The sequence below is a fragment of the Victivallis sp. Marseille-Q1083 genome (genome assembly GCF_903645315.1).
Classification (GTDB): Bacteria; Verrucomicrobiota; Lentisphaeria; order Victivallales; family Victivallaceae; genus UMGS1518.
Map to the genome: position 1 here is coordinate 2,151,013 of NZ_CAHJXL010000001.1, position 115,343 is coordinate 2,266,355.

The window sequence follows — 115,343 nt, forward strand, 5'->3', positions numbered from 1 at the left end:
CGCAGCTGGCTGAAGCCGGCGAGCTGCCGGTGGCGAATCTTGTGGATTACCCGGTCTGGCAGCGGCGCTATGCCGGCGATTACCGTTTCGGCAGCTTTGAGGAATACCGCCGGCTCTCCGAGGATAAAATCGGCGGTTTTGCGATCCAGTGGCGCGTTGAATGGTACAAACTTGAACCGGAACGGCTGCAGGCGGAATTTGCCGCAATCCGGCGGGCCGGCGAACTGGAAATGATGGATTTCATGCTGCTGATCCATCTTTATGCGTTAAGCGACTTTTCCCGGCGGGCGACGGCGGAGTACTTCAACTGTACCGATCCGGTCCAGATGGACCGATTGATTTCCCAAATACATGCCGCCGCCGCCAGCGGCGTCAAACATGTCATGATTCTGTTCGACGACTGGACGCCGCTGGTGGACGGCCGTTATGTCAGCCCGAATCCGGAAGAACGCGCTTATTTCGACAATTCCGTCGGCAAGGCGCACGCCTATCTGATGAACCGCCTGGCGGAAGCGCTGCTGCCGGAATTTCCGGAATTGGAATTGTCGCTGTGCCCGCCGATCTACTCGCTGGCCTATGCCGAATCCTTCTCCCACACCGAAGAATACTTCCGTGACTTCCATACCAGCGCCCGACCGGAGATCGGCATGGTCTGGACCGGGCCGGAATGTATCGGTCCGCGGGTGGACAAAGAGTCATACGACCGTTTCAGCCGCTATGTCCCGGGCCGGTCTTTGTTCCAGTGGAACAACAGCGACTGCCTCATGCCGCAGTTGCCGGTGTGGCAGGATCAATTTTATCCGGGATTCCACCATGACAGCGGCGGCAGAATTTTTTTGAATATCCATACGCTGAGCTGGTTGTGGAACCAGCCATATGTCCGGACCGCCAACGATTATTTGTGGAATCCGGCCGGTTACGATGCCGACCGTTCCTTCGACGCGGCCAACCGGCGGCTGTTCGGCGCCCAAAACGTCACCGCAATCCGCCGGTTCCGGCAGTTGTTGATCCCTCTGGATGCCGCCAATGCCGCCAATGACGGCTCACGGTTGCAGGCGCTTCTGCCGGCGGCGCTGAAACAGCGCGAACTGCTGGAAAGGCAAGGTGTGGATACCTCCGAATTCAACGGTTACTTCAGGACGCTGGAACTCTTCGCCGCCCGCCGCAATCCGGAGGTGACGCTTCCAATCTGCGCCGATCAGATCGACATCGCCGCTTTGACGCCGGAAATCCTGAACAGGTGCACGGCATTCGAGCTGGTCAACAATATGGCGTCGGAAACGGAATTGCTGAAAACCGAAGTCCGCGGCGGCATTTTCGGCAATCGGCTGCTGCTGGTTTTCGATATGGAACGGCCGGCGCTGGATCAGGTGGCAATGCCGCCGGAGGATGAGCGCGACGGCGAAATCTATCACAATCCGGAGCTGGTGGAAATTTTTCTTCAACCGCGCAGTCCGGGCAGTTACGTCCACTTCTCGTTCGATGTGTTCGGCCACCGCGGCATTGAAATCAACCGGGGCGACAACCGGGACTGGCAGCCGGATTTCCAGATCCGGATCGAACGGCAGGCCGACTCCTGGCGCGGCATTGTCGCGATGCCGCTGGCGGAACTGGAAATGGTCAATCCGATCACTCCGGCCGAAAACATCAATTGGCGTTTCAACCTGTTGCGGACTCCCGCCCAGAGTCCGGTCGCCGCCTTCTCGCCGTTGAACGGTTTCAGCGCCCATACGCCGCAACTGTTCGGCGTGATGAAATTCAAGGACTGCCGCTAGAAGAAAGAATTTTCACTGATCCCGCCGGCCTCGTCAGATGCCGAGCAGCCGGCGGTCGATTTTCACCACCGCTTTTTTCACTTTGGCCGGTTCCCGGCAGGCGATACACGGCATATGCGGCTCTTCCGGCAGCAATAAGATGAAGTTGCCCGGATAGAGCGGCAGGGCATAAGCGCCTTCCGGCTTGAACTCCAACAGCGCACAATCGCTGCTCTCCGAATACGGCTGCCGACCCGCCAGGCCGGCGCCGGCCCGGCAGAAAATGCGTTCCGAACCGTCAAGCACCAGTTGGATATCCAGGTAGCGCCGGTGCAGCTCCAGGCAATTGGCCGGAGCTTCCAGCGGTTTGGTCTGATACTCCTGGACGTTGACGAACAGCTCCTCGCCCTGCAGCGGGTACCGCCCCGGAGCCAGTTCGGCCGTCAGATCGGAAATGAACGCAAACAGTTGCTGCCAGAATTCGTATTTTTCGAAACGATACAAATGGAAATTTTCGCAAAAATCGTAAATCATCCTTTTCTGCTCCCGGTTAAAAGAAAAATGTTATTTTCATCCCGGCCCGTTCCCGGGCGATCGCCGCATTGACGGCCTGGCGGATTCTGCCGGCCAGCAACTCCTTCCGCAAGGATTCCCGTACCGCTTCCAGCGGCAGGTAGGCGGCCGGCCGGCGCCGGTCGAGCCGAACCCAGACGATCGCCTCGGGCAGCTCCAACACGGCATAACTGCCGTCCCGCTCCAGGCGCGCCACCGCGTCGAGGACCGCCGGCTCGCGGCGCAGTACCGCCAATTGCGCTTCGCCGGGCTGCGGATAATCCGTTGCGATGCTTTCAAAACTTTCCAATTGACGCAAACGGGCATCGATCGCACTGCGGTTTTTTTCCTGCAGTTGCGCCGCCGCCTCTCCGGAGCGCGGCAGCACCAGCAACGAAAACTCCGCCGCCACCGGCTGCAGAAAACGCTGCTGGTTTTCCCGGTAGAAATTTTCCACCTCTTCCGGCGCCATTGTCAGTTTCTCCTGGAATTCCCGCCGGATCCACAGCAGCGCCGCCACCTGAAACTGCTTGCGCGGGTCGGTCGCCATCCGTTCGATCAGCCGGTCCCGCGCCTCCGGCGCCATCAAACGCGGATTCCCTTCCAGCTTCAAGGTCTCCCAGACGTTCATCAACTCCCGCCGCACCAGCTCCGGCGACGGTTCCAACTCGGTGCCGTGCAGAATCCGGCGTACCGCTTCCTCGTCCAGCAATTCATAGACGATCTTGCGGATCAATTCGGTAAACTGGTCGTCGTTGAGCTTCACGACCACCTCCGGCGCCACTTCGCTCAACCGTTCGGCCACCATCGCCCGCGTGATGTCCCTGCCGTCGATCGACGCCAGCGGTTCGGAAAATTTCGCCAGCGCCGCCGGCCATTCGATGCCGGACAACATCCCGGCCGCGCCGGCCCACAGCAACAGCAGTATGACCAACTTCGCCATCAACGGCTCAACAATTGTTTTCTTTCCGCCGGCGCCAACTGGGAAGCCCGGTTTTCCGGCAACGTTTCACTGTAACGGTACAACGCTTCCAGCGTATCGGCCAATGTGTCCCCGGCCCGGCGGCAGTCCGCCAGATCGGCTCCGAGGCTGAACAGCGCCTCCCGGCGCTCCTGCCGGTTCATCCGGACCTGGCGCGCCGCCGACTTCTTCAAAATTGCCTCCAGCGGTTTGGCCGGCGGATAACCGGCCCGCAATTCGTCCAGCACGGCGATCGCGTTGCCCAATTCCCGGCTGGAACGGGCGCGCTCCAGCTCCAGAACATTGTTCTGCAAGCGTTGCAGCCGCCGCAGCTCCTCCATTGCCGTGAGCAGTTGCGGATTGAACGGCTGCTTGCGCAAAGCCCGTTCGATGACCGCCAGGCTTTCGGCGATTTTGCCTTGATCGAGCGCCTGCTGTGCCTGGATCATCTGGGAATTGGCATAGGTCTGCCAGTCCATTTCCGCCAGAAACGCCTTGTCCGGGTCCTCCAACTGAAGTTTGTTGATCTGTTCCTGGGCTTCGACATAACGCTTCTGTTGAAGGTTCTCGAACAAACGGATGATCATCGCACTGCGCGCCCGCGGCAGTTCCGGCGCGCTTTCCTGCCGGCAGCCGCACAATCCCGACAGCAGCATTGCCGCCAAAAACAGTCCAGATCGTTGCAATTTCAATTTCTTCATAGCAGCCTTTATTCATTCCAATCTCGTGGAATAAGATAATCCTTCTTTCGCCAAAAAAAAGCCGTTCGAGGATTTTTTGCCGAATAATCGCCGCCGCCGCAATAAAATCGAGCTGAGAAACGTTTTTTGTTTCAATCAACATCGAATTCGTCAATATAATTTAAGAAGGATTGCACAGCGACATGAAAAAATTCTGGAAACTTCTGTCGGGAGTAGTGGTGCTCGCCGTACTGGCCGCCGGCGGAATTTGGGCTTATAAAATCTGTTTCACGCCGAAGAGCCGCACGGTGTTCCGCACCGACCGCGTTGAACGGCAGACTTTGACCAGTACGATCAGCGCCACCGGGACGGTCGAACCGGAAGAGCTGGTCAACGTCGGTTCCCAGATCAGCGGCATGATTACCGAATTCGGGCTCGATACCGACGGCAAATCGGTCGATTACGGTTCGACCGTCACGGCCGGGATGGTGTTGGCCCGCATCGACGATTCGCTCTATGAGGCGGAAGCCCGGCAGTATGAAGCGCAGAAGCTGGAAGCCAGGGCCAATATCGTCAGTGCCGAAGCCAATATCAAACAGGCGCAGGCCAAGCTCGACCTGGCCGAGCTGAACTGGGAGCGCGCCCAGCAACTGCAGCCTTCCGGCGTGCTGGCCAAGAGCGATTACGACGACGCGCGCTCGACCTATTTCGCCGCAGTTGCCGCCCTGGCGGTCAGCAAAGCCTCGCTCGAACAGGCCAACGCCTCGCTGGCCGGTGCGGAAGCGGCGTTGAACCGCGCCAACCGCAATCTGGGTTATTGCGTGATTTCCTCGCCGGTCGACGGCGTCATCATCGACCGCCGGGTCAGCATCGGTCAGACGGTGGCGGCCAGCATGAATACGCCGAGCCTGTTTCTGATCGCCAAGGATTTGAAGAAAATGCAGGTCTGGGTCTCGGTCAACGAAGCCGATATCGGCCAGATCGAGCCGGGCATCCCGGTAACGTTTACCGTCGACACCTTTCCGGATGTGGAATTCCAGGGCGTCGTCCAGAAAATCCGGCTGAATGCGACGATGTCGCAGAACGTCGTCACTTATGTCGTCGAAGTCGGCACCGACAATTCCGACGGCAAACTGCTGCCGTATCTGACTGCCAATGTCAAATTCATCCTCAAACAGCGTGAAAATGTTTTGAGCATTCCCAACGCGGCATTGCGTTTCTCCCCGGAGGATGAAATGGTTCCGCCGCAATACCGGAATTTCCAGCCCGGCGAAGGCGAGCGGGTGGTCTGGGTGCTTGAACAGGAACAGATCCGGCCGGTAACGATCAGAGTCGGCTTGAACGACGGCATCGCCACCGAGGTCATCGCCGGGGAACTGCAGGAAGCCATGCAGGTGGTCACCGGGACGGAAGTGGTCAGTGCGGCGACCGACAATGCCGGCGGCAACTCCACCAGTCCGTTCCTGCCGAAGCCGCCATCGAGAAGGCGTTGAAAATGAGTCTGATTGAACTGAAAAATATCACAAAAACCTATTTCCTCGGGGAAATAGACGTGCCGGTGCTGAAAGGAATCACGCTGGAAATCGAACGCGGCGAATACGTCGCGCTGATGGGCGCGTCCGGTTCCGGCAAAAGCACGCTGATGAACATCCTCGGCTGTCTGGACCGCCCGACCAGCGGCGACTATTATCTGGACGGCCAGGAGGTCGGCCGGCTCTCCGGCGACCGCCGGGCGATGGTCCGCAACCGGCAGATCGGTTTCGTCTTTCAGAGCTTCAATCTGCTGCCGCGAACGACGGCGCTGGACAATGTCGTCATGCCGTTGTCCTATACGGCCGGTTCGCTTTCCGGCCGGGAAGCCAAGGCGCGCGGCATCGAAATGCTGACCCGGGTCGGGCTGGCGGAACGGATGTACCACTATCCGTCCCAGCTTTCCGGCGGCCAGCAGCAGCGGGTCGCCATCGCCCGGGCGCTGATCAACCATCCGCCGGTACTGTTCGCCGACGAACCGACCGGCAATTTGGATTCGCACACCAGCGAAGAGGTGATGGCGATGTTCGATGAACTCAACAAAGACGGCATCACCATCATTCTGGTGACCCATGCCACCGAAGTCGCCGATTTCGCCCGCCGCGTCATCCACATCCACGACGGGCTGCTGGCCAGCGGCGCTTTCGGCAAATAGGAGGAGACGGCATAATGACCGTATACAGCACGATATTCATTGCCCTGCGGGCCTTGAAACGCAATCCGACCCGGGCGCTGCTGACGACGCTCGGCATCGTCATCGGCATCGCCGCGGTAATCACGATGATGGAAATCGGCAACGGCTCGTCGACGGCGATCCGCCAATCCATCGAAAAGATGGGCGCCAATACCATTACCTTGCTGCCGGGGGTGCCCCGTCCGCCGGGCGGCGTCCGTTCGGCGGTCGGCAGCGCGATGTCGCTGACGCCGGACGATTGCCAGGCGATCATCCGCGAATGCCCGAGTGTTGCGCTGGCCGCCCCGGTGGTCAACGCCTCCGGCAGCCAGTTGGTTTTCGGCGCGGAAAATTGGACCCCGTCGCAAATTGTCGGCACGACGCCGGATTACCTGACGGTGCGCAACTGGCAGATCGGCGAAGGCCGGACCTTCACCGACCGCGAAGTCTCCTCGAGCGCCCGGGTCTGCCTGGTCGGCGAAACCATCGTCCGCGAAGTTTTCAAAGGCGAATCGCCGGTTGACAGTGAAGTCCGCATCAAAAATGTCACCTTCAAAATCATCGGCGTACTGGCCTCCAAGGGCGCCAATATGATGGGTTCCGACGAAGACGATGTCGTATTGGCGCCGTGGACGACGGTTCGCACCCGGCTCACCGGGCTGAAGACCGGGACCGCCACCAACACGACCAGTACGGCTTCCACTTCTCCGAGCGCGCTGTATCCGGCGACCGGCGTCGCCTTCTATCCGGAACAGGCCGACACCCTCGAGGACGATACCCTGCTGATCCCGAAATTCGTTCAGATCGACTTGATCATGATGACGGCCACCACGCCGGAAAAAGTCAACCAGGCGATCGACGAACTGACCAAACTGCTGCGGGAGCGGCACCGGCTGAAAGCGGACGACGAGGATGATTTCCATATCCGCAATTCCACGGAATTTATGAACACCCTGAGCGGCACCTCGACGTTGATGACCAATCTGCTGCTCGGCGTCGCCTTGATTTCGCTGGTGGTCGGCGGTGTCGGCATCATGAACATCATGCTGGTATCGGTCACCGAGCGCACCCGCGAAATCGGTTTGCGAATGGCGGTCGGCGCCCGTTCGAGGGACATTCTGCAGCAGTTTCTGGTTGAATCGATCATCCTTTGTCTGGCCGGCGGCATCATCGGCATCCTGCTGGGCCACGGTGCGGCATTGCTGATCAACGACCAGCTCGGCTGGCCGATCGAATCCAGCCCGGTGGTGGTGGTGGCGGCTTTTCTGGTATCGGCCGGGGTCGGGATTATTTTCGGATTTTATCCGGCCTGGAAAGCTTCACGGCTCGATCCGATCGACGCGCTGCGCTACGAATAAAAACCCGGAAAACGCTTCCGGAATGTTTTTCAGTGAACAGGATATCCTTCAAGCGAAAAGGCATGAGTCCGGTAGCCGGACTCATGCCTGATCCAACGAATCCGGTCGGAACTTTCGGGGTCACCGCAATCCGGATTCCGGCGTATTGCCGTTGGTTGGAAGGTTGGATTTGACTGATTGAATCAATTGTACAGGTCGGCGAGGTTTCTGAACGCATGCGTTCTGGGCTCGTCGAACTTGTATTCACGCTGGTTGCGCTGCACATGGCCGTCGGCATACAGCATGCCCTGTTTCCCGAGATGGCGGTCGGTGGCGATGTCCCAGATCCGGTTGGTATTGGCGTCGTTCCAGTTGATCCAGTAGTTGTAGACGCTGTCCTCCAGAACGATGACGATTTCGGACGAACCGAGGTTGTCCGGCTGGCTGGTCATCTTCATCGGCCGGGCGACGCCTTTGTTGGAGGCCATCGTCAGGACCGAGATCGCGTAGGAGCAGAACTGCGGCGCCCCGTATCCGTTACCCTTGTTGACATCTTCGGACCAGTCGGTGATCCAGTAGGTTTTTGAAGAGTTCAGGTTGGATTCATCCCAGCCCCAGGTGTTCGAGGTCGACGCGGACGGGCAGGAGAAAAGCTCTTCGGAAAAACCGTAGTCCCGGCAGAGATACGCCGGCCAGAGATCCGGAAAATCGCCGGCATCCTGATAAGGAACGATGCAATCGTCATAATCGTTGGCATACAGCATGATCCCGGTGCCGATCTGCTTGAGATTGGAGAGGCATTTGATGGCCTGTGCCGCTGCTTTAGCCCGGCCGAGCGCCGGCAGCAGCATGCTGGCAAGGATGGCAATAATTGCGATCACGACCAGCAGTTCGATGAGTGTGAATTGTTTACGCTTCATTTTTTTCTCCCATGATAAATTTCCACTTCGATGTCGAGAAAAACTCAATTTTTTACGAGCTTGAATTGAGTAAAATTCTCAAACATCCAATTGTTTTTTAATGTTCTATACACGATATCGAGGAATTTGCGAGCCAAGGCGATATTGGCTTTCGCACCTCCCCGCCGACTTTTTACCGATTCATGAAAGGCATTGAGATACGGGCTGTAGCGTTTGGCGATCAAAGCGCATTGCACCAAAGCGGTTCTGGCGATCTTGCTGCCGCTCTTCGTGATTCTTCCGTGGCAAACCGTGTCATTTGAATTGCTCACTCTGGGGACGATTCCGATATAAGCGGCCAACTGCTTTGCCGATCGGAAATCAGCGATATTGCCGATGGTTGCCAACAGGATCGCCGCACCTTTCGAGCCGATTCCCTTGATGGATTTCAGGTTGTCGAAGCCGTCCATCTTGCTGCCGTGATCCTCAATCGCCTTATCCAGTTTTTCAATGCTTTTGTTCAGACTGCGAATCTGTTCGACAACCACCAGCATTTCCGTGTCGGTGATCGGGTCGAAGTGATAACTCAATGCTTTCAAAAGCCCTTTCTCCGTGGACAGTTCTTCCCGTTTCAGCACGATGAAGTTAGCTGCTAACAGATTGTTGACTTTGTTTTTCAATACGGTACGCAACTGAACCAGTTTTTCCCTGGTCTGCGTCAGACTTGAAATTTTCGCCTGCAAATCGTCTTTCACTCTTACCTCCGGAAGCATATCCTTTTCCAGGAACTCCGCCAACACTTTTGCGTCATGTTTGTCCGTCTTTTTGGTGGACATGCTGATGACTTTGAACTGTGATGGATTCACCACCACCAGTCGCCCGACATGAGCTTTCAGCGAGCTGCAAAACATGAACGTATTTCCGGTCGCCTCCACCGCCATCGCCGTGTTCGGACCGAGCATTGCGGCAAAGCCCTTCAGTTCGGTAATCTCACACTTGCCGATTTTCCGTTCTTCCCCATTTACCCGGATGCAATAAGTAAAATTGTTCCGGTGCAAATCCACTCCAACAAAACTTGTCATCATTCTCTGCCTCCATTCGTTTTTCACGAATCGAAGCGGAACTGCTGTCACGGCCTCACCATCCTCCCATACAGAGTAGTCGATTAATCAGTCGCTCTCTACGGTGGCGCTCTGGTTTACAGATCTGACTAATCTCCTTTCCGGGGTCGTCATCGTTTCTGATGCGCCTCATTGAAACATTCAGTCTGCAACCTGTCCGCTTCCAAACGTGTAAGTTAATCGCCATAAATTACACGCAGAAAGCTGATTCCGCGAACGTCAGTTATTTATCATACCATCTCCTTTGTTGTTACGGATTGAAAACGTTTTTTTTGTGTGATTTAAATCAGGCTTCGGCCGTCATGGCTGATATGATTGATTTTTTACTCCTTTCGGTTGATCCGTTCATTCCGCGGCGCTGAGCGCGAAGAGATAGAACGGGTAGCGTTCCGGGACCGCCCGCACGTCGAGTGAAACAATCAGCTTTTCCGGATGGGGATTCCGCCAGGAGGCGTACCACAGGTTCACCGTCCCGCCGTCGTCGTCCCGCCAGTCGACGCAGTGGCGGAACGGCAGAGCCCGGGTGTGATCTTCATGCGGCAAAGCGATTTCCTGCCGGTAACGCACCGGCATGACCGCTTCCGAACCGTCCGAGTAATGGATGACATATTCGGCGATGACGGCGCCCGGTGCGATTTCCCTGCCGAGATCGCGGCAGGAGTGGAGGAAGAACAACTGACTGGCGCGGCAGTTCAGTTGGATGCCGTCGACCCGGTCCGGAAATTTTGGATTGCAGCGCGACTGCAGCGCGACGGCCAGCGGCCTGCCGTCCCGTGCAGGTAACCGGAACTTGACGTCACAGTGCGAGAAGTCGCGTTCCGGCAGCCGGTCGAAGCCAAGCAGCGGGTCGAGCAGGAACGGTTGATTCCCAGCGCTCAAATCCAGGTTGGCGACTTCACTTAGATCGAAAGTGATACCGGAAGCGGCGGCATTGCCGGCGTCGGGATTGAGGATTTCATCGAGCACCCGGCCGGGCGAGAACCGGTTGGCTTCCGCCGAACAGTTCCACGCCCAGGTCCCCTGCAGAACATAGGCGGCGACCTGTTGGAAATTGTCCTCCAGCAGGCGGTCGAAGCCGTGATAGCCTGCCCAGGTGGTCATCATCATGCCGAGCGCGCCGGCGTCACGGCACATCGAGGTCAGCATGGCGATGTTATCCGGTTCGAACCAGGTGCACCCGATGACATCGAAGCCTTCCTGCCGCAGCTTGCGCAGGTTGTTCTCATTGATGTTGGTGCCGTAATTCCAGAAGGCGAAGATGATATCCCTGGGCAGTTCGTCCCGGCGATCGCCCAGCCCGAAGTAACCGTTGTCGCCGGCGCTGTCTCTGGAGTTGGTGCTGGCGGCGAACATATCCTGCCACATCATCATCCGCAGGTTGTTCTTCCGGCAATAATCGTAGTAGAACATCACGTCGTCGAGGATCACCTGGGCGCCGCCTTTGGCGATATTTTCCGGCCGGGTCGGATAGCTGTACTCCTGGCCGACTTCGTCGTGGCCGATGTGCAGGTATTTCGGCCGGTTGAAAACTTCGAGCACCTCGTCCAGCGCGGCGGTCATCAGCGGATAAACGCCGGGATGCGAGGGGTTGTAAGCGTAGGGATCGGCCGGATTTTCGGCCATCTCCAGGTTCCGGCCGTTCTTGAACAGCCATTCGCAGTGCCCGAGCGTCTGGAACAGCGGGATGACTTCCAGGTAGTTGTCCTCGGCCAGGGCGATCAACTTCCGCAATTCGTCCTTACTGATCGCCCAGGGCTGGCGAACCGCTTCCGTGGCGTCCCAGGCAGCAAATTCGCATTCGATGTACAACTGGTTGTATTTCATCGGCGCCAGGACCTTGCGGATCAATTCGCCGTGCACTTCCGGCGAATGTTCGTCGACCATGATCAGCACGCCGCGCCAGTCCAGATCCGGGTAATCGACGATTTCGCCGCCGGCGAACCCGGCGCCGTCATAGCGCTGCCGCAGGGTCTGCAGGGCGTAGAACGCTCCACGGTCGCTGCGCGAAACGATCAGGACGCCGTCCGGCTCAACCCGCAGCGCGTAGCCTTCCGCCTGCTCCGGCGCGGTCAGGCCATCCACCGGAGTATCGGTGATTTGAATGGTGATGCCGCCGGACGAAGCGTTGGAAGCCACTTGAAGGTGCAACTGCATTTCATCATTCAAAATACGTTGCGCCGCCCGGGACAATTTGTCGTATGCCGCCGGTTCCAGGCCGGTTGCGGCCAGATACAGGGCGTCGCCGGCGGCCGGACGGTAAGGTTTGCCGGTGTTCTGCTGCTGGTGCGGCTGCGGCAGCAGCGGCAGTTCCGATCGATAAGGCAGCAGCACTGCCGGTTCGGCGGTGGCGGGGGCCTGATTGGCCAGACGCGGCAGCGGCTCGGCCAGACAGACCTCGTCCGCCAGTTGGAACGTGACGGTTAACTGCTGCTGAATCGGTTTAGAATATTGAACCGGCAATTCATTGCCGATCCACAAACCCGGCGTCGAAGTTGCGGTGCCGACATCGAAACCGAAACCGCGGCGGTCGACCAGGTTGAACGACATGCCCCGGTCGACCGTGACGGTCAGGGTGCCGAGCGGGCTGGTCAATTTCAATTCGACCAGCTCGGTCGCCAGCGTGTCCGCCCAGTTTTTCCAGTTCGGATCGATTCTGCCGGCGACCGCCGTGCCGTCGGCTTTCCGGCCGGCATAGGCGGCGTCGCGGCTCAACAGTTCCGGTACCATCATCATCGAATATTCGGTCGTCGCCGGAATGTCCTGCAGCAATTCGCCATCCAGCCGGACGATCACCCGGTCGTCATGCACTTCGGCCGAATATTCGTTCAGGCGGAAGCGGTCATCCGGTTGGGACTGGGTCATCGTCAACCGGTAAGCGCCGTCCGGCAGTTCGGTGCGTTCCACGGCGGTCGGCGACCAGACGGTGAAGAAATATTTCTCGCCCCACGGCGGTTCGACGACGATAAAACGCGAAAACAGCGACAGGTCCGTCACATGGCGGAGCGCCACCCCGTTGTTGTCGAGTTTGGCGGAATACTCTCCGCCGGCGACGCTGCAGCAGCCGGCGAACAACAAAGTCGCTGCTTTTATCCATCGGTTTTTCAAATCGGCATCCTTTCTTTGTCGGTGCTTCTGATTGCTGACCGGCCGTTGCCGGCTGGTTTCCCTGCCGTTCTCACCGTTTCAAAAGCGGTTTAGTTACGGCGAGTAAAACTGTTTTTGTAAAACGTTTAACCTGTGATTGATTATATTTTAGCAAATTTTCGGGAAAAAGTCAATACCCCGGCGATAAAATTAATCTTTTTTTCATGACATCTTAATCGCAATCTAATTATAATTTATTAATCTTTAATAAGATATCTTATATTGTAAAAAGCCGGTTTTTTCTGACGGTCCCGAAAATTTACTCTGAAAATCATCATAAACTGCCTTGACAAATGATTTGGGAATGCTACGATAATAAAAAAAGCTAAATCGTTTTACATCACACCTGAGGAGGAGCTTCATGTTGAAAATCTGTTTATGGGTATGGCTGGCCGCGATCGGCTCCCTGGCACTGGGAATGGACACCGGCGTCATTGGACGCATTTATCCGGAACCGCAGAAAATTCTGGCCGAATATGCCGCGATGCCGGTTGGACCGGAAAATGTGGAAATCATTTTCCATCCGGAAATCCCGTCTCCGGCGGCCGAAGCCGGCCGCAAACTTTACCGGCGTTCCCTGCAGGAGATGGCCGCGGAAAATCCCGGCCATCCGTCCGGTCGATTGGAAGTTCATGTCGGTCTGTGTTCCGATCCGGCCATCGCGGAAAAATTCGGCGACCGGGTGCCGGAGCTGCCGGAGCAGGGGTATGCGATCCGGGTCATCGAACATTCCCCGGCCGGAGCGGTGGTGGCGATCGGCGGCAGCGATGCGCGCGGGATCTTTTATGGGTTGGCCAGCCTGCGGCAGCTTCTCGAAGCCAGGGACGGGCAAGTCTGGCAAAATCTGGTTGAGGTCGATGATTTTCCGGTCTGGCCCTCCCGTTTCGTTTCCGATTATTTCAGCAATGCCAGCCTCGATGGCTTCCAATTCCTGGCCGCCAATAAAATCGGCGGGTACGGCGGGCTGGGCGACAGCAACTGGCGCAAGCCGGAATGGTGGGAACAGGTGGAGCCGATCATGCGCGATATGAAAGCGATGAGCGACGCCGATCTGCTGACCTTCCTGATGCAGTTCCATATTTACGCGACGCCGGCCGGCGGTCCGAAATTCAATATTGCCGACCGGAAGCAGATCGATGAGTTCATTGAATGCTGCCGGAAGATGGCGCAGCACGGAGTGAGTATTTTTATGATCGGGACCGACGATTCGACGCCGCGCGGGGTCGACGGTTACGAGTTCTATCATGCGGATGAAGCGGAGAAATTCGACAATTCCGTCGGCCGGGCGCATGGCTATTTGATGAAATGTCTCTACGAAGCGCTCCACGACGAATTCCCCGATGTTCAGTTCGGCATGATCGGGGCGCCGTATTCGTTTGACCACGGCATCGGCCGGCCGGAGGTGGATCGTTACCTGATCGACTGGGCGGCCGAAGCGCCGGAAGAGGTCATGCTGGTATGGACCGGCTCCAGTGTGTTTTCGCCCCGCATTACCAGAGCCGATGCGGAGCGGCTCAGAAAACTGGTTCCCGGGCATGACGTTTTCGTCTTCGACAACAGCAACGGCCTGTTCGCGCCGATGCCGCGCTGGAATACCGAATTTTATCCCGGTATGGAAAAGGACAACCGCGGCATTGTTTTCCTGCTCGGGCTGGTTTTCGGCAGCCGACCGTGGGAGACCGTCTACTATCTCGGGGCCTGCGATTATCTGTGGAATCCGGCCGCTTACGATGCGGTCCGCTCCTATGACACTGCGATCGCGATGATGTATGGACCGCAGGCGGTGGAACCGGTCAATGAGATGCGTGAGGCGCTGGTCGCGGCAAAAGACAAGAGAGCCACCAACAACCGAGCTGGTTTCGCGGCCTGTTACGATCGATTCAGCAAGGCCTTCGAAGCGTTGTCGAAGGTGCGCGACCGTCATGGCAACCCTTTGCCGGTCGCGCAGTTGGCGACCTGGCGGGAAATACTGGAAGAGTATCAGAACGCCGAATTGCCGGAATTGGCGATTCGGCCGGCGGCTGCCCGGATTGAACTCGACGGCCGAATCGGCGAGGAGGAATGGCGCGGCGCTGCTGAAATACAGTTGCTTGACCGCAGTGGACGGCCGGACCCGGCTCCGGTGACGATGAAGATGGCTTATGCCGACGGAGGGGTGTATCTGGCCTTCGAAGTGCCGGCGGCGAAACCGTTGCCGGAACAGGCGCCGCTGCCGCACGACAGCCCGGTTTATTTGAATCCGGACGCGATCGAGTTCTTGCTGCAGTTCGCGCCGGAAGTCGAGCCGGCCGCCGATTCCGAAGCCGTCGGCGCCTTTGCGCACTGCGCTTTCGATCTTGCCGGCAACCGGTTCGATGAATATGCGAATTATGGCGGCCACAGTTGGGATGGCGACTGGACAGTGAAAACCGCCGAAACGCCGGCCGGCTGGAGCGCCGAAGTGTTTCTCAAACCGTCGGACCTGAAATATGCGAAATGTGTGCCGCCGCGGGAGGGGACCGTCTGGCGCGGTAATTTCCACCGGGTGGAAAACCGCACCGGTAAAGTGCAGTCATGGATGCCGGCCGGCTGGTCGTTCCATCAGGCGGAATATTTCGGCATCATTGATTTTATCGGCGGCGAGTAGCGGCCTCGGCCGATCGGGACGAGATATTCCGCTATCGTTCCAAAAGGTCCTGGCACCGCAATCCGATTGCTCCGGCGAAGGCAGCCGGAGCAATTTTTTTTGTCTGATTGGCGTGTATCCAGGTCAAAGAGTAAAAAAAAACACCGGAATTCAAACGAATTCCGGTGTTATAAGCGGCGGCGTTTATTCGGCAGCCGGAGCCGGCGTTTCCGCCGGTGCTTCCACCGCTTCCGGAACCGGAGCGGCTTCCGCCTGGACCGGAGCGGCCGCGGCGGCTTTGCCTTCCACCAGCTGCAGGATCGCCATTTCGGCGGCGTCGCCCTGGCGTTTGCCGAGTTTCAGGATCCGGGTGTAACCGCCCTGGCGCTCCTGGTACTGCGGGGCGATTTCATCGAACAGTTTCTTGACTGCAGCTTTGCTGTGCAGTCTGGCGACGGCCAGACGGCGGTGGTGCACGTCATTTTTCTTGCCGATGGTGATCATTTTTTCCGCGAACCGGCGGGCTTCCTTCGCCTTGACCAGCGTCGTGGAAATCTGTCCGTGCTCGATCAGGCTGTTGATCATATTGGCCAACATCGCCCGCCGGTGCGCACTGGAACGACCGATTTTGAAAGTATGTACGCGATGACGCATTATTTAGCCTCCCCATCCTCTTCCCGGACTCTGGCGGCTTCCGCTTCCAACGCCACGATGACGGTGTCGCTCAGCGCCATGCCCAGACCGAGGCCGAGTTTTTCGATTTTTTCTTTGATTTCATCCAGGGACTTCTTGCCGAAGTTCCGGTATTTGAGCATTCTGCTCTCGGTTTTGGTGCAAAGTTCGCCGATCAGCCGGATATCGGCATTGTTCAGGCAGTTCATCGCCCGTACCGACAGGTCAAGCACTTCGACGTCCTGCGCCAATTGCTTGAAGAGATGACGTTCTTCTTCCGTCATCATATCCTTGGCGTCTTTCTTTTCCGGCTGGCCGCCGAGGAAAACCTGCAGGTGTTCCTTGAGAATCTGCGCCGCCGCTTCCAGCGCATCATGCGGCTTGATACGGCCGTCGGTCCAGATCTGAAGCTCCAGGCTGTCCATTTCGGTTTCTTCGCCGACGCGCGCCGCGCCGACCTGGTAGTTCACCCGGGTCACCGGGCTGAACAGACAATCGACCGGAATGGTGCCGACCGTCCGCGACGAAGCGATTTTTTCGGCCGGCAGGTAACCCTTGCCTTTGATGATATCGATTTCCGCCCGGAATGGCACGTCTTTGTCCAGCGTGCAGATAACCTGCTCCGGATTGAGCACTTCGACGGTACCGTCGGTGACGATATCCGCCGCGGTGACTGCGCCGGCCTTGTCCTTGCGAATTTCCAGCGTCTTGCTCTGATCGCTGTGCAAATTCAAATGGACGTTCTTGAGATTGAGCACAATTTCCGTCACATCTTCGACGACGTGAGGCAACGCGGCAAATTCATGCGCCGCTCCTTCGATCCGCACCGCGCAGATGGCCGCGCCTTCCAGCGAAGACAGCAGCACCCGGCGCAATGAGTTGCCGAGCGTATGTCCGAATCCGCTCTGAAACGGGGCCGCAATGAACCTGGCATAAGTATCAGTCGCGGTAGCTTCGTCCGTCACGATGGACTGGGGCATCGGGAAACCAAATGCAGCACTCATCTTTTCCTCCAGCATTGATTATGGTTAACAACAAATCCGTACACAATCAATCTTGACCGCATCAGACACGACGACGTTTCGGCGGACGGCAGCCGTTGTGCGGTACCGGAGTAATGTCTTTGATCGCATTGATTTCCAACCCGGCGGCGGCAATGCCGCGCACTGCCGATTCCCGGCCGGCGCCCGGCCCCTTGATGCGGACTTCGACTTCCTTCATGCCCAGCAACTGGGCTTTCTTCGCCGCATCGCCGGCGATCACCTGCGCCGCATAGGCGGTGCTCTTGCGGGAACCTTTGAAACCGTTCTTGCCGCCGGTCGACCAGCACAGCACATTGCCATGCAAATCGGTGAACGTCACTTTGGTGTTGTTGAACGTCGCCAGAACGAAAGCAATGCCGCTGGGCACATACCGGCCGCTCTTGCTTCTCTGCTTGACTTCACGTACTTCAGTCGCCGGAGCCGCCGTTTCGGCCGCCGCTTCCACGACAGTTTCCTTATTTAATTCTTCAGCCATAAGAGTATTTACCTTAACTAGTTTAAATTCCGAAATGAACTCGTCGATCTCGCGCTGGCGATCAGCAAGCCTGCAAAAGCTTACTTGGCCGCCAGACGACGCTGAGTTTTATCGCGGATAGCGCCGACGGTAATCTTCTTGCCCTTACGCGTTCTGGCGTTGGTTTTGGTACGCTGACCGCGGCACGGCAGTTTGCGGCGGTGGCGGATGCCGCGATAGCAGTTGATCTGCTGCAGCCGGCGGATGTCGCTGGCCAGCAGCCGGCGCAAATCGCCTTCGACCAGCAGGTCGTTCTGCAGAATAACCGTAATGGCGGCGATGTGTTCGTCCGTCATTTCCTTCGCTCTGAGTTCCCGTGGAATCCCGACTTTTTCGATGATTTCCAGCGCCTTGGCCGGGCCGATGCCGTAGAGATAACGCAGTGCATATTCAACACGCTTGTTGCCCGGAATTTCTACTCCAATGATTCGTGGCATAGATGATACCCTTAAATTCCTGTGTGTTAGCCTTGTCTCTGCTTGTGTCGCGGATTCCGGGCGCAAATGACCCGGACGACGCCTTTGCGTTTGATAATCTGGCAATGCTCGCATCTGCGTTTCACCGATGCTCTGACTTTCATAATGGAATCTCCCAGATTCGTAAAATAATGATACTCGATTAAGAAAACCTTTTTACTGCAGCCATCCGGCTTCCAACTGCCTGGTTTTCAGGCAACAAAATAACCTGATGGCTGAGCATCGTATTGTCGCGCACCTTCACGAGCGGTGGAAAACGATATGAAGGGAGGCACGTAAGGCATTAATTTAGAGTGAATTTGCCTTTTTTCAAATTTGTTTTTCATTTATTTTCCATTTTTTTGTATCCCGTCCCTGGCTTGGCGACCGGAGCCGTCTGCCGCTGAAGCGGCTCCGGGTGTTATGAAAATCGAATTTGCGATCGCCGTTGATCCGGCCCGGTGTTCCATGCCGCCTGAAAATTACCGTAAATTCGCGGTAGCTACGAGATTTGCGGTGGATTTTTCGCCGATTTTTTGCTATACTCTTTTAATAAGAGTCATTGCGGCCGTTAACTTGGCCGACCATTCCGAACAAAAGGGGCAGCGAAATGAAGATGACCCGGCGGAGCTGGAATCGGCTGATTTTCGGCGTCGGGCTGACGAAGCTTCGGCTTCAGAGCTGGCGGAGCTGACGGCGGAGTTGGATTTGTTTGGAAAATATCCGGTGGAATGGTTGAAGCAGTTCGGGCCGCCATCGGCCGGAATACTGGACTGGAAAATCAGGAACAGCTTGAATAGTTCAATTCAGAAAGAGGTGGAAGAATGAGGTGGTCGAGAACGAAATGGAACTGGTTGATCTTCGGCGGCAGTCCGGTGCTGTTGGCTGTGGTGGCCGTGCTTGGCTTTCTGGGTTACGGCAAGTTATTGAACCGGCGGGCCCACATGGCCTGGAAGGCGGCGGGAATGATCAGTTCGCCGGAAGAGCTGGCGGAGTTTTGCCCGCCGCCCGCTGGACCGGAAACCGGAGAGTTGGATTGGTTGGCGAGCCAGTTGGCAGGGGCGGGGATCCGGGATGCTTGGGAACCGGGGGATCGTTTCAGCATTCCACCACCGGAGGACATCGCCGAACTTCAGCAGGTACTGGAGAATGCTGCTGTTTTGCAGCCGGTCTGGGACAGGCTGAGCAGCACGGAGCGGTTTTCGGAATTTGCGATTTGGCCGAGAGTGACCGAAGGAGTAACGCATTGATCGACATCAGCATTTGGCAACGATTGCTGGCAACCGAAGCGATTTATCACAACCGGCCGGCGATATTGGCAAAAGCGCTGGATTCCTTGCGGAAGCTTTCCACGTTTGCCGATTGGGGAATCGAATTCGAAGGGTGGCAAATCAGTGGCTATTGTTTGCTGGTGGAAATGGCGAATAATTGCGGTATTGCCGATGAAGCTATATTGACCGAGGCGCTCTCCTCCTGCCGGCAATGGGAAAGTAAGCTGGCGGCGATACAGGAGATTGATTTTCAGGTAAATGCTTATCTGGATCGTCGTTCCTGTGAAGAAGAGCCGCTCCAATATCCGTGGCGATTGCACGGTCCGTCGGTGAGGTTGTTTTTCGAGCAATATTTATGGCGGAATTATGATTTGGCCGCCCTGCAGAATTACCTGGCGCAAGTCAAGTCTTTGATCTCGCTGGAATATTATCAGGGCAATACGAAACTGAGAGCTCTGGAAGACGAATATTGCTCGGAATATCATTATGTTACCAGAGAAACAGCTTGGGCTTATCGTTGGAGATGGTTTGAGAATTATTCCAGCCACCTTGCCCGTTTGCGAACCGCCCGGGCTGGAATTGCCGTCGAACTTTATCGCCGCCGTCATGGCGCCTGGCCGGAATCGCTGGAGCAACTGGTCCCGGAATTCCTGGACGCGGTACCGGTCGATCCATTTACCGGAAAAGCGTTGGAATATTGCCGAATGCAGTTGAGGAGTATCAACGGTCAAATGTATCCGGCTGAAGCCTCCGTCGAGATCGTACGCCGAAGGCCGATAGGAATCATGGAGATTATGGGAGCGGGCAGGATGCCGCTCGATGAAATCGGAGAGGAAGACGCGCTTGAGGATGACGAAGCTGCTTACGATTTCAGGCCGGAAATATATGACTATTGGGTTTATTTACCGGAAGAGGAAGAATTACGGGATATCAATTTCTGGATCACCGTGGTTTCCAGTACCGGGAAGGATGGAGTTTTGGCGGCCATTCCTGACGAATTGCAGACGGCGGATTGGAAACGCACAGGCGGGGATATTAATTTCTATCTGTTGGAAGAAAAAATAACTTCCAGTGCTCCGGCCTGGAGATAGTTCGGTATGACGGTAACGAACCGGGATAAGGAGAGCGCGGAAATGAAACTTTCGGCAATGCCGGCGACTGTGATAATGGCCTTGCTGTTGTGTTCCAGCAGCTCTTACGAGCGGTGTTTGCGGCAGTCGGCCAGTACCGGCTGGCTGGAACACCAGTACAGGTTGGGGCGGCAATGGCGATGCGGAAGCCGATCCGGCCGAAGCGGCCAAATGGTTGCGTTGGGCCGCAGAGCAGAGCCATCCGGGGACGTTATTCTGCCTGGGAAATTATATATTATTGCGGCAAGGAGTGCCGCTGGCGTTCGGCGGCCATCGCAGGAGGAGTTCCGGCCGGGCAGCGGGCGCTCAATTTACTGACCAGTCCCGGCAGAAAGGCGAAGAGGAGGAGTATTATTTCTTTCCTTATCCGGTGGAAGCGCACGGTGGTCGGTCAACTGGAACGGAACCTGTGACATCATGATCTGGTAAAAATCAATGGCATGATCAGAAAACGCAGATTGCCGTGATGTTGTCGGAGCCGCCGCGGATCAGCGCCTGGCGCATGAATTGATTCAGGGCCGCCCGCGCCGTGTTTGCCGTCCGCAGGATATCGCCGATCTCGGTGTTGTCCAGATGGTTGGTCAAGCCGTCCGAACAGAGCAGAAAACGATCCCCCGCCCGGTACGGCAGCGCATTGAGGTCCGGTTCGCAGCGGCAGGCCGGGCCCAGCGCCTTGCAGATGATGTTGGCGGCCGGCAGCGATGCCGGATCGATTTCGCCGTGGGTCCGGCGCAGCACCGCCGCCCGCAGCGAATGGTCTTCGGTCAACTGTTCCAGCCTGCCTTCGCGCAACCGGTACAAACGGCTGTCGCCGGCGTGGGCGTAGACGATGAAATCGGCGGTGAAAACAGCGGCGACGATGGTCGAACCCATCGGCTGGCGGCGTTTGAGCCGGCAGTTTTTTTCATAGATGTCCAGATTGGCCCGTTCGATGGCCTGGCGGAGAAAATTCTTCAATTGCTCCGGATCGGACATCTTGCCGGCGTCGCCGAGCTGCCATTCTTCGGCGATGCGGCGGCAGCAGAGACTGCTGGCCAGATCGCCGCCGCCGTGGCCGCCGACTCCGTCGGCCACCACCGCCAGCACGTTGCTTTCCTGCGGATAATGAATGCAGCAGAAACTGTCTTCGTTGACTTTGCGGACCAGTCCGACATGGGACTCGCCGACGATCTCGAACGATTTCGGATTTGCTGCGTTGAAATTACTGGTCATGGCTGTTCCTGAAAATAATTGCCGAGGCTTGCGCCTCATTTAAAAAGAAGTTAGCACAACTTTGGAAATAGACAAGAAAATTTCCCAAGGAAGATTTTGAATTTGACTGTTCTTCTGCTATTAGTAAGGAAAACCGGGCGTTTTGAGCGTTTGCGACGGTCAAAATCCGGCCTCGGGTCCGCCTCGCCGGCGTTTGCCGGCCGCACCCGGAGTTGTGTCGCGACGGATGGATTTCAGGCCAATGAACCCATGACACTTTGCAACCTCGAAGTAAGGAGAATCATGAAAGTAGCAGCCAAAATCAGGAATTTCGTCGTCGCCGGTCACGGCGGCAGCGGTAAAACATCGCTTTCCGAGTTGATGCTTTACAAGGCCGGCGCCATCGCCCGGCCCGGCAGCGTGGAGAGCAAAACGACCGTTTCCGACTTTATGCCGGACGAGCAGGAAAAACTTTCCAGCATTTATTCCGCTGCGATGAACTGCGTCTGGAAAGAACATCATTTCTTCTTCATGGACACTCCCGGGTATGGCGAGTTCGTCGGGGAGCCGTTGAGCGCGATGGCCGCCGCCGACAACGCGTTGATCGTGCTGGACGGCGTCGACGGACCGCTGATGGGGACTGCCCGCGGCTGGAAATTTTCCCGTCTGCGCGGCATTCCGCGCTTTGGATTGATCAATCGCCTTGACCGCGAACGCGCTGATTTCCGCCGCGTTCTGGAGCAAATGCGCAAAAATCACGGCCGGACCGTCGTCATTCCGCTCACTTGTCCGGTCGGCTCGGAAAGTGGATTTTCCCGCGTGGTAAACGTGTTGTTCGATAAAGATATCCCGCCTGAAATCGCCGATGACGTCGCTGAATATCGTGAACTGCTGATGGATGCGATCGCCGAAACCGATGAGAATCTGATGGAGCGCTATCTCGGCGGCGAGACGATTGCCGACGATGAGATCATGGCCGGCTTGAAGATGGCGGTGCTCTCCTGCCGGATCATCCCGGTTTTCGCCGGCAGTGTCGCCAAGGACATCGGCATCACCGAATTGATGGACAATATCATCGCCATTTTCGCCGATCCGCTGGCCAAAAAGACCATCACGCTGGCCGACGGCGAAACGATGCCGGTCTCCGAGGATGGCCCCGGCGTCGCCCAGATTTTTAAAGCGATCAACGATCCGTTCATCGGTCAGTTGACGTTGTTCAAGGTGCAGTCCGGCAGCTTCCGGGCCGACAGCGAAGTGTTCAACGTTTCGACCGGTCAGAAGGAGCGGTTCGGCAACCTGCTGCTGCTCAACGGCAAATCCCAGACTGTCGTTCCGGAAATCGGTCCCGGCGTGATCGCCGCCGTGGCCAAGCTCAAAGCGCCGCATGTCAGCGATACGCTGGCGACCGATGCCGCCGTCAAACCGCTGCCGGTCATCGAATTTCCGCACGCGACGATGTCCTATGCGATCACTGCCGCCAAGAGCGGCGAAGATGAGAAAATTGCCGCCGCGCTTTACAAGATCGCCGAATGCGATCCGACGGTCCGGGTGTATCGCGACGAAGAGACTCATGAGCTGCTGCTTTCCGGCATGGGCGATCTGCATTTGCACAACGTCGCCCGGAAACTCAAGGATATGTACAAGGTCGAGGCGGTGCTGAATACGCCGAAGATCCCGTACCGCGAGACGATCACCGCCAGCGGCGAGGGGCATTACCGGCACAAGAAACAGACCGGCGGTTCCGGCCAGTTTGCCGAAGTGTATCTGCGGATAGCCTACAATGAAGCCGGATTCGAGTTCGCCAATGAAGTGGTCGGCGGCAACATCCCGAAAAATTTCATCCCGGCGGTGGAAAAAGGCGTCAGCGAAACCCTGGCCAAGGGGCCGCTGGTCGGTTGTGTCGTCGAGCGCGTCAAAGTGACGGTTTACGACGGCAAGTACCATCCGGTCGATTCCAATGAAATGGCGTTCAAAATCGCCGCCCGCATGGCGTTCAAGGATGCGATGAGCAAAGCCAAGCCGGTGCTGCTGGAGCCGATTATGAGCGTGGCGGTTCACATTCCGGATGCCTATATGGGCGATATCACCGGCGATTTGAACCATAAGCGCGGCCGGATTCTCGGCATTACCGTCGAGGAGGGCATGCAGGTGGTCAATGCGGAGGTGCCGATGGCCGAAATGGCGCGCTACGCCACCGAATTGCGCAGTATGACCCAGGGACGCGGGTCCTTTGAAATGGATTTCGCCCGTTATGAACAGGTGCCGCCCAATGTCGCCGGCGAAATCATCGCCAAGCATCAGGCGGAAGCGGAAGAGGAGAACTGAGCCTTCAACCGCGTATGGCGCAAGAGTGATAGCGGCGCTCCCGGAAAACCATTTTCCGGGAGTGCCGGTTTGTTTTTCGGGGAGAGCGTCGGAAAATTCGCTTTGATTTTTAATTGGATCGGCATTGGAGATGAACAGATCGCTTTCGGCGTCTGTCAGTAAAAAAGGTCGGTGGATTTCCGGAAGGCCGTCAGGATGGTCGTGTGTCCGGAAAAGGCTGTCGGCCGGACCGTATCGGGTTTTCAATGGCAAAGGAGTTGATGATTATGAAAAAAATTCTGCATCTGGTCGCGTCGCCGCGCCGGGAACGTTCCCATTCCAGACAGTTGGCGGATTATTTTTTGCGGCAATTGCTTCAGGCCGATGCCGATTGGCAGGCGGAAACGGTGGAATTGCTCGAATTGCCGCCGGTGGCGCTTGATGAGACCTTCACGACGGCGCGGTTCAAGGTCAGCGCCGGAAAACCGCTGAATGAAGCGGAGCGGCGGTTGTGGGAACGGGTTACGGCGGAGTTCGGGCGTTTTGCCGCCGCCGACGCTTACGTCATCAGCACGCCGATGTGGAATTTTCAGATTCCCAATCACTTGAAACACTATCTGGATTTGATCACCCATCCAAACCTGTGTTTTACCTACGACCCGGAAAAAGGATATGCCGGGTTGCTCGGCAATAAGCCGCTGGCGGTGATTTATGCTTCCGGCAACGTCTACAATACGCCGGAAACCATTCCGCTGGACGGCGTTGCCGGCTATTTGAAAACCTGGGCGCAATTTGTCGGATTGAAAGTCTGGTTTTTTACCGTTGACGGCAACAATCTGCCGATCAACCACGCCGCCGTGCTGGACCGTTGCCACCAGGCGATCGATCTGTTCCTCTCCCAGCATAAATTCCAATGAAATAAAACCGGCGCCGGCAAACAGCCGGCGCCGGTTTCAAACACATAATTCGGCGGAGTGAGGTTTACTGGCGGGGGACCCGGCTGACTTTTTGTTGCAGCGGTTCGATGAGAAACCAGGCTTCGACGTTGACGGTGCCGTCTTCCCGGGTGCCGCTGAGTTCGACCAGCACCCGTTCGCTGTCCAGCCAGCGCCGGCTGCTCAGGGCTTTGAAATTCGTTTTAATTTGATCGACGTTGTTTTTTTCGAACAATTTCAAGGTCGGCTCCATCGCGTCGAAATCGATTCTGGCATAGCTGCCATCCGCCTGCCGGCCATAAAAGACCACCGTGCCCAGTTGTCCCGGCTGCTTTTCGTCAACCAACAGGACGGTGCCGTTGGGATTGAGCAGCGGCACGGCCGTGCCGGGATAACCGGTGACTTCCGCGGCGTTGCCGTGGCCGGTCAGGAAAATACGGCCGCGGTCGGCTTGAAAGACGGCGGTCGGAGCCGGTTCAGCCGGGGGCGCCACACAGCCGAATAAGGTCAGTCCGGCGCTCAGAATCGCCGACAGAATGATTGATCGTTGCTTCATAACTTCGTCTCCTGAGGATGATATTCTCTGTAAACTAGCAAAGTTTGGCGGAAAAATCAAATTTTTTTAAAAAATCAGGTAGCTTTTTTCCGGAAAAAAGTGTCATTTATAACACATGTATTTTGGGTGATCAATCCGGGAGATGCAGCATGAAAATAAGTTGTCCGAACTGTCAACAGCATTTTGAAATTGAGCCGGACCAGAAAAATCGGGATTTCGTTTGTTCGAGTTGCGGTTGGCATTTCAACGGCAACGAGGGGACGGTGTTGCCGTCGCGGCGAGCCGGCGCCGTCGGGCGCGCCGGCTGGCTGTTCGTTTTCCCGGTCATCGTCATTCTGGCAGTCTGCACGGTGATTTTATTTTTCCAGATGTTGTCGCTCCGGAGAGAGATCGGAGGTTTGCAGGCCCAACTGGCGGCGCCGTCGGACGTCGCCGAACCGAAACAACCGGAATCGCCGCCCTGGTCGGAGCCGCTGGTGAACGTGCAGGAGCAGTTGACGCGGCAGCAGCAGGCGCTGGCGGAGTTGCAGCAGAATTTTGCCGCTCAGCAGCAGACTGTGCGCAATCTCGACGCTTTCGCCGTCGAATTGGGCAAACTGAATCTGTTCCAGCGCTTGAATCTGGTGCAGCAGCAGTACGTCTGGACGCTTGAAAACATCCAGGCGCTTTACAATTACTACCAGAATGTCGACAACTACGCCGTGGCGCAGAACAATTTGAACGCCCAGTTCCAGGATTCGATCACCGATATCTACAATGTGCTCAACCGCTGCAACATGGCGCTGGGCACCGATACCGAGTTTCCCGGCCAATATACGGTGCTCGGCCGCTTGAACGAACTGGAACGGGATATCGATCGGAACCGGACCCGGCGGTATTATTTCGGTTACGGGACGGTCGTCATTCCGCCGTGGCGTCCCTTGCCGCCGCGGCCGCCGAAACCGCCGCAGCCGCGCAATGCTCCGCCGGCAGCCTTACCGGAGATGAACGGAAAATAAACCGTATTTTGTGATAGACAAGAGGGTAAAAAAAGGATGATTTCATGAAACTGTCGAAACGATTGACGGGATTGTTCGGGGCGGCCTGCTGCATGTGCGCCGCGTGGTCGTCCGGTGCTGCGGACGTGGCGGCGTCGAACGACGCCGGACGGGTGGAACGGTTCGCCGCCGGCGAATTGCGGCGTTATCTGGATGAGGCGGCCGAGAGCGGCTGGCTGGCGCATTGGCGTTTCCGGTTGGCGACTGCCGAAGAAGTGGAACGGCAGCCCGACCGTTATCCGGTCAGATTGACCGGACTGCTGGGCGAATTGAAACCGGAAGGCTATCTCTGGCTGGCCGATGACGGGAATTTTTATATCGTCGGGCAGAATCCGCGCGGCGTGCTGAATGGCGTTTATGCGTTTCTCGACCAGAAGCTCGGGCTGAAATGGCCGGAGCCCGGCGTCGAAGCGCGGCCGGAACGGCCGGCGGCCCCGGATTTGGCCGGCATCGCCGAAACTTCCAATCCGGCGTTTCCATATCGCGGCATCGCCATCCACGGCCGCTGCGAAGCGGAATTTTTTGCCGAGCTGGTCGACTGGCTGGCCAAAAACCGTCTGACCGGCATCCAGTTGTTCAACAATCATTACAACAATCTGCGGGCCGGGGCGCTGGACATGCTGCTGGATCGCGATATGTTCCTGAATATCGGCGGCCATTCGCGTGAATACTTCTATCCGGGCGAACGCTATTTTGACGAGGCGCCGGAAACATTCATGCTCAAGGACGGCAAACGCGATCCGGAGCAGCTCTGCTATTCCAATTTCGATTCGATACCGGCTTATGCCCAGGCGATCGTCGATTACGCCGCCGCCAATCCGGAAGTGAAGATGATCGGCGTCTGGCCGTCGGACGGTTGGGGATATTGCGCCTGCGAAGCCTGCCAGGTGCGCAGCAAGACCGATACGCTGCTGGATTATTACAACCACCTGGCGGCCAGTGTCGCCGAGCAGCGGCCAGATTTGAGGTTGGAGTTTCTCTCCTATATTTCCTATACGACACCGCCGGAGACGGTTGAAACCTATCCGACGCTGGTGCCGACCTACTGCGAATACACCACCCGGTCGCAGTTCCATCCGATCACCGAGGATTATATGGAAAATGCCCGCCACCGGCAGGAGCTGGAGGGTTGGCTTGCCAGCGCCGAGGCGGTGACGATCTTTTCCTATTACGGCGACGACTGCATCAAGCGCTACCTTTACAATCCGGTCATCGACGTCATCGCCGCCGATTTCCGGCATTATGAAGAGATCGGTTTGGCCGGTCATTTTCTGCTGCTGACCAATCCGCAATCCTGGTGGAGCAACGCGCCGCATCTCTACGCCTATTCCCGGGCCATCTGGGATCCGCAGCATGCCGAGGTCGAAGCGATGACCCGGGATTATTATCAGGCCTGTTACGGGACGGCGGCCGGGGCGATGCGCAAGCATGCTGAAGCCTGCCGGGCGCTGTTCGACCACCGTTTCAGTCCGGAGGTCACCGGGGAAGATGTGATTCTCTATCTGAATTTTCCCGGCTGCGAAAATAGCGATGAATCGGCGGTGATGGCGCAATTGGCGGGTAAGAAGGGCGCCATCCACGCCGCGCGGGCGGAAGCCGCCGCCCCTCAGCCGGAGGCGCGCGTCCGGCAGCGGATCGAAAAATTGCAGGCCGACGCCGATTATGTCGAATTGGTGTTCAAGATGGTCTATAAGCTGGAAAAATACCGGAAAACCGGTGATCCGGCCGATGCCGAAGCGGTCTTGCGCTTCGCCCACGCCCAACATGCCAATGATGTCGTGTTCAGCGATGACCGGATCGGTTACGTTACCGCCAATTCCCAGGCGAATTACTGCATGGCCGAGGCGCTGCAATTGCCGCCTTACGGCATCACGGCACAGTGGGCGATGAGCTATCCGATTCCGGCCGAAGCCGGAATGCCGTTCGGGTTCAACGGACCGGCAAAAATTACCGCTTTGCCGGAGGTGCTGCAGGAGGCGATCATGATTTATGCCTATTCCGGCAATCACAATTCGGCGTTGAAAATCACGCTCGACGGTCTGACGCCGGAACGGTATACGGTCTGGGCGGCGGTGCCGGCCGGGGCGGAAAAGGCGCTGCAGGCGGCCGGTTTCGAAGCGACCGCGTTCCGGCTGCCGATCAGCCGCGATGGAGTCGCCGCCGAATTGCCGCTGTGGAAAAAGGCGGCGGCACCGTCGCATGTCGAGGTGGACCCCGGCATGCCGGATGCCTGCTGGGGAGTGTTTCTGACCAGGCCCTGAGCGGAACCGGAGTGCTCGGACTGTCGACGAATAGCGAAGCGGGAAGAAAAAATTTTTTTCTTCCCGCATTTTTTCTTCATTTGTCGAAAATTTATCCAGACGATCGAATTCCGGCTTGATTTCCAGCCGCCGGCGTCCTATTCTTAAGATAAGAGGGACAGCGATTTGATTTTCGGAGTATTTTGAAGTATTGGCGTTTCAATCGGTGGCGCGGCGGCTTCGGCCGTCGGTGAATTCAGTGGAAATGGGATTGGCGGGATCGTTTGCTGAGGCGGTAGGGCCGCTTGATTTTCAAGAGAAATAACCGATAATGATCTGGAGAAAAAGTATGAAGAGGAGTGGTCGGCAGATTGTCTGCGTTGCGGCGGCGGTCGGGATGGCGCTGAGCCTCCCGGGGTGCGGAGAGCAGAAGAAGGCGGCGCTGCCGCAGGAGCGGATTCAGTCCGTCCGGGTGACCCGGCCGGTCGAGCGGGATTTCACCTGGAGCATCCGGGTGCAGGGCAATGTGCAGCCGATGCAGAAAGCGGAGATATCCAGCCGGATCAATGGCAACCTGGACAAGAAAAATGTCGGGGACGGCCAGATCGTCAAACGGGGCGAGGAACTCTTTCAGGTCGATGAGAGCAACCTGTTCAACAATGTCGAAATCCAGAAGCAGAAGGTGGAAGTAGCCAAGGCGGAGCTGGAAACCGCCAAGGTGGATCTGGAACTGACCAGGACGATCCTGGAAAAGGCGCGCAAAGATTATGACCGGGCATTGCAGCTCAGCCAGAGCCGGGCGATTTCCGACGACGCGTTCGAGCGGGCGGTGCTCAATTTCCAGGAGGCCGAGGCCAACATCAAAAAAGCCGAGGCGGTGGAGGGGCATATGGCGGCCAAGCTCAAGCAGGAAGAGGGCAACTTGAAAATTGCCGAGAAGCAGTACGACGATTCGACGGTGAAAGCGCCGTTCGACGGCGTCGTCGTCTCCACCAGCAAGGATCAGGGCGAGTACGTCAAGGAAGGCGATATCATTCTGCTGCTGGAAAATCAGGACGCCTATGAAATCTCGCTGCTGATCAGTTCGCTGTATTATGATACCGTCGTGGCCGGCAAAACGCCGGCGGTGATCTACAGCATCGACGGGGAAAAGCTCGCCACCGTGCCGGTCAGTTACCGTTCGCCGAGCATCGATAAATTGAGCCGGACTTTCGAGATCAAGATCACTTTGCCGAAGAGCGACAAAATCGTCAGCGGCATGCTGTGCGACATCGATCTGGTTCTGCGGCGGAGCCATGGTTACGGCGTCCCCAGCGAGGCGGTGCTGCTGCGGCAGAATGATCGCCGGATCGTCTATGTCGATAAAAACGGCATCGCCGAAGCGGTCACCGTCCGGGTCGGCATCGTCGACGGCGGCTACACCGAGTTGCTGGACGGAACGGAGCTCAAGGACAGCGAGATTATTTACGAGGGGCAGGCTTTCCTGAACAACGGCGACAGGGTTTCGGTGATCGGCCGGACTGCGCAGGGGGAGTGAAAGTATGTTTCTGAGCAAGGCTTCCGTGGCCCGGCCGATTGCGATGACCTGTGTGATCCTGGTCATGCTGCTGTTCGGGCTGAGTTCCTACAGCAAACTGGGATTGGATTTTTATCCGGATGTCGATGTGCCGTATGTCACTGTGACGGTCGTCTATCCGGGCGCCAGCCCGGAAGAGATTGAAATTGAAATCGCCAAACGGCTGGAGGATTCGGTCGGCACGATCAACGGTTTGAAGGATATGAATTCCACCAGCATGGAGAATATCTGCATTCTGACTTTGGAATTCCAGCTCGGCGTCGACGTCGACATTGCCGCGATGGATGTGCGCGAAAAAATCGACCTGGTGAAGAATGATTTGCCGGCCGCCGCCGAGGATCCGAAAATTCAGAAGTTCGATCCGGCCGCTACTCCGGTGATCACCCTGATGCTGGTCGGCGAGCTGCCGATCGATGAAATGTACGATTATGCCGACGAAAAGCTGGCCGACCGGCTGTCGACGATTCTCGGCGTCGCCGAAGTGCAGGTTTCCGGCGGCGATACGCTGGAGATCCAGATCGAGATCAGCAAGGAAAAGCTGGCGGCACTCGGTTTGACCATTCCGGAAGTTATCCAGAAGATCGAGGCGGCCAACCTCAAAGTGCCGGCCGGCCGGATCAAAAGCGGCATTCAGGAGGTGAACGTCACCTACGATTCGGAATTCAAGAGCTTCGACGACCTTGCCGCGCTGGAAATCGGCAACGACAGGGGACGGCGCATCTATCTGCGCGACGTCGCGGTGATCACCAAACAGTCGAAGGAGAAACGGACGCTGGCTTTTTACGACGGCGAACCGGGCGTCATTTTGAAGATCGTCAAGAAAGGCGACGCCAACGCGATCAAGGTGATCAACGCGATCCGCGACACGGTCGATGAACTGCAAGCTGCCGGACAGATTCCGGGCGGCATGCGGCTGGTCTGGGTGCGCGACTCCGGCGCTTTCATCCAATCCTCGGTCGATGATGCGGTCGGCAGCATTGTCATCGGCATTCTGTTGACTGCGGTCATTTTGTTCGCTTTTCTGCATGAACCGCGTTCGACGTTCATCATCGTCATTTCGATGCCGGTTTCGATCGTCGTCACCTTCTGGATCATGGCGATGATGGAGTATACGTTGAATACCTTCACATTGTTGGCGCTCGGTACCAGCGTCGGCGTGCTGGTCACCAATTCGATCGTCGTCATCGAAAATATCTTCAAGAAACTCGCTTCGGGGGAAAATCCGAAAGACGCCGCCGAGCACGGCACTTCGGAGGTGGCGGTGCCGGTTTTCGCCAGTGCGATGACCAATGTCGTCGTGTTCGTGCCGATGGCGATGATGACTTCGCTGGTCGGCCAGTTCCTGGTGCCGTTTGCGGTGGTGATGACCATCGCCACCCTGGTGTCGCTGTTCATCAGTTTTACCTTGACGCCGATTCTGGCTTCGATCTGGCTGCGGCGTGATATGCCGCAACCGCGGTGGCTGCTGCGCTGGTTCAACGGGACGATGGATAAACTTTACCGCGCCCTGGAGCGCGGCTTCGACTGGACGATCGATATCGCTTCGCGCCATGTAATCTGGGTGTTGGCCGGCGTCGTTGTGCTGTTTTTCCTGACCTTCCGTTTTATTCCGGTCAGCGTTACCTTCACGCCGAAGGACGACCAGGGCGAATTCGTCATCAAGCTGGAATATCCGACCGACTTCAATCTGGATACGACGCTGGCGCGGACCCGGGACGTGGAGAAGCTGATTCGCGCCCTGCCGAATGTCGAACATACCGCCACGGTGATCGGCAAAGTGCAGGGCTCCGTCGGCCAGGCGACCGAAGGGGTTTTCCTGGCCGAAATTACCGTGGTGGCCAGGCCGAAAACCGAACGGAACGAAAAGCTCGACGACATGTTGGCGATGTTCCGCGAACAGTTGGCCGATTTGTCCAACTGCATCGTCACGGTCAACATTCCGTCCGGCGTCGGCGGTTCCTCGGCCGAGTATGAATTGAAGATTGCCGGGGAAAATCTGGATCAGTTGAATGAATACGGTCTGCAGATCGCCCAGGCGCTGCGCGATTCCGGCATGGCCCGCGACGTCGACACTACCGTCCGCAGCGGCAAGCCGGAACAGAAAGTCATCCCGCGCCGGCCGATCCTGCAGAATATGGGGCTGCAGTCGAAGACGATCGGGACGATTCTGCGCGGTTCGCTCGAAGGCATCGAGGCCGGCACCTACAAGATCGGCGCCCGTTCCTACGACATCCGGGTCAAACTGGAAGACCGCAAGGGACTCGACCAGCTCAAGGAGTTGAGCATCGGCTCCAAAGACGGCCGGCCGTTGAACATTGAAGTGGTGGCCGGTTTGAAAGACGACACCATGCCGACCCAGATCAACCGTTCCAACCGGGAGCGGATCGTCAAGGTGCTGGCCAATACGGCGCCGGGCGTCGGTTTGGGCGACCTGGCAACCCAGGTCGAAACTTTTACCGGCCTGCCGGCCGGCTACAAAACCATCGAAGGGGCAATGGTTGAAAAGATGAATGAAGCGATGGCCGACTTCGCCAATACGATCCTGCTGGCGGTCATCCTGACCTATCTGCTGATTGCCGCCGTGCTGGAATCCTGGCTGCAGCCGTTCCTGATCATGTTCACGGTGCCGTTGGCGTTGATCGGCATCTGGTGGTCGCTTTATCTGTCCGGCATTCCGCTGTCGATTTTCGGACTGCTCGGCGCGGTCATGCTGATCGGCATCGTCGTCAACAACGCCATCCTGATCATGGACGACGTCAAAATGAATCAGGCGAACGGGATGCGAGGGGCTGAGGCGATGCGGCAGGCGGTCAAGAACAAGTTCCGGCCGATCGTCATGACCAGCATCGCCGCCATTCTCGGCATGGTGCCGATGGCTTTCGGCACCGGTCTGGGCTCGGAGAGCCGGGCCAGTTGCGGCATGCCGGTGATCGGCGGTTTGTTGAGTTCGACCTTTCTGTCGCTCTACGTGATTCCGGTGTTGTACATCCTTTTCTGCCGCCGGGAAGATGGGACGACTTTTTGGACGCGGCTGTTCCACCCGCGCCGGCATGGCCGGGGAAAAACGCCGGAAAATGCGGCGGCGGAATAACCGGAGGAGTTGGTTTGCTTCTTATTTTGAGTAAAATTGAAAAAAAGTGAGAAAATGGTAGAACCTGGCCGGATCGATAACTGTCTATTATTTCAACGTTATTTTTTAACCTTTTAAACAGGAGGAGATGAGATGAAAAAGATGTTGACTGGTTTGATGGCGGCGGTTGCGGTTGCCGGAATGGGTGTTTGTGCGGCGGAAGCGCCGGCCAAGGACGCGGTTAAGACCGAAGCGGCGGCCAAAGAGGAAGCCAAGGCGGTCTGGCTGAACAATTACAGTGAGGCGGTCAAACAGGCCAAGGAGAGCGGTAAGCCGATTCTGGTGGATTTCACCGGTTCCGACTGGTGCGGCTGGTGCATCAAACTGGACAAAGAAGTGTTCAGCAAACCGGCCTTTGCCGAGTATGCCGCGGCGCATCTGATTCTGCTTAAAGTGGATTTCCCGCAAAAAACCGTTCTGCCGAAAGAAGTGGCCGAGCAGAATGATATCATGGCAAAAGCTTATGATGTCGAAGGTTTTCCGACCATTGTGCTGATCAAGGCCGATGGCGAAGAACTGGCCCGGACCGGTTATCAGGCCGGTGGCGCGGAGAAATATGTCAAGCATTTGGAGAAATTGCTGAAGAAAGCGGAAAAAGAGGCGGCCAAGCCGGCGGCGAAGAAATAACGGAAGCGGTAGTTTTTCCCGGCCGGTTTACCGGCCGGGAAAAAATGACAAGAGGTTCGGAAAATAGAGTGCGGGAAGGAAAGGCGTTTCCGCTGAAAGGTCTTTCCGCCTCGTTTTATCGTCATTTCCGGCCCTTCTGGAAGCGGATGGAAAGATTGCGAGGGAAGAATATGATGGGAAGAGTGAGAATTTTCGCGCTGTTGCTGACCGTGTTGTTGAGCGGTTTCGGCCTCTGCGGAGAAGAACCGTTTGTCTGGAATGCGGAACGCCGGGAGGGCGCGGTGGCGGTCGTTGCGACGATCGCGCCATCCTGTTATCTATATGCCGATCGGACTGAAGTGACGGCGGCGGCGGACGGCGCCCGGTTGACTTTGCAACAATCGCCGTCCCCGGAAGAACATTTCGATACCACGCTGCAGGAGACGGCGGCCATTTATCCGGCCGGGGAGGCGGTCTGGCTGTTTGACGCGCCGCCGGAAGGAGCGGCACTGTCGATCGAAGTGCGCTACCAGGGGTGCCGGGATGCGGCCGACGGCCAGCCGGCGGTTTGTTTTCCGCCGCGCCGCCAAACTTTGACGCCGACGGATCAGCCGGCGGCGGAGAACCAGCCGGAAAAACTGCCGGCGGTTGCGGCGCTGCCGGCTCCGCTGGCTGCCGAATTGGAACAGTTTACGATTGCCCGCCAGAAGTCCGGTTTGCTGAACGAATCCGAATTTCTCGATTTTCTGGCCGGTCCGGCCGACGGGCTGCCGGTCGACCAGAGTTTCTGGGCGTTGCTGGCGTTGATCGTGCTCGGCGGCTTGGGGCTGAACCTGACGCCCTGCGTGTTGCCGATGATTCCGGTCAATCTGGCGATCATCGGCGCCGGCGCCGACGGCCGGCGTTGGACCGGTTTCCGCCGGGGAGCGGCTTACGGTTTGGGGATGGCGCTGGCCTATGGCGGTCTTGGACTGGTGGTGGTGTTGACCAAGGCGCGTTTCGGCGCTTTGAACTCCTCGCCGGCCTTCAACTTCGTCATCGCCGGCATTTTTGTCGTGTTGGCTCTGGCGATGTTCGACCGGTTTTCGATCGATTTTTCGCGCTGGAGCGGCGGACTGGACCCGAAGAAGCTGCGGATGGGGGCGCTGTTGACCGCTTTCGCGATGGGGGTGGTCGCCGCGCTGCTGGCCGGCGCCTGTGTGGCGCCGGTGGTGATCTCGGTTTTGCTGCTGGCCTCGAATATTTACGATGCCGGCAACTGGTTCGGGTTGCTGCTGCCGTTTGTGCTGGGGCTGGCGATGGCGCTGCCGTGGCCGTTGGCCGGCGCCGGCTTTGCCGTGCTGCCGAAGCCCGGCGCCTGGATGAACAAGGTCAAAGTGGTGTTCGGCGTCATCATTCTGGCGGCGGCCGGCTGGTATGGCTATGTCGGTTATACGTTGTTGCCGCTGGCGAGTTCGGCGGACAGCGAGCCGCAGCAGGAAGTGGCGAGGTTGACCGAAACGCTGCAGCGGGCGTCGGCCGACGGCAAACCGGTATTGATCGACTTCTGGGCGAGCTGGTGCAAGAATTGCCTGGCGATGGACAGGACGACTTTTCAGGCGCCGGCGGTGAAAACGGAGCTGGAAAAGTTTCATGTCGTGAAGTTTCAGGCCGAGGATATGGAGGCGCCGCAGGTCAAGTCGGTCCTGGACTATTTCAACGTCCCGGGATTGCCGAGTTTTGTCATTTTGGACAAAGCGGAATAACCTTCTTTAACCGACTTCAACCGAAAACGGCGGTCCGAGATATCGGGTCGCCGTTTTTGATTGATCGCCTTGAAAAGCGCGTCGCATCATTGGGATTTGTGCGACGGGCCGGGCGGAAACCAGCCTTTGCGGACCCGGTGGCGTTGTTCGAACAGTTCGAGGATGCTCCACAGACAGGTAAAGCCGAGGACTCCGAGCAAGGCGGCGCCCGCCGTATTGGCGCACCACAGCGAGGCGGCCAGAAACAGCAGGCCGGCCAGCAGAAAGATCCACCAGATCCGGACACCGAAGTAATATTCCGCCTTGATGACGATCGGGTGAAAAATGCCGATGATCAGGAAACTGCCCAGGCCGACAAGAATGCCCCAGTAATTCATCTCCTCCTCTTCGATTGCTGAAATCCGGTTCGGATTTACTCCACCCGGTTCCGGTAGTTGACGATGCCGTCGACGATGCCCTGCAGCAATTTTTCCTGATAGACCCTGCTGTTGAGGTTTTTTTCGTCGCTGACGTTGGAAATGAAACCCATTTCAATCAGCACAGCCGGGCAGGAGGCATCCCGCAAGACGACGAAACGCGCCCGCTTGACGCCGCGATTCTCCGCTCCGGTCCGGCTGATCAGCCCTTTTTGTATGTAGAACGCCAGAGCCTGGTTGTTGCGGGTATATTTGTCGCCGGCGACCCACTCCTTTTCGATATTCTTGTTATAGGATCCGGGCGCGCCGAGCGGCGTCAGGCTGAAGGTCTCGATGCCGCGCACCGATAGATCGGTCGACGAGTTGTTGTGCAGTGAGATGAACAGATCCGCTTTCCACTTTTTGGCCAGCGCCGGCCGTGCCGTCAAAGCCAAATCGACATCGGTGCTGCGGGTCAGCAGCACTTTGTAACCCAATTTTTCCAATTTGGCTTTCAGCTTTTTGGCGATGACCAGCGCGTTGTTTTTTTCCTGGCTGAATTTACCGACCGCGCCGGCCGCTTTGCCGCCGTGACCGGGATCGATGACGATCGTCCGCACCTTGTGTCCGGTCAGCGCCGCTTTGCGCATGATCGGATCGAGCGTATTGATGAAATCGTTGTAACTGAGATAGCGGTTGCCGCGGGTCAGCAGCGGCACGAAATTCAACGTCACCGGCACGCCGTTGATGACCGCGCCGCGCTTGTTGTCATAAAGCAGGATTTTGCTGTATTTGCTGCTCAGCTCGACGCCGTTGCTCAGTTTCTTGTAGGTGAGGTTGTAATAACTTGCCACATCGCGCAGCAGCACGTATTTGCGGCCGCTGATCGACGTGGAACGAATGGTGGTCGTTTCCGCCGCCGCGACGGCTGCGCCGCGCCAGTTCCAATGGCAACCCAGCAGAAGAAAAGCGATCAACCCCCACCGAACGACGCTCGCATGTCCAATCATAAGCCGCTTCGATTCCTGTTCCGTGATCTAAATTGTTATCCGCCGCAGCTCGACCCGGTCATACCACGCTTCCTCAGGCGGATACATCGCCTGCAGTTTCGGTCCGATCTGCACGGCTTCCGCCAGCGAACCCAGCACGAAGCCCTTGGCCGAAGCCAGCGCCTTTTTCCACGGCATGTCCAGCGCCAGGCCGGCCGCCAGCGCCGCGCTGAACGTACAGCCGGTGCCGTGGTCGCAATACTTCTCCACCGCGATCCGCGGCGATGACAGCTCATATAATTTGCCGTCGTGCGCGACAATATCAACCGCATTGTCCCGGTCGCCGGCCGCATGGCCGCCTTTGAGCACGCAACTGCATTGCCAGCGTTCGGCGCACTCCTGGGCGCCGCGCCGCATTTCATCCCGCTGCCGCAGCGGCCGGCCGAGCAGCAATTCCGCTTCGGGCAGGTTCGGCGTCAGCCAATCCGCCAGCGGCAGCAACACGGTCCGCAACACTTCCAGCGCCTCGTCCGGCAATAATCTGGCGCCGCTGGTCGCCACCATGACCGGGTCGACCACCAGTTTGCACGGCCGGTTCGTCAAGCCTTCCGCCGCCGCTTGAATCGTCGCGGCGCCGCCGAGCATGCCGGTTTTTATGCAGCCGATTTGAACGGCCTCGAAGACGGCCGCCAACTGAGCCGCCACCGCTTCCGGCGGCAGCGGATCGATTCGGCGGACAGCGAGCGGGTTCTGGCTGGTGATGGCGGTGATCGCGCTGCAGCCGAAGACCCCGAACGCGTTGAAGGTTCGCAGGTCCGCCTGGATTCCGGCGCCGCCGCCGGAGTCGCTGCCGGCAATCGTCAATGCGACGGGATAACACTCGTGGTCAAAATTTTTCATCGTCGGTTTGTCTTTTCCCTTCAGCGGGTTTATATTCATTGAGTAAGTTACATCCCGATCTTGGGAAAAACAACCTTTTTCCAGGAAAAATTGCGAGATAGCCGTGCGATCGGACGCGATGATTTCCAACGGCGGGAGACAAACAATCCGAAACGGAAATATGATGAAGTTTCACATCCGAAAAGTATACCGGCTCCGGGGGATTTTGCTGTTGCTGTTGCTGGCCGTGCCGGCCGGTCCGGCCGGCGCGGAAACATTCCAGACATCGGCCGGCCTGGAAATCCGTTTTGATAAATTGCCGGACAACTATCTGGATATTCAGAACCACTTGAAGGAACTCGACCGCCAGTTGGTGCGGGCTTTTCGCGGCGGCCGCAGCAGCCGTTCCATTCCCTGCCGCCTGATCATCCGGGAAAATCAGGCGGCGCTCTGGGAACTCAACGTGGCGGACGGCGCGGTCGAACTTGCCCTGGGGGCGGATTTTCTTCGCTGGCGGGATGATCCCGGCGCCATCCGGGCGATTGCCGGCGCCATCCAGTTGGCCCGGCTCGGCATCAATCCGGAAAATCAGCTCGAAAAATTTCCCGGCTGGATTGCCGACGGCCTGCTCCATAAATTGCGGATCGCCCGGGATGAAATCAAAGTGTTGAACGTCAGCTATTATCCCGGTTTGCGCTTTTTGCTGCTCTCCGGGGCGATGCCGGATTTCGCCCGGGAATTGGAATTGAGCGATGCCGCCCGGGCGGTCGGCGGCGCATTTTATGAATTGCACCAGGAGATTGCCGCTTTCATGCTGGAGCAATTCTATCTCAACGGCAGTACGGCTGACAATCTGCTCGGCGATCTGACGATTCTGGCAGTCCAGGGATATGGGCCGGAGCAGGCGTTCAATGCGACGCTCGGCCGGGTGCTGTTGAAGAAGATTCCGGCCAATGTCGAGACGGCGGAATTGAATGATGCCGACAAGATTCAATATTATCTTGCCGCCCAGGCGGACCAGCGGGTTTTCAACCAGTACAATCCGCTGCCGATGGAAGAGTTTCAGCGCCGTTTCAACGCCATCCGCCGGTTTCGCTACCAGCCGGAAAATGGTTCGGAAGCGTTGACTGCCGATTTGGTGGCGTTGCCGAAGCTGTTCGATGCCGAGCCGGGCTGCCGCTTGCTGCCCGGGGTGATTGCCGGGGAGTTGTCCGCGCTGGGCAACCGTTCGGGCATCGCGCTGCAACTGTTGCTGAGCCGGATGGCCGCGGCGGTTACCAGCATCAACCGGGCCCCGGCGGTCAGCGTCGAACAGGAGTTGACCCGCTTGATCGGTCTGGTCGAGTCCGAAGTGAAGCGGCAGCGGCAACTGGAAACATATCTGGACGGCATGGAAGCCGAAATTGTCACCCCGAACCGGTATTTCGCCCGCGAACTGGAAATCGTGCGTCAGCCGGAGGACATTTTAAGCCGCAATATGCTTCAGTATATCGATGAAACTGAGAAATCTTTCCTTGAGGAGTAAAACGTGTCGATGAGTGGATCAAAACGCCTGTTTCGCGTCCGGGTCAATCCGGACGAATGCAAAGGCTGCGAACGTTGTGTCAACGCCTGCCCCCGTTCGGTATTGAAAATGGGAACTCAACTGAATAAAATGAGTTTTCCCTATGCCATTGCCGCCGCCAACGGCTGCATCGGTTGCGGCGGCTGTTTTTACACCTGCCCGGAGCCGGGGGCGATCGCTATTTTCGAATTAATCAACGATGAGAAGAATTGAGCTATGGAATTTACCAATAAGCTGCTTTTGAAAGGCAATGAAGCCGTCGTTTACGGCGCCCTGCTGGCCGGCTGCGACTGTTATTTCGGTTATCCGATTACGCCGGCCAGTGAAATTGCCCACAGTGCGGCCAGGCTGTTTCCGAAGCTTGGCCGGGTTTTTCTGCAGGCGGAGTGCGAGATTGCCTCAATCAACATGGTGATGGGAGCCGCGGCCGCCGGCCGGCGGGCGATGACCGCTTCGAGCGGACTCGGCATCAGTTTGAAGCAGGAAGGCGTTTCCTACCTGGCTGGCTGCGAACTGCCGGCGATGATCGTCGACATCACCCGCGGCGGTCCCGGTCTCGGCAACATCGGGCCGGAGCAGGCCGATTACAACCAGGTGGTCAAGGGCGGCGGCCACGGCAATTATAAATGTATCGTCATCGCGCCGGCTTCGGCGCAGGAGATGTGCGACCTGGCCTTTCTGGCCTTCGATCTGGCGGAAAAGTACCGGACGCCGGTCTATATGCTGGCCGACGGCGTGGTCGGGCAGATGATGGAATCGGTCGCGCTGCCGGAACCGCTGCCGAAGCGCGAATTACCGGAGTGGTCGCTGAATGCCGGCTTGGACCGGAACAATTTGATCACTTCCATCTATCTGGAACACGATGACCTGGAGGCGGTCAATATCCGTCTCCAGGAAAAGTATGCCGCCATCGCCGCGGCGGAGCAGCGTTCCGAGGCGTATCGACTGGCTGACGCCGAAGTCGTGCTGATCGGTTACGGCATCATGGGACGGCTGGCGCGCAACGCGGTCGATGAATTGCGCAAGCAGGGAATTGCCGCCGGTTTGCTGCGGCCGATCACCCTGTTTCCGTTCCCGGTTGCCGCCTGCCGGCAGGCGGCGGAGCATGCCGCTGAATTTTTCAGCGTCGAAATGAGCAACGGCCAGATGATCGACGACGTCAAACTGGCGATCGATTGCCGCCGCCCGGTGACGCTGATCAACCGGATGGGCGGCAATATTCCCAACGTCGGAGAAATCGTCGAGCGTGTGTTGCGGCGGCTGCAAACCGCGGCGGCCAAGGAGTTATGAATATGAGCATCACGGAAAAAATCATACACGGCCGGCCGGAAGGATTTTTCGATACTTTCGAACGCCGTCCCGGACCGATCAAGAAGAACATGCACTACTGTCCGGGTTGCGGCCACGGCATTCTGCACAAATTGATCGCCGAAGCGATCGCCGATTTCGATATCAAGGACAAGGCCGTGCTGATCGCGCCGGTCGGTTGTGCGGTATTTACCTACTATTACTTCGATTGCTTCGGTATTTCGGTGCCGCACGGCCGTTCTCCGGCGGTGGCGACCGGGTTGTCGCGTTCCAATCCGGAAAATCTCGTCATCGGTTACCAGGGCGACGGCGACCTCGGCGCCATCGGCTTCAACCACCTGCTGCAGGCGGCCAACCGCGGCGAGAACCTGGCGGTCTTTTTCGTCAACAACGCCATTTACGGCATGACCGGCGGCCAGATGGCGCCGACTTCGCTGCCGGGCCAGAAAACCCAGACCAGTCCGAACGGCCGTTCGGTCAACAGCGAGGGATATCCGCTGATGGTCTGCGAGATGGTGGCGGCCTTGGACGCGCCGGTCTATGTCGAACGCTGCGCGCTGTCGACGACCAAGCATATTCTGGCGGCGCGCCGGGCGGTGCGCAAGGCATTGACCAATTCGATCAACCACAAAGGCTTTTCGATCGTCGAATTTCTCTCCGGCTGTCCGGTCAATCTGAAATTGAACGCCCGCGAGATGAACGAATTCATCGACAACCAGATGGTCCGCTATTTTCCGCTGGGCTGTTTCAAGGACATCGCCGAGGAGCGCGACCCGGTGCATCGGCCGGAAGGCATCTACGAGCCGGCGGCGGTCAAGGAGCTGCTCTATCCGGTCCAGGTGGTCAAAAGCGTCGACGACAATTTCCGCAATCCGTCGGCCATTTTCAAAAAAGAGCGCAAAATCAAGCTGGCCGGCTTCGGCGGCCAGGGCGTGCTGTCGCTCGGCTTCATGATTGCGACGATGGGCAAATTGCGCAACTTCAATGTTTCCTGGCTGCCCTCTTATGGTCCGGAGATGCGCGGCGGTACCGCCAATTGTTCGGTGATTTTAAGTCGCGATACCGTCGGATCGCCGATTGTCGAAGAGAACAGCAACCTGCTGATTGCGCTGAACCAGCCGTCGCTGGAGAGATTTCTGCCGGAATTGAAGGCGCACGGCGTGTTGCTTTACGACAGCTCGACGATGACACTGCCGGCCAATATCGGCGACGACAAAATCGTTTACTGCGTGGCGGCCTCCGATCTGGCCCGTCAGCTCGGCGATCTGAAATACGCCAATTCGGTGATGCTCGGCGCGTTGGCGACGATGATGGAGGATTATTTCCTCGAAGGCGACGACAAGGATGACTTCAACCGGGTGTTTGAGGAAGCGATCATGGATTGCTTCAGCAGCAAACAGGCGGTGATCCAGGCGAACATCAACGCATTTTACGCCGGCAAACGGGCGGTTCAGGCGTTGAAGCCGGGGTCCGTGCCGCAGCAGGATTGACGGCGAATCATGTTAGCCAAAAGAATCATTCCCTGTTTGGATGTCACTGGCGGCCGGGTCGTCAAAGGCGTCAATTTCGTCGATCTGATCGATGCCGGAGATCCGGTCGAGGCGGCCAAAGCGTACGACCGCCAGAAGGCCGATGAACTGGTTTTTCTGGACATCACCGCCAGCAGCGACAATCGCGGCACGATGGTCGATGTGGTCCGGCGGACCGCCGAACAGGTTTTCATCCCGTTGACGGTTGGCGGCGGCATCCGTACCGTCGACGATATGCGTTTGATGCTCAACAACGGCGCCGATAAAATTTCGGTCAACACCGCTGCCGTCCGCAATCCGGACCTGATCCGGGCCGGCGCCGAGCGCTTCGGCCGGCAGTGCGTCGTACTGGCGATCGATGCCAAACGCGTTCCGGGCGAAGAACGCTGGCGGGTGTATACCCACGGCGGCCGGCGGCCGACTGAACTTGATGCCGTCGAGTGGGCGGTGCGGGCCGTCGAATTGGGGGCCGGTGAAATTCTGCTGACCAGCATGGATGCCGACGGCACCCTGGACGGCTACGACATCGAACTGACCCGGGCGATTGCCGGAGCGGTGCCGGTGCCGGTCATCGCTTCCGGCGGCGCCGGGACGCTGGAACATATCCTGGCGGTGCTGCAGAACGGCGCCGCCGATGCCGTTCTCGCCGCCAGTATTTTTCATTTCGGCACCTTCAGCGTTCCTCAGGTCAAGGAATTTCTGGCCGGACACGGCATTCCGGTCAGGCTTTGAATATCTCCACGAGCTTTCAAACCATGTCATAGAAAGAGAGAATTCATGCACAAGGAAAAAATGCGTTATCTGCGCGACAAAGCCCGCGTGTTCCTCGAAGTGCTGCGCCGGGATTACTGGCAGGAGAGCGTGCCGCTGGCGGCGGAATGTGTCGTTACCGAAGAACCCATTACCTTGGCGGAAGCCCGGCAGCGTTCTTTCCGTCCCGTTGCCAAAGGGGAGGTGTGGGGCGGCAACTGGCAATGCGCCTGGATGCATATTTCCGGACAGATTCCGGCGGCATGGGCCGGGAAACGGGTCGTCGCCCGGTTGAATCTCGGCGGCGAAGGGCTGTTGTTCGACAGCGACGGCAACGCATTGCAGGGGTTGACCGACCGCTCGCTGTTCTGCCGCGAATACATTCGCGACCAATATCTGGTGACCGAGGCGGCCGGCGGCGGCGAAACGGTGGAATTCTATGTCGACGCCGCCGCCAATGACAATTTCGGCCTGCTGCTCGATGACCGGCCGCGGCGGATCGAGGACGCGGTGATCGGCACGGTCGGACGGATCGCTTCGCTGGATTTGTATTCGGTTGACAAAACGGTACTGGATTTGAGTTACGATCTGGATATTCTGGTCAATCTGCTGCAGAATACGCCGGACGGTTACCGGGCGCGCCAGTTGGCGGCGATCGCCAGCCGGGCCAACGATCTCTACGCCGGAATGCCGGCGAATGCCGGCAAAGTGCGCGATTATCTGCAGGAGGCTTTTTTCAGTACGCCGGCTTGCGCCAGCAGCATGACCGCGATGGCCGTCGGCCATGCGCATATCGATACCGCCTGGCTTTGGCCGCTGCGGGAGACGCGGCGCAAATGCGGCCGGACGTTCGCGACGCAACTGGCCCTGATCGACCGTTATCCGGATTACCGGTTCGGCGCTTCCCAGCCGCAGCATTATCAGTTCGTCAAGGAGGACTATCCGGATTTGTACGAGCGGCTCAAGGCTCGCGTGGCCGACGGCAGATGGGAATTGCAGGGCGGCATGTGGGTGGAAGCCGACGCCAATCTGATTGGCGGGGAATCGATGATCCGGCAGTTCCTGCACGGCAAAAACTTTTTCCGCGATGAATTCGGCGTCGAAGTGAAAAGTCTCTGGCTGCCGGACGTTTTCGGTTATTCCGGCGCGTTGCCGCAAATCATCAAAGGGTGCGGCTGCGATTATTTCGTCACGCAAAAACTTTCCTGGAACAATTACAACGTTTTTCCGCATACGACGTTCCGCTGGCGGGGCATCGACGGCAGCGAGGTGCTGGCCCATTGTCCGCCGGAAAATACCTATAACGGGACGATGACGCCGCGGGATCTCGGCTTCGGACAGAACAACTTCGCCGAGAGCGATGTCGCCGACGCTTTTTTGTCGCTTTACGGCTGCGGTGACGGCGGCGGCGGGCCGCTCGAAGAACACATCGAGCGGGCCGGGCGCCTCGCTTCGATCGAAGGCTGTCCGAAAGTGAAGATGGCGCCGGCCCGGCAGTTGCTCGACCGTCTCGATGCGGTCCGGGATCGGCTGGAAGTCTGGACCGGCGAACTGTTCCTGGAAAAACACCAGGGGACGTTCACCACGCAAGCCGGGGTGAAAAGGTCCAACCGCCGTCTGGAACATCTGCTGAAACAACTGGAGTTCGTTTACAGTTGCCTGCCGGTGGAGAATTACCCGGCTGCCGCGCTGGACGCCGCCTGGAAAAAGTTGCTGCTTCACCAGTTCCACGACATCATCCCCGGTTCGTCGATTACCCGGGTGTATGCCGAAGCTCGTGCCGCCTATGCCGAACTGTTCGAGCAATGCGGGAAATTGCTGGCCGACGCCTGGGAATCGGCGCTGACTGCCGAGGCCGACACGATTACCCTGTTCAACACGCTGGGCTGTGAATACCGTGGCTACTACCGCCTGCCGGCGGATTGGGCCGGCGTGGAATTCGACGGCGCCACGCTGCCTTGCCAGCGGGAGGAGGACGGCGTGGTGGCCGAGGTGGTCATTCCGCCGTATTCCAGCGTGGAGTTGAGGCGCAGCGATCTGGCCGCTTCGACGGTGGAGGGCGGCCCGGCGGTGCTGGAAAATGATCTGGTGCGCTATGAGTTCGACGAGCGGGGCCGGCTGATTCGCGGTTATGACAAAGAATTGCAGTTCGAATTTCTGTCGCCGGAAGCGCCCGGCAATGTTTTCCGGCTTTATTACGACAACCCGATCAATTTCGATGCCTGGGACGTCGACCTGGATTATGTCAACTGTCCGGTGGCGGAAGCGCTGCCGAGTGCGGCATTGCGCAAGACGGTCGGTCCGGTCCGCCAGATTCTGGCATTGGAGCAGCGCATCGGCCGTTCGACGCTCAGCCAGCAGATCATTCTCGGCGGCGGCAAAGCGCTGCGTTTTGAAACCAGGGTGCACTGGGATGAGGCCAATAAAATGCTGCGGGTGGCGTTCCCGGTCAATCTGTCGGCCGCTCAGGCCCAGTTCGACATCCAGTACGGTTTCCTGTCGCGTTCCACCCAGGTCAACACCAGTTGGGATCTGGCGCAGTTCGAAGTGAGTGCCCACCGTTATGTGAAGCTGTCCGACCCGCAATACGGCGTCGCCCTGCTGAACGATTGCAAATACGGCTTCCGGCTGCGGGAAAATGTGCTGGATATGAACATCCTGCGTTCGCCGAAGTATCCCGATCCGACCGCCGATCTGGGCGACCATGAATTCACCTATGTACTGTTGCCGTACCGGGCCGGGACGACGCACCAGCTGGTGATCAATCAGGCGGCCATGCTCAATGAAGCGCCGGTTGCCGCCGTCGGTTTCAGCGGCGAGTGGCAATTGCCCTGCCGGCTGATCGCCGACCATATCATGCTTGAAGTCGTTAAAAAAGCGGAAAAAAGCGAGGATTTGGTCATCCGGCTGGTGGAAACCGCCGGCTGTCATTCACGCGGCCTGCTGCAGTTGCGGGAAGAATTTTCGGCGATTTTCCGGACCGATTTGATCGAATGGACCACCGAGGAAGAATTGCCGGCCGGTGCTGAATTGGAACTGGTGATGCGGCCGTTTGAAATCCGGACCTATCGGTTGGAGCGGTAAAATTTTCACGCGCGCCGTCATGGCGGTGCGGATCGGTTTGTCAAGCGGAGTCGCCCGGCGCTGATCGGGTGACGGTTTTTACAGGCGTCGGAATTTCCGGCGCTTTTTTCTTTTCTGGAAATATAGGAAAAATTACTGTTCTTTTTTATGAATTTTTTTATTGAACTACTTGCTTTTTGGGATTTTTTATGATATAAAGGTTCTATCACTGGAAAATGTATCTCTGGTCTCTTTGCAAAAGGGAGTGCCATGATTTCCATCGTATTATTGTTTGTTCCTTTTCTGGCGGGAATGCGGAATGCGCCTCCTCTCGCGTTCTTCAGTCCGTAATTCAACCATAGTTGCCGGTTGTTCGATTTTTTTTGAGCTTTCAGCAATGGATTATTTTCAATTTTGCCAGGGAGAGAATCATGAAACGACGCGTCAGTACCCCGAAGTTCCAGGCCGACCGTTCCAAATCCGGCGGCAACGCCACCCCGGCGGCGGCTTATTACGGACCGGCCCTGACCGCGCCGGTCGGCTGTGAATTCGTTCCGGCTTTCAATGCGATCCGGGCTGGGCTTATTGAACGCGGCTGGCGGCCTCCGACTTCCTGTCAGGAAAAGGCGCCGTTGTCGACGGTCCGGCAAAGCGATTTTACGGCCTTGCGCAGTGCCCTTCTCAGTATGATGAGCTATTATATCGATATCGGCAAAATTTCCGTAAACGGGGCGACGACGATAGAAGAGGCGATGCCGACGTTGGATAAAACCTGGAATGTCGATCCTGCCACCGGCTATACCCGGGGATTGCTGTTGGTGCCGGGCAGTTACACCGTACCGCGCGGACCGGATGTTTACACGACCAATTCCAACTTCGGCAGCAAAGTGCCGCTGCTGCGGGAGCATATCGATGATATGGTGGCATTGATGAACAAGATGAAAGTAATGCTGCGGATTTCCGGCTCCTACCATGTTACGGCCAGCCATTCCAAGTTGGATGACGGTGATGTAATGGTCTCGACGCTTAACCGGGATGACTCCGGAAATTCCGTCGGCATGTCGGTTTATCGTTTGTATCATAGCCCGAGTTCTCCCGATCCATATGTTTATCGGATTGAGCGAATGTACTTTGTCTATCATTATAAGGGAAAATTGCCGGCCTTGATCAGCGCCGGCAGTGCTTATCCGGCTCCGGCGTTGAATTCGGTGAAAATGTTTCATTTTCTGGTCGACCGGGTCACGGAACAAGGCGAAACCAGAACGCAGAATCCCCGGTTTGCGGTCAGCAATCACGCGGTAAATAAATCTTTGATCGGCAGCGATGAATACTATGAAGGGCCTAGCTGGGACTGGGGATTTCAGCCGCTGCCGGCGACGCCGGTCTGTCAGGGAACTTGTCCGACTTGGTCGCACGGAGTAGAGAATAAATATGCCTATGAGCGTGGTACTGCCTTTCTGTATGAGTACGATATTCAGCCGGTTTCCGCCGGGGTCGACAGTGCGTTGAGCGATAATGGAGACAACGGCGTCGCGGCGGTCGGCTGTAATGTTTTTTCCTGTAACGGCAATGGGGCGCAGTGCGACAAGGATCCGAAGACGCTGCTGCTCAAAGCGATCCGGGAGAAATTCGGTTCGGTGGGGATTCCGCTCGGCTTGTCGTCCGGGGTGAATTCGGGCTTGCAAATCGGCCACTATCTGACGTTGTGCAACTTTAGTGGCGGTTCGGTCTGGCACTATAACTGCAATACCTCGATCGTCGCCCAGTATAGCGGTACCGATACGACGCTCGGTTGCCGCTGGGCGTTCACCGAGATTCAGCGTCCGAGCGGGGCGACGGTTGCACCCCATTGGAATTTCGATTCGGCCGGGAACAAAACGGAAGCGGAAGGCGCCGGTTTTAAACTCAGTTACGTGACGGAAGGCAATCAAAGTTATTACCGGGCCGATTTCAACGACGGGGTCAGCCATCTTTTCCGGGGCGGGCTGACCTGCCTGTACGAAACCGAGGATGGTGAAAAGCTGACGGAAACGCCTCCCGGCGACAATGTGGCGATCACCAGTCTGTCGGAAGGGGGCGTATCTTATCGTCAATGGGTCAGCGGCGCAGTGACGGTGCGGCTTCCGATGGATCAGATGAGCGGTCAGGTGAGCGGCCGGATTCTGATCAAGGCGTCGGGAGATGCGGATTGGTCCGGTTTGGAGTCGATCGACGAAACGATCGATTGGGAAGAGGAGAATCCGGCTGAATTTACCGCCGTGGCGGTGGCCAGGGATATTTTCAATTTGCCGAATTGCCCGTTTCCGGCTGGTATGCGGGAAAAACTGATCGTTTCGCAGAACCTGACGACGACCGGCCCGACCGGCAGCGTCACCGGTCGTTTGTACGAGATGGCCAGCGCCGACCGGGCGACGCGGTTGAATGTCTACCGGCTGCCGGAGGAACTGGGCGAAATGACGTTGCGGTTGACCGGCGATTATGTGACGGCAACCGGGAATGACGCCGCCGGCCGGGCGACCCGGATATTGTGTCATTACGTGTCCGAATACGGCCAGAGCAAGACCACCTGGGAGGAGCAGACGCGGTCGCCGAAGGGCTGGATCAAGACCGCCGACATCGCCAATTACGGCGCGGCGGACGAGCGCCGGACGACCTATGTTTACGATTGGGACACCACTTCCGCCACCTATGGGAAACTGTTGCTTCGCACCGCTTACGACGGCCAGTGGCAGGCGTATGATTATGACGGTCTCGGCCGGGTAATCAAGGAACGGTCGCCATTCAAGAACAGCACTCCGGCCGATGCCGACGACCTGAACCGGGTGACGACTTACAGTTACGAACCGGTCAGTGACGACGATGTCACCCGCCCCGCCGACAGCCGGCCGCGGATGGTCGTCGAGACGGTGCTCGGATTGGAGATGAGCCGGGTTTATCACATTTACGGCGAACTGTTTCACAGGGAGATCGTCGCGAAGACCGCCGGAGCGGCCTGGAATGCGGCCAATAACCTGGTGACCGAGTCGATTGCCTATCCGCTGAACGATACGGTTGCGCCGGGTCGGGCCTGGAAGGTGCTCTATCCGGACGGCCGGCGGCAGATTACCGAATACCAGAAATCCGGCGGCGGCATGATCGTCACCGAAACGACCGGGGCGGTCAATGCGTCCGGCTCGGTGATCGACGGGACCAGAGTGATCACCACCTGGAACGCCCAGGGGTGGACCACCCGCCGGCAGGAAATCGATGTCGCTTCCAATCTGACGCTGCGGGATGATCAGTACGCCCTCGACCAGTACGGTCGGATTACCCAGACGACCCATCTGGATGACAGTACCAGCTCCGCCGAGTACATCAACTGCGGCCCGATACTGGAAACCGATGAGGACGGGGTGGAGACGGCGTATACCTATGATGCCGGTCGGCGGGTGGCGACCCGGTCGCGGGACGGGATCACCGAGGCTTACGAATATGACGCCGACGGTCGGGTGATCGTCACGACGATACAAGGTTCCGGTGGTCTGACCCAGGAAAGTTCCCGCTGTTACAGCGCCGATGGGCTGCTGTTGAGTGAAACCGATGCGGCCGATCGGACGACGACTTACAGTTATGCTCGGAGCGGCAGCGTCTGGCAGGTGATTCAGACCCGGCCGGACGGCAAGACCGTCGTTTCGAGGTATTACGCCGACCGTACAATTTATTCGGTCAGTGGAACCGGGGCGCATGTGCGTTACCACATTTATGGTAAATCCGGAGTGAGATTGTACCATGGTGAACGCGGTACGGCCAACACCGCCTACCTTTATGGCTATGAGATTTTCAACCACTTGAAGGATCTGGAACGGACCAAAGGAAACGTCTACACCTATTTTGACCACGATGCCTGCAACCGACTGCGGCGGATTCGCGGCGCGGACGGGGTGCATACCCTGATTGCCTACAACGCCAGGGGCGAAGCCTACCGTCAGGCGGTGGACATGAACCGCAGCAATGCCATTGAACTGTCCGGAACCGACCGGGTGACCGATACGTTGAACGACGTGGTAACGTTGGAGGGCAGGGTCTGCCGCCATCAGAAGACCTTGATTTATCCGACGCTGAACAGCGCAACGCCGGTGACCAACCGGGAGCGCTGGCAGTCGGTCGACGGGTTGTGGAGTCGGGAAAGCGCGTTCGGGCGGTTGACGACGATGGTCACCGTCCGGCAGGGCGGCGGCGCCAAACAGGTGACCCAGACCAACCCGGACGGCTCGACAGTGACGGAGAGTTATGAAAACAGCCGGTTGATCGAACGCAGCCACTCGGTGCTCGGTTCCACCCTCTATTTCTATGACGGTCTGAATCGCGTCAGCGAGGAGCGGCATACCGAAGGAGGCGTCCAGCGCAGTACCACTTACAGTTATGACGCGGCCGGCCGGGTGTTGAGCGAGACGCAGACTGCCGGCAGCCAGAGCCGAGTAACGAGTTACCAGTACGACGCGCTGGGCCGCCGGATCCAGACGACGCAGCCGGGCAACCGGGTGATCCATTACGAATACGCCGCGACCGGTGAGTTGATCAAACAGTACGGCGACGACGCCTATCCGGTCAGCTACGAATATGACGCCGACGGTCGGATGACCAAACTGACCACCTACCGGAACTATCCGCAACCCGGCGACAGTACGGCCTTCGCTTACGATGCCGATGACCGGATCGTGACGCGGACCGATGCGGCCGGCCAGGCGACCTCGTACACCTACGACGCCGGCGGACGATTGTTGACCCGGACCTGGGCCAACGGGGTGGTGACGACCTACTGTTACGACAACGGCGGAACACTGACCGGAGTGAGTTATTCGGATGATACGGCCGCCATCGCGCTGACGCTGACCCGGCTGGGGGAGACGGCGACCCTGACCGATGCGGCGGGAACGCATCATTTTACCTACAATGCCGACCGGACGGTGGCGACCGAAAGTCAGCCGCTGCTGACCAACGGCGAACTGGTTTTCAGCTATGATGCATTGGGCCGCCCGACCGGACTGACGCTGAAACAGGGGACGACGGTCGAGCTGGCGGCGAGCTATACTTACGACGCGATGAGCCGGTTGGCGACGGTGACGGGGTTGGGACATACGGCGACCTACAGCCGGGTGAGCGGCAGTAACCGGTTGGCGTCGACGGAGTTCAAGATTGGAACGGCGACGGTCCACACCGCGACGCGCGGTTATGACCATTTCAACCGCCTGACCGGCGTCAATGGTTACGGTTATACTTATAATGCCAGGGACCAGCGGACGAAACAGACGTTGATTGACGGGCAGTCTTGGGAATACAGCTACGACGAGCTTGGCCAGGTGATCGGCGGCGTCAAGAAGACTGCTGCCGGAGTGGTGGTGAGCGGTCAGAATTACGCCTACGCTTACGACACCGTCGGCAACCGGGAAACGGCGACGGCGAACGCGGTGGCGACCAACTATACCGCGAACCAGTTGAACCAGTACACCGCGATCGGCAGCATCATCCCGACTTACGATGTCAACGGCAATTTGTTGACCGGTTATAATGGTTGGACGATGGAATGGAACGGCGAAAACCGGCTGAAAGCGATCTACAACGCGACGACCAGGCTGGAATTTCTGTACGATTCCCAGGGCCGGCGATTCAGTAAGAAGACTTACGCGAAGAATGGAGCCGACTGGGTGTTGTCGAGCGAAAAGAAGTTCATTTACGACGGCTTCAAACAGATCGCCGAATACAACGGTACGGCGCTGGCGCAGGCGTACGTCTGGCAGCCGGCCGGCAGCGGCGATTTCGACGTGCCGCTGTGGATGAAGGCCGGCGGCAACGTCTACACCTATCTCACCGACGGCAACAAGAATATCCGGCAGTTGAAAACCGCCGCCGGAACAGTGGTTGCGACCTACGACTACGACCCGTTCGGCAACGTTGCCGCCACCGGCAGTGTGAGCAACAATCCATGGCAGTTCAGCAGCGAGTTCCGCGATACCGAAACCGGCTTGATCTACTACAACTACCGATATTACGCGCCAAGCATCGGACGCTGGATCAACCGGGATCCGATTTGGGAAGAGGGGGGATTAAATTTATACATGGCTGGAAATAATTGCTTGATTTTATATTTTGATAATATCGGTTATGGTTTTTGGTCTGGATTGGGACGTGCCGCGTTAGCATCAGCCGCAGGGGCTTTGGCTGGGGCCGCAACGGGAGCAATCGCTGGAGCAGTAAGCGGCTTTATTGTTGGAGGCCCAGCTGGATTTGTTGCTGGAGCTGCTGCGGGGATTGCTGCAGGAGCAATTGCAGGAGCCATTACAAGTGGAGTTTCACAAACTGTAGCAGAAGTGAGTTCTTCATATAATTCAGAGGTCGAGGCGATGAGGAGTGGGTTTCTCAATGGAATTGCTGCAGGCTCGATGGTTGGAGGATCAGCCGGAGCCGCAGCGGCACTAATCAAAACAGGTGTAAGAGTTATTTCCACCCAATCGACTTTTTTATATTATGCAACAGATTCTACGATTGCGTTTGTGGGAAATTACTCTGTTACGTATTGCGATAATGGTGATATTGGAACTTCTGCAATTCATGCATCTGCATTAGTTGCTATCTCTCGATTTCCTGCACCAATTTTCTCATATATGCCAGTGGAAGAACAAGGTTTGATAAAATTTTTATATGAGTTAGATGTAATGTTAGTGATTGAAACAGGATGCAATTACTGTGAGGAATTTTTATGGAAAGAATAATAAGAAGAATAAGACTATATATAAATAGAGGAGAGCCGAAGGAGTTTTCTTTTTTTGATCTCTTTGACTTACAATTTGTTTTATTATTTTTATTGATTATTACATATATTTTTTTGTTATTTTTTAATGATGAATTCCGCATCTATGGGATCTTAATATCGTTTTTTTTGGCGATGGAGACAATGGTTATTACAAAAGCAAAAAAAATTTCTTTCTCGCACTTATTATATAAAAAAGTAAGGAAATTTAAATATAGAAATATAGCCTTTAAAAGATGTTATATTTTACTGTTAATAATCAATACTCTATTTTTAATTTTATCAGCAATAATGATATTTTTATATTGTTATCCTATTGTTTTAGATGTCTAAGTAATATGATTTCTAAAACGGAATTTCTGGGTAATTTTTTTATATTATCCTCTGTGTTTTCGATTCGTATATTAATGATAGTGAAAAAAAATAGAAAAATCAAAGTTGCTGGTGAAATAAAATATAATTGATCAAGTATAGCTAAAATTAATTGATCAGAGATGTCGGAGGTTGAAAAACAATTTATCATTGTGTATGGCAGTGTAAAATTGCGGCCTCATTTTGTGGCCCTAGAAGAGTCAAAAAAATTGGAGATAATCATGAAGATACTTCTGATAATACACCGGAAGATAAAGCGATGGATTTACACAACAATGAAGTAGGAAGATTAGTGTCCCATAGAAATACTTCCTGGGGGCACTGTTATCGTAGTTGTGAAGAGAAAGCTAAAGCAGGTGAATTAAGTTGGTTTAAAGACTTGCCTCCAGCAGGACGAGATCCCCTTAACTCTTTTGGGAAGGAGCTAATTGATGAACTAACTGAAAAATATCCAATTAGTAAGGAGAATAACAATAATGAATAAAAAGTATATTATATTTTTTGCGTTGTTATTTTTGATACTTCTTTATTGTTGTGTGCTATAAGATGAGCTATTTATTGGTTCCTCGTTCAAGGGATATTAGCATTGCTTATGAGGTATTAGACCTACCTGTGTTACAAGGTGTGATTTTAAATAAATCTGGGCCAATAAGTGGCATTGATATTGGATTTACAGATAGTTCTGGCGGAAGTGGAGTAACTTCTGACCATAGTGGTTTTTTTCGTTACAATTACTCTGAATTTCCGGAATCGTTGGATTTTATGATTGATGATACGGAATATATTGTGGATTTTAATTACTTTTCTGCCGAATTGCTTGCTTTGAAAAAAAACGAGGATTAGTGATACTGGTCTTTGTGAACGATGAATAAGTCGGTTATGAAAAAGTTTTCAATGGTGACCCATTATGAATACGCCGCGACCGGGGAGTTGACCAAACAGTACGGCGACGACGCCTATCCGGTCAGCTACGAATATGACGCCGACGGCCGGCTGACCAAACTGACCACCTACCGGAACTATCCGCAACCCGGCGACAGTACGGCCTTCGCTTACGATGCCGATGACCGGATCGCGACGCGGACCGATGCGGCCGGCCAGGCGACCTCGTACACCTACGACGCCGGTGGACGGCTGTTGACCCGGACCTGGGCCAACGGGGTGGTGACGACCTACAGTTACGACAACGGCGGTACGCCGACCGGGGTGAATTATTCGGATGACACGGCCGCCATCGCGATGACGCTGACCCGGCTGGGGGAGACGGCGACCCTGACCGATGCGGCGGGAACGCATCATTTTACCTACAACGCCGACCGGACGGTGGCGACCGAAAGCCAGCCGCTGCTGACCAACGGCGAACTGGTTTTCAGCTATGATGCATTGGGCCGCCCGACCGGTCTGACGCTGAAACAGGGGACGGCGGTCGAGTTGTCGGCGAGTTATAGCTACGACGCGATGAGCCGGTTGGCGACGGTGACGGGGTTGGGACATACGGCGACCTACAGCCGGGTGAGCGGCAGTAACCGTCTGGCGTCGACGGAGTTCAAAGTTGGAACGACGACGGTCCACACCGCGACGCGCGGTTATGACCATTTCAACCGGCTGACCGACGTCAACGGTTACGGTTATACTTACAACGCCAGGGACCAGCGGACGAAACAGACGTTGATTGACGGGCAGTACTGGGAATACAGCTACGACGAGCTTGGCCAGGTGATCAGCGGCGTCAAGAAGACTGCTGCCGGAGTGGTGGTGAGCGGTCAGAATTACGCCTACGCTTACGACACCGTCGGCAACCGGGAAACGGCGACGGCGAACGCGGTGGAGACCAACTATACCGCGAACCAGTTGAACCAGTACACGGCGATCGGCAGCATCATCCCGACTTACGATGTCAACGGCAATCTGTTGACCGGTTATAACGGTTGGACGATGGAATGGAACGGCGAAAACCGGCTGAAAGCCATCTACAACGCGACGACCAGGCTGGAATTTGCCTACGATTACAATGGTCGGCGATTCAGTAAGAAGACTTACGCGAAGAGTGGAGCCGACTGGGTGTTGTCGAGTGAAAAGAAGTTCATTTACGACGGTTTCAAGCAAATTGCCGAATACAACGGTACGACGCTGGTGCAGGCGTACGTCTGGCAGCCGGCCGGCAGCGGCGATTTCGATGTGCCGCTGTGGATGAAAGCCGGTAGCAACGTCTACACCTACGTCACCGACGGCAACAAGAACATCCGGCAGTTGAAGAACGCTGCCGGAACGGCGGTTGCCACCTACGACTACGATCCGTTCGGCAATGTGTCGGCTACCGGCAGTGTGAGCTGTAATCCGTGGCAGTTCAGCAGCGAGTTTCGCGATGCCGAAACCGGCTTGATCTACTACAACTACCGATATTACGCGCCAACTATCGGCCGGTGGATCAACAAAGATCTATTTGAAGAACGGGGTGGTGTAAATTTGTATGCAATATTACAGAATAATCTTATCGCGAAATGGGATTGGAGAGGACAATTTGATGGACTAGCTCCTTGGGTTATGGAAACACTTGGAGAGTGGTTAGGTTTTTTTAAAAAATGTTGTAATGGAATAAACTATGATACAAGAAAAAAATGTTGTTGTAATGGGAAACTTTATGATAAAAGTGAAAAATTTGTTATTGATATATACTATGGATATAAAACAACTAGTGGCCCAATAGAATTCGGAATTCCTTACGGATTGATCTCCCATGCTTGGCTTGAATGGGATGGAGGAAGTGCAGGATTTTATGGCTATGGCTATGGAGACAGTGTTCCCACTGAAGATCCTGGATCATCTGCTTTGCTTTTTGGGGCGGGTATAGGTAATGTGAGATTTCCAGAAGGAGATAATTATATAAGTGGACCTAAAATGCGACTAGAGCATTTTGAATTTTCAGCGTGTCGCTATGACTTAGAGAAACTAAAAAATACTTTAATTTTAAAGGTATTATTAGATAAAACAGCGCCTCCATATTATGATTTTTATGCTGTAAATTGTTTGACATGGGCCGCTGCAGTTGTATATTTTGCAGAGGATTTATCACGATGCGAATTAGATTAATTTTATTTTTCATTATTGTTTTTTGTCTTGGCCTATTTATAATATGTTCTGGATTACACCAAACAGTTGTTGGTAATTCTATATATCAAATAAAATGTGGGGAATTGTATCAGTTAGAATTGCCTGATAATATCGTATGGGCTGAATTAAAATTATATGGGATTTCTTCAAATGACAGTCATGAAATTTTACCTATAGGTTTTTTATTCTTTCAAGATGAAAGTATGAAGGAAAATATCTTAAGAACAGATTATTTGCAAAATAGAACTATAAGGCTTACTGATTTTAAAGGTAAAAAAGTTTTTTTTACTTACAGCACTGATTGTACTAATGAAGTCACAGTAGAACTGACGATTGCATATTTGGCCAGGGATACAAGATATTTTAACAGTACTAATGAGAATTTTATTATAAAAACGATAGAAAAAATGAATTGAATGAGCAGAGAGGTGTTTGGTAGGTGTTATGAAAAGGATTATTTAGTCGGTTATGCAAAAATCTGGAGTGAGGAAAAATTATGATTCATTGCTCCTTCCACACCGCGACGCGCGGTTATGACCATTTCAACCGGCTGACTGGCGTCAATGGTTACGGTTATAGTTATAATGCCAGGGACCAGCGGACGAAACAGACGTTGAGTGACGGGCAGTACTGGGAATACAGCTACGACGAGCTTGGCCAGGTGATCAGCGGCGTCAAGAAGACTGCTGCCGGAGTGGTGGTTAACGGTCAGAATTACGCCTATGCTTACGACACCGTCGGCAACCGGGAAACGACGGCGGCGGACGCGGTGGCGACCAACTATACCGCGAACCAGTTGAACCAGTACACCGCGATCGGTAACGTCATTCCGAGCTACGATGTCAACGGCAATCTGCTGACTGGTTACAGCGGTTGGACGATGGAATGGAATGGCGAAAACCGGCTGAAAGCGATCTACAACACGACGACCAGGCTGGAATTCGCCTACGATTACAACGGTCGACGGTTCAGTAAGAAGACTTACGCGAAGAGTGGAGCCGACTGGGTGTTGTCGAGCGAAAAGAAGTTCATTTACGACGGTTTCAAACAGATCGCCGAATACAACGGTACGACGCTGGCGCAGGCGTACGTCTGGCAGCCGGCCGGCAGCGGCGATTTCGATGTGCCGTTGTGGATGAAATCCGGGAGCAACGTCTACACTTACGTCACCGACGGCAACAAGAACATCCGGCAGTTGAAGAACGCTGCCGGAACAGTGGTTGCCACCTACGACTACGACCCGTTCGGCAACGTTGCCGCCACCGGCAGTGTGAGCAACAATCCGTGGCAGTTCAGCAGCGAGTTCCGCGACACCGAAACCGGCTTGATCTACTACAACTACCGATATTATGCGCCAAGCATCGGACGATGGATCAGTCGAGACCCGATTTGGGAAGAGGGTGGGGTTAACTTATACATAATGATCGCAAATAGCTTAATCTCTTCTTATGATTCTTGGGGGTATGGTTTTTGGTCACGCGTATTTAATGTGATTGGTGGTGCTTTGCAAGCCACTGCTGGAGGAGTTCTGATAGCCACTGGAGGGCCTGCCGGATGGGTACTCGGTGGCCTTATGCTCATTCAGGGATTAGCGAATGTTGTCGCTGGTTTTAGGGCAGATGAAAGTAATTTTGGAATACTTTTATCGCAGAGGATTGCGGAAGCCGTGGGATTGGATCCGCAAACTGGAGCATTGGTATATGTTGGGATCGAGGCCGTTACAGGATTAATTAGTATCTCGAGTGGCGGGAAAACATGTTTACAGATTGTATTCAAAGGAGAGAAGTATGTACGTCAGTCAGTTAATTATGTTAGGCAGTATCCTTTTTTTGGGCAGGTAGTAACTAGAATTGTGCCCTTATTTCATTATTCTGAATATGTTAGAATTCATTGGTCAATACGTGTTTTGGTTGGAGGGCAAACAGTTTTTGATGCTTATACTGAATATGAGTCTGTGCGGGATTTCTTCCGACGAATGGATCCTGAGAACAAAGATGACTTGGAGTTACGAGATGTCTTTTATCAAAATATAGAGTATCAGGAGTAACAGATGTATAGATATTCGCGGTATCATTTGATTTTACTTATATTTATTTTTATTTCAATAACAACAATAGGTTCTCTATTGCTTGGATATGTATTTCGTGATAACTCATTAGATCAGCAGGCTATTGTCGTGATGACATTCATGGTCATTGCGACCATTTTCTTTATTATTTATATTAGGGCTATTTGTTCACGAATGATGAGAGATAAAAATCTGTCTAGACAAGAAGTTGGACGTTACCTTACGAACAATATTTTTTTCTCAATTTGTTATCTTCTGTTACCGTTTTTTGTATTTTATAAAGGTTGCCAATGTCGGAAAATAGCAGAAAATATGAATGAAGATAATTCAGTGAATAATGTTAACAAATTGGAGAATTATAAAGAAGAAAAATAATTTAATTCATTTGCGGGTTCAATACCCCGCTAGTTGCGGCGAGTCTACTTAGAGACAATTTTGCGTTCGGCTCGCTTGCGAGCTGCGTAAGAGCGGGTGTAATCCCGCATAGCTTGCCGTGCGGATAGCCTGCTCTGAAGCAAAAATTTTATGAAGATATAAAGATATGATAAAAAGAGATATTGCTATGCTTGTGTTTGATTTTCTTGGGTGCATGTAGCAAAATAAATGAAAATCGTAGTGCCATTAAAGTTCAAAAAGCCATTCGTGAACTGGCAGTCTTTGAGAAAAAATACGGAGTTATGGGAGATGCTGCTCGAGCTACAATAAAAATATTATAGGATATGACCGATTTTAATCAATTAGAACATATTACTTTGAGCTATGCATGTGTCGTTTTTCTGCCAGATAGAGTTATTATAGAAGTGAGATGGATTGGGGGCGCTTCGTTGAAAAATGGTCTGGTAATAAAAAAAGTAAAAAATGAATAATATTATGAATTTATAAGTCAAAACTCTATGAATTCAAATAAAAGAAATATTGACATTGAAAGTAATTTTAAAGTTGGAGATACGATTGCTTATTCTTGCTCGATCACATTTCGTTCTCTTGATTTATTGCCGGAATGTTTACGAGAAAAAGAAAAGCTATTGTTGAATTGACATATAATCACAATATAGTTTCATTACCAATAAAAATTGTTTACTATACTACGGATAACCAAACTCCGTATATTACAGAATAATGGTGTTCTTTTATGTTGGTGGCGACCTACGGTTATGAGGCAATGAGCCGTCTGGCGTCAACGGTGTTCAAAGCCGGAACGGCGACGGTCCACACCGCGACGCGCAGTTATGACCATTTCAACCGCCTGACCGGCGTCAGCGGTTGCAGCTACATTTATAACGCCAGGGATCAGCGGACGAAACAGACGTTGAGCGACGGGCAGTATTGGGACTACAGCTACGACGAGCTTGGCCAAGTGATCAGCGGCGTCAAGAAGACTGCCGCCGGAGCGGTGGTGAGCGGTCAGAATTACGCCTACGATTACGACACCGTCGGCAACCGGGAAACGGCGACGGCGAACGCTGTGGAGACCAACTATACCGCGAACCAATTGAACCAGTACACGGCGATCGGCAGCGTCACCCCGACCTACGATGTCAATGGCAATCTGTTGACCGGTTATAACGGTTGGACGATGGAATGGAACGGCGAAAACCGGCTGAAAGCCATCTACAACGCGACGACCAGGCTGGAATTTGCCTACGATTACAATGGTCGGCGATTCAGTAAGAAGACTTACGCGAAGAGTGGAGCCGACTGGGTGTTGTCGAGTGAAAAGAAGTTCATTTACGACGGTTTCAAGCAAATTGCCGAATACAACGGTACGACGCTGGTGCAGGCGTACGTCTGGCAGCCGGCCGGCAGCGGCGATTTCGATGTGCCGCTGTGGATGAAAGCCGGCAGTAACGTTTACACCTACGTCACCGACGGCAACAAGAACATCCGGCAGTTGAAAACCGCCGCTGGAACGGTGGTTGCGACCTACGATTACGACCCGTTCGGCAATGTGTCGGCTACCGGCAGTGTGAGCAACAATCCGTGGCAGTTCAGCAGCGAGTTCCGAGACATTGAAACCGGCTTGATCTACTACAACTATCGATATTACGCGCCAAGCATCGGACGATGGATAAGCAGAGATCCGATTTGGGAAGAGGGAGGAATGAATTTGTATGGGATTCATCAAAATAATAGTATTGATTACCTTGATCAATATGGGTTGTCTAAAAAGAATCAGGATGATAATCCTGCAAAAATCTTTATTATTGACCAAGTGAAAGATGGGTTTACGATATCTGTAAGTGCGACAATGGATGTGAGAAAAGCCTCACAAGCCAAATGGGTTGTTGGTAAAGATGCAATATTGAATTTAGCACAATCCTATATTGGAAAAGTAAATTATTATGGAGATACTATTTATAGACTTGATCCAAAAATTTTTAAAGAACTAAAAAATATTGCGGATTCTAAAGGAAAGAAAACTCTAAAAGTGGCAAAACAGTTATTACCTCTAATTGATGCATATGAAGCTTATCTGTGGTTTTCTACAGAAGAAGTAAGTTACTATAATGCACTTTATGATGCAATTTATTTGTTTCGTAGTCAAAGAAATTTTGCAAATTGCCTGGGTGTGTGTATTGCTGGTAGTAGTTATATTAGTTCCATTCCAGAGGCAACTGGAGTAGCTGCTTTTCTTTTGGCAGAATGGTTTGAGAAAAAGTGTAGTCAAAAATGTTGTGAAAATTATTGAGAAAAAATGTTAAATATAGTAGAAGCATTTATTGTTACTTTATTTTTATTAAATGAAAATATAAGTAATTCGGAAAAAGTCTTAACCTTAGACAATGATATCACCATTAGTTCAATGGATGGCTCTGATAATATAGATAAGGGAGAGAATTCCCTGTCGAAAGAAGATGATTTTAATGAATTTATAGTTTTCTTTGATAAAGAATTGGAAAAATATGCTAAAAGTCCAGAAAAATACTATGAATTTTTTTTCCTTTACATGACCGCAACTCATCAAATTGTTCGAAAAGATCCAGATCGGATAGATGGATATAGAGATGAATTTATCGTTGATTTTTTTTACGGATTACCTATTTCGGAGGCGTATGAAATCTATTATAAAAAACCGGGTAGTCTGGAAGCAAAAGAATTGGTATGGCGACGCCTTGGAGCTGTATTTCGCGGATATCCGATTACATTAGAAATTCCAATTGATGAACAAATTTCTATTATAAAAGTTTGTTGCTTCCTGTATACTTTGAATCCAGAAGAATTTCCTAAATTATTAAAAGAGAAAATTCAATTTTTAGATGGGAATTCTAAGGCTCAGAATACATTGTTTGCCTTTGCTGCCGGGGCAAATATTGATATAGCTGAAAATTATCAATTTGAATTAACTGGTGATTATGAAAAAATGAAGATTATTTCTGAAAAAATATTACAACTAGAACTGAAAGATAATTTATTCAAAATTGAAGGGGAATCTCAATAAAGCTAATGTCATAGGGGAGCGTTTACGATGTCAACGGCAATTTGTTGACCGGTTATAATGGTTGGACGATGACGATGGAATGGAACGGCGAAAACCGGCAGAAAGCCATCTACAACGCGACGGCCAGGCTGGAATTCGCCTACGATTACAACGGTCGACGGTTCAGTAAGAAGACTTACGCGAAGAGTGGAGCCGACTGGGTGTTGTCGAGCGAAAAGAAGTTCATTTACGACGGTTTCAAACAGATCGCCGAATACAACGGTACGACGCTGGCGCAGGCGTACGTCTGGCAGCCGGCCGGCAGCGGCGATTTCGATGTGCCGCTGTGGATGAAAGCCGGCAGTAACGTTTACACCTACGTCACCGATGGCAACAAGAACATCCGGCAGTTGAAGACCGCCGCCGGAACAGTGGTTGCGACCTACGACTACGACCCGTTCGGCAATGTGTCGGCTACCGGCAGTGTGAGCAGCAATCCGTGGCAGTTCAGCAGCGAGTTCCGCGATGCCGAAACCGGTTTGATCTACTACAACTACCGATATTATGCGCCAAGCATCGGGCGGTGGATCAGCCGGGATCCGATTTGGGAAAATCGTCAATACGAAGTATCAAAATTCATATATATATTTGTTTATAATAATTCTATTAATATGCTTGATTCATTAGGGCTTCTTGTTAAAGAAGTCATGTGTGATTGTAGTGATGCTTGTATTGAAGCAATGGAACAAGCGATCGATCGACAAGCAGATACGATATTAAGGCTTATTGATGCAGCAGAAAGCGAGGATTGTTTGTCCATAGGAGAGATTAAAGAGAAGTATAATCTAGCAGTTATTGGATCTGCCATGATTGGTGCGGTTGGAAGTGGAAACGCGTTGCATAATTGTCCTAAGGCAATCTTGGAAAATATCGAGCACAGTGCTGCTTTAACTGGTTATTCTCTGTTTTTCCAGATATCTAAATTTCTATGGCCATTTTCTGAAACATCGTTTTGTTTTGGAAGAACATGGGCCTTTAGTGAAGCGGTGCGTAGTAAATTATATGTTAGCAGTTTGCAATATCACATAGATAATTGCAAAGAGAAAAATGAATTATCTCCATTAACATTGGGTAATTTTTCTAGTGAAAAGAATTTATAGGTTAATATTGATGGTTGCAATTACTTTTTTATTGATATATGAAAGTTTACTGATTTTTGTTTTATTTTTAAAGACATCTGAGGTGTCGTTGGAGTATGCAGTTAATTATGTTCGAAAAGATTGCGCAATTTTATTACAAATGGCGTCTTTTATAACAGTTACTCTATTTCCCGTTACTTTATATTTTAACAGGAAAAAATAAGGGGCAATGATAGAAAATGTTGTTCTATTGGTAACCAGGGGGTGGTGGCGATGAACTGTGTAATGGCCAACTATACTGTAATCGGCAGCGCCATCCCGAGCTACGGTGCCAGCGGCATTCTGTTGACCGATTATGATGGCTTATTATCTGTTTGTTGTGATAATGCTCAAGAGCCTTGGCCTATTAATCTTTTGGGGCACTGTGAAACAAGTGACGAGAAATATAGTAATAAAGCTTATTCTGAAGGGCGACAATGGATGAGCCTATCGAAATAGATCGGAGTAAAAAAAGAAAAATGGATAATGGGCTTTGCTGTAAGGATGTTACCGAGCAAGATATTTCTGATTGTATGATACGGCATCCATATCGTGCAGTTGGGGGGATCGTTGTCAGACAAGTGTAATTGCAACGATAGCGAATTGTTGTTTGAAAACTAATTGGGACCCTAATAGCTATGCTGGACCAAGGAGAGGAAGGTGTTTGAACCCATTGACAATAACTCTAGCCTGAATATTGCATGAAACTTTCGAATCGTCGAGAAATGTTCAGAAGATTCGGAAGTTTTTATTTTCAGAGTCGGATATTGTCGTTTTTTTGCAAATTGAGCATATTCCCCCTTTCCCCCGTTGTTGTTCGGCGAGCCGGTGACAGCTCTCCAAGGTTTTATTCCCAAGCGATGATTTTCGCAGCGATCAAGCGGAGGAGTTCCTGATTTGGACAAGCACTTGAAAGAGCAACATAAATTTTTCTGGTATTCCGCCGAATAATGGCACCGATTTTCACCAGGTATAAGCGAATGCTGCCGCAGGTAGCCTCGGCAAATTGAGTTCCTGTCAACAACAATGCCCGAAACCGTTCCATGAGAATATAAGCCAAACTTGAAAGCAGAAGCCGGAATTGATTTGCCGCAAAGTCATGGCAGCTCGTCCGATCAGCGAAAAGATCCAGCTGCTGTTCCTTGATCCTGTTTTCCATCTCACCTCGGGCGCAATAGACTTTTTCATAAAGATATTGTCCATCATCATCAAGATTGGTGACGATAAAACGATTATTCGGTCCGGGGGAGTTGAATTCCGCTTTGGCAATCACCCGGCGCGGGTATTTCCAAGTTCCTGCCGCATATTCGAACTGAGTAAACAGTTTTGCTTTTTCATGTGTTTCGTTGTAAAGTGCTTCCGCTTTCACTTGAAGATCTTTTGATAATTCCAGCAAACGTGGATTTTTCGCCAATCCGACAATATATTTGACCTCATTTTTATCACACCAGTTCAGCATTTTCTGCCGACAAAAGCCACTGTCTCCCCGGAAAATAATCTTAACCTTCGGCCATTTCTGCCGAAAGCGCTTTACCAGTAGCGAGAGAATCGCCCAAGCATGCTTGGCCGCATCAATTTTTGATGGACGCAAATAAGCCACAAGCAATTGATCCCCGCAGAAAACATACAACGGCAAAAAGCAATAGTGGTCATAATAGCCATGAAAAAAGCGATTTTCCTGCATCCCGTAAGTGAGGTCATCGGTAGCATCGAAATCAAGAATCAATTCTCGAGGCGGCGTGGAAAAACTTTCGATAAAGAATTCGACAAACAATCGGCTCAAATCTACGCAAGCACGACGATCGATTCCATTTTCGAATCGACATAAAGTGCTTGGAGTGGCGAGTTGACGATCACGACCGACAACAGTTTGAATCAGCGGATCAGTTCGCAATTCATGATGGTCATTGAGATCTTCATGGCCGGCAACCAAACCAAAAACTCGTTGACGAAGCATGCTCAGATAGGAATGCTCAACTTTTCCGGGCTGTCGAAGATCAAAAGAATCCAGCAGGTTACCGGCGCGCCGGGTCAAACCGAGTTTGCGGTCGAATTCTTTCACAAAAAGCAACCCGCCGTCACTGCTGATATCTCCACCGGCGAAATTGAATTCAATTTTTCTGCTTTTCGGACCTTGAAAGACCGGAATCGAAACATTACATTTTGTCATTGGCAGACCTCGGCGTTATATTGTGATGTAAGATATTACAATATAATACGTTAGTCGAGAATCTGCCTCTTTGTTTTTGAAAATTTACGCAATATTCAGGTTAGACGGCGGCGAATTGGCTTGCCGTTATGATGTCAGAATCAGAAAAGTCGTGTAACCGATGAAGAGCAGCAACAAAATTGCCCCTTCCAGTCGGCTGATGATGAATTTACTACGCATGAATGGCAGCAGCAGAATGGCTGTAAGCAGCATCATTCCCCAGTCGACCATGCCGAGCCCGACCGCTGGAATCGGCCGAATCAGCGGCGTGATTCCCATGATGCCGAGGATGTTGAAAATATTGGAACCGACCACGTTGCCGATGGCGATATCCTGCTGCCGACGAATTGCCGCGACTACCGAGGTCGCCAGTTCCGGCAGACTGGTTCCCACCGCCACGATGGTCAACCCGATTACCGCATCGGAAAGACCGGCCAGCTGACCGACGGCAATCGCACCGGAGACAAACAGTTTTGCCCCGGCGACCAGCGCCGCCAGACCGGCGGCGGCAATCGCCACACTCCAGAGCCAGGAATGCGGCGGTGCGGCGGGATTCGCCATGGCGGCGTCTGCCCGGTCTTTTTCCGTCCGCCGGGACGCTACAATGTTCCAGGTGGTATATACACAGAACCCAACCAGCAACACCCCGCCGGCCCAGCGGTTGAAGCCCCCGGCGACCAGCCCGAACCCGGCGAACAGCAGCGATGCCAGCAACAGAATCGGCATGTCGAAACGCAGCAGTTGCAACTGCACGCGCAACGGCGCAATCAAGGCCGACAGACCGAGAATCAGCGCGATGTTGCAGATATTGGACCCGACTACATTGCCGACGCTGATGTCGCTGTTGCCGTTCAAGGCCGCTTCAAGGCTGACCACCAATTCCGGCGCGCTGGTGGCAAACGCCACCAGCGTCAGGCCGATGATCAACGGCGAAACGCCGAGCCGTTCGGCAATGGACACGCCGCCTTTGATCAGCCATTCGGCGCCGAAATACAACAGCAGCACTCCGCCGGCGAGTTGCAGCAGAATCCACAAGGCGCTCATAACCGACCTCTTTTATCGCCGGTGGCTTCCCCCGGCTGCGACGTTTCAGGCAACGCCAGGAATTTATGATAATTGAGCGAAAGATTTTCAATGGCGCTGATGTAATGTTTGATCTGTCCTTTGGAGCCGCAGATGCTGATCGCTCCGGCTGTGCCGCCGTCGGCCGTCGGCACCCGCATATTGCTGAGCGACATGAAGCCGTTCACCTGCAGATCACTCAGCGGACTGATGAACATTTCCGCATCGCGCAAGATGGACAAGCCGACCGTACCGACGATTTCATGGAACGCCGCCGGCATCATGTAACGGGCGATATGGTAGAACAACGGATGAATCATCGAGTAAAGCTCCAGCAGTTCATAACTCTCGCTGACCCCCATCCGGGTGCGCCAGAGCCGCTGATTGAATTCACGCTGGAATTGCAGGAATCCTTCCAGCGGCCGGGCTACATCGAGGAAATGAATCGGCCGGATGAAAATCAGGCTCAGCTCCCGTTCCCGCGGCACGGCGTGGGTTCCTTCGGCATCGTTGTCGACCGGGAAGAGCACTTTGCTGTCGCGGAAAAATGGATGCTGGGCCATCCCCCAGATGATCATGCTGGAAACGGTGGCCGGCCCGTTCATCTCCTTTTGGAAATGGGTGTTCAAATATTTTCGCACCGCAAAAAAACGATCGAAATTGACGTACAGCCTGGCCCGGAACAGCCGGTTGCCGCAATAGATCATTTCCGGTTTGGCGGCCGGCGACGACAGGGCCGGATAGGTCAGCGAACCGACCGCACCCCAGGTTTTCTTCAATTCCGCCAGCATCTCCTGCATCGGCATGCCGTCGACCGGCACATGATGGAACTGCACCCACAAATCCGCTTCGCTGAAATCAGGCGTGAAGCGGACGATGAGATTCAGCAAGCCCCAGCCGGGGTGCTTGTAGACTTTGATATTCGGCGTCGCCAGCCGTTTGCGCAGAAACATCGCCGAATCCGGATTGGGCAGGATTTCGCAATGGATGAAAGTTGCCGTCATGATGCGTTCGACCATCAGTTTCAAATCCATCCGGACGGTATATTTGAACTGGCGGTTGCGCGACAGCCAGCGGTTGATCCGCCGCAGCATGATCTGCGGCCGCTTCCGGTCGTGAACGTGGCGCAATTCGTTGTAAATGACGATCAACTGGGTCAGGGTCTGGTTCAACTGGTCGGCCGACAGCATCGCAAAGGAGTCGCGGCTGTCGTCGAAGTACGGCTCCAGTTTCAACAGGACTCCGTTCGAGTCGTAAAAGGCTTCGACTATGTCGGTGAACAGCGCCTTGCGGCGGCGCAGTTGGAACAGTCCCGGCTTGACCGCCCAATGAAAGCTGCTCTGGCGGCGGAGGAAATCCGCCAGCGCCGCGGTCAACTGCTGCCTGGCGCTCTGAAAGTCGGTCGGCACCGGCTGAAAACGGTAATATTTCAAACGGAAACTGCCGAGAATGAACTTGGAATATTCGTTGCGCAGAAAAATGCCGGTCGCCTTGCGCCAGCCGTTCTCCTCCGGCCGCATGCCGAGTTTTTTACACAATTGCAGGATCTTGATGAAGATGATCAGCAGCACCGTCCCCAGGCTCCAGCGATCGATCAACCGGCTCATCTGCAGTTTATAACCGCGCCAGGTGCTGACGTTGCGCTCATTTTCGGCCTGCCGGGTCTTCTGCAATTCGGAAAGCGCCGCTTCGGCCTCCGGTGATTGGTTGTCTAATTCGTTGACGGCATCGGGAGTCTGCCCGTGATAGACGCCATTCAGGAATTCGTCGATCAAAATGGCGCATTCCGCCGGTTTCTCCTCCTGCGGCGCATGACCGCAGGCCGGCACCAGTTTCAACACCGAATTGCGAATGGCCGCCTGGAATAGAAAGGCGTCGCCGACATCCAGAATCTGATCGTCCGCTCCCCAGATGATCAAGGTCGGCTTGTCCAGTTCAGTCAGGCACTGCTGGAATTGCTGGAAATTACCCAGCGTCAACTGCCGTGCCGCCGCCACCAAGCATTCCCGGGCGTAAGGCTGGCGCAATACTTCGGCGTACGCCTCCACCGTTTCGGCGGAAATTTCCTCCGGATGCAGGAAAATTTTCTCCAGCAGCAAATAGGCCGTCAGTCCGGCTTCCTTGAAACGCATCAGGGCATTGTGCTCGGAAATGACCGCGACATTGGTGAAAAACTCGGGCACCTGACGCCACAGGCCGGTCGCATTCAATAAAATCAGCCGGTCGATTCTCGCACTGATTTCCGGGTCCTGCAGGATTTGCAACGCCGTTTCCCCGCCCAGCGAATGCCCCACCAGCGTCAAATGTTCCAGCCGGTAATGGCGGATAAAGGCTTTGACCATCTCCGCCTGATAAGCCGACGACAAATTGGCGTCCGGCGGATTGTCGGAGTGTCCGAACCCCAGCAGATCGATGCTGATGGAATGGTATTGCTCCGGCAGGTAGGCAAGCAGCGGCTCCCAGGTTTGCGAAAACAACGGAAAGCCATGCAACAGCAGCAGCTTGCTGCCGCCATTGCCGCCGGAATACCAGGCTACCGACAGCGAAGCCCGCTCCGGAGTGGTGTAATTGAAAAATTGCGGGGTAATATTCATGGCCATTTTCGTCCCGGTCAAAGAATCGGCAACCGGGACGTTTTCAACATTCGTCCCGTTTTGCTCAAAGGATGCCGCAACTCTTCAGCGAAGCCGCCAATTTTTCCCGGTTGGCCGGTGCCAGCGGGCAGAGCGGCAGCCGGTATTCTTCCTCGAGCAAACCGGCCATCGCCATCGCCGCCTTGATGGGAATCGGGTTGGTTTCGACAAACTGGTCGCGGAACAGCGGGTAATATTTCCGGTGCAAATCCTGCGCCGCCATCCAATTGCCTTCCAGCATCGCATCGGTCAACTGCTTCATCTGGGCCGGGATCAGGTTGCTGGCGACGCTGACAATGCCGCTGGCGCCGACCGCCATCATCGGCAGCGTCAACGCATCATCGCCGCTCAAAATGGTAATATCGCACTGATCAAGCACGGCGGACACCCGCTCCACGCTGCCGCCGGCTTCCTTCATGCCCACGATGTTGTTATTGCCGCACAACCGCACGACCGTCTCGATCGCGATGGCGACGCCGGTTCGCCCGGGCACATTGTAGAGCACCACCGGCAAACCGCCCTGGTCGGCCACTTCGCTGAAGTGGCGGTACAGCCCTTCCTGCGTCGGCTTGTTGTAATAAGGCGTCACCTGCAGTGTGGCGTCGGCGCCGACCGCCCTGGCATGTTTGGTCATGGCAATCGCTTCCGACGTCGAATTGGCGCCGGTGCCGGCAATGACCTGGCAACGGCCGGCTGCGGTTTTGACGACCGTCTCGATCACCTGCTGATGTTCCTCATAGGTCAAGGTCGGCGATTCCCCGGTCGTCCCGACCGGAATGATGCCGTCCACGCCGGCGGAGACCTGCATTTCCACCAGTTCGCCGAGTTTGCCGAAATCCACCGCCCCACCGGAGAACGGGGTGACGAGTGCAGTATATACGCCTTGTAATTGCATTTTGAATACCCTATATGATGTTTTGAGTCAACGGAATTAAGATAACGACTTCCGGGGTTGATTGCAAACCGCCGGAAGCGGATTTTTAACGCAAAGCCGCGATCAATTCGTTGGTGCGTTCCAACTTGTGTTCCAGTTCGGCCAGGTGCGTCTTGGCTTCGGTGACCACCTGCACCGGCGCCTTGTCCAGAAACTTCTGGTTGGAGAGCTTGGCGCGCGAGCCCTGAATCCACTTTTCCAGATCGCTCTTCTGCTTGTCCAGTTTCCGGAGTTCCTCCGCGACGTCGATCAAACCGGCCAGCGGCAGGTAGATCGTCCCGAGGTTGGCCAGCTGCGACGGCGCCGCGCCATGCCGCGCGACATCGAAATCGGCTTCGGAAATCTCGATCGATTCGGCATTCAGCAGGAACATCAGCCCCTCAAGTTCGTCGCGCAGGAACCGGGCGACCACCGGCCCGATCGCCTTGATGAAATAGTGTACCTTCTTGCCGTCCGGAATATTATAGCTCGAACGCAGCGCCCGGCCGGCCCGGATCAACTGGAATTTGCCTTCGACCAGGTCGAGCAAATCCGGAGCTTCTTCCATGATCGACGGAATATTTTTGTTTTGAACCAGATCCGGAAACGGTTCGTTCATGATCGTCTGATCCTCGCTCAGGTAGCCGACCTGATGCGCCAGCTCCTCGGTGATGAACGGCATAAACGGATGCAGCAGGCGCAAGATCTTGAAGATGATGAAATCCAATACCTTCAACGCCTGTTCCCGCGCTTCTCCGCCCTGCCGGAGCCGCACTTTGCTGGATTCGATGAACCAGTCGCAGAAGTTGCTCCAGACCACTTCATAGATGACATGCACCGCGTAATGGAACCGGAAATCGGCCAGCGCTTCGTTGACCTGCTTGATCGTGTCGTTGATCCAGGCGATCATCCATTTCTCATCCGGCGTCAGCCTGGAAAGGTCGGTCGTCGCCAGGTCGCGGAAGCCGGGCGAAATTTCCCCCTGCAACTGCCGGAACCGGCAGGCGTTCCACAATTTATTGGCAAAATTGCGGCCCAGTTCGCATTTTTCATTGCTGTAACGGATGTCCATGCCGACCGGGGCGATGTAGATGATCGAGAACCGCAGCGCATCGGCGCCGTATTCGGCGATGACGTCCAGCGGGTCCGGTGAATTGCCGAGCGACTTGGAAAGCTTCCGGCCGAGGTCGTCGCGGATGATGCTGGTGAAATAGACGTTTTCGAACGGAATTTCCTGCATGAACTCGCAGCCGGCCATGATCATCCGGGCCACCCAGAAGAAGATGATGTCCGGGCCGGTGACCAATGTGGTGGTCGGGTAGAAATATTCCAGCTCCGGCGTCTTTGCCGGCCAGCCCATCACCGAGAACGGCCACAGCCAGGAGCTGAACCAGGTATCGAGCACATCCTCTTCCTGACGCCACGGCCCCGGCGCCGTCGGCGCTTCCATGCCGACGTAAACTTCATTGGTCCGGTCGTTGTACCAGGCCGGGATGCGGTGACCCCACCAGATCTGGCGGCTGATGCACCAATCCTGGATGTTTTCCATCCAGTGAAAATAGGTCTTGGTCCAGCGCTCCGGGTAGAATTTGATCCGGCCGCTCCGGACCGCTTCGAGCGCCGGCTTGGCCAATTCCTTCATATTGCAGAACCACTGGTAACTGACCAGCGTTTCGATCGGCACGTCGCCGCGTTCGGAGTAACCGACGGCGTGGCGGATGTTCTCGATTTCGCCCATCAGCTGCTGTTCCTGCAGCATCGCGACCGCTTTTTTGCGGGCCGCGAAACGGTCGAGCCCGGCGAATTCCGCGCCGCACCGCTCGTTGAGCGTCGCATCCGGATTCATGATATTGATGCACTCCAGATGGTGCCGCAACCCGACGGCAAAGTCGTTCGGGTCGTGGGCCGGCGTGATTTTGACGCAGCCGGTGCCCTTGGCCGGGTCGGCATGTTCATCGGCGATGATCGGAATCAACCGGTCGGTCAGCGGCAATTTGACCATTTTGCCGACCAGCGGCCGATAACGTTCGTCGTCCGGATGGACCGCGACGGCGGTGTCGCCGAACAGCGTTTCCGGCCGGGTCGTCGCCACTTCCAGCGCGCCGGAACCGTCGGCCAGCGGATAAAGAATATGGTAGAACTGCCCGTCGACCTCTTTGTAAATCACTTCCTCGTCGGACAGCGCCGTCCTGGCCACCGGACACCAGTTGATCATCCGCCGGCCGCGATAAATGTAGCCTTTGTGGTACAGTTCGACGAATACCTTCCGGACCGCCAGCGACAGGCCTTCGTCCATCGTGAAGCGTTCGCGTTCCCAATCGCAGGAACAGCCGAGTTTGCGGAGCTGTTTGATGATCGTGCCGCCGTACTGTTCACGCCATTGCCAGACTGTTTCGATGAACTTTTCACGGCCGAGCTCATCGCGGCCGGGTTTGCCGGCCTGCCGCAACGACTTTTCGACTTTGCTTTCGGTGGCGATGCCGGCATGGTCGGTCCCCGGAAACCAACTGACTTCGTAGCCGCGCATCCGGTGATAACGGACCAGGATGTCCTGCAGCGTGTTGTTCAGCACGTGTCCGAGCGTCAGAATTCCGGTGACATTCGGCGGCGGAATGACGATCGAATACGGTTTCTTGTCCGGATTCGGGGTCCCGTGAAAATAACCGCGTTCTTCCCAGACCGGGTACCATTTGGCCTCGACATCGGCCGATTCGTATGCCTTGGGCATCTGATTTGTCGCGTTCATGAATATTGCTCCAGCTTACTATCGAAAAATAATGCTTATTCTTTCCAATTGCCTCGATGGCGATAAACTTATTAATATAGCACACATCAGGACGTTGTGAAACGGTTTTTTCGACAAAAATCAAAATCCGCCCCGATTGCAATTGGCATAAGCCGGTGTCCGGCCTTATATTGGTTGCCGGCAACGCCCGGAACGGGGAAAGACAGTCCAACCGAAATGGAGAAGGCAATATGAAAAAGATCATCGTCAGTATTTTCTCTGGCTGCCTTGTTTTTTTGCTTTGTTCCTGCGCCAGTACAACCTGCGCTGATTTCGGCTGCAAACTTGCCGCCTGTTACGGTAATTTCGACTCCTGCGCCCGCGATATTTCCGCTTCGTTGGCCGATCCGGAGGTACGGGCGGAGTTGGAAAAGACGCCGGCGGCGGGTGCCTATTATCACCAGATGCTGGCGGTTGCCGAGCTCAACCGCGGTATGATTGCCAATGCGTTAACTGAATTCGAAACCTCCCTCGCTTTTCAGCCGCTGGCGCTGACCTATTTTTTCCGGGCCCGGTATTTCCTTCGCGAAGGGAAAAATGCCGAAGCGGCAGACGACATCGCCGCGATGGAGGACCTGTTGTCATCCCCGAACGCCGCGGAGGTGGCATATTATCAATTCCTGCTGGCCCTGCTGCCGGGTGAATCCCATGACGAAATGCTCCAACTTTCCAGCCGGGATTTTTTGCAGAGCCGGCTCGACCATTTGAAGGCCCGGCTTGAAGTGCAAAAAGCGTATCCGCCCGGTATTCTGCCGGTTTTTCAGCCGGTCGACTCCAGGCGTTTCGCCGGAATTTCCTATGGGATGACATATGACGAGATGGTGGAACAACTGGGGCCGCCGAACAATTCTTATCCGGTTCGCATGAGTGCAGCGGCAATCATGAACGGTCCGACGGCTTATGTTTACCGCTATCCGGAGGAAGGTATCGCGGTGGAATTCCGTTACTCCCCCGAAACCAGACGGCTCGGCGACATTTTGCTTTTTCCGGCCGATATCTATCTGCGGCGGGGCAGTTCGCATATGCCGGTCCTTCGCCCCCAGTCGGCCGATCTCTATCCGCAGGACAGCCAATATGCGCCGGTATTCCGTCCTGAAGACGCACCGTATCTGCTTGGAACCTACGGAGGTTTGAAATGATTCTGCTTTGCAATATACTGAATGGATAAGGATGAAAATATGAAATTCTGCTATCAATTGGCGGCGGCGCTGCTGCTGGCCGGCGCTGCCGGCTGCGGTACCGCGCAGGTGCGCGGCATCGAATCGAAAATTGAACCGACCGAGGCGACGGTCGAATATCCGGTGGCGACGGTCGAAGCGACCAATGTCTCCTACTGGCTGTTCGGTCTATTGCCGCTTTACAGCGGCAATCCGCATCGGCCCAACACCGGTGATTATCATATTTTTCAGGATCTGGCGACACCGGAAAACAACGAGGAAATGGCGGCGCGCGGCGTCGTCAGGTATCGGGCCGACCGGCTGGATGACGTCAGGACGACGGTGGACTGGAGCGGCTGGTATTCGCTCGGCACCGTCTGGCGCAAAGTGGTCCGGACCGATGCGGTCGTCATGAGGGTGCATCATCCGGAGTGAGCGTTCGTCGGCTTCCGACTGCGGAGGGCGCTCCGGCGTAGGCTTCATACCCGGCGGGACCGGAGCGTTAGCTTTTTTGAAAGCCGGCCGGAATCGTCAGACGGTCAGGTTCCAGTTCGCGCCATTGTCCCGGTGCCGCGTCCCGCAGTTGCCGCAGTACCGGATTGGCTTTGCCCCAGAGGAAATTGGCCAGTTCGATTGCTTTGCCGTTGCTGAATGCACGCTCCGGCAAGCGCCGCGCCTGCTCCAGCACCGCCCGGAACAGCGCCAGCCGGCCGGCTGCCGGCGTCGGCAAACCGCCCATTCCTTCGATCCGGCGCAACAGGTAGGGGTCGCGCAGAAAGCCCCGGGCCGCCATCACCGCCGCACAGCCGGTCAGTTGCCGGAGTTGCCCGGCTTCTTCCGGTGCGATGATGTCGCCGTTGCCGATCACCGGCAGCGGAGCGGCCAGCGCCACCGCCCGTTGCAATCGCGCCGGACCGTCCGGGATGGGGGCGTACTGCTCACGGACCGTCCGGAAGTGGATGATCAGGTAATCCAGCGTTTGGCTGCCGGCCAGCAATGGAATGAATTGCCGGCTCTCGGCCGGGTCGGCGAAGCCGAGCCGGATTTTGGCGCTGACGGAGAGCTGCGGGCAGCGCTCTTTCAGAGTCGTCAGGATATGCAGCATCCGTTTCGGCTGCCGCAGCGCGCCGCCGCCGGCGCCGCCGCCGACCACCTGACGGCTGGGACAGCCGAAATTCAGATTGACATGACGGATGCCGACGCCGGCGAGCCGGCCGGCGGTTTCGGCCAGTTTGCCGGCATCGGTTCCCATCAACTGGACGACAAGCGGAATTGCCGCCGATTGGAATGGCGCCAGAAACGCTTTCAGATGTTTGTCGCGCGGCACCGCGTTGGAAAGGCGCAGAAACGGCGTCAGCCAGACGGACGTCAGGCCGAGCTGGTTGGCCGCCAGCACCAGCGCCGGATGCATGACCCCTTCCATCGGGCCGGGCCAGGCGGCGGGCATATCCCAGGTCAATGCTGGCACTCCGGACAGAAGCAGGAGCTGCGGCCGCCGAGCCGTTCCTGGCGAATCGCGGCGCCGCAGCGCCGGCAGGGCTGGTTGCGGCGGCCGTAAACCATCAATTGCTGGGCGAATTTGCCTTCGCTGCCGTCGACGTGCCGGTAATCGGCGATGGTGCTGCCTCCGGCGGCGATCGCTTTGTGCAGCGTTGTTTTGGCCGACGCGACGAGACGCTCGCACTCTTCGCGGGAAAGGGCGTCGGCCGGCCGCAGCGGCGAGATGCCGGCGTCAAACAAGGTTTCGGCGGCATAGATGTTGCCGATGCCGACGACGACGGCATTGTCCATCAGGACATTTTTAATGCAGCCGGATTTATGGCGGGTCATCCGGTAAAAATAATCGCCGGAAAACACATCGGTCAACGGCTCCGGCCCCAGTCCGGCCAGCAATTCCGGTTCCGCACCGGGCTGCGGCAGTGTGCAAAGCCGGATGGAACTGAACCGGCGGGTGCATTCGAAACGGAACGCCATGCCGTCGTCCAATTTCAGGATGACATGCTCATGCTTGCGCCGGGGAACTTCATACGGTTCGACCCGGATGACGCCGCTCATACCCAGGTGCATGACCAGCGCCAGGCGGTTGGCCAATTCGAGGATCAGATAACGGGCGCGCCGCCGGACTTCGGCGATTGGCGTATGCAGCAGTTCCGGCGTATGCAGCACCTCCAGCGGATAACGCATCACCGGGATGAATGTTTCCGCCTTGACGAACTGCCGGCCCGGCAGGCAATTGCTCAAAGCGCATTTGACGGTTTCGACTTCCGGCAATTCCGGCATGATTCGTTGGCCTCCTGAAAGTAAAGCGATTTGCCTATACAATGCCACCGGAATTGCCGATTTTCCACCTGCGGCCCGAGAAAATTCTCATTCGGGGGACAAATGCCGGCTCAACACCACCAGATCGTCCCGCCGGTCGAAGCCGACGCGCCGCCAGAAGCCGACCGCCTCCGGATTGTCCGTCTCGACCAGAAGATGGATATAGGTCAAGCCCTGCTGGCGCAACGCTTCGGTTGCCGCGGCGACCAGCGCCGAACCGATTCCCCGGCGGCGTTCCGTTCCGGCCACCGCCAGATGGTAAAAATAACCGCTGCGCCGGTCATGGCCGGCCTGCAGCGTTCCCCACAATGTCCGGCGGTCCGGCGAGAGCGCCATGAAACTGCAGTTGGCGTTGCGTTCCAGATAGCTTTGCAGTCCTTCCCGGCTATCGGAAGCGGAAACGCACAACCCGCTGGTTTGCCGCCAGAGCGCGATGATCTGCTCGTAAAACTCCAGTTGCAGCGGTTCGATCAGAAATTCCATGACAACGTTCTCCGGCATTGATTCATATTCGCCATGCCAATATTGTACTGCCGGACCGCAAAAAGTAAAGCCGGGCGAACTTCCTTCTTCTGATTTTTCCATCAAGCATTATCACTCCGCCGGCGGAATCAGCCAATGTTGCAGTAACCGGGCCCGAAACTCATCGGCCATGGCACCGGTTCGAGGTGAAAACACTACCAATGCCATTTCAGCAAGAATGGCTTCTGCTTCGGCTTTCCATTCAGGATCCAGCAAGGCAGCATGAACGATCAAATAATCTTCCAGACCGCTTCGCCATTGGAGGAAACGACGACTTGGCACCAATGTCCCATCGGGCGCGACATAAGTTAGTCCGTAGTTTCGGAATTTCCCTTGATAACGGAAACTGCAACTGTTCGTTGTCCAGAAGAAACACCCGTCCAAGCCGTTCAATAACGCCAACCAAGGTTGGCCGCGATACAGCGCCAGATCCTGTGCCGGCTCACAGTCACAATTGTATACATAATTCGGTTTGCCGCTTTCCCGTATGATATCGAGCTCTGTGGCGAACTGGTCTGTCACGGGGGGAAATTGCCGGGCCAATGGACACCAGGCATCGACCACGCCGACAAATGATGATATCTGGTCTTCATTGTCTACCAGATGGTCGGAAAAAATCCTGACTTCTGGATCGTGTGCTTTGATTGCCCGTGCCGAATCCAGAAAAACGTTGTCGAGAGATTCATCGTAAATACATAAATACCAGTCTTCATATCCCAACCCGGACGCTTCGAATACCGCGACAAGGCGGTCCAGCCAAGTATTATATGACGGCGTCCATCCTCCATTCTGCAAAACGAACCATACTTCAACAAAGATCGTAAATTTCAATTCAGGAGCGACGGCACGAATATTATCGATCATTCGCTCAAGCACAGCGAACTCGTCTTTTTCCCCCGGTTCCCCACGGAAAGCAAAATGAAACATATTGACCCGATTCTCAATCAGAAATCGTAAACCGGCCTGATCAGCAGCCAGAGAATAATCCCAGTGAAAGATATCCAGCGGCATTTGTTCCGGTAGCCTCAAATTCGTCACCGCGACTCGAACCGGGATGCTTTGTACTTCAAAGGCTGTGTCAAAAGGAATCATTTCCAGTTGGCCCCAATAATGGCCGGCTGCGACGTCTCTGGTGTTGAACTGCAGCTGAATACCGACCGTTTCTCCGGCCGGAAGTGTAATCATCTCTCCAGAAGCAAAAATGCGCGGGTAATCAGGATGTCCTTCGACATATTCAAGCTGATACAACGTTGAAAAAGGCGCAATTGATCCATTTACCCGAATCTGAATGTTTTGCGATTCGGTATGATAATTATGAATCAGCAAAAGCATTTCATCCGCAGCGTTGCGAGGCATCATTTTTTCCTGTAAGGCAACCGCTGCCGGTGCAACGAGGGTTTGCTTATTGAATGTCGCCATATTGTCAACTACCCGGCAGGCGATTCCCCATTTTATGGCTTCCTGCTTAGCTTGCCGGAATAAATTCACCGGTACAATACCTTCTCCAAGTACAGTCAAGAAATTCTCCATGCTCTTCAAAGAATTCCGAACCGCCGCCGTTCCGGCAAAATCTGCCGTCGGAAATTCCATTGCTTTCAACTGCAGGGCTGTTTTCTCGACAACGGCCCGTTCCGCCGGAAGCACATAACGGGCCGGGATTTGCAGCGCGCCATTCGGAATATCCAACCGGCCGGATTCATCAGCACAAACCGTAATGCCGCCAATCGCCAGAAAAGTCCCTTCACTGTTATAGTCCAAGCCGGCAGCAACACTGAGCAGATTTTCCGGACGGCTCCGCTTTATCCTAACTCGGATCACTTCCCACTCCAATGCAGTATTGCCCAATTGAACGCTGTCGCGCCAGATGCGATTCCCGTACGAAACACCGTCTGAAATTACCACTGTTGCTTTTTCCGGCTGATTGGTCAAGATAGCAACAGCAACCTCAAGTTCTTCCATATCCCCCAATTCTTCCGGCAGAAAATCACGGATCAAAAAAATCCAACTATTTGCCGCTGGAGTCCGAAGCGCCAGCACAGGCTCATCGTGATCTGTCTGCAACATTTCATATTCTCCGGAGCCCTCCCCATAATTCAGGATTTTCCATTGTTCCTGGATATGCTCTAAAGAAATAAAATCACTTCTCAACAATTCCTGTCCCTGAAGACTGGGTAAAGTCCAACCCAGCAAAACGATTGACAACAGAATCTTAAATCGTTTGATTAACAATTTTTTCCGATACACCGTTGATCCCCGATTACTTCTTTTTTTACTCAGCCTGTTTACTGATATGGCGAACTGCCGCCCATACCTTTCGCTGAAATCCAAATACACATTGAGCGGCAGAACAATTGATTATTTCCGTTAATTATTATAATTTCTCTCAACGCCGTTGACAATCAGGTAAGAAAATCCCGCTTCCCGCAGATCATTTTCACCCCAGCCAGCAACATGCCCGTCCCCAAAGGCAATATTGCCCTGATTGCCGTGATTCAAACTGACACCTCCCCCCAATGTGAAAGTATCAAAATAGATTCCGGAAATGGTGTACCCTTCATACGTTCCCCAATTGGCACGTGTATCCGCCAATACAATAAGATCGGAGGGCGCTTTCATATTGGCTGCCTTATACATCAACTCATACCAACCGCCGGAAACCGCAAAATTTCCCCACTCCTCCACCCGGGGAGTGTAATAAACATTCTTGGAGTCTTTTAAGCACGAAAGATAACCGTAACTGCACCATTGCCAAAACGTACTGTCTTCTTCATCGGTATTTGGTATTTTATTGGCCGGACAGAAGGTGCTTTGGGCTTCCAGATATTCACCCGCACCGCCCAGATTGAGATTCTTATCAGCCAACATACGTGACCAATGACAGTCACCTGTATTCTGATACCAGTAATACATGGGGAAAAGATCATCGTAATCATTGGCATAGATGGCTATTGCCAATGAACTCTGTTTTAAATTGTTGACGCAACTGACGGCAATGGCTTTCTGCTTCGCCTTGCCGAGCGCTGGCAGCAGCATTGAAGCGAGAATAGCGATGATCGCGATCACAACCAGCAATTCAATTAGTGTAAAAAGGTTATTCTTCATCTTCTGGTTTCCTTTCGTATCAAACTTGTTTGAAGAATTCATAAGATTTATAACCCATGTGCATGGCTACTCATGGGATATCGTCCCGAACCGGTGAATTGATCTTTTCACCTTTAAATTATACTGAAAATAACGAAAAAAGTCAATCTTTTCAATGTTTGCATTTTGTGATATATCATGCCATTGTAAATCTGTGGCCATATTTTATCGTAACCGGGAGCATTCCTTTATGATTGATATCGAAAAAGTCCGTTTGTGGTCGGTAGAGTTCATCGTTCAAAATCCGATCGAATATTTCCCGATTCCGGCTCGAATCGTTATGGAGCGGGAAACTGCCGGCTATCAGATTTTGGGCACGCGGCCGCCTCTGAATCAATATTTGCATGGCGGTCAATTGACTATCACACTCAGCGGCAAGGGACAGTTCCATGCCAAGAATTTCTCTCATACGCTGTTGCCTGGCGATGCGTTTTTGTACCGAATTGCTGACCCGGATGTCAGTTATTATTCCCCCCCGGATGCCAGGGAGCCGTGGAGTTTCCTCTGGGTACATTTCGACGGGATGGCCGCAGAAAAACTGATTACTGACTTGAATCGCCGTTACGGCTATCTCTTCGATGTTTCCGAAAATAAGGAGTTATTGAATATGCTGCAGCATTATCAGTCTTGGACCGGCAAGACATTTTTCCTCCATTCTTTGGAAGCGGCGAGTGCATTCTGCGAAATACATTAAATTATTTATTTTTAACTATTTACAATGCATTGAAATTTGAAAAATCCTCCAACTGAAATTATATTGTAATCTTCTAGCAATCAAAATCATAACTCCAGAAGGAGGAATAAAAACCAATGCAACTATCTTTATTCTGCGATTATCGCGGGTACGCCAACTCCAAATACGAGAGCCTGTTTCTTGCGCTGGAAGAATCTCATGCTAGTGTCGCTAAGAAGAAAGGTCCTGGTCGTATCGGCTATGGAGATTTGGCTTACCTCAAAGCATACGTTTACAAGCACGCGGAGGAAATCAAAAGCATTCCGGAGCTCTTGCGCAATCTGCAACGGAATCCGGTGATCTGCGAAATGATCGGTTTCCAGTATGATTCGCTGCCGGACTCGTCCCGTTTTTATACATTCCTGAGCAAGACAAAAAACTCCGAAATCCAGGCGATTCATCATGCGGCGGTTCAGTCGCTGATCGGCGGCGGCGTGGTTTCGCTTGACGTCCTGATCGTCGATTCCAAACCGGTCATGGCCAATACCAAGCACAACAATCCCAAAAATCCGAGTCGCTCATTGGATAAAGAGGATAAAATCCCCCGCAATCCCAAAGCGACTCTCGGCTATTATTCTTACTTGAAACAGCCATTCGGCACGGGCAAGCAATTCAGCTTTTTCTGGGGCTTCCGGACGCACGTATTGGTCTCCGAAGAAGGCGTTCCGCTGGTCGAAATCACCAAGCCGAACAACATCTCCGACGAACAGATTGCGCACTCGCTCTTACGCAAACTCAAACGGGTCTACGGACAGAAGAAAGGCCGAGTTTTTATCGCCGATTCCGCCTATGACCACCGCCAATTCTACGACTTTATCAAGGACGAAATCAAAGGCCAAGCATGCATCCCAATCAATCCGCGCAACCAGCAAGCGGCCAAACTTCTCGGCGAAAAAGGCTGTCCCATCTGTCCCGGCGGACTCGAAATGAAATATTCATGCATCACCAAGAGCGAAGGCCGCACCCGCAAGAAATTCCGCTGTCCGATCATCGCCGGAACGCGCCCGGAAAAAGCCGAATTACCTGGCCAATGCCCTTGCAATCATCAACGATTCTGTACCGGCAGCCGCTATGGCTGTACCGCTTACATCGACGTTACCGATGATGCACGCGCCCAGGTCCCGCGCCAAAGCGCATGGTACAAAGAGACTTATACCAAACGTACCGGCGTCGAACGCTATTTCTCGCGCCTCGGCTCGCGCGAGGTCGAACAGACCACGCATTTCAATTACCGAGCCATCCGCAACCAGATGAGCATTGCACATCTGACGCTCGCGCTCACCGCCGTCGCCGCCGCATTCATTCTCGAACAGCCGGACAAAATCCGCTGTTACAAATCGTTTGCTGACGCCGCATAGCTTCGCGATAATCTCAAATTTTTCAATCAACCCCGGCGAATTCACATCCGCCTTAATTCTTCACGCCTTTTTTCAGCGATTTTTTACCCAATTCTGCACCAACTCGTACTGTTTGCTTGTTTTCAAAGCTTTTGCCGGTGGCTCAAACTGCTTCCTGTTCACTTTTCCTCTATTTCGCAGAACTCATTGGAAGCGGCGAAATGGGCTATGGATTTTTTCGAATTATTATGCCGCAATCAGGAACGCAACAGAGCCGTGGAACCGGCCGCCAAGCTGTCTTTGCAAGCTCAAAGACTGATTGCTGAAGATTTGGGGCAGTCATGGAACGCCAGCCGGATAGCCCGGAAACTGGCCGTCTCCCGGGAACATCTGTGCAAAGTTTTCAAGGCGGAAACGAATCAAACCATTCACGACTATCAGAAACAGAAGCGTTTGGAACTGGCTGTGGAATTACTGACCAAAACCACGTTATCCTGTAAGGAAATTATGATGCGATGCGGCTTCGGCTCCTATTCAAGTTTCTATCGGACCGTCTGCCGCTGTTACGGACGAGCTCCAGAACTTTTCCGGTATGGCGGACAGCCCCAGTTGCCGGGCAATTGAGCCGGTTCCCTGTCCGGTATCGGGCCTGGCTGCTTGCTGAGGTTTGCCCCATCGACTTCGGTCCGTCAATTTACCGGAGTTGCCCGGCTTTTTCCGGAGTGGCGATACCGCCGTTGCCGAACATAGGCGGCGGAGTGACCAGCGTCACCGCCCGTTTTAATCGCGCTGGATTATCCGGGATCGGGGCATACTGCTTACGGCCCGCCCGGAAGTGGATGAGCAGATAATCCAGTGTTTGACTGCCGACCAGCAATGGAATGAGTTACTGGCTCTCCGCCGGGGCCGATGAAGTCGAGCCAGATCTTGGCGTGGATGGAACGCTGCGGGCAAGCGCTCTTTCAGAGTCGTCAGGATACGCTGCGCCGGTCATGGCCGGCCTGCAGCGTTCCCCACAATGTCCGGCGGTCCGGCGAGAGCGCCATGAAACTGCAGTTGGCGTTGCGTTCCAGATAGCTTTGCAGTCCTTCCCGGCTATCGGAAGCGGAAACGCACAACCCGCTGGTTTGCCGCCAGAGCGCGATGATCTGCTCGTAAAACTCCAGTTGCAGCGGTTCGATCAGAAATTCCATGACAACGTTCTCCGGCGGTTTTATTTCCAGTTGCAATTGCGTATACTGTACCGCCGGACCATCAAAAGTAAAGCCGGCAATCCCGCATGGCATGTTTTGGAAGGTTTTCTCTCGTGCGGACCGGTATTATTGCGAAGACAGCCCCAGCAAATAATAGGGAATCCGGCGGTCTCCGGTCAGGCGGATGGAAGCGATCTCCGCTTCCGGCCGCGGATTTTCCCAGACAAAATACCAGTTGCGCACCGGTTCTCCGGTGGAATCGCTCCATTCCACGCAGCGGAATTTGGGCAAATGAACATTATAATCGTCCGAAATTCCGGCAATTTCTTTCTTGAAACGGATCGGAACTGTTTGCCGTCCCCCGTCCTGATAAATGATTTCGGCCGTCGCAACGACCTGATTGGTTTTGAGCATCACATCGGCCCGACCGATGGTATGCAGGAAAAAGAGCCGCCGGGCGGATCGGTTGAGAGCGATCTCCACGGAACCGGGAAAGGCCGGATGCAGTGACGAGGCCAGCGCCACCACCGCCGGAGCTCCGTCACGTTTCGCAATTTGAAACGCGGCGGCACAGCCGAGCGGCGCGGCCAGATGCTCGAAATATCCCGGATCCGGCTCGTCGGCAAAGGGATGCGAATCCGGTGCCAGACTCAGGTTGGCGATAGGGGACAGATCCCACAGCGTCCCCGGTCCCGCCGGGTCGCTCCAGTCGGGGAACAAGCGCAGATTCAACTCATTCGTCTGCGAGAACCGTCCGGCTTCCGGCCGGTTGTCCCAGCCGTAGACGGCCGCGAACAGATAAGCGGCAACCTGGTCGGCGTGATCCGCCAGCAGCCGGTCGGTGCACTGATATCCCGCCCAGGTCGTCACCATCATGCCCAGGGCATGGTACCTTTTGATCCATTGAGCCATCGAAGCATTATTGGCCGGACTGTACCAGGTGCAGCCGATCAATTCAAAACCGGCCGCATGCAGCTTCTCGATTGCCGCCGCCGGTATGGCATCATCGTAGTTCCAGTACGCGAAGATGATATCTTTGGGTAAAGCTGCCAGCTCTTCGTCCAAATTGAAATGGCTGCCGGCTTCCCCGGCGGGCGTTGTGAACACGAACATGTCGTTCCACAGCACCATGCGCAGATCATTCCGCCTGCAGTAATCATAATAAAACAGCACATCTTCGATGATCAGCTTCCGGCCGCCGATCTGCCGGTTGGCGGGCAATTGCGGATAGGTTGCCTCATTGCCGATTTCATCGTGGCCGATATGCAGGTATTCGGGATGATTGAACACCTCGACCACCTCATCCAGCACCCGCGTCATCAACGGCCGGATGCCGGGATGACGGGCGTTGTACACCTTGAGCGTGTCATCTTCGGCCAGTTCGCGGTTCCGGCCGTTTGCAAACAGGTATTCACTGTGTCCCATCGTCTGGAACAACGGCGAAACATCGATGAAATTATCGTTGGCCAGCTCGATCAGCCGGCGCAAATCCGCCTTGCTGATCGCCCATTCCGGCCGGACGTCCCGAAGCGCCTCCCAGGCGGCGTATTCGCATTCGATGAACAGGTGGTTGATCTTGAGCGGCGCCAGGAGTTTTTCAATGATTTCGCCATGTACCTGAAGCGAGTTTTGATCCACCATGATCAACACGCTGCGCAGATCCATATCGGGAAAATCCCTGATTTCACAATGATCCTCGCGGTACATATTCAATGTTTGCAGCGCATAGAAAACTCCCCGCGGCGTGGCGGCGGTGATTTCGACCGCCTCCGGCGCGTTACGCAAACAATATTCCTCCGGTTTCAATTGCGCCGAAAAATGAACGGCAATCGTTTTGGCCGGGGCGTCGGAGTCGTCGTTCAGCCGTGCCGCCGCACGAGTCAGCCGTCCGGCGTCGGCGCCGGCAAACTCCGGCGGTAATGCCAGAGTATAGCTGACAGGCGGCAGCCGCTCGTCGCTTATCCGGGTAAATTCTTTCACCGCCGGCAGCCTGGCCGGCAGATTCTCCGGCATGGAGATCAACTGTTCAACCGGAATCGCTTCCGCGGAACCGGTCGGCGCCAGCGACTCGTCGAACGTCAGAGCCGGCTTGAAATCGAAACGGACCGCCGTCACGTTCCGGCAGCCGGTCGCTTCCGGCAGCGGAAATGCCGAGCCGATCCAGATACCGGGAGTCTCCGTATCGTAACCGACATCGAAACCGAAACCGCGCCGATCGACCATGGTCAGCGGGAAGCCGTCGAGCACCTCAACGGTATATTCGCCCCACTTGGTATGGAAAACGATTTTCGTCAGTTGTTCACAAAGCGTCCGCGCCTGCAATACCCATTCTTCGGGAATGGTTCCGTCGCGCGCCGTGCCGTCCGCCTGGGTTGCCGTGTAGGAAGCGCCGCGGATCAGCCGTTCCGGAATCATCAAGGCGGAATATTCCATTTCGGCCGGACGCCCCGGTACGGTGGCGCCGTCAAAGGTGACGATAACCTCATCCCGGCGGATTTCGACGGAATACTCATTCAAGTGAAAATCCGTCGGTGCGGGCTCGGGCTGCATCAGCAATTTATAACCGTCCGGCGTTTCGATCCGCTCTACTCCGGTTTCATTCAGCAGGGCGGTCATCAGGTAAAATTTACCCCATGGCGGTTCGACGGCAATCACCCGTGAAAAAAGCGACAGATCGACCAGACGCTGAATCGAAATTCCGGACCGGGACATTGCCGCGGTATATTCCGTGCCGGCTGCGGCGCTCAACAGCGCCGAACATATCATACAAATTCCGGCGGCCCGGAGGTTATGCCTGATGATATTTCCAATCCACTTCTGAAAGGTCATGGCGCTTCCCTGTTTTATCACGCCTCCGATTTGAAATGAAGGCGGAGTATTCCCCTCGGAGGTTGCCTGGCGTGTTCGACCGTCCTTCATTGCAGCACCTCTTCCGGCATTCGCCTGCCGGCGACTCTGCGCGGCCCGGTTTCAAACGCCATACCCTGCAGTGGTCTGGCCGGCTCCTTCCGTTTTTGCCCTCGTTCAAAATATGCGGCGATTTCCGGTTTGAGCGGCGGGATCTCCAAGCGTCTGCCGTCGCTTCGCATTGATTCATGCCCTTTCACTCCCACGGCAACTGCATTGCGGGCGGCAACCGGTGACGTTTTGATCGGGGCGTCAAAGCGGACAAAATCGATAAAGTTTCCGATAATTTCGCCATCCGAGCCGCCGTGGGAGCCACAGCCGCCTTTCAGGTGGTAAATCATATCCGGTTTTGCCCGGCTGCCGCGAGAGGTCCACACCCGGATTTCACACTCTCCTTCATCGCCGATGTTTTCTAACCGCCCCCGCGTGCCGATGAAAGTATAATTCCGTTCCGCATCCGGCGTATAATGGCACTGCATATAACACGCCTGTACGCCATTCGCCAGTTGCAGCATGATCATGTTGTGGTCTTCAATGTCGATGATCGGCGAGAGCCCGGTCTGGCTCTTCGGCGGCCAGTTGGCATCGCTCCAGGAGTTATCCCCCGGTTCGTCGGGGGAACGCCGGGCGCAGGCATCGTAGACGCTCAGTCTGCCCATGCCGCTGACTGCGTTGGTGTAACTGTTGCAGAGATAATGAATGACGTCGATGTCGTGTACGCCTTTTTGCAGCAGCAGGCCGTTGACGTAACGCCGCTCCGAATGCCAGTTCTTAAAATAAGCATCTCCTCCGTAATTGATGAAATGACGGCACCAGACTGCCTGAATGTCGCCGATCAAACCGGCGTCGATTATTTCCTTCATCCGGCCGATCACCGGATAATGGCGCATATTGTGCCCCAGAAACAGTTTATTGCCGGTTCGGCAGGCCGTTTCCAGAATACGGTCGCAGCCTTCGATGCTGATCGCCATCGGCTTTTCCAGATAGACCGCTTTGCCGGTGTAAAGGGCCGCAATTGCCATCTCTTCGTGACAGTAGTCCGGCGTCGTGATGACGACGGCATCAATGTCCTGCCGTGCAAGCAGTTCCCGGTAATCGAGGGTGGTGAAAATATTGGCGCCGAATTTTTCGCGAAATTTTGCCAGACACTCCGGCGAAAGATCCGCGCCGGCGACAATCCGTGCTTTCGTTCCGATATAATCGGCAAGGTATCCCCGCCCGCCGACTCCAATCAAGCCAATCCGCAAATCCATTGTCATTCCTCGGAAAATAGAGTAAAATTGTTTTACGACCGTTCTCGCCGCATTCGCTTCATTGTTGGACCGGCCGGCCAAACCGGCAGCTCAGGACGGGAAATCAGGAATTTTCCCATGCTGCCGAATTCGACCGGCCGGCATTCAAAATTACCGACTCAATTGGCCCGTCAATCGACCCAGCCGCCGTTCTGCCAGATTGGCCAGCACAATTGTTTCTGTTTCGCGACGATTTCCGCGCCGCGCAGCCCGATCACGCTGCCGTTGTAAAATGCCAGGTTGGTTGTCATGTCATGGCGCAGTGCGATATTGGAAGCGACCATATCCGGATTTTCACAGGCAGTCTGGTGTGGCGCAATCTCTCCTCCCCAGGTGGGATAACGGGGACCTACGGGCGATTCTCCGGTAATGTAGCAATCGGCAAAGGCGATCGGATCGGAACCATTTTTCCGGCCGGCATTCAGCACCGCTTCATAGCGTTTCGGCGAACCGGATTCCAACCCGCTGTAGCCGAAGGTCGTTGAATTGTGCCCGTAAGGCACTTTGCTGCGGTAATTGCTCCATTCCAGGAACTCAAAATCCGCTCCGGAAGCGGCAGGGCAGAGGAATACTTTATCGCCCATGCCGTAGGAATATTTCATTTCTCCCGGCCAGTAACACCAGGAAACGCTGGGACCCACGCCATTCGCCGCTTCCTCGGTATTGTAGGTAAATGCCGGCATCAGGTAATCATCGTAATCTCCCGCATAGAACAGCGACGCATAAATGATCTGCCGCAGATTGCTCCGGCAGTTGATCATCTGCGCCTTGGCTTTCGCTTTCGACAGCGCCGGCAGCAACATACTGGCAAGAATAGCAATAATAGCTATCACTACCAATAGCTCTATCAGTGTAAAATGGATTTTCTGTTTCATTTTTCATTCCTTTCACTTTCGTTGCATTTCTTTATTTTTCCGAGCATCACCCTGATGCCCGGCGTTTTTGCGGAAGCCAGGGCAAAACTGCCGATGTACTCCTGAATGCCGCATCCAGGACAGATCACATCGTATTTCCGATAATCAGCTCCGGAGAGATTTCGCAATCCACTTTGCTTCGATACCACGGATGTTTGATCTGCTTGAGCAGTTGCCGAATTGCCGTCTCTCCCATCTTTTGGGCGTTGAAGCGTATTGAAGTCAGAATCCGGCCGTCTTCCAGCGGCGCCGCAGTCCCGTAAAAACCGCAGATTCCGAAATCAGGCCCGAGCTTGAAATTATGCCGTGTCAAAACCGCCAGCATTTCAATTGCAATTATATCACTGGTGCACATGAGGAGTATCCGCCGTCGTTTTTTATTCGGTTTCATCAAAGCGAGTATCTGATCGAACTGATCGGTGAAGGCTCTTTCAGTATCGAATAAATGAACCTTGAAATCATTCCTGGCGCCGGAATCGAAATATTCCCGCATAATTTCGAATCGCTTGCAGTCATTCGGATAGCATTTCGCCCGCACGCCGATATAGATGATGTCGGTATACCGCTGGCTGGCATGGCAGAGCAGATAATCAATCCCCTGCCGGTTCTGGATGACCACCGAGCTGATCGGCAGCGCGGTTTCCCGGTTGAGCAGAATCATCGGAATCCGATTCTGCGAAAGGAACGTTTCCAGCAGGCGATCGCTGATTCTTTCATCGATGACCAGGCCGCAGACATGGCGCGACATGATCTGAAGCTGCCGCAGGATTTCCCCCCGCTTGACAAACTCGCCGGAAGCATCCGGCATCAGCGTATTGAGAATGGAGAGAACATGGGAACGCAGATAATCCATGGAATTTTCACTCAGCGTTTCTTCCATCGCGGTATTGATATTGTTGAACAGGTTGTCGTCCTGGTTGTAAGGACGATGTGGCCGGACAAACAAGCCGATGGTATTGCCGACCATTTCCTGCTCCAACTGACTTTCGATGGTCCGGGACCGTTCGGTCACCCGGAAAGAACGGCCGCATTTCCGAACGATACCGTACCGGATCAGCTCCTTCAGGCTGTGCCGGACCGTCAGATGGCTGACGCCGTAAGTCCGGCAGATCCTGTCGATTGTGGGCAATGAATCATTGACCTTCAATTCTCCGGAATAGATCCGATTGCTCAACTCTTCAGCAATTTTCTCATACAAGTACTCGTTCACCGCATTCACCTGTCATGCCCGGTTGGTTGTTGACAAGAAAAGTATAGTGAAAAGCAACGGAAAAGTCAATAGAAATACATTGAAAAATAATAATTTATAAAAAAAATAATATTATTATAATATCTTTGTATAATAAACGCTTCCCGTCTGCCCGGTTCATTCTGGCGGCCTGGCCGCTCCGAAGCGCCTGGGCGGAAAAATACCCTGCAATCAAATATTTTGCCGGACGGATTTGCGAATTTTCCTTCCCGGCAGTACAGTATGAATCCGGCAAGAAAAATGGAAAACGCCGGCCATAAAGCTGTAAGGAGCAGGATTGATGAAAAAACGTTTGCGGAAAAAACTGCGGGTCGGCGAATTCAAAGAGTTGTGTTTTGAGTTTTCCGGCAAGTTGACTGAAATGGACGACGCGGCATCGGATGCCTTTATCGATAAGTTCGTCGAACTGGTGGAGCATTGCCAACTCTGCTGCCACGGCGTTTTCGGCGACGGTGAAATTGAATTGTGCATGGAAACCGGACCGGTCGATACGGACAATGCCGAACGCCGTCAGGCTTTCCTCGACGGCCTGAAAGAGCTGCCGCAAATCACCAGTTTCGAAGCGACCGAACTGGCCTGAAAATCCCGGGGCGAACCGGATTCCAGGGCGTCATTTCAGAATGGCGCCCTTTTTTCGTCATCGCTTTCTGCCGGCGGCAAACCGGTTGAATCCGTTGTAATCCTGGTGCAATTCGATTGCATGAAACGAGCCGGACCGGCGCAGCAGCGCGGCGACGCTTTCTCCCTGGTCGGCGCCGTTTTCCAGAATCAGCAGGCCGTCGGGTTGCAGGTAGTCCGGCGCCTGTTCGATGGTTTGGCGGATCAGCGCGAGTCCTGCTTCCGGCGCCGTCAGGGCCAGCGCCGGTTCGTAATCGCGCACCTCCGGCTCCAGCTGACGATATTCCGCTTCGCTGACGTAAGGCAGGTTGGCGGTGATGGCGGCAAACCGCCGCCCGGCAACCCCGCTGAACAGATCGCTCTCCAGCAATGTGACATTGGCCAGAGCGTAGTTGCGGCGATTGCGCTCCGCCACCGCCAGTGCCCGGGGGCTGATGTCGACGGCGGTTACCATCAAATCGGGCCGCTCAAACGCCAGGCTCAGCGCAATCGCTCCGCTGCCGGTGCCGATATCCAGCACGTCGGCCTGCGGCGGCAGGCTTTCCAGCACCAGTTCCACCAGCAGTTCGGTTTCCGGCCGGGGAATCAGAACATCCGGCGTCACTTCCAGCATCAGGTTCATGAAGGGCGCGACGCCCTCGATATATTGCCAGGGCTCCCGGCGGCGGCGGCGGCACAACAATGGCTCAAGCGCCGCTTCGACCGCCGGATCGACCGCTTCCTGCCGGTGCAGAAACAGTTCCGGGCGGCGACAATGCAACACTGCCGCCAACATCAGTTCGGCTTCGACCGAAGCCGCTTCGATCCCGGCGGCAGCCAGTTGCCGCTGCAATTGCAGCAGCAGCGTCTGATAATTTTTGGCGGTCACGTCTGACCGCCGGAAACTTCGTTCAACAGGTCCCTGAACTCCTCCGGCGAAACCTGCGACAACTTCTTGCCGCGGGCGGCAAGTTGCTCATTGACTTTGATGGCGGTCTCGGTCATCCGCTCGTGCGTCTCTTCCGAGCCGCCGACCAGGTAAAAGTTTTCCCCTTTGGTGATCCGCTTGTGACCGTCCCGATTGTCGAGTCCGACGCCCATTATCCAGGCGTCAGGCATCGATGGCTTACGCTCCAGATTCATAAGCTCGTACCTCCACAATGTTTTGCTGACCGGCTTACTATACCACCTTTTCCGGAAAAACCCAATTCCGGTGCCGGGTTGACAGCATTTCTCCTCTGGTAGAGACAAGCAAATCAACAAAAGGAGCGAAATTGAAAACAAAAAAATTTCATCGGACCGCCGATCAGGAACGGGCGCTGACGCTGCTGGGCGGTCCGGCGCATGGCGTGCTGCTGTTCGGCGGCTCGCGTTCCGGCAAAACCTTCATCATCGTTTACGCGCTGCTGATCCGGGCGCTGAAAGCGCACGGCAGCCGCCATGCGATCCTGCGGCTGCACGGCAATACGGTCCGGCAGTCGATCCTGGCCGACACACTGCCGAAGGTCCGGACCTTGTGCTTCCCGCATCTCAATCTGACGGAACACCGGACCGACGGATTGGTCAAGCTGCCGAACGGGTCGGAACTCTGGTTCGGCGGACTGGACCGCGACAGCCGTTCGGAAAAAATTCTCGGCCGGGAATTCGCCACCATCTATTTCAACGAATGTTCCGAATTGGATTATGCCGCCGTCGTTCTGGCGATGACCCGGCTGGCCCAGCGGACTTCCCTGATCAACCGCGCTTATTTCGACTGCAATCCGCCGGGGAAATCGCATTGGACATATCAGTTGTTCATCCGCAAAATCGATCCGGCCACCGGGGAGGCGGTGACGTTTCCCGACAATTACGCCGCGCTGCTGATGAACCCGGCCGGCAATGCCGCCAACCTGCCGCCGGCCTATCTGACTGAAACGCTGGGCGGACTTTCCGGGCGGCAGCGGGCCCGTTTCCTGGAGGGAAAGTTTCTCGATGACCTGGCCGGCGCGTTGTGGCGGCGCGAATGGATCGACCGGGCCCGGCTGCAAACGCTGCCGGTCGATTTGCGCCGCGTCGTCGTCGGCGTCGACCCGGCCGTCAGCTCCGGCGCCGACGCCGACGAAAGCGGCATCGTCGCCGCCGGACTGGGAGAGGACGGCCATTACTATGTACTGGGCGACTGGTCGCGGCGCGGCACGCCGCTGGAATGGGCCCGGGCAGTCGGCGCCGCTTACGCCGCCAGCCGGGCCGACCGGATCATCGGGGAAGTCAACAACGGCGGCGACCTGATCGAATTGGCACTCCGCAGCGTCAACGCCGATTTAAGCTACCAGGCCGTCCGGGCGACCCGCGGGAAATATCTGCGGGCCGAACCGGTGGCGGCGCTGTACGAACAGCGGAAGGTGCACCATGTCGGCAGTTTCCCGGCGTTGGAAGAGCAGCTCTGCAGCTACGTGCCGGGCCGTTACGCCGGCAGTCCGGACCGTCTGGACGCGCTGGTCTGGGCGTTGACCGACCTGATGGCGGTTCGGGCGGAAAGTCGAATGATTCTGGCTTAAAAACACCATTTTTCCAATGCCGCCGGACAATGCGGGTTGCCGAATCGCCGTTGACGGTGTAAATTCCAGAGATCTTATACAGTAATTCTGGAAGTATGACATGGCGCAATTCAATATCGTTTTGGTTCATCCCGAGATTCCCCAGAATACCGGCAACATCGGCCGGTTATGCGTTTCGACCGACAGCCGGCTGCATCTGGTGAAGCCGCTGGGTTTTTCACTGGAGGACAAATATCTGAAGCGTTCCGGCATGGATTACTGGCCGCATCTGGATTTGCACGTCTATGAGACCTGGGAAGCGTTTCTGACCGTCAACACGCCGGAAACGCTCTTCTTTCTGTCGACCCGCGGCCGGCGTTCCTTCTGGGACTGCCGTTATCCGGACGGCTGTTATCTGGTTTTCGGCAACGAAGGGCATGGCCTGCCGCCGGAGTTTTACGAGCGCTATCAGCACAGCCTGCTGACGATTCCGATGCGCGGTCAATTCCACCGCAGTTTCAATTTGGCCAATTCCGTCGCAATCACGCTGTTCGAAGCCTTGCGCCAGCAGGAGGGATAAATCGTTATGGAGCTACGCAGCAATCTTTCCCCGTTCAGTTGTCTTCTGCTTTCCGTCGTCGTCATCCTGCTGCTGCCGGTACTGCTGATCGCCGGCTTGATCCTGCTGCTGCTGGGCCGCCCGTTGATTCCGCCGGCGCTGCGGACCATGAACCATCGCCGCCGGCCGCCGGAACCGGCCGCCCGTCCGGCCGAACCGCCGGCTTCAGAGGACGTGATCGACGTCGAGGCGCTGGAAATCAAAACCGAGAGCCGCCAACTGGCCGATGACCGGCAGGATTCCTGAGGGCGGCGGGGTAAGTCGCTGAGCTGCATCGATGCTTCGGCAGGGGGGGGACGTGTCACAGTTTGCCGGCCGAATTGGACTTCATACGGGTCATCCAGTTCGAATTGCGCACCGTCAGCACCGCGTACGGCACCAGCCAGAACAGCGTCAGCACATGAAAAATACCGTAGAAATAACAGTACCAGATCAGCCGGTTGGAATTGCGTTGCAGATTGACTGCCGCCGGCAGGGTTGCCCACAGCAACGCCATCGCGATGATGCTCAACAGCAATTCCCCCTGGGTGGCGAAAATATTGTAAATCGAACCCCAGATCATCAGGGCCGGCAGCAGTGTCATCAGCGAATACTGCAACAGGGTGAACAGCATGAACCAGCGTCGCGCGTCCAGCCAATCGAAGTCCTTGAAGATGAAGGTGTACATTTTTAGATTTTCCCGGATGTTGCTGCGTTCCCAACGCAGCAGCATTTTGGAAAAACCCCAATAACTTTCCGGGACATTGGTGGTGATGAAAGCCGAACGCTGCATGACTACCCCATAGCCCTGCTTCAAAATCAGATTGGTCATCGCCCGGTCCTCGCCGATGCCGGCCGGCTGGCCCATGAAACACTGTTCCAGCCAGCCGGTCAATACCGGCATCACCACCGAACGCCGGTAGGCGCTCAACGCTCCGGGCGTGCAGAAGACGCTTTTGAACACACTTTGGCCGCCGCGGATGAAATCGAAGGCGAAAGTGAAACCGGCATCCAGCATCGGCGGAAAAATGCCGCAGGCGGAATTGGCCACCCGGACGTTGCCGGCCACCGCGCCGATCGACGAATCGCGGACAAAGGGACTGACCATGCGCGCCAGGGCATCCGGCTCGACCATCGAATCGCTGTCCACGGTGATGAAAATTTCGCCGCTGCCGCTGGAGAAACCGCGGTAAAGTGCATAACGCTTGCCATGATTTTCCGGACAATCGATCACCCGGATCCGGCCCTTGAAATGGTTGGCGGCTATCCGCATCCAGCGCAGCGTATCATCGATGCTGCCGTCGTTGACGGCGATGATTTCCAACTTATCGGCCGGATAATTGCTCCGGCAGATGCTTTCGAGCGCTTCGGAAATATGTTCGCCTTCATTGTACGCCGGAATGATCACAGTGCATTTCGGCAGCTCTTCCGGCGGAACGGGCGGAATTTCCCGATAGAAGTGATAACGGGCAATCGCGATGACGAAAAAATAACTCAGCGGCCAGAACAGCAGTAGCAGCGACAGTCCCAGAGTCCAGCGGTGAAAGGAGTTGTTTTCTTCCACCCAGCAGTCATAATACTGACTGCAGATGAATACCGCCAGGCCAAAGACCATTATCAGGACCACTACCCGGCCCAACTGTTTCCAGCACCACATGCTATGCCACCAAAATTTCCCTCGCTTAAAGAAGTTTACTATAGCATACTTTTCATTAAAGACAACCGAAACTTTATTTTGGACCGCATTCCGGTCGTTCAGACGATCGTATAACCGCCGTCGGCCAGCCAATTCGCCCCGACGACAAAGCTGGCGTCGTCACTGGCCAGGAAGAGCACCACCCGGGCGATCTCCTCCGGTCGGCCGAAGCGCTTCAGCGGCTGCAGGGCCTTGAAGCTTTCCAGCCCCTTTTGCAGGTCGCCGGTATCGCGGGCGCCGTCATATAAGCCGGGCGTTTCGGTCGTGCCGGGCGCGACGGCGTTCACCCTGATTCCGTACGGCAATAAAGCGACAGCGGCGGCGCGGGTCAGCGAGGCGACCCCGCCCTTGGAGGCGTGATAAGCCAGGTAGCCCGGCGAACCGACGACGGCGAATGTCGAAGAGAAATTGACGATGACACCGGGCTTCCGCTGGTCGATCATGATTCTGGCGGCATCGCGCAGGAAGCGAAAAGCGCCGGTCAGATTGATGTTGATCACCTCTTCGAATTCGGCATCGCTGGTTTCCAGCAGCGGTTTGTTCAACTGGACCGCCGCGTCGTTGACCAGAATGTCGACCGTGCCGTATTCCCGCAGCACCGCCTGTAACGCCTCGCCGACCTGCCGGCCGTTTCCGACATCGCAGCAAACCCCAAACGCCCGGCCGCCGTGCTGCCGGATGGCTTGAACGGTCGCCTCGCCGGCCGGCCGGTCACGGTCGACCACCGCCACCCGGGCGCCTTCCCGGGCGAATAATTCGGCGGTCGCCCGGCCAATTCCCCTGCCGGCTCCGGTAATGACGGCAACTTTGTCCTGTAATTTCATTTCTGCTCCCGGTTTCAATGGTTGTGTCGTTCGCACGACGTTTAAAATTCACAATGTTTGCCGGAAACGCTGCCGATCCAGGCAATGTCGCCGGCGGAAATTTCAAACTCCTTGCCGGCCGGATTGTCACTGGTCAGCAGGATGATTTCGCCGATCCGGCGATAACGTTTACAGACGATACAGTCCGGATATTTGGCGCAGTCGCCGAATTTGACGACGACGATTTTGCCGTTGCCGATCTCTTCCAGCGTAAAGCGCTGCTCGCAAAAGATGATTTCACCGTCCAGGATGGTCGGTTCCATCGACTGCCCGGTCACCCGGAATGCCTGGGTGTGGCGCCGGGTGCCCATCGGCGCCGGCACGGTTTCGGTCTGCACCGGATCCCAATGCGCCAGGACCGCCTGCTCATCGCCGCAAAGCAATTCGATGTGGCCGGCCGCATTGGCCCAATCGACCACCGGAATCGGCCGGATCAGCATGCCGCCGTGATTGTAAATGCCTTCCGGCGCCAGCAATTCCCGTTCGGCCGGTGAAATCGGCGCATTGTCCTGATGGAGGCCGAGGCCGTCGAATACCGCCGAAAGCACATCGGGAAACCAGTTCAGTTTGCCGCTCAGCAATCGTTCGATGCTGTGCGTGCTGTCGTAACCGATCTGCCGCTTGAGTTCCTGGGCGGAGAGGATGCCGCGGGCCATCATCGCATCTTTGATGAATTCCCGCAATTCCGGTGTATTCCGGATGGTGTCCGGGGCCGCCGGGGGGGCTGCGGACTCGGCGGACACCGCCTCCGGCATGGCTTCCGCCTCGAAAATCGCCGACCCGAAAATTTCTTCCAGCTTGGGGTAATATTTGACCGGAATCGCTTTTTTGCCCTTTTCCCACAACGAGACGTTCTGCTTGATGATGCCGCCGAGCCGCCGGCCGAGCTCTTCCTGGGTGATATTGCGAATCAGCCGCTGATAGTGCAGCTTTCTGCCGGATATTTTCATCGGGGTCTCCTGTCGTTATTGTATGATTTATATAACAATATATAATAAATTTTAAAAAAATCTACTTTTTTATCGGAAAAATTTGAAATTATATTTTGTTTAATTATGTTATACATATAATTCCGGAACCGGAAGCGTTTTCAGGCGGGCTGGAGGATGCTCGACCTGTTTGTATAACTAAGTAAAACAAAAAACGGTGTCATCCAAAATGAAGGAGCCAGGAAAAGATGACTGCGACGCGTCAACAAATCGAACAGGCCAAAGCCAAACTGGAGTTGCTGGAGGAGCTGGAGTTGTTGGAAACCGAATTCAAACTGATTGAAAATGAATATCGGCTCCGCAAAACCCGGCTCGAAACGAAATTGAACGCCTTACAACCTGAAGGAGAGTAACCATGCATTCCGTCGAAAACAAAATTCACACCCGTTCCGGCTACATCAACCTCACTTTCGACCAGATTGCGCTGGAAACCGGCCGGCCGTTCGGGCTCAACATCGTCGGCAGCGAGGGCCGGGGAATCGAAACCGGCGACAGCCGGGATCGTAACGGCGAAAGCGTGAAGCTTTCCGAAGTAATGCTGTACATGACGCTGAACCGTTCGGACATGATCGCCCTGGCGCTGGGCGTGGCGGCGGTCCTCGAGCAATACGGCAATTCCGTCCTCGCCGATTTATTGGAAAATCAGGCTGCTGCGCTGAAAAATTCCACCGCGCCGGCAATCTGATCCGTTCGAACGCCGGCTGCGGTCCGGATCGCGGCCGGCGCAATTTTCGGCAGGGACGGCCCTCGCGCAGGCGCAGGAAATTATAGTGCAATTTCTTCCATCGGCCGAAGACGGGACGCTTCCGCCGGTCGGTTTTCCGCCACAGTGAAAAAGCGAAATGGACGATTTTCATGAAGAAGGAATTGACTTTTGCGCTGGAGTTTGCTATAATTTTCATCGAAGGGATCATTACAAAGTCATTGCGATGGTCTGGCGGTTCGGTGGCGATTGAGTCGTGGGTGCCGGAAACGTTTTTTCCCTGTAAATTATGGTGGGGGATTGAATCATTGCACACCGAATGGCGTCGTTGGTTCATTGTGATTTCCGGGGAATACGATATAACATGTAACGAGGTTCCGGCGGATTTGCCGGTGGGGGGAACGGAGGGGGAAGAGCCCGAATGGCCGGAACGGCAATCAACACGGAAGGAAATGCGATGAAATTGGTCAGTGGTTGGCGGTTGGTATGGTTATGCGCGATGCTCTGGGGGCTCCGCCTGGCGGTTGTCGGTGCGGATTTGCCGCCGGTCTATGCGTTTCCGGTGCCCGAACGGGAGGCCGGGCAGCGATCGGCTCTGGCGATGCGTTGTGAGCCGCTGGAAAAAGTCCGGGTCGCCTTTGTCGGCGTCGGGGCGCGGGGATTGGATGCGGTGCGCCGTTTTCGCTATCTGTCCGGGGCGGAAACCGTGGCGGTGGCGGATGTGGCGCCGGAGAACCTGGCGGAAGCGAAGAAAATCCTGGCCGGGGTTCCCGGAGTGGATTTCTATGACGGCGCGGAAGACTGGAAAATAATCTGTCGGCGCGACGACGTCGATTTGGTTTATATCTGTACGCCGTGGGATCTGCATGCGCCGCTGGCGGTCTATGCGATGGAGCACGGCAAGCATGTTGCCGTGGAGGTGCCGGCGGCACTGACGATCGAGGAGTGCTGGCAACTGGTGGACACTTCGGAGCGGACCCGGCGGCACTGTATGATGCTGGAAAATTGCAACTATGACTTCTTCGAACTGACGGTCCTGAACATGGCGCAGCAGGGCGTGCTGGGGGAAATTGTCCATGTCGAGGGCGCCTATATTCACGATTTGCGGGATTACCAGTATCACGGTTATTGGAATCACTGGCGGTATGAGCTGTCGAAGCAGCGTAACGGCTGCCTTTATCCCACCCATGGCATCGGCCCGGTCGCCCATGTGCTGAACATCCATCGCGGCGACCGGATGGAACGGCTGGGGTCGATGTCCACCGGCCAGTTCGGCATGTCCGCCTATGCGGCGCGGGAATTTCCGGCCGATTCCCGGTTCAATCAGGAGACACCGAAACTGGGGGATATGAATACGACGCTGATCCACACCGCCAACGGCAAAACCATGCTCATTCAGCACGATGTCACCAGTCCGCGTCCCTATGACCGGAGATTCCTGGTTTCCGGCACCGGCGGTTTCGCCCAGAAATATCCGGTGGAAGGGGTGGCGCTGGAGCCGAATGCCCATGCGTTCCTTGCCGGGGAAGCCCGGGAAGAACTGTTTCGCCGTTACGAACATCCGTTCAGCCGGGAAATCGGCGAAGAGGCCCGCCGGGTCGGCGGCCACGGCGGCATGGATTTCATCATGGACTACCGGTTGATCTATTGTCTCAACCACGGCCTGCCGCTGGACCAGGACGTCTACGACGCGGCGGAGTGGAGTTCGCTGGTGGAATTGTCGCAAAAGTCCATTGAACTGGGCAATGCGCCGGTCGAAGTGCCGGACTTTACCCGGGGAGAGTGGAAACGGCTGGACGGCGTGCATTATTATTCCGCCGGCGAACCGGACTGCTTGAATGAAACGAACCAGACGACGGGAGGAAACAATTGAACATTCATCTGACTATACTGGATTGGTGGATCATCGGCGGCTTTTTCGCGTTGACGATTCTCATCGGGATTGTTGTTGCTAAAGTCGCCTCGAAAAGTCAGGAAGAGTTTTTCCTCGGCGGCCGCAACATGCCGTGGTGGCTGCTGGGCTTTTCGATGGTGGCCACCACCTTTTCGACCGACACGCCCAATCTGGTGACTGATTTCGTCCGCCGCTACGGCGTCTTCGGCAACTGGTCGTGGTGGTGCATGCTGCCGACCGGGATGCTGACGGTGTTTCTCTATGCGAAATTATGGCGCCGTTCCGGCACGGTCACCGACCTGGAGTTTTACGAATTGCGCTACAGCGGCCGGGCGGCGGCGTTTCTGCGCGGCTTCCGGGCGGTCTACCTCGGTTTGCTCTTCAACGTTTTGATCATGGCTTCGGTGTCGATGGCCGCCATCAAGATCGGCGGGGCAATGCTCAACCTGGCGCCGTGGCAAAGTGTCTTGTTCGCGATGACCGCCACGGTGTTGTTCAGTTCGATCGGCGGTTTCCGGGGCGTGCTGATCACCGACTTCGTGCTGTTCATCCTGTCGATGGTCGGCGCGTTCGGTGCGGCGTATTTCGCGCTGAAGCAGCCGGAAGTGGGCGGCCTTTCCGGGCTGCTGGAAAAAATGACCGCGTCGGCGGAGGACGCCCGGAGGCTGGAGGCGTTCGGCTACTCCGGCGCCGACGCGCTGATCACCTTGTTCATCGTCCCGTTTGCAATCACCTGGTGGAGCATCTGGTATCCCGGCGCGGAGCCGGGCGGCGGCGGTTATCTGGTGCAGCGGATGCTGGCGGCGAAAAATGAAAATCACGCGGTGGCGGCCTCCCTTTTCTTCAATGTCGCGCATTATGCGCTGCGGCCCTGGCCGTGGATTCTGGTGGCGCTGGCCTCGCTGGTGGTATTTCCCGATTTGAACGCGATCCGGGCGGCGCTGGGCGGCACGCTGCCGGAACATCAGGTCTCTCACGATGTGGCGTATTCGCTGATGCTGACCCGTTTGCCGGCCGGCTGGATCGGTTTGGTGCTGGCCAGCCTGATCGCGGCGTATATGTCGACGATTTCGACCCACCTGAACTGGGGGGCGAGTTATCTGGTCAATGATGTCTGGAAACGTTTTTACCGGCCGCAGGCGTCGGCGCGCGAATTGGTCTGGATGGGCCGGCTGTTCACCGTGCTGTTGATGGTGATCGCCGGGGTGGTCGCCCTGCAGCTTTCGTCGGCTGTCGATAATTTTCAACTGATTCTGTCGATCGGCGCCGGCACCGGTTTGCTGTTCATGCTGCGCTGGTTCTGGTGGCGGATCAACGCCTCCTGCGAAATCATGGCGATGGTGGCCAGTTTTATCTTTGCCGGGCTGTTCCGGTGCTGGCAGAGCTGTCCGTTGAGCGATTGGCAGCAGACGGCGGCGGCGGTGGGGCTGACTACGCTCTGCTGGCTGCCGATGGCCTGGCTGGGGCCGCAGACCGATCGCCGGGTGTTGTGGAAGTTCTGTGCCCGCATCAATCCCGGCGGCAGCGGCTGGAAAAGGATCTTCCGCGAGGCGGCCGCCGCCGGCGAGCCGGTTCGGCCGGAACACCCTGCGCAGAGCATTCCGGCCGGTATCCTGGCCGCCGTTTTCAGTTGCGTCGCCGTCTACAGTATTTTGCTGGGAACGGGGGAATTCATCTATCTGCGCTGGGGGCAGGGGTGCTTGTTCCTGGCGGTCGCCCTGCTGGCCGCTGCGATCTGCTGGCGCTGCTGGAAAAAGATGAATCGCGTTTGAGACAAAATGTGCCAGACGCCGGGCCGCGTTTTGCGAACGCGCCTGGAATGTTTTTTCAAAAATACCGGAACAGCGCGAAAAGCCGGGTCGAAGCATCGGTGCCGGCAAAATTGCTGTGCCGGAGGCCGGGAAGCCAGATAATTTCCCGTTCGGTCCGCAACAGCGGCAGGCCGTCCCGCTTCGCGTGGGGAATTTTGGCGTCGATCAGCAGCTTTTTGACTTTGAGCCGCCGGCCGTTGAAATCGGTGAGCCGGTCGCCCGGCCGGCGCGTCGTCAGCAGCAGTTGGTCCGGCAATCGCGCCGCGTCGAACAGCGCCTGGTCCGGCGGGAGCGGCAGCGGGGGCGTTGCGGTCAGCAATTGCACTTCGAAACGGCAGTTGTGCCAGGAGATTTGCCGGACTTGCCGCCAGGACCAGACGATGGTTTCCGGCGGCATTCCGGCCGGCGGTGTTTCCACCGTCAGTTGGCCGTAAGCCAGCCGCAGGCGGACTTGTCCGTTGAGCGGGATGGTACAGGGCGCCGGCTGGGCCAATGACGTCGACAGCCGCTGCAGCAACGCGGCCGGCGGGATGAAGTCGCGGTGAAGCCGGGCGGACAGAAAAAGGCGCAGCACTCTGCCGCGCAGGGCCGGATGCAGTTGCTGCCAGAAAGCCAGCGGTGTTGCCGCTTCGCCGGCGATTTCCCGGTAGGCCTCGGCGGCGCGTTCTTCCAGGTAGATTGCGTCGCATTCCAACGCTTCCAACGCCCGCTGGAAACCGCGCCGGGCCGGCGGAAATCGGCGGTAAAGAGCCGGCAGCACTTTCAGCCGCCAGTAATTTCGCAGAAAAACGCTTGCGGCGTTGGTCTCGTCCCGCCGCCAGTCGGTGATGCCGTTCTGGAGCAGGAATTGTTCGATTTCCCGGCGGGAAATATGCAGCAGCGGCCGCAGGATCGGGATGCCGCCGACGACGCGGAACGGCCGCAAATTGGTCAGAGAAGAGACGTTGCCGCCGCGCAGCAGCCGCAGAAAAAGGTTTTCCACCGCGTCGTCGGCGTGATGTCCGAGCAGCAGCGCCGCTTGCTGCCGGCCGGCCAATAGAGACCGGAATGCTTCCAGCCGCAGCCGCCTGGCGGCCGCCTCCAAACTTTCGCCGCCGCGCCGGTTGGCCGGAACCTGTAGCGGCAGCAGCCGGAAGGGGATGCCGCGCCGGGCGGCGAATTGGCGGCAGTATTCGGCGTCGGCCAGACTGGCCGTGCCGCGGATGCCGTGTTCGCAGTGGACGGCGACGACTGCAATCCGGTAAGGCGCGGCGAAACGGGCGGCCAGCAGCAGCAGCGCGCAACTGTCGGCGCCGCCGGAAAAGCCGACGAAAAAGGTGCCGCCTTGCCAGGCTGCCAGCAGAGCTTCGATGCGGTTAAAATCCATGATAAAACCTTCCGGAACGGTTGAATTGTCGGACCTTCGGCCTATAATATAAGATGAATTGAAATCTTTGTAAAGAAAGGATCCGAAGAATGGCCTACATTGTCGCGGCGACCGCCAACTTGCACAAAGTCGAAGAGTATCGCGAGTTGCTTGCCGATCAGAAAGTGGAGCTGAAATCGCTGGCCGATTATCCGAATTTTCCGGAAGTGGAGGAGGATGGCGCGACGTTCCGGGAGAATGCCGCCAAAAAGGCGTTGAGCGCCTGTATTTATTGCGACGTGCCGGCTTTTGCCGACGATTCCGGACTGGTCGTCGACGCGCTGAACGGCGAACCGGGGATTTATTCCGCCCGATATGCGCCGACCGAGGCGGAGCGAATTGCCAAAGTCTTGCAGAAGCTGGCGGGCCAGACCAACCGGAAGGCCCGTTTCGTCTGCGCCATCGCCATCGCCGCCAACGGCGAAGTGATCGAGACGTTTGAGGGCGTGGTCGAAGGGTCGATCATCGAGGCGCCGCGCGGCGCGAACGGTTTCGGTTACGATCCGATTTTCGTGCCGGACGGCTATACGCAGACTTTTGCCGAAATGCCGGCGGAGTTGAAAAATAAGATCAGCCACCGGGCGAAGGCGTTTGCCAGGGCGTTGGAATTCGTCGAGGACGAAATGTCCGTGCTGGATGACGATTTTTGAGCGCGGGAGGAAATTGACATGGCATCGGATTTTGTTCATCTGCATCTGCATACCCATTACAGCCTGCTGGACGGCGCCTGTACGGTCAAGGGCCTGATCGAGCAGGCGAAGCTCTACGACATGCCGGCGGTGGCGATGACCGACCACGGCTATATGGGCGGCACCCAGGATATGTACCAGAATTTCACCAAGGCCGGCCTGAAACCGATCATCGGCTGCGAAGCCTATGTTTCGCCGACGACCCGGTTCGACCGCAATCCGTCCAATCCGCGCATCCGCGGCTATCACCTGGTGCTGCTGGCCAAAAATATGGACGGTTATCACAGCTTGTGCAAGCTGCTGAGTGAGGCTTATATCAACGGCATGTATTACAAGCCGCGGATCGACAAGGAGATTTTGCAGCAGTACCACGAAGGGCTGATCGCCCTGTCCGCCTGCATCGGCGGCGAGGTGCCGTCGGCGGTCCTGAATGACGATATGGCCGAAGCCGAGCGGCTGATCGGCGAATATTGCGAGATCATGGGACGGGACAATTTTTACCTTGAATTGATGGATCACGGCATGCCGGAGGAGCGCAAGGTCAACCGTGCGCTGGTGGAATTCAGCAGGAAACTCGACCTGCCGCTGGTGGCGACCAACGACGTTCATTATCTGAAAAAAGAGCACGCCAAGGCGCATGAGATCATGCTCTGCATCCAGACGCAGGCGAAACTGGACGATCCGAAGCATTTCCGTTTTTCGGCGCCGGAGTTCTATTTCAAGAGTCCGGAGGAGATGATGGCGCTGTTCAAAGAGTTGCCGGAAGCGATCACCAACACGCGGGCCGTCGCCGAACGCTGCGAAATCGAGTTCAAATATGCGCCGCACGTCAACCATTATCCGGTGTTCAATATTCCCGATCCGGCCGTTTCCGAGAAGGAATACCTGCGCAACTTCTGTATCGAAGGCATCAAACAGCGTTACGGATTCGATCCGCGTTCGGAGAACCTGACCGATTTCCAGAAGACCGTCGTTGAACGGATGGATTATGAACTCAATATCATCGACGGCTCGAAATACTGCTCTTACTTTCTGGTGGTCAGCGACTTCATCCGGTATGCGAAATCGCAGGACATCCCGGTCGGACCCGGCCGCGGCAGCGGCGCCGGCAGCCTGGTGGCGTATGCGACCGGCATCACCGATATCGAGCCGCTGCGGTTCAATCTGCTGTTCGAGCGTTTCCTGAACCCGGAGCGCGTCAGCCCGCCGGACTTCGACATCGACTTCTGCGAACAGCGCCGCGGCGAAGTGATCGATTATGTGCGCAACAAATACGGTCATGACAGCGTGGCGCAGATCTGCACCTACGGCACCTTGAAAGCCAAGGCGGTGATCAAGGATGTCGCCCGGGTGCTCGGACATGATTTCGAACATGGCGACCGGATCACCAAATTGATTCCGGCTGATCCGAAGATGACGCTGGCCAAGGCCCGCAAGGAGTCCAAGGAGCTCAACGAACTCATCGAGAAAGAGGATTGGGTCAAGGAAATTTTCAGCTATGCCGAGGTGCTCGAAGGGATCAACCGGCAGTTGGGCATCCACGCCGCCGGCGTGATTATCGGCGACCAGCGGCTGGACAATTTGGTGCCGCTGGCGCGCGGCGCCAAAAATGAAATCATCACCGAATTTCCGAGCGTGCCCTGTGAAGAGCTCGGTTTGCTGAAGATGGACTTCCTCGGCCTGCGGACGCTGACCATCATTCACAATGCGGTCAACCTGATCAGGAAATCGCGCGGCTTTCATCTGGATATCTCCAATATTCCGCTCGACGATCCGAAAACCTACGAGTTGCTGAACCGGGGCGACACCGTCGCGGTGTTCCAGTTGGAATCCACCGGCATGCAGAATCTCTGCCGCCAGTTCGGCGTGGAGACCATCGAGCATATCATCGCGTTGCTGGCGATCTACCGGCCGGGGCCGATGCAGTTCATCCCGCAATTCATCGCCCGCAAACGCGGCGATGAGGAGATCGTCTACGAAAATCCGAAGATGGAGCCGTTGCTGAAGGAAACCTACGGCATCATGCTCTATCAGGAGCAGATTATGCAGGTGGTGCAGGTGCTGGCCGGATTTTCGCTGGGCGGCGCCGATATCCTGCGGCGGGCGATCGGCAAGAAGAAGGCCGACGTGCTGGCGCAGCAGAAAGCAAAATTCGTCGCCGGCTGCGCCGAACACAGCGGCATCAACGAAGCGGTGGCCAATGCGATCTGGGATAAAATCGAGATGTTTGCCGGCTACGGCTTCAATAAATCGCACAGCGCCGCTTACGCGATCGTCGCTTATCGGACCGCTTACCTGAAAGCCAATTATCCGGTGGAATTCATGGCGGCTATGCTCACCAGCGAGCTGGACAACGCCGAAGAGATCGCGTTCCTGATCAACGCCTGCCGGGAGATGCACATCAAAGTGCTGCCGCCGGACGTCAACGCCAGCGATATCAGCTTCGGCGTTTCCAACGGTTCGATCGTTTTCGGGCTCGGGGCGATCAAAGGGGTCGGCGAGGCGGCGGCCGGCCGGATTATCGAGGCGCGCGAGAGCGAAGGCGCTTTCAAGGATTTCACCGATTTTTGCGAACGCTGCGGCGATGCGCTGAACTCCCGGATGATCGAACATCTGACCCGGGCGGGAGCGTTCGATTCGCTCGGTCTGCGCCGGTCGCAGATTCTGGCGATCGCCGAACCGACGATGAGTTATGCGGCCGGCCGGATCAAGGACCGCCAGAGCGGGCAGGGGTCGCTGTTCGACCTGCTCGACGACGGCGACAAGGCGGAAATCTGCACGATTCCGGTGCCGGATATTCCGGAGTTTGATCCGGACGAGATTTTGAAAAGCGAAAAGGAATTGCTCGGATTTTATGTGACCGGTCACCCGTTGGCGCGCTATGCGGAGTTGATCAACACGATGTCGACGTTGAAACTGCGCAACCTCGACCAGTTGGGCGACAACGTCGGCGTGCGGATCGGCGGTATGATCAAGAGCGTGCAGAAGAAATACAGCAAGAACAACAACAAACCGTTCATGGTTTTGACGCTGGAAGACCTCGACCACAGCGCGGAATGCATGATCTATGAGCGCGGTATCGAACGACTGGAGCAATCCGGCATCGAACTGACGCCGGAGATGCCGATTTTCATCGAAGCGTTGAGCAGCCGGCGGGATGAAAGCGAAAAACCGCGGCTGATTATCGAGAATGTCGTGACGATGCAGCAGGCGCCTGAATTGTATACCGAAGAGTTGCTGCTTTATCTGTACGAAAAGAACACCGACGCCGCCTTGCTGGATCATTTGAAAGCGCTCTGTTTGGAGTATCGCGGCGAAACGCGGGTGATCCTTTGCGTCAGTTGTCCGGAACCGCAGGAGCGGGTGGTTTTCGTCGAGGTGAGGGCGTTCACGGTGCGCGTCTGCTTCGAACTGCTGGAACGCCTTACTTCGCTGCTCGGAGAGCAATGCTACAAACTGAAACCGAACAAAAAGGTGCCGGAAGCCAGGGCGCGCAATTGGACGCCGCGGCCGGTGATGCAGAATTGAGCGGACCTCCAGCGCCGGCGCCGGCTTGCAGTAGGCCGGACCGTCGAAAAGTCCGCGTATAAAACCGGGATATCGGCGGCGGCCGGAATTATGGCGCCGGCGCCAAATCCGGTTCCGGCGGCTGTTCCGGCTTGAGAATCCGCTGCCGATGTTCCAGGTCGTAGAATTCCCGGCGAAACGGCAGCGCGTATTCGCCGAGCAAATCAACCGGCAGTCCGACCGCGGCGCTGAATTTTTCTTTGTTCAACAGCAACGGCCGGCAGAAACGGTTGATGAAGCAGATCAATTTTCCCTCGTCATCAACAGTCGGCGCGCCGCCTAACAGCAGTTCGCCGTAAGCCTCGTCCGGCTGCCCGGACAGCATCAGCGCATTGGCCTTCAACAGCCGGGCCAGGGTCAACAGCTCCTGCTTTTTCACATCTTCATCCGGCAGCCGTTCGGCCCGTTTCCGCAATTCGGCCGCGCCGTAGGCTTGACAGCCGCCCTGTCCGGCCAGACCGGCCGCCAGGCTGTAAGCCAGCCAGAAGCCGGGTTGCTCCTGTTCGGCGGCAATGCCGGTGAAATAAACTTCCAGCCAGGCCGCCGGCATCTTTTCCTCCAGCAGCCGCAGGTAATCGTTGGCCAGATAAAAGGACAACGGAAATTCCCGGACCGCCTCGGCAAACAATTGGTCGCTGCCGGCGATGTCGTGTTTCCAGCCGTCGATGAACCGGTTGACGCCGGATTCGCCCATCGCCAGATTTTCCGGCAGCAGGCGGTCATCCCAGGTGAAACGTACCGGATAGTACAGCGCGGAATCCTGGTCCAGCCTGTCCAGCAGGGCTTGTGCTTCCGTATTTTCCGGCTCTCGGCGAAGCGCCATCTGCGCCAGCACCATCGCCTGAACCGGATTCGGCGTAATCGCGTTCTTGTAATCATCCGCCAGGGCGAGCATCGCCGGCAGAATGCCCCGCTCGGCCGCCCGCGTCAGATAAGCGATTGCCTCCGGCGTGCGCTGTTCTCCCGGCTGGCTGGCATAAATTTCCAACAGGGCGGGCGGATAATTCAAGTCGGCCGCCAATTTCAACAACTGTTCCGCCCGCGTCCGCCGGCTTTCATCCGCTGTGTCCTTCAAGTGTTCGTAGGCGGCGAAAATTGCCGGCGGATATTTCTTTTTCATCGCCCGTTCCAGCCAGTTGACTGCCGGGGTCGTCTTGCCCTGTTCCCGGTAAACCCGGGACAGCGCGTATTCCGCCTCCGCATAACCGGCTTCCGCCGCCGGCAGCAGCAGTTCGGCCGCTTTGGCCAAATCCCGCTCGACGCCGCGGCCTTCCAGGTACAAAAGTCCCAGTTTCATCTTTGCCGGGACAAAATTTTCCTCCACGCAGAAGCGGTACAGTTCCACCGCCCGCGGCAGGTCCTCTTTCAAACCGCGGCCATGTTCGCAGGCATCGCCGAGCAGGTAGAGCGAAGTCAAATTCTTTTGGCGGGCATATTCACTCAACTGCGGTATGACCACCTCGTAGAGCTTGTCGGCCCGCTGCCGGTCCGGCAACGGCGTGCCCCAGCCGTTTTCCAGCATTACCGCCTGATAGTAAATCGCCGCCGGGTGGTTGCCCAGCGCCGCTTCCCGGAAATAATCGGTCGCCGCCTGATAATCGACGCCCCCTTCGCCATAGCCGAGCAATGCCTGCTGGCCGAGTTCCGTCTGCGCCGGACTGCTGCCGTGACGGGCCAGTTCGATCAAGCGCTCCTGTTTCGAAGTGGTCAGCGTGTACATCCAGTCGCTGTCGCTTTCGCAGCCGGTTGCCAGCAACAATAGTCCGGCGGCGGCCAGCCGAATCGAAATCCGCTTTTTCATGGCATTCTCCCTCAGGAATCAGCCCGGCAAACCGAGGTTATCTCGGATTCCAGGTGAAGCCCATGTTGAAATGAAATCTGAGTTTGCTCGACAAACCGTCAACATTGTTCAACACCGGATAAGCCAGATCGAGCTTCACCGGCGCATTCAGATAAGGCACCTTGATGCGCAGGCCGTAACCGACGCCGACATTGAAATTGCCGATGCCGAAACTGTAGGGATTGCTCCAGACGCTGCCGGCGTCGACGAACGCCGCGCCGCGGATGAACTGCCAGATCGGATGACTTATTTCAGTGGTCAGCAACAGCATCGACGAACCGCCGACATTGTGGTCGTCCTTGTCGACCGGCGACACTTCCCGGTAGGGGAAGCCGCGCAGCGTATCGCCGCCGCCGAGGAAATAGCGTTCGTACAACGGCACCGTATTGTCGCCGTCGAAATCGTCAATGACGCCGATCTTGCCGCCGATGTGCCAGATCAGCGCTTTGTCGAGGAAGGAATAATAATAACTTCCCTGGCCTTCCAAACGGTAGAAATTGTGCGACGAGGCCAGAATTTTCAGCGCCGCCGCCGACAGGAAGCTGACCTGGTAACCGCTGGTCGGCTCCATCAGGCTGTCGCGGGTATCGCGGTTCAGCAGCAGCGATACTTGGCTGACCCAGTCGTGCGTCTGCAGGTCGCGCAATTCCTGCGACAAACCGCGGCTCATATCCTTGACGTCGACCCGTTCGAATTTATAACCGAGCGTCGCGCTGGTGAAATCATCGAAAAACCGACGGGTCAGCGCCATGCGGCCGCCGATGCGGTCCTCCTGCCAGTTGTCGTAAAGAATCTGGTTGACATAGGCCGAGAAATCGAAGCGCAGCGGCAGATCGAACAGCCACGGTTCGGTGAAATCGAGGTTGACCATACTGCGTTCAAGGCCGCCGATCGCCTGCAGGCGCATCCGCTGGCCGCCGCCGAGGAAATAGTTGCTCGGTTTGGTGATGTCCATGTTGATGTTGGACAACTCCACCATACCGGCCAGACTGTTGAAGTCGGAATACCCGGCGCCGATTTTAAAACTGTAGAAGTCCTTCTCCTTCACCTCGAAATGGACATCGCGCTCACCGACTTTGTCGGCGTTGGCGGTCACCGCCTTGACTTCGTCGAAATAACCCATCCCCATCAGGCGCGATTTGCTGGCTTCCACCCGGTTCGGGTCGAGCAGGTCGCCGTCGTGGATCACCAGCTCGCGGCGGATCACCTTCTCCTGGGTCAGTGTATTGCCGGAAATCACCACCTTGTTGACCGTGTATTTCCGGCCTTCGTTGATATCGAAAATCACCTTGACGGTATGGTTCGTGAAATCGGCCTGGCGTTCCGCCCGGCAACTGACATCGGCATAGCCGTGCGTTTCGTATTCTTTGGTAATCGCCTCGCAGGCGGCCGTTTCCAGCGCATAATCGAAAACCTGATCCGGCTTGAGCTTGATCAGCGCCAACAGCTCGTCGGTCGGCAGCACCTGATTGCCGACCAGTTCCACGCTGCTGACCCGGTAGGGTTCCCCTTCGAAAATTTTGAAATTGATATCGACGTATTCCGGATCGTCCGCGGTCGGCGTCACGGTAATGTCCTCGACCTTGAAGTCGAGATAGCCGTGATTCCAGTACAAGTCGCGCAGCCGCGCCTTGTCCAGTTCCAGTTCGCCGGAATCGAACAGCCCCCAGCCCAGGATGGAGATCCAGCTGAAATAACTGTGCCGGTTGGCGATGGCGCCGCGCATGTCCGACGCATCGACGGCGGTGGCGCCGTCGAATTCGACGTCGTTGACCTTCAGGCGCAAATGCTCCTCGATGTGAAAGGTGACGGAGACTTCCTGCTCGCCGGTTTTCTTCACCAGCGGAATGATCCGCGCTTCGTTGTAGCCTTTGTCGCGGTAAAATTCCCGCAGCTTCCGGGTGCCTTCCTCCAACTGGCGGTTGTTCAGCAACGTTCCCGGCTGAATGGCGACCAGATTGCGCAACTCGGCGGTCTTGAATTTCTGGTTGCCTTCGAAGATCACTTCCGACACTTCCGGATTGAGCTGGACTTTGAACACCAGCACCAGCCGTCCGTCCGGCAGTTCCTGCGTCTCGAACACCACATCGGAAAAATAACCGCTCTTCGACAGCCGGGCGATATCCTCCCGGACGATGGCCGGGTCATATTCCGTCCCGGCACGCTGCTGAATATTGTACAACAGCAGCTCTTCCTTCTGCGGATGTTTGCCCTGTTGCTCAATTTTCACTTCGGCAATCTGTTCGGCCCAGGCCGAAGATCCCAACCCGAAGGCCATCACCAACGCCAGCTGCCACTTATTCAGTTGCTTCACAAAAACAGGCCCTTTCCTTATTCGACGTGAGCCGGACGATCAGCATCGCTGAAACGGCTCTCACTGCAAAATTCCATTCGTTGCGGGAAGAAACGCAGCTTGACATAGCCGGTCTGTCCGTTACGGTTCTTTTCGACGATCAATTCGGCTTCCAACCCGTCGCGCAACGACTCCGGCGTGACGATTTTCGCCTCGTCGCGGTCGCGGTGCAGGAAGGAAACGATATCGGCATCCTGCTCGATCGCCCCGGATTCGCGCAGATGGCTCAGTTTCGGGCGGCTCGAGGCGCCGGCGGTTTTTTCCACTTCCCGGTTCAACTGCGCCAGTACCAGGATCGGCAGATTCAATTCTTTGGCCAATTGTTTGATGCCGCTGGAAATTTCGGCGACTTCCTGCTGGCGGCTGTCGATCCGGCCGTCCGCTTTCATCAACTGCAGATAGTCGATGACGATCAACTCGATTTTCTCGTTGTAATAAAGCCGCCGCGCTTTGGCCCGCAATTCGGCGATGGTCAGGCCGCCGGTCGGATCGATGAAAATCTTGGCCTTCCGGAAAACGCTGACCGCCTGGGTCAATTTCGGCAGTTCATCGCTGCGGAACGAATGGTCGTAGAAACAGCTTTCGGAAATTTTCGCTTCCGTGCACAGCAGCCGCCGGGCAATCTGGTCGGCGGTCATTTCCAGGCTGAAGAACGCGATCGGCCGCTGCCGGTTGCCCTGCAGCGCGACATTGCGGATAATATTCAGCGCCATCGACGTTTTGCCGATCGACGGGCGCGCCGCCAGCACGAACATCTCCCCCGGCTTCAATCCGGCCGTCATCCGGTCCAGGTCCGGGTAGCCGGTCGGAATGCCGACTTCGACTTCATGGTTGATAATCTGCTGAATGCGCCGGAAGGTCTCGACGATGCCGTCCTTGATCGGCACGATGTCGCTGCGGGTATTCTGGTTGCGTACTTTGAAAATATCCGTTTCGATCTCTTCGACGACGGTTTTCGCATCGGAATCGGCGTCGTAACATTTGACCAGCGCCTCGGAACAGACCGCGATCATTTTGCGCAATACCGCCAGCTCCCGGACGATGGAACACCAGCTTTCCAGATTGGCGGTCGTCGCGATGCAGTGATAGAGTTCCGCCAGGAACACTTCACCGCCGATGTCTTCGAGCCGGTTGAGCTTGTGAAGGTGGTGGGCGACGCTGATCAAATCAATCTGCAGCTCGCCGGCGTTGTGCAGATCCCAGATCGCCTGAAAAATTTCCCGGTGAATATGCGAATAGAACACCTCGGCGGAGCCGAGATGTTCGATCGCCATATCCACGCACGGACGCGGCTCGCGCAGCATCGCCGCCAACACCGCCCGCTCCGCATCGAGATTGTGCGGCTGGGGACGGTCGCCGGCGACGACACCGGGTGTCGCCGCGCCTGCGAATGGTCTTCTGTCATCCGGCATAATCAGGCACGGACAACCCAGACTTTGACGGTGGCATTGACGTCATGATGCAATTTGATTTCGACATCATAACTGCCGAGCTGCTTGATCGGCTCATCCAATTTGATTTTCTGATGTTCCACTTCATAACCGCTCTCCGCCAATTTTTCGGCGATGGCGCGGGCGCCTACCGAACCGAACAACTGATCGTCTTCGGAAGCCTGCGCCGCGATGGAAAGCTCCACCTCGGCCAGTTTGGCGGCCAGCGCCTGGGCGGCGGCCAGCTCTTCCTGGCGGCGCTGCTGGATCTTTTCCTGACGGGCCGCCAGCAGGCGCAGCGTGCCGGCGGTGGCTTTGGCAGCCAGGCCGCGCGGCAGCAGATAGTTGCGGGCATAACCCGGCGCCACCGACACTTCCGCGCCGGCCAGACCGAGGTTCTCGACATCTTCGAGCAAAATAAGTCTTACGTTAGCCATGACCAAAATTCTCCTTCAGATTAATAAACCAGGCTGATGATTCTGGCCCGCTTGATCGCCATGCTGAGCATCTTCTGGTGGTTCAGACAGGTTCCGGTAATCCGGCGCGGCAGAATTTTGCCTTTTTCCGTCTGGAATTTTTTCAATGTTTCAGCATCCTTGAAGTCGATGTAATTGACTTTCGCTTCACAAAAACGGCAAATTTTCGGCTTGGCAGCCTGTCTTCTGCGTGAACTTCTCTTCAGCATTTTATTTTAAGCCTTTCTAAACTTGTTGCCAAATTTTCAAATTTCCCCCGGCCGGCGGCCGGAACCTTGTTACCCGAATTTAAAATGGAATGTCGTCATCGACGTCATTGCCGACGTTGAACGCGTCGTCCGGCAGCGGCGGCATGCCGCCCGGACCGGCCGGCGCGCCGCCCTGATTGTAACGCGGCGCTTCATTCTGTCGCGGCGGCGCCTGATAATACCCGCCGGGGCCGTTGCCGCCGCCCTGCCGGTAGTTGCCGCCGCCGCCGCCGGAATACTGCTGCGGCTGTTGCGGCGGCTGGCCGGCCCCGTAGTCGCCGGCCGTCCCGCCGTCCTCGCCGCGCCGTCCGCCCAGGAATTGCACCTGTTCGGCGACCACCCGCAGCCGGCTGCGTTTGGTGCCGCTGTCGCGGTCCTCCCACTGGTCGTATTGCAGCCGGCCTTCGATGAACACCTGCGAACCTTTGGTCAGGAACCGGCTGCAGGTCTCCGCCGGCTTGCCCCAGACGACAATCTCGACAAAACAGGTTTCATCGCGTTCCTGATTGTTCGACACGAAACGGCGGTTGACCGCGATGCCGAATTCACAAACAGCCGACCCGCCGGGCGTATAACGCAACTCCGGATCACGGGTCAGGTTTCCGAGCAAAAAAACTTTGTTAAGCGAGGCCGCCATGGCAAGGATCCTCCATTTTTCCGGGCTGTTGATTCATGAAATGGTTTGTTTACGCCTGCTCGACGACCAGCGACGTACGCAACACCTCCGGACGCTCGTCCGCCACGGTCATATTGCGCAGGACGCGCTCGTCCAACCGGTATTTTTCTTTGATCTCGATCACTTTGACCGCGTCCAGTTCAAACGCGAAATCCCAGTAGATGCCGCCTTTGCGCTTCTTGATCTCATAGGCGAATTGGTTGCGTCCCATCGCCTTGGCTTCGGTCAGCCGGCCGCCGAGTCCTTCGATGAACGCGGCAAATTCCTTGCTGAACGCCTCTCCTTCATCCTCAACCTTGCGGATGTCCAGAATGAAAATCGATTCATATTTTTTCAAAATAAAATCCTCCCAAAAATTTGATTTCTGCTTCCACTTGCTCTTATACAGAATGCTTCGCCGCCAGTTCGGCGGCCAGATCGCGGCCGTTGAATTCATTCATCGCCGCTCCGACGCCGCGCGCCAGCGCGCACACTGCCGCTTCGGTCGCCGTCTCCAGGACCAGTTTGAGCAGCGGCTGCTCCTCAACCCCGAAGGGAGACAGCACATAGTCGGGCACTGCCGTATGACCGTCCCGGCCGATCCCCAGCCGAAGTCGGTTGAACCCGCCGCCGCTCAATTCCTCCAACATCGATTCGATCCCGCGATGACCGCCGGACGAACCGCCGCGCCGCAGTCGGATCCGCCCCAGCTCCAGGTCCAGATCGTCATGCACCACCAGAATTTCTTCCGGCATGATATTGGCGCTGTTCACCAATTGCCGCACCGCCACACCGCTCAAATTCATATAGGTCTGCGGCTGCTGCAAATACAAATTGCGTCCCCGGAACCGTCCCTGCCAGTAGAAACTGTTCAGGCCGTGCCTCTTCTCGAAGCTGCCGGGAAGTGCGGCCAACAGCGCATCCAGCGCCATAAATCCGATGTTGTGCCTGGTGGCGGCATATTCTCCGCCGGGATTGCCCAGCCCCACCACCAGCCGGATCGGATTCGCTGTCTGCATCGTTCAAGTTTTCCGCTGAATTGCCGAACCGGTTACTTCTTGTCCTCAGCCGGAGCCGCTTCCGCTTCCGCCGCGGCGGCCGGAGCTTCCTCTTCCGCACTCTGCGCCATCACGTGGAACACCGCCATCTCCGGATCGGAAACCGCCGTGATGCCTTCCGGCAGCACGATATCCTTGACTGCGATGGTATCGCCGATTTGCATGCCGCTGACGTTGACTTCCAATTTTTCCGGCATATTCATCGCCGAACCGCTGACTTCGATGTGGTGCATCAACTGATCCAGCACACCGCCCCGGTTCGTTCCGGCCGCCACGCCCAGCGGATGGACCGCCAGCGTCGCATGGATCACCGCGTGGACGTCGACTTCCTGGAAATCGATGTGCACGACATAGCTCTTCATGTAATTGATCTGCACTTCCTTGACCACCGCGGCGGTCTTCCGGTCGCCTTCGTTCAGAAACACGACGGAGAAGTCATGCTTGCTCAGCACTTCCCATTCGTTCTCCTTCAGAAAGATCGCCCGTCCTTCCTTGCCTTTGCTGTAAATAATGGCGG

The 115,343-nt window shown here is 55.7% G+C and carries 96 protein-coding genes (2 of these 96 only partly in view); 48 read left to right on the forward strand and 48 right to left on the reverse strand.

Going from position 1 to position 115,343, the window contains the following annotated elements; all coding sequences use genetic code 11:
• On the forward strand, positions 1-1,775 hold the 3' portion of the coding sequence (locus HWX74_RS08760) for a beta-N-acetylglucosaminidase domain-containing protein (RefSeq protein ID WP_176013176.1). 433 nt of this gene lie to the left of the window's left edge; the window shows 1,775 of its 2,208 coding nt (coding positions 434-2,208); the start codon falls outside the window, past its left edge; the stop codon is at positions 1,773-1,775.
• A gap of 33 nt (positions 1,776-1,808) precedes the next feature.
• Here HWX74_RS08760 and HWX74_RS08765 read toward each other — a convergent pair whose 3' ends face one another.
• The 3 genes from HWX74_RS08765 to HWX74_RS08775 are packed head-to-tail and all read right to left on the reverse strand — an operon-like array spanning position 1,809 to position 3,953.
• A complete protein-coding gene (locus HWX74_RS08765; protein WP_176013177.1) occupies positions 1,809-2,288 on the reverse strand; it encodes a YhcH/YjgK/YiaL family protein in 480 nt (159 codons plus the stop codon).
• A gap of 16 nt (positions 2,289-2,304) precedes the next feature.
• On the reverse strand, positions 2,305-3,249 hold the full coding sequence (locus tag HWX74_RS08770; protein ID WP_176013178.1) for a peptidyl-prolyl cis-trans isomerase: 945 nt from the start codon (positions 3,247-3,249) through the stop codon (positions 2,305-2,307).
• Positions 3,249-3,953 (reverse strand): hypothetical protein, encoded by a 705-nt coding sequence (locus tag HWX74_RS08775; protein ID WP_176013179.1) that lies wholly within the window; start codon positions 3,951-3,953, stop codon positions 3,249-3,251. Before HWX74_RS08775 ends, HWX74_RS08770 begins: the two co-directional genes overlap by 1 nt.
• A gap of 197 nt (positions 3,954-4,150) precedes the next feature.
• Between HWX74_RS08775 and HWX74_RS08780 the strand changes: the two genes are divergently transcribed.
• From HWX74_RS08780 to HWX74_RS08790, 3 genes are read left to right on the forward strand one after another with little or no spacing between them, the layout of a single operon-like run.
• Entirely contained in the window at positions 4,151-5,440 is a 1,290-nt protein-coding gene (locus tag HWX74_RS08780) for an efflux RND transporter periplasmic adaptor subunit (RefSeq protein ID WP_176013180.1), read from the forward strand.
• A gap of 2 nt (positions 5,441-5,442) precedes the next feature.
• Positions 5,443-6,132 (forward strand): ABC transporter ATP-binding protein, encoded by a 690-nt coding sequence (locus HWX74_RS08785; protein WP_176013181.1) that lies wholly within the window; start codon positions 5,443-5,445, stop codon positions 6,130-6,132.
• 14 nt (positions 6,133-6,146) lie between these two features.
• A complete protein-coding gene (locus tag HWX74_RS08790) occupies positions 6,147-7,508 on the forward strand; it encodes an ABC transporter permease (protein ID WP_176013182.1) in 1,362 nt (453 codons plus the stop codon).
• Between the two features lie 182 nt (positions 7,509-7,690).
• On the opposite strand, the gene HWX74_RS08795 is transcribed toward HWX74_RS08790, so the two are convergent.
• The 3 genes from HWX74_RS08795 to HWX74_RS08805 all read right to left on the reverse strand — a co-directional run bounded on the left by HWX74_RS08795 (position 7,691) and on the right by HWX74_RS08805 (position 12,612).
• Positions 7,691-8,407, reverse strand: coding sequence for a type II secretion system protein (locus HWX74_RS08795; RefSeq protein WP_176013183.1), 717 nt, complete (start codon positions 8,405-8,407; stop codon positions 7,691-7,693).
• A gap of 44 nt (positions 8,408-8,451) precedes the next feature.
• On the reverse strand, positions 8,452-9,468 hold the full coding sequence (locus tag HWX74_RS08800) for an IS110 family transposase (RefSeq protein ID WP_176014518.1): 1,017 nt from the start codon (positions 9,466-9,468) through the stop codon (positions 8,452-8,454).
• 384 nt (positions 9,469-9,852) lie between these two features.
• Positions 9,853-12,612 carry a glycoside hydrolase family 20 zincin-like fold domain-containing protein gene (locus HWX74_RS08805; protein WP_176013184.1) on the reverse strand — a complete coding sequence of 920 codons (2,760 nt, stop codon included), beginning with the start codon at positions 12,610-12,612 and terminating at the stop codon, positions 9,853-9,855.
• 400 nt (positions 12,613-13,012) lie between these two features.
• Between HWX74_RS08805 and HWX74_RS08810 the strand changes: the two genes are divergently transcribed.
• Positions 13,013-15,277 (forward strand): beta-N-acetylglucosaminidase domain-containing protein, encoded by a 2,265-nt coding sequence (locus HWX74_RS08810; protein WP_176013185.1) that lies wholly within the window; start codon positions 13,013-13,015, stop codon positions 15,275-15,277.
• Between the two features lie 183 nt (positions 15,278-15,460).
• Here HWX74_RS08810 and rplQ read toward each other — a convergent pair whose 3' ends face one another.
• The 6 genes from rplQ to HWX74_RS20490 all read right to left on the reverse strand — a co-directional run bounded on the left by rplQ (position 15,461) and on the right by HWX74_RS20490 (position 18,287).
• Positions 15,461-15,910 carry a 50S ribosomal protein L17 gene (rplQ, locus tag HWX74_RS08815; RefSeq protein WP_176013186.1) on the reverse strand — a complete coding sequence of 150 codons (450 nt, stop codon included), beginning with the start codon at positions 15,908-15,910 and terminating at the stop codon, positions 15,461-15,463.
• Positions 15,910-16,932, reverse strand: a complete 1,023-nt coding sequence (locus HWX74_RS08820) for a DNA-directed RNA polymerase subunit alpha (RefSeq protein WP_217704902.1) — start codon at positions 16,930-16,932, stop codon at positions 15,910-15,912. The genes rplQ and HWX74_RS08820 overlap by 1 nt, the downstream gene beginning before the upstream one ends.
• Positions 16,933-16,993: 61 nt before the next feature.
• Complete coding sequence (rpsK, locus tag HWX74_RS08825; RefSeq protein WP_176013187.1) at positions 16,994-17,446, reverse strand: 30S ribosomal protein S11; 453 nt, start codon at positions 17,444-17,446, stop codon at positions 16,994-16,996.
• 80 nt (positions 17,447-17,526) lie between these two features.
• The gene (gene rpsM / locus HWX74_RS08830; protein ID WP_176013188.1) at positions 17,527-17,922 is read right to left on the reverse strand and encodes a 30S ribosomal protein S13; all 396 of its coding nucleotides are present in this window, start codon (positions 17,920-17,922) and stop codon (positions 17,527-17,529) included.
• A gap of 26 nt (positions 17,923-17,948) precedes the next feature.
• A complete protein-coding gene (gene rpmJ / locus HWX74_RS08835) occupies positions 17,949-18,065 on the reverse strand; it encodes a 50S ribosomal protein L36 (RefSeq protein ID WP_176013189.1) in 117 nt (38 codons plus the stop codon).
• 87 nt (positions 18,066-18,152) lie between these two features.
• Entirely contained in the window at positions 18,153-18,287 is a 135-nt protein-coding gene (locus HWX74_RS20490) for a hypothetical protein (protein WP_303048099.1), read from the reverse strand.
• A gap of 76 nt (positions 18,288-18,363) precedes the next feature.
• Here HWX74_RS20490 and HWX74_RS08840 point away from each other — a divergent pair, with 76 nt between their 5' ends.
• The 3 genes from HWX74_RS08840 to HWX74_RS08850 are packed head-to-tail and all read left to right on the forward strand — an operon-like array spanning position 18,364 to position 20,302.
• Positions 18,364-18,768, forward strand: coding sequence for a hypothetical protein (locus HWX74_RS08840; protein ID WP_176013190.1), 405 nt, complete (start codon positions 18,364-18,366; stop codon positions 18,766-18,768).
• Complete coding sequence (locus HWX74_RS08845) at positions 18,765-19,190, forward strand: hypothetical protein (RefSeq protein ID WP_176013191.1); 426 nt, start codon at positions 18,765-18,767, stop codon at positions 19,188-19,190. The genes HWX74_RS08840 and HWX74_RS08845 overlap by 4 nt, the downstream gene beginning before the upstream one ends.
• Positions 19,187-20,302 carry a hypothetical protein gene (locus tag HWX74_RS08850; protein WP_176013192.1) on the forward strand — a complete coding sequence of 372 codons (1,116 nt, stop codon included), beginning with the start codon at positions 19,187-19,189 and terminating at the stop codon, positions 20,300-20,302. The genes HWX74_RS08845 and HWX74_RS08850 overlap by 4 nt, the downstream gene beginning before the upstream one ends.
• Before the next feature lie 483 nt (positions 20,303-20,785).
• On the opposite strand, the gene HWX74_RS08855 is transcribed toward HWX74_RS08850, so the two are convergent.
• Positions 20,786-21,553 (reverse strand): PP2C family serine/threonine-protein phosphatase, encoded by a 768-nt coding sequence (locus HWX74_RS08855; protein WP_176013193.1) that lies wholly within the window; start codon positions 21,551-21,553, stop codon positions 20,786-20,788.
• Positions 21,554-21,835: 282 nt separating this feature from the next.
• On the opposite strand from HWX74_RS08855, the gene fusA reads away from it, so the two are divergent.
• Both fusA and HWX74_RS08865 read left to right on the forward strand, forming a co-directional pair.
• On the forward strand, positions 21,836-23,857 hold the full coding sequence (gene fusA / locus HWX74_RS08860) for an elongation factor G (protein WP_176013194.1): 2,022 nt from the start codon (positions 21,836-21,838) through the stop codon (positions 23,855-23,857).
• Between the two features lie 266 nt (positions 23,858-24,123).
• Positions 24,124-24,753: an FMN-dependent NADH-azoreductase gene (locus HWX74_RS08865; RefSeq protein WP_176013195.1), complete on the forward strand. Its 630-nt coding sequence runs from the start codon at positions 24,124-24,126 to the stop codon at positions 24,751-24,753.
• Positions 24,754-24,817: 64 nt separating this feature from the next.
• Here HWX74_RS08865 and HWX74_RS08870 read toward each other — a convergent pair whose 3' ends face one another.
• Positions 24,818-25,327 (reverse strand): hypothetical protein, encoded by a 510-nt coding sequence (locus tag HWX74_RS08870; RefSeq protein ID WP_176013196.1) that lies wholly within the window; start codon positions 25,325-25,327, stop codon positions 24,818-24,820.
• 149 nt (positions 25,328-25,476) lie between these two features.
• Between HWX74_RS08870 and HWX74_RS08875 the strand changes: the two genes are divergently transcribed.
• The 6 genes from HWX74_RS08875 (at position 25,477) to HWX74_RS08900 (ending at position 35,661) form a co-directional block, all read left to right on the forward strand.
• Positions 25,477-26,325 carry a hypothetical protein gene (locus tag HWX74_RS08875; protein WP_176013197.1) on the forward strand — a complete coding sequence of 283 codons (849 nt, stop codon included), beginning with the start codon at positions 25,477-25,479 and terminating at the stop codon, positions 26,323-26,325.
• Positions 26,326-26,369: 44 nt separating this feature from the next.
• Positions 26,370-28,625, forward strand: coding sequence for a DUF4838 domain-containing protein (locus HWX74_RS08880; protein ID WP_176013198.1), 2,256 nt, complete (start codon positions 26,370-26,372; stop codon positions 28,623-28,625).
• Positions 28,626-28,953: 328 nt separating this feature from the next.
• Positions 28,954-30,141: an efflux RND transporter periplasmic adaptor subunit gene (locus HWX74_RS08885; RefSeq protein ID WP_176013199.1), complete on the forward strand. Its 1,188-nt coding sequence runs from the start codon at positions 28,954-28,956 to the stop codon at positions 30,139-30,141.
• A gap of 4 nt (positions 30,142-30,145) precedes the next feature.
• Positions 30,146-33,271 carry an efflux RND transporter permease subunit gene (locus HWX74_RS08890; RefSeq protein ID WP_176013200.1) on the forward strand — a complete coding sequence of 1,042 codons (3,126 nt, stop codon included), beginning with the start codon at positions 30,146-30,148 and terminating at the stop codon, positions 33,269-33,271.
• 132 nt (positions 33,272-33,403) lie between these two features.
• The gene (locus HWX74_RS08895) at positions 33,404-33,937 is read left to right on the forward strand and encodes a thioredoxin family protein (protein WP_217704903.1); all 534 of its coding nucleotides are present in this window, start codon (positions 33,404-33,406) and stop codon (positions 33,935-33,937) included.
• A 173-nt stretch (positions 33,938-34,110) separates the two neighbouring features.
• The gene (locus tag HWX74_RS08900) at positions 34,111-35,661 is read left to right on the forward strand and encodes a cytochrome c biogenesis protein CcdA (RefSeq protein WP_176013201.1); all 1,551 of its coding nucleotides are present in this window, start codon (positions 34,111-34,113) and stop codon (positions 35,659-35,661) included.
• 86 nt (positions 35,662-35,747) lie between these two features.
• Here the strand turns inward: HWX74_RS08900 and HWX74_RS08905 are convergent, their stop codons facing one another.
• From HWX74_RS08905 to thiD, 3 genes are read right to left on the reverse strand one after another with little or no spacing between them, the layout of a single operon-like run.
• Positions 35,748-36,038 carry a DUF4491 family protein gene (locus HWX74_RS08905; protein WP_176013202.1) on the reverse strand — a complete coding sequence of 97 codons (291 nt, stop codon included), beginning with the start codon at positions 36,036-36,038 and terminating at the stop codon, positions 35,748-35,750.
• A 35-nt stretch (positions 36,039-36,073) separates the two neighbouring features.
• Positions 36,074-37,066, reverse strand: coding sequence for an N-acetylmuramoyl-L-alanine amidase (locus tag HWX74_RS08910; protein WP_176013203.1), 993 nt, complete (start codon positions 37,064-37,066; stop codon positions 36,074-36,076).
• Between the two features lie 27 nt (positions 37,067-37,093).
• Positions 37,094-37,945, reverse strand: coding sequence for a bifunctional hydroxymethylpyrimidine kinase/phosphomethylpyrimidine kinase (gene thiD, locus HWX74_RS08915; protein ID WP_176013204.1), 852 nt, complete (start codon positions 37,943-37,945; stop codon positions 37,094-37,096).
• A gap of 163 nt (positions 37,946-38,108) precedes the next feature.
• Here thiD and HWX74_RS08920 point away from each other — a divergent pair, with 163 nt between their 5' ends.
• From HWX74_RS08920 to HWX74_RS08945, 6 genes are read left to right on the forward strand one after another with little or no spacing between them, the layout of a single operon-like run.
• Positions 38,109-39,449: a hypothetical protein gene (locus HWX74_RS08920; protein ID WP_176013205.1), complete on the forward strand. Its 1,341-nt coding sequence runs from the start codon at positions 38,109-38,111 to the stop codon at positions 39,447-39,449.
• Between the two features lie 9 nt (positions 39,450-39,458).
• Positions 39,459-39,701, forward strand: coding sequence for a ferredoxin family protein (locus HWX74_RS08925; RefSeq protein ID WP_176013206.1), 243 nt, complete (start codon positions 39,459-39,461; stop codon positions 39,699-39,701).
• 3 nt (positions 39,702-39,704) lie between these two features.
• Positions 39,705-40,778: a 3-methyl-2-oxobutanoate dehydrogenase subunit VorB gene (gene vorB, locus HWX74_RS08930; protein ID WP_176013207.1), complete on the forward strand. Its 1,074-nt coding sequence runs from the start codon at positions 39,705-39,707 to the stop codon at positions 40,776-40,778.
• Between the two features lie 2 nt (positions 40,779-40,780).
• Positions 40,781-42,286 carry a 2-oxoacid:acceptor oxidoreductase family protein gene (locus tag HWX74_RS08935; protein WP_217704904.1) on the forward strand — a complete coding sequence of 502 codons (1,506 nt, stop codon included), beginning with the start codon at positions 40,781-40,783 and terminating at the stop codon, positions 42,284-42,286.
• 9 nt (positions 42,287-42,295) lie between these two features.
• The gene (hisF, locus tag HWX74_RS08940) at positions 42,296-43,057 is read left to right on the forward strand and encodes an imidazole glycerol phosphate synthase subunit HisF (RefSeq protein WP_176013208.1); all 762 of its coding nucleotides are present in this window, start codon (positions 42,296-42,298) and stop codon (positions 43,055-43,057) included.
• Positions 43,058-43,102: 45 nt separating this feature from the next.
• Complete coding sequence (locus HWX74_RS08945; protein WP_176013209.1) at positions 43,103-46,159, forward strand: glycoside hydrolase family 38 C-terminal domain-containing protein; 3,057 nt, start codon at positions 43,103-43,105, stop codon at positions 46,157-46,159.
• 17 nt (positions 46,160-46,176) lie between these two features.
• Here HWX74_RS08945 and HWX74_RS08950 read toward each other — a convergent pair whose 3' ends face one another.
• The gene (locus HWX74_RS08950; RefSeq protein WP_176013210.1) at positions 46,177-46,536 is read right to left on the reverse strand and encodes a hypothetical protein; all 360 of its coding nucleotides are present in this window, start codon (positions 46,534-46,536) and stop codon (positions 46,177-46,179) included.
• A gap of 33 nt (positions 46,537-46,569) precedes the next feature.
• Here HWX74_RS08950 and HWX74_RS08955 point away from each other — a divergent pair, with 33 nt between their 5' ends.
• The 10 genes from HWX74_RS08955 to HWX74_RS09000 all read left to right on the forward strand — a co-directional run bounded on the left by HWX74_RS08955 (position 46,570) and on the right by HWX74_RS09000 (position 63,531).
• Positions 46,570-52,887, forward strand: coding sequence for an RHS repeat domain-containing protein (locus HWX74_RS08955; RefSeq protein WP_176013211.1), 6,318 nt, complete (start codon positions 46,570-46,572; stop codon positions 52,885-52,887).
• A 669-nt stretch (positions 52,888-53,556) separates the two neighbouring features.
• On the forward strand, positions 53,557-53,781 hold the full coding sequence (locus HWX74_RS08960; protein WP_176013212.1) for a hypothetical protein: 225 nt from the start codon (positions 53,557-53,559) through the stop codon (positions 53,779-53,781).
• 62 nt (positions 53,782-53,843) lie between these two features.
• Entirely contained in the window at positions 53,844-54,140 is a 297-nt protein-coding gene (locus tag HWX74_RS08965; protein ID WP_176013213.1) for a hypothetical protein, read from the forward strand.
• Positions 54,141-54,176: 36 nt separating this feature from the next.
• A complete protein-coding gene (locus HWX74_RS08970) occupies positions 54,177-56,387 on the forward strand; it encodes an RHS repeat domain-containing protein (protein ID WP_176013214.1) in 2,211 nt (736 codons plus the stop codon).
• Positions 56,372-56,824 carry a hypothetical protein gene (locus tag HWX74_RS08975; protein ID WP_176013215.1) on the forward strand — a complete coding sequence of 151 codons (453 nt, stop codon included), beginning with the start codon at positions 56,372-56,374 and terminating at the stop codon, positions 56,822-56,824. The genes HWX74_RS08970 and HWX74_RS08975 overlap by 16 nt, the downstream gene beginning before the upstream one ends.
• 80 nt (positions 56,825-56,904) lie before the next feature.
• On the forward strand, positions 56,905-58,455 hold the full coding sequence (locus HWX74_RS08980; protein ID WP_176013216.1) for an RHS repeat domain-containing protein: 1,551 nt from the start codon (positions 56,905-56,907) through the stop codon (positions 58,453-58,455).
• A gap of 1,153 nt (positions 58,456-59,608) precedes the next feature.
• Positions 59,609-61,165: an RHS repeat domain-containing protein gene (locus HWX74_RS08985; protein ID WP_176013217.1), complete on the forward strand. Its 1,557-nt coding sequence runs from the start codon at positions 59,609-59,611 to the stop codon at positions 61,163-61,165.
• A 6-nt stretch (positions 61,166-61,171) separates the two neighbouring features.
• Entirely contained in the window at positions 61,172-61,915 is a 744-nt protein-coding gene (locus tag HWX74_RS08990) for a hypothetical protein (protein WP_176013218.1), read from the forward strand.
• A 68-nt stretch (positions 61,916-61,983) separates the two neighbouring features.
• The gene (locus HWX74_RS08995; RefSeq protein WP_176013219.1) at positions 61,984-63,054 is read left to right on the forward strand and encodes an RHS repeat domain-containing protein; all 1,071 of its coding nucleotides are present in this window, start codon (positions 61,984-61,986) and stop codon (positions 63,052-63,054) included.
• A gap of 252 nt (positions 63,055-63,306) precedes the next feature.
• Complete coding sequence (locus HWX74_RS09000; protein ID WP_176013220.1) at positions 63,307-63,531, forward strand: hypothetical protein; 225 nt, start codon at positions 63,307-63,309, stop codon at positions 63,529-63,531.
• A gap of 388 nt (positions 63,532-63,919) precedes the next feature.
• Here HWX74_RS09000 and HWX74_RS09005 read toward each other — a convergent pair whose 3' ends face one another.
• The 5 genes from HWX74_RS09005 to HWX74_RS09025 form a co-directional block, all read right to left on the reverse strand.
• On the reverse strand, positions 63,920-65,242 hold the full coding sequence (locus tag HWX74_RS09005; protein ID WP_176011736.1) for an IS1380 family transposase: 1,323 nt from the start codon (positions 65,240-65,242) through the stop codon (positions 63,920-63,922).
• Positions 65,243-65,368: 126 nt separating this feature from the next.
• Entirely contained in the window at positions 65,369-66,325 is a 957-nt protein-coding gene (locus HWX74_RS09010) for a calcium/sodium antiporter (RefSeq protein ID WP_176013221.1), read from the reverse strand.
• The gene (locus HWX74_RS09015; protein ID WP_176013222.1) at positions 66,322-68,937 is read right to left on the reverse strand and encodes an alpha/beta fold hydrolase; all 2,616 of its coding nucleotides are present in this window, start codon (positions 68,935-68,937) and stop codon (positions 66,322-66,324) included. The genes HWX74_RS09010 and HWX74_RS09015 overlap by 4 nt, the downstream gene beginning before the upstream one ends.
• A gap of 64 nt (positions 68,938-69,001) precedes the next feature.
• Complete coding sequence (gene dapA / locus HWX74_RS09020) at positions 69,002-69,871, reverse strand: 4-hydroxy-tetrahydrodipicolinate synthase (protein ID WP_176013223.1); 870 nt, start codon at positions 69,869-69,871, stop codon at positions 69,002-69,004.
• 85 nt (positions 69,872-69,956) lie between these two features.
• Entirely contained in the window at positions 69,957-72,635 is a 2,679-nt protein-coding gene (locus HWX74_RS09025) for a valine--tRNA ligase (RefSeq protein WP_176013224.1), read from the reverse strand.
• Positions 72,636-72,865: 230 nt separating this feature from the next.
• Between HWX74_RS09025 and HWX74_RS09030 the strand changes: the two genes are divergently transcribed.
• Together HWX74_RS09030 and HWX74_RS09035 are read left to right on the forward strand one after the other, a co-directional pair.
• The gene (locus HWX74_RS09030; RefSeq protein WP_176013225.1) at positions 72,866-73,813 is read left to right on the forward strand and encodes a hypothetical protein; all 948 of its coding nucleotides are present in this window, start codon (positions 72,866-72,868) and stop codon (positions 73,811-73,813) included.
• Positions 73,814-73,852: 39 nt separating this feature from the next.
• Positions 73,853-74,266 (forward strand): hypothetical protein, encoded by a 414-nt coding sequence (locus HWX74_RS09035; RefSeq protein WP_176013226.1) that lies wholly within the window; start codon positions 73,853-73,855, stop codon positions 74,264-74,266.
• A 67-nt stretch (positions 74,267-74,333) separates the two neighbouring features.
• On the opposite strand, the gene HWX74_RS09040 is transcribed toward HWX74_RS09035, so the two are convergent.
• The 5 genes from HWX74_RS09040 to HWX74_RS09060 form a co-directional block, all read right to left on the reverse strand.
• The gene (locus HWX74_RS09040; protein WP_176013227.1) at positions 74,334-75,290 is read right to left on the reverse strand and encodes a tRNA-dihydrouridine synthase family protein; all 957 of its coding nucleotides are present in this window, start codon (positions 75,288-75,290) and stop codon (positions 74,334-74,336) included.
• Complete coding sequence (gene mutM, locus HWX74_RS09045; RefSeq protein ID WP_176013228.1) at positions 75,287-76,111, reverse strand: bifunctional DNA-formamidopyrimidine glycosylase/DNA-(apurinic or apyrimidinic site) lyase; 825 nt, start codon at positions 76,109-76,111, stop codon at positions 75,287-75,289. The genes HWX74_RS09040 and mutM overlap by 4 nt, the downstream gene beginning before the upstream one ends.
• Positions 76,112-76,198: 87 nt before the next feature.
• Positions 76,199-76,633, reverse strand: coding sequence for a GNAT family N-acetyltransferase (locus HWX74_RS09050; RefSeq protein ID WP_176013229.1), 435 nt, complete (start codon positions 76,631-76,633; stop codon positions 76,199-76,201).
• Between the two features lie 111 nt (positions 76,634-76,744).
• A complete protein-coding gene (locus HWX74_RS09055; protein WP_176013230.1) occupies positions 76,745-78,901 on the reverse strand; it encodes a hypothetical protein in 2,157 nt (718 codons plus the stop codon).
• A gap of 135 nt (positions 78,902-79,036) precedes the next feature.
• Positions 79,037-79,774 carry a prepilin-type N-terminal cleavage/methylation domain-containing protein gene (locus HWX74_RS09060; RefSeq protein WP_176013231.1) on the reverse strand — a complete coding sequence of 246 codons (738 nt, stop codon included), beginning with the start codon at positions 79,772-79,774 and terminating at the stop codon, positions 79,037-79,039.
• Between the two features lie 229 nt (positions 79,775-80,003).
• Between HWX74_RS09060 and HWX74_RS09065 the strand changes: the two genes are divergently transcribed.
• From HWX74_RS09065 to HWX74_RS09075, 3 genes are all read left to right on the forward strand, one after another.
• Positions 80,004-80,507, forward strand: a complete 504-nt coding sequence (locus HWX74_RS09065; RefSeq protein ID WP_176013232.1) for an AraC family ligand binding domain-containing protein — start codon at positions 80,004-80,006, stop codon at positions 80,505-80,507.
• Positions 80,508-80,623: 116 nt separating this feature from the next.
• Entirely contained in the window at positions 80,624-81,904 is a 1,281-nt protein-coding gene (locus tag HWX74_RS09070) for a transposase (protein WP_176013233.1), read from the forward strand.
• A 207-nt stretch (positions 81,905-82,111) separates the two neighbouring features.
• Positions 82,112-82,507, forward strand: a complete 396-nt coding sequence (locus tag HWX74_RS09075; RefSeq protein WP_176013234.1) for an AraC family transcriptional regulator — start codon at positions 82,112-82,114, stop codon at positions 82,505-82,507.
• Positions 82,508-82,854: 347 nt separating this feature from the next.
• Here the strand turns inward: HWX74_RS09075 and HWX74_RS09080 are convergent, their stop codons facing one another.
• The 5 genes from HWX74_RS09080 to HWX74_RS09100 form a co-directional block, all read right to left on the reverse strand.
• Positions 82,855-83,076, reverse strand: coding sequence for a hypothetical protein (locus HWX74_RS09080; RefSeq protein WP_176013235.1), 222 nt, complete (start codon positions 83,074-83,076; stop codon positions 82,855-82,857).
• Positions 83,077-83,202: 126 nt separating this feature from the next.
• Entirely contained in the window at positions 83,203-85,842 is a 2,640-nt protein-coding gene (locus HWX74_RS09085; protein WP_176013236.1) for a glycoside hydrolase family 20 zincin-like fold domain-containing protein, read from the reverse strand.
• A gap of 149 nt (positions 85,843-85,991) precedes the next feature.
• The gene (locus tag HWX74_RS09090) at positions 85,992-87,236 is read right to left on the reverse strand and encodes a Gfo/Idh/MocA family protein (RefSeq protein WP_217704905.1); all 1,245 of its coding nucleotides are present in this window, start codon (positions 87,234-87,236) and stop codon (positions 85,992-85,994) included.
• 170 nt (positions 87,237-87,406) lie between these two features.
• Positions 87,407-88,150, reverse strand: a complete 744-nt coding sequence (locus tag HWX74_RS09095) for a type II secretion system protein (RefSeq protein WP_176013238.1) — start codon at positions 88,148-88,150, stop codon at positions 87,407-87,409.
• Positions 88,151-88,274: 124 nt separating this feature from the next.
• Entirely contained in the window at positions 88,275-89,399 is a 1,125-nt protein-coding gene (locus tag HWX74_RS09100; protein ID WP_176013239.1) for a GntR family transcriptional regulator, read from the reverse strand.
• Positions 89,400-89,718: 319 nt separating this feature from the next.
• Here HWX74_RS09100 and HWX74_RS09105 point away from each other — a divergent pair, with 319 nt between their 5' ends.
• A complete protein-coding gene (locus HWX74_RS09105) occupies positions 89,719-90,018 on the forward strand; it encodes a 50S ribosome-binding protein YggL (protein ID WP_176013240.1) in 300 nt (99 codons plus the stop codon).
• 57 nt (positions 90,019-90,075) lie between these two features.
• Here HWX74_RS09105 and prmC read toward each other — a convergent pair whose 3' ends face one another.
• Both prmC and HWX74_RS09115 read right to left on the reverse strand, forming a co-directional pair.
• On the reverse strand, positions 90,076-90,924 hold the full coding sequence (prmC, locus tag HWX74_RS09110; protein WP_176013241.1) for a peptide chain release factor N(5)-glutamine methyltransferase: 849 nt from the start codon (positions 90,922-90,924) through the stop codon (positions 90,076-90,078).
• Complete coding sequence (locus HWX74_RS09115; RefSeq protein ID WP_176013242.1) at positions 90,921-91,178, reverse strand: hypothetical protein; 258 nt, start codon at positions 91,176-91,178, stop codon at positions 90,921-90,923. The genes prmC and HWX74_RS09115 overlap by 4 nt, the downstream gene beginning before the upstream one ends.
• Before the next feature lie 131 nt (positions 91,179-91,309).
• Between HWX74_RS09115 and HWX74_RS09120 the strand changes: the two genes are divergently transcribed.
• From HWX74_RS09120 to HWX74_RS09130, 3 genes are all read left to right on the forward strand, one after another.
• Positions 91,310-92,572, forward strand: coding sequence for a phage terminase large subunit (locus tag HWX74_RS09120; protein ID WP_217704906.1), 1,263 nt, complete (start codon positions 91,310-91,312; stop codon positions 92,570-92,572).
• A gap of 100 nt (positions 92,573-92,672) precedes the next feature.
• Entirely contained in the window at positions 92,673-93,131 is a 459-nt protein-coding gene (locus HWX74_RS09125; RefSeq protein ID WP_176013243.1) for a tRNA (cytidine(34)-2'-O)-methyltransferase, read from the forward strand.
• 6 nt (positions 93,132-93,137) lie between these two features.
• Positions 93,138-93,416, forward strand: a complete 279-nt coding sequence (locus tag HWX74_RS09130; RefSeq protein ID WP_176013244.1) for a hypothetical protein — start codon at positions 93,138-93,140, stop codon at positions 93,414-93,416.
• Between the two features lie 55 nt (positions 93,417-93,471).
• Here the strand turns inward: HWX74_RS09130 and HWX74_RS09135 are convergent, their stop codons facing one another.
• From HWX74_RS09135 to HWX74_RS09145, 3 genes are all read right to left on the reverse strand, one after another.
• On the reverse strand, positions 93,472-94,806 hold the full coding sequence (locus HWX74_RS09135; RefSeq protein ID WP_176013245.1) for a glycosyltransferase: 1,335 nt from the start codon (positions 94,804-94,806) through the stop codon (positions 93,472-93,474).
• Positions 94,807-94,904: 98 nt separating this feature from the next.
• Positions 94,905-95,669 (reverse strand): SDR family NAD(P)-dependent oxidoreductase, encoded by a 765-nt coding sequence (locus HWX74_RS09140; RefSeq protein WP_176013246.1) that lies wholly within the window; start codon positions 95,667-95,669, stop codon positions 94,905-94,907.
• Positions 95,670-95,710: 41 nt separating this feature from the next.
• Positions 95,711-96,658, reverse strand: coding sequence for a helix-turn-helix transcriptional regulator (locus HWX74_RS09145; RefSeq protein ID WP_176013247.1), 948 nt, complete (start codon positions 96,656-96,658; stop codon positions 95,711-95,713).
• Positions 96,659-96,885: 227 nt separating this feature from the next.
• Here HWX74_RS09145 and HWX74_RS09150 point away from each other — a divergent pair, with 227 nt between their 5' ends.
• From HWX74_RS09150 to HWX74_RS09170, 5 genes are all read left to right on the forward strand, one after another.
• Positions 96,886-97,050: a hypothetical protein gene (locus HWX74_RS09150; RefSeq protein ID WP_176013248.1), complete on the forward strand. Its 165-nt coding sequence runs from the start codon at positions 96,886-96,888 to the stop codon at positions 97,048-97,050.
• A 2-nt stretch (positions 97,051-97,052) separates the two neighbouring features.
• Entirely contained in the window at positions 97,053-97,382 is a 330-nt protein-coding gene (locus HWX74_RS09155) for a hypothetical protein (protein ID WP_176013249.1), read from the forward strand.
• A gap of 170 nt (positions 97,383-97,552) precedes the next feature.
• The gene (locus HWX74_RS09160) at positions 97,553-97,861 is read left to right on the forward strand and encodes a hypothetical protein (protein WP_176013250.1); all 309 of its coding nucleotides are present in this window, start codon (positions 97,553-97,555) and stop codon (positions 97,859-97,861) included.
• The gene (locus HWX74_RS09165) at positions 97,858-99,273 is read left to right on the forward strand and encodes a Gfo/Idh/MocA family protein (RefSeq protein WP_217704907.1); all 1,416 of its coding nucleotides are present in this window, start codon (positions 97,858-97,860) and stop codon (positions 99,271-99,273) included. The genes HWX74_RS09160 and HWX74_RS09165 overlap by 4 nt, the downstream gene beginning before the upstream one ends.
• Positions 99,270-101,066, forward strand: coding sequence for a sodium:solute symporter family protein (locus HWX74_RS09170; protein ID WP_217704908.1), 1,797 nt, complete (start codon positions 99,270-99,272; stop codon positions 101,064-101,066). The genes HWX74_RS09165 and HWX74_RS09170 overlap by 4 nt, the downstream gene beginning before the upstream one ends.
• A gap of 55 nt (positions 101,067-101,121) precedes the next feature.
• Here HWX74_RS09170 and tilS read toward each other — a convergent pair whose 3' ends face one another.
• Positions 101,122-102,471 carry a tRNA lysidine(34) synthetase TilS gene (gene tilS / locus HWX74_RS09175; protein WP_176013251.1) on the reverse strand — a complete coding sequence of 450 codons (1,350 nt, stop codon included), beginning with the start codon at positions 102,469-102,471 and terminating at the stop codon, positions 101,122-101,124.
• An 89-nt stretch (positions 102,472-102,560) separates the two neighbouring features.
• On the opposite strand from tilS, the gene rdgB reads away from it, so the two are divergent.
• Both rdgB and dnaE read left to right on the forward strand, forming a co-directional pair.
• Positions 102,561-103,160, forward strand: coding sequence for an RdgB/HAM1 family non-canonical purine NTP pyrophosphatase (gene rdgB / locus HWX74_RS09180; RefSeq protein WP_176013252.1), 600 nt, complete (start codon positions 102,561-102,563; stop codon positions 103,158-103,160).
• Between the two features lie 18 nt (positions 103,161-103,178).
• The gene (gene dnaE, locus HWX74_RS09185) at positions 103,179-106,727 is read left to right on the forward strand and encodes a DNA polymerase III subunit alpha (RefSeq protein WP_176013253.1); all 3,549 of its coding nucleotides are present in this window, start codon (positions 103,179-103,181) and stop codon (positions 106,725-106,727) included.
• Between the two features lie 88 nt (positions 106,728-106,815).
• On the opposite strand, the gene HWX74_RS09190 is transcribed toward dnaE, so the two are convergent.
• The 9 genes from HWX74_RS09190 to HWX74_RS09230 form a co-directional block, all read right to left on the reverse strand.
• Entirely contained in the window at positions 106,816-108,567 is a 1,752-nt protein-coding gene (locus HWX74_RS09190; RefSeq protein WP_176013254.1) for a tetratricopeptide repeat protein, read from the reverse strand.
• A 37-nt stretch (positions 108,568-108,604) separates the two neighbouring features.
• Positions 108,605-110,920, reverse strand: a complete 2,316-nt coding sequence (gene bamA / locus HWX74_RS09195; RefSeq protein WP_176013255.1) for an outer membrane protein assembly factor BamA — start codon at positions 110,918-110,920, stop codon at positions 108,605-108,607.
• Between the two features lie 17 nt (positions 110,921-110,937).
• Positions 110,938-112,371 carry a replicative DNA helicase gene (gene dnaB, locus HWX74_RS09200; RefSeq protein ID WP_176013256.1) on the reverse strand — a complete coding sequence of 478 codons (1,434 nt, stop codon included), beginning with the start codon at positions 112,369-112,371 and terminating at the stop codon, positions 110,938-110,940.
• A gap of 2 nt (positions 112,372-112,373) precedes the next feature.
• Positions 112,374-112,826, reverse strand: a complete 453-nt coding sequence (gene rplI, locus HWX74_RS09205) for a 50S ribosomal protein L9 (RefSeq protein ID WP_176013257.1) — start codon at positions 112,824-112,826, stop codon at positions 112,374-112,376.
• Between the two features lie 20 nt (positions 112,827-112,846).
• Positions 112,847-113,074: a 30S ribosomal protein S18 gene (gene rpsR / locus HWX74_RS09210; RefSeq protein WP_176013258.1), complete on the reverse strand. Its 228-nt coding sequence runs from the start codon at positions 113,072-113,074 to the stop codon at positions 112,847-112,849.
• Between the two features lie 79 nt (positions 113,075-113,153).
• On the reverse strand, positions 113,154-113,750 hold the full coding sequence (locus tag HWX74_RS09215) for a single-stranded DNA-binding protein (RefSeq protein ID WP_176013259.1): 597 nt from the start codon (positions 113,748-113,750) through the stop codon (positions 113,154-113,156).
• Positions 113,751-113,799: 49 nt separating this feature from the next.
• Positions 113,800-114,126, reverse strand: coding sequence for a 30S ribosomal protein S6 (gene rpsF / locus HWX74_RS09220; protein WP_176013260.1), 327 nt, complete (start codon positions 114,124-114,126; stop codon positions 113,800-113,802).
• A gap of 43 nt (positions 114,127-114,169) precedes the next feature.
• Complete coding sequence (gene pth / locus HWX74_RS09225) at positions 114,170-114,787, reverse strand: aminoacyl-tRNA hydrolase (RefSeq protein WP_217704909.1); 618 nt, start codon at positions 114,785-114,787, stop codon at positions 114,170-114,172.
• A gap of 32 nt (positions 114,788-114,819) precedes the next feature.
• On the reverse strand, positions 114,820-115,343 hold the 3' portion of the coding sequence (locus tag HWX74_RS09230) for a 50S ribosomal protein L25 (RefSeq protein WP_176013261.1). 88 nt of this gene lie beyond the right edge of the window; 524 of the gene's 612 nt are visible here — the last part of the coding sequence; the start codon falls outside the window, past its right edge; it ends in the stop codon at positions 114,820-114,822.

Excerpts from the sequence above, each read along its gene's own strand:
- HWX74_RS09165 (WP_217704907.1), top strand. The coding sequence starts at position 97,858 with ATGAAATTGGTCAGTGGTTGGCGGTTGGTATGGTTATGCGCGATGCTC.
- HWX74_RS09095 (WP_176013238.1), bottom strand. The coding sequence starts at position 88,150 with ATGAAACAGAAAATCCATTTTACACTGATAGAGCTATTGGTAGTGATA.
- vorB (WP_176013207.1), top strand. The coding sequence starts at position 39,705 with ATGGAATTTACCAATAAGCTGCTTTTGAAAGGCAATGAAGCCGTCGTT.
- HWX74_RS08780 (WP_176013180.1), top strand. The coding sequence starts at position 4,151 with ATGAAAAAATTCTGGAAACTTCTGTCGGGAGTAGTGGTGCTCGCCGTA.
- HWX74_RS09105 (WP_176013240.1), top strand. The coding sequence starts at position 89,719 with ATGAAAAAACGTTTGCGGAAAAAACTGCGGGTCGGCGAATTCAAAGAG.
- HWX74_RS08960 (WP_176013212.1), top strand. The coding sequence starts at position 53,557 with ATGGATTTACACAACAATGAAGTAGGAAGATTAGTGTCCCATAGAAAT.
- HWX74_RS09085 (WP_176013236.1), bottom strand. The coding sequence starts at position 85,842 with ATGATATGTTCGGCGCTGTTGAGCGCCGCAGCCGGCACGGAATATACC.
- dnaE (WP_176013253.1), top strand. The coding sequence starts at position 103,179 with ATGGCATCGGATTTTGTTCATCTGCATCTGCATACCCATTACAGCCTG.
- hisF (WP_176013208.1), top strand. The coding sequence starts at position 42,296 with ATGTTAGCCAAAAGAATCATTCCCTGTTTGGATGTCACTGGCGGCCGG.
- HWX74_RS09140 (WP_176013246.1), bottom strand. The coding sequence starts at position 95,669 with ATGAAATTACAGGACAAAGTTGCCGTCATTACCGGAGCCGGCAGGGGA.
- HWX74_RS08885 (WP_176013199.1), top strand. The coding sequence starts at position 28,954 with ATGAAGAGGAGTGGTCGGCAGATTGTCTGCGTTGCGGCGGCGGTCGGG.
- HWX74_RS09125 (WP_176013243.1), top strand. The coding sequence starts at position 92,673 with ATGGCGCAATTCAATATCGTTTTGGTTCATCCCGAGATTCCCCAGAAT.
- dapA (WP_176013223.1), bottom strand. The coding sequence starts at position 69,871 with ATGCAATTACAAGGCGTATATACTGCACTCGTCACCCCGTTCTCCGGT.
- tilS (WP_176013251.1), bottom strand. The coding sequence starts at position 102,471 with ATGGATTTTAACCGCATCGAAGCTCTGCTGGCAGCCTGGCAAGGCGGC.
- HWX74_RS09135 (WP_176013245.1), bottom strand. The coding sequence starts at position 94,806 with ATGTGGTGCTGGAAACAGTTGGGCCGGGTAGTGGTCCTGATAATGGTC.
- HWX74_RS09145 (WP_176013247.1), bottom strand. The coding sequence starts at position 96,658 with ATGAAAATATCCGGCAGAAAGCTGCACTATCAGCGGCTGATTCGCAAT.
- HWX74_RS09150 (WP_176013248.1), top strand. The coding sequence starts at position 96,886 with ATGACTGCGACGCGTCAACAAATCGAACAGGCCAAAGCCAAACTGGAG.
- HWX74_RS09015 (WP_176013222.1), bottom strand. The coding sequence starts at position 68,937 with ATGAATATTACCCCGCAATTTTTCAATTACACCACTCCGGAGCGGGCT.
- rplQ (WP_176013186.1), bottom strand. The coding sequence starts at position 15,910 with ATGCGTCATCGCGTACATACTTTCAAAATCGGTCGTTCCAGTGCGCAC.
- HWX74_RS08995 (WP_176013219.1), top strand. The coding sequence starts at position 61,984 with ATGACGATGGAATGGAACGGCGAAAACCGGCAGAAAGCCATCTACAAC.
- HWX74_RS08970 (WP_176013214.1), top strand. The coding sequence starts at position 54,177 with ATGAAAAAGTTTTCAATGGTGACCCATTATGAATACGCCGCGACCGGG.
- HWX74_RS09130 (WP_176013244.1), top strand. The coding sequence starts at position 93,138 with ATGGAGCTACGCAGCAATCTTTCCCCGTTCAGTTGTCTTCTGCTTTCC.
- HWX74_RS08875 (WP_176013197.1), top strand. The coding sequence starts at position 25,477 with ATGAAAATAAGTTGTCCGAACTGTCAACAGCATTTTGAAATTGAGCCG.
- HWX74_RS09115 (WP_176013242.1), bottom strand. The coding sequence starts at position 91,178 with ATGAATCTGGAGCGTAAGCCATCGATGCCTGACGCCTGGATAATGGGC.
- HWX74_RS08800 (WP_176014518.1), bottom strand. The coding sequence starts at position 9,468 with ATGACAAGTTTTGTTGGAGTGGATTTGCACCGGAACAATTTTACTTAT.
- HWX74_RS08845 (WP_176013191.1), top strand. The coding sequence starts at position 18,765 with ATGAGGTGGTCGAGAACGAAATGGAACTGGTTGATCTTCGGCGGCAGT.
- HWX74_RS08935 (WP_217704904.1), top strand. The coding sequence starts at position 40,781 with ATGAGCATCACGGAAAAAATCATACACGGCCGGCCGGAAGGATTTTTC.
- rdgB (WP_176013252.1), top strand. The coding sequence starts at position 102,561 with ATGGCCTACATTGTCGCGGCGACCGCCAACTTGCACAAAGTCGAAGAG.
- pth (WP_217704909.1), bottom strand. The coding sequence starts at position 114,787 with ATGCAGACAGCGAATCCGATCCGGCTGGTGGTGGGGCTGGGCAATCCC.
- HWX74_RS08790 (WP_176013182.1), top strand. The coding sequence starts at position 6,147 with ATGACCGTATACAGCACGATATTCATTGCCCTGCGGGCCTTGAAACGC.
- HWX74_RS09030 (WP_176013225.1), top strand. The coding sequence starts at position 72,866 with ATGAAAAAGATCATCGTCAGTATTTTCTCTGGCTGCCTTGTTTTTTTG.
- rpsR (WP_176013258.1), bottom strand. The coding sequence starts at position 113,074 with ATGCTGAAGAGAAGTTCACGCAGAAGACAGGCTGCCAAGCCGAAAATT.
- dnaB (WP_176013256.1), bottom strand. The coding sequence starts at position 112,371 with ATGCCGGATGACAGAAGACCATTCGCAGGCGCGGCGACACCCGGTGTC.
- rpmJ (WP_176013189.1), bottom strand. The coding sequence starts at position 18,065 with ATGAAAGTCAGAGCATCGGTGAAACGCAGATGCGAGCATTGCCAGATT.
- HWX74_RS08980 (WP_176013216.1), top strand. The coding sequence starts at position 56,905 with ATGATTCATTGCTCCTTCCACACCGCGACGCGCGGTTATGACCATTTC.
- HWX74_RS09010 (WP_176013221.1), bottom strand. The coding sequence starts at position 66,325 with ATGAGCGCCTTGTGGATTCTGCTGCAACTCGCCGGCGGAGTGCTGCTG.
- HWX74_RS09065 (WP_176013232.1), top strand. The coding sequence starts at position 80,004 with ATGATTGATATCGAAAAAGTCCGTTTGTGGTCGGTAGAGTTCATCGTT.
- HWX74_RS08810 (WP_176013185.1), top strand. The coding sequence starts at position 13,013 with ATGTTGAAAATCTGTTTATGGGTATGGCTGGCCGCGATCGGCTCCCTG.
- HWX74_RS08900 (WP_176013201.1), top strand. The coding sequence starts at position 34,111 with ATGGGAAGAGTGAGAATTTTCGCGCTGTTGCTGACCGTGTTGTTGAGC.
- HWX74_RS08870 (WP_176013196.1), bottom strand. The coding sequence starts at position 25,327 with ATGAAGCAACGATCAATCATTCTGTCGGCGATTCTGAGCGCCGGACTG.
- HWX74_RS08865 (WP_176013195.1), top strand. The coding sequence starts at position 24,124 with ATGAAAAAAATTCTGCATCTGGTCGCGTCGCCGCGCCGGGAACGTTCC.
- rpsK (WP_176013187.1), bottom strand. The coding sequence starts at position 17,446 with ATGGCTGAAGAATTAAATAAGGAAACTGTCGTGGAAGCGGCGGCCGAA.
- HWX74_RS09070 (WP_176013233.1), top strand. The coding sequence starts at position 80,624 with ATGCAACTATCTTTATTCTGCGATTATCGCGGGTACGCCAACTCCAAA.
- HWX74_RS08895 (WP_217704903.1), top strand. The coding sequence starts at position 33,404 with ATGAAAAAGATGTTGACTGGTTTGATGGCGGCGGTTGCGGTTGCCGGA.
- HWX74_RS08880 (WP_176013198.1), top strand. The coding sequence starts at position 26,370 with ATGAAACTGTCGAAACGATTGACGGGATTGTTCGGGGCGGCCTGCTGC.
- HWX74_RS09035 (WP_176013226.1), top strand. The coding sequence starts at position 73,853 with ATGAAATTCTGCTATCAATTGGCGGCGGCGCTGCTGCTGGCCGGCGCT.
- HWX74_RS08925 (WP_176013206.1), top strand. The coding sequence starts at position 39,459 with ATGAGTGGATCAAAACGCCTGTTTCGCGTCCGGGTCAATCCGGACGAA.
- HWX74_RS08765 (WP_176013177.1), bottom strand. The coding sequence starts at position 2,288 with ATGATTTACGATTTTTGCGAAAATTTCCATTTGTATCGTTTCGAAAAA.
- fusA (WP_176013194.1), top strand. The coding sequence starts at position 21,836 with ATGAAAGTAGCAGCCAAAATCAGGAATTTCGTCGTCGCCGGTCACGGC.
- mutM (WP_176013228.1), bottom strand. The coding sequence starts at position 76,111 with ATGCCGGAATTGCCGGAAGTCGAAACCGTCAAATGCGCTTTGAGCAAT.
- HWX74_RS08910 (WP_176013203.1), bottom strand. The coding sequence starts at position 37,066 with ATGATTGGACATGCGAGCGTCGTTCGGTGGGGGTTGATCGCTTTTCTT.
- HWX74_RS09060 (WP_176013231.1), bottom strand. The coding sequence starts at position 79,774 with ATGAAGAATAACCTTTTTACACTAATTGAATTGCTGGTTGTGATCGCG.
- HWX74_RS08795 (WP_176013183.1), bottom strand. The coding sequence starts at position 8,407 with ATGAAGCGTAAACAATTCACACTCATCGAACTGCTGGTCGTGATCGCA.
- HWX74_RS08820 (WP_217704902.1), bottom strand. The coding sequence starts at position 16,932 with ATGAGTGCTGCATTTGGTTTCCCGATGCCCCAGTCCATCGTGACGGAC.
- thiD (WP_176013204.1), bottom strand. The coding sequence starts at position 37,945 with ATGAAAAATTTTGACCACGAGTGTTATCCCGTCGCATTGACGATTGCC.
- HWX74_RS08920 (WP_176013205.1), top strand. The coding sequence starts at position 38,109 with ATGAAGTTTCACATCCGAAAAGTATACCGGCTCCGGGGGATTTTGCTG.
- HWX74_RS09075 (WP_176013234.1), top strand. The coding sequence starts at position 82,112 with ATGGATTTTTTCGAATTATTATGCCGCAATCAGGAACGCAACAGAGCC.
- HWX74_RS08985 (WP_176013217.1), top strand. The coding sequence starts at position 59,609 with ATGTTGGTGGCGACCTACGGTTATGAGGCAATGAGCCGTCTGGCGTCA.
- HWX74_RS09215 (WP_176013259.1), bottom strand. The coding sequence starts at position 113,750 with ATGGCGGCCTCGCTTAACAAAGTTTTTTTGCTCGGAAACCTGACCCGT.
- rplI (WP_176013257.1), bottom strand. The coding sequence starts at position 112,826 with ATGGCTAACGTAAGACTTATTTTGCTCGAAGATGTCGAGAACCTCGGT.
- HWX74_RS08890 (WP_176013200.1), top strand. The coding sequence starts at position 30,146 with ATGTTTCTGAGCAAGGCTTCCGTGGCCCGGCCGATTGCGATGACCTGT.
- HWX74_RS09090 (WP_217704905.1), bottom strand. The coding sequence starts at position 87,236 with ATGGATTTGCGGATTGGCTTGATTGGAGTCGGCGGGCGGGGATACCTT.
- HWX74_RS08770 (WP_176013178.1), bottom strand. The coding sequence starts at position 3,249 with ATGGCGAAGTTGGTCATACTGCTGTTGCTGTGGGCCGGCGCGGCCGGG.
- HWX74_RS09155 (WP_176013249.1), top strand. The coding sequence starts at position 97,053 with ATGCATTCCGTCGAAAACAAAATTCACACCCGTTCCGGCTACATCAAC.
- HWX74_RS09190 (WP_176013254.1), bottom strand. The coding sequence starts at position 108,567 with ATGAAAAAGCGGATTTCGATTCGGCTGGCCGCCGCCGGACTATTGTTG.
- HWX74_RS08990 (WP_176013218.1), top strand. The coding sequence starts at position 61,172 with ATGTTAAATATAGTAGAAGCATTTATTGTTACTTTATTTTTATTAAAT.
- HWX74_RS09080 (WP_176013235.1), bottom strand. The coding sequence starts at position 83,076 with ATGGAATTTCTGATCGAACCGCTGCAACTGGAGTTTTACGAGCAGATC.
- HWX74_RS20490 (WP_303048099.1), bottom strand. The coding sequence starts at position 18,287 with ATGAAAAACAAATTTGAAAAAAGGCAAATTCACTCTAAATTAATGCCT.
- rpsM (WP_176013188.1), bottom strand. The coding sequence starts at position 17,922 with ATGCCACGAATCATTGGAGTAGAAATTCCGGGCAACAAGCGTGTTGAA.
- HWX74_RS08840 (WP_176013190.1), top strand. The coding sequence starts at position 18,364 with ATGAAAATCGAATTTGCGATCGCCGTTGATCCGGCCCGGTGTTCCATG.
- HWX74_RS08955 (WP_176013211.1), top strand. The coding sequence starts at position 46,570 with ATGAAACGACGCGTCAGTACCCCGAAGTTCCAGGCCGACCGTTCCAAA.
- HWX74_RS09000 (WP_176013220.1), top strand. The coding sequence starts at position 63,307 with ATGAACTGTGTAATGGCCAACTATACTGTAATCGGCAGCGCCATCCCG.
- HWX74_RS08855 (WP_176013193.1), bottom strand. The coding sequence starts at position 21,553 with ATGACCAGTAATTTCAACGCAGCAAATCCGAAATCGTTCGAGATCGTC.
- HWX74_RS09160 (WP_176013250.1), top strand. The coding sequence starts at position 97,553 with ATGAAGAAGGAATTGACTTTTGCGCTGGAGTTTGCTATAATTTTCATC.
- HWX74_RS08975 (WP_176013215.1), top strand. The coding sequence starts at position 56,372 with ATGCGAATTAGATTAATTTTATTTTTCATTATTGTTTTTTGTCTTGGC.
- HWX74_RS08905 (WP_176013202.1), bottom strand. The coding sequence starts at position 36,038 with ATGAATTACTGGGGCATTCTTGTCGGCCTGGGCAGTTTCCTGATCATC.
- HWX74_RS08965 (WP_176013213.1), top strand. The coding sequence starts at position 53,844 with ATGAGCTATTTATTGGTTCCTCGTTCAAGGGATATTAGCATTGCTTAT.
- HWX74_RS09025 (WP_176013224.1), bottom strand. The coding sequence starts at position 72,635 with ATGAACGCGACAAATCAGATGCCCAAGGCATACGAATCGGCCGATGTC.
- HWX74_RS08785 (WP_176013181.1), top strand. The coding sequence starts at position 5,443 with ATGAGTCTGATTGAACTGAAAAATATCACAAAAACCTATTTCCTCGGG.
- HWX74_RS09005 (WP_176011736.1), bottom strand. The coding sequence starts at position 65,242 with ATGACAAAATGTAATGTTTCGATTCCGGTCTTTCAAGGTCCGAAAAGC.
- HWX74_RS08945 (WP_176013209.1), top strand. The coding sequence starts at position 43,103 with ATGCACAAGGAAAAAATGCGTTATCTGCGCGACAAAGCCCGCGTGTTC.
- HWX74_RS09050 (WP_176013229.1), bottom strand. The coding sequence starts at position 76,633 with ATGGAATTTCTGATCGAACCGCTGCAACTGGAGTTTTACGAGCAGATC.